Here is a 112764-nt window from a genome sequence, read left to right as displayed (position 1 = left end):
CCACCGCATGGCGCAGGCACAGCGCGCGCGCACCCTGGGCGCGGTACTGATTCCCTTCGAGCCGGGCTGGCAGATCCCGCTGCGCCGCGCCCCCGACGTGGCCGAGGCCTGCACCGAGGCCTGGGGGCCGCTGGCCGGCACGCGCGCGGTGGCCTCGCTGCGCGAGCTGCTCGGCGCGATCAGCGCACACGAATGGCGCCGCAACGGCGTGGTGATCCCCGCCCTGGCGCGGCTCGCCCCCGGGGGCGGTCAGGCCGACCCCGCGGGCGGGCGCATCCACCCGCACTACGGCGTGTTCTCACCGGTGCGCGGCGAGTACGTCGACTTGGTCGGGCAGGCGCCGTGGCCGGGCGGGCAGCCCCCGCAGCGGGCCTTCGACATCGGCACCGGCACCGGGGTGCTGGCCGCACTGCTGGCGCGGCGCGGTGCGGCACAGGTCGTGGCCACCGACCTCGATCCGCGTGCGCTGGCCTGCGCGGCCGGGAACATCGCCCGGCTGGGCGTGGCCGATCGGGTTGATCTGCAGTCGGCCGACCTCTTTCCGCCCGGCACGGCGGACGTGGTGGTCTGCAACCCACCGTGGCTGCCGGGGCGGCCCAGTTCGCCGCTGGAACATGCGGTCTACGACGAAGGCAGCCGCATGCTGCTGGGCTTCCTGAACGGGCTGCCTGCGCACCTGGCACCGGGCGGCGAGGGCTGGCTGATCCTGTCGGACCTGGCCGAACACCTCGGCCTGCGCAGCCGCGAGGAGCTGCTGAGTGCGATCGAACGCGCCGGCCTGCGCGTGCTCGGCCGGCTCGATGCCCGCCCGCACCACCCGAAGGCCAGCGACCGCGACGACCCGCTGCACGCGGCGCGCTCGAAGGAGGTCACGTCGCTGTGGCGGCTGGGGGCGGCGGCGCAGGGCTGAACGGGGCGAGCGCCGGCGCCGGCCCGCGCTTCAGCGCACCGTCACCGTCACCGGTGCCGAGGTGGTGACGGCACCTTCCTTGTCATAGGCCTTGGCCGTCAGCGTGTAGCTGCCGCGGGCCACCTTGGGCAGCACGTAGAGGTAGGGCGCCGTGGTCACGGTGGCCACGCGGGTGCTGCCGCGGTAGAACTCGACCTTCGCGATGCCGCTGTCGGCGTCGGTGGCGGCGGCCGTGAGGGTGATGTTGGCAGGCGCGCGAAAGGACGAGCCGGAGGTCGGCGCCGTCAGCGCAATCGTCGGGGCCACGTTCGGGGGCGGCGGATCGGGGGCGTTGGCGGTCTTCTGGATGGTGAAGTAGTCCAGCACGCCGCCGGTGGCGGCGATGTACTTCACGTCCATCTGGGTGCCCGACACGTCGATCACCACCGAGCCGGCGCGCTGGGCGGAGAACACCATCGCCGGGTGCTTGAGGTTGCCGGGATCGGCGCCGCCGGACGCGCCGTTGACGATGTACACGGTGCCCCGGTTGCCGACCTTGCCCAGCGGCTTGAGGTAGGCACCGTTGCCGTCCAGGCGGCCGTTGCCGGCGTTGTACTTCATGCGGGCAGTCAGCGTGCTCGACAGGCCGTAGTGGCCGTTGATCAGGCAGGAGCGCTCGTAGACATGGCTGTGCCCGCCCAGCACCAGATCGACGCCATGGCTCTCCAGGATGGGCAGGGCGTTGGTGCGCATCTCGGTCATCTGGACCTCGGACGTGCTGTCGGAGACGTGCGAGCCGTCGGAGTAGGGCGCGTGGTGCCAGTAGGCGACGACCCAGGGCAGGGTGTTGGCGGCCAGGTCGTTCTTCAGCCAGGTGAGCATCGTGCCGGTGGTCGCCCGTGACGAGGTCATCGAGTCCAGGCAGACGAAATGGATGTGGCCCAGGTTGAACGAGTAGTAGCGCGTGGACCCGGACGCCAACCCGCCCGCCTGCCCTGCCGAGGGGGCGTCGTAGATGCTGAAGTAGGGGATCGTCGCAGCGGGCGAGGTCGACTGGTCGGTGTCGTGGTTGCCGATGGTCGACAGCGTGGGGCAACTGCGCAGCATGCTGGCGTAGACGCCGAACAGGCGGGCCTGGAAGTCGGCGTCCAGCCCGTGGTCGTAGGCGTTGTCACCGAGCTGCAGCCACAGGTGGGTGGGGTTGCTGCCGGTATAGGCCGCGTAGGCATCGCGCGCGGCGGTCTGGTCGGCAAAGCCGGTGCCGGCATCGCCGACAACCCAGATGCGCGAGGCCCGTGTCGTGCCGGAGGTCGGGAAGGTGCGGAACGAGTATGACGCGTCGCCACCGGCCAGGGTGGTGCCGGCGTCGCCGACGGCGTAGTAGTACCGCACGTCCGGGCTGAGCCCGGTGAGGGTCACCGAGTGCTCGGTGGTGCTGTTGGTGAAGTTGCCGGCAGTGTCGGTCAGGCCCGTCACGCTGGTGCCGTAGCGCACGATGCTGCTGGTCGCCACCGCGGTGCGCCAGCGCACCGTCATGGACGTGGGCGTGGGCACCACCAGGAAGGGGCCGCGCAGGACCGACTGGACGACGGTCTGAGCCCGCGCCAGCACCGGCGCGGCCAAGCCCACGACCCCGAACAGCGCACGGCGCGACAGCGTGGGCGGGGGCAACCGGCGGCGTCTGGCCGGGACAGAGGAGGGTTGATCGGCCATGGATGCGAGGCAGAAGGAGAAAGGACAGGAGGCGACGAAGCCGACGCGAGCCGGCGACAGCCCGCGTTTCTAGCGCGAATCAGGCCCGCGGACGCCCCCGATGCAGGGGGCCTGCCCCCGCGAAGTGACCGCAGGCCCTCGACAAGTACCGGGATGCCGGGCCAGGGCGGACCGCGGCGCGGGTGACTCAGCCAGGGCCGGCTCCTTTCGACAGCCGCTTCACCAGCTGCTCGAGGACCCGCGCCCGCGAGACATCGCCCGAGCGCTTGCGGGCGGCCAGGAACCGGGCCAGCAGCCGCTGCTGCTCCAGCACCGAATGCAGCTCGCGGCCCGAGAGCAGCACCTTGCCGATGACGTTGCCGTAGCCTTCGACCAGCTGCTCCAGCGAACCGGCCGGTGCCGCCCCCTTGCCGAAGAGCCAGCGGGTCAGCTCGCCATCGCCCTGGGCAAGGGCGTCCCAGGGCGACAGGCCCTGGGCGAAGCGGTCGGCGGCGGCGGTCTGCACCTGGGCGATCAGGTCCGCGCGCCCGTCGGCCGGCTCGCCCAGCAGGGCATCGAGCTGCAGGCGGTTGAGCACGGCGTAGCTGTCGGGCCCGCGGCCGGACCCCGTGGACTGCTCGGCGCGCAGGTAGGCATCGCGGGCGGCGCGCAGCTCGCCCTCGATCTGCGGCCAGCCCTGATCGGGCAGATCCAGCAGGATCTCGGCCTTGCGCTTGCGGGCGCTGCCCAACAGGGCGAGGCGCTCCGGGTTGCCGGGCGCGGAGGCTGCCACGGCGGTGGCCGGCGCCCCGGCAGGGTCCGCGCAGGCCATGGCCAGCAGCAGCTCCAGCCGGGCCACCGCGCGCTGCACCCGCGCCAGGGCGCCCGGCGCGTCGCCCGCACGCAGCAGTGCGCTGGCGCTGCGTGCCTCGAAGTTGGCCAGCTGCTCGACTGCGCGCAGCGGCACCTCGCCGCGCAGGGCCTGGGCCGCGATGGCGCGCTGCAGCAGCTCGCAGGCCGACTCGAAGCCGGCCTCGCCGTACTCCGCACAGAGCAGCCCCTGGGCATGCAGGACCTCGGGCCGCTCGGCCCAGGCCGGCGGCAGATCGGCCAGGCGCTGCCGGACCTGCGCCAGCCGGCGCTGCAGTTGCGCCGCCTCCTCGGCAGGCGTCCCGCTGCCGGCGTGGCGGCGGGCGTCCAGCCGGGCACCTTCGAGCCACTGCAGCAGCTCCTCGGGGGCGCGCAGCACGGCGGCGCTGCCCGTGCCGGACGCACCGGCACGCAGGCGGAACTGCGGATCGCCATAGGCCTGGTAGGCGCCCCAGGTGTTGCGCTGCGGGCACTCGTGGCGGGCCTGCCGGCGCGCGGACAGCACGGCGTCGGCAAAGGGGGCACCCGCGTCGGCCATCTGGGCGAAGAAGTGCGTGGAGAAGACCTGCGCCGCCACGTCGTCCACCGCCCAGCCGGCGGCCACCACGCAGCGCACACCCATCTCGATGAGCTCGCGCGCCAGGCTGTAGGCCAGCCGGTGGCTGGCACCGGCGCCGCTGCCGACCTTGCCGAGGTGGCAGCAGCTGAGGAAGACAACGTCGGGCACCCGCTCCATCAGGCCGATCTCGGCGGCCGAGAGCACCAGGCCGTCGGACAGCACCACGCCGCTGCGCCAGCTGCCGTCGGCCGCCCGCAGGCCGTGGATGCCGTGCGCGGCGATCACCAGCACGCGGTGGGCGCGCGAGAACAGCGCGGTGAACACCTCGGACGCGCGGGCATCGGGCGCCGTCTGCAGCACGTCGTAGCCGGCACGCTGCAGCGTCTGGGCGACCAGCTCGCCCTCGTCCTGGGCGCCGTCCAGCGACACCAGCCGATCCACCTGGCCGGGCGTCGGGCGCCAGTCCGGGCCGCCGAACTGGGCGTGGAAGCCGGCGGTGCTCGGGTTGGCGATCACGCAGGCGGTCAGCGGGTCGGAGCTGCGCGGTTCGCGGCGCACGCGCGCCGTCAGCAGCTGCCGGACCAGGCGGGTGCGCAGCGCGAGCGGCTCGCCGTCGGCCGCCAGCATCTCCCAGGGCAGGTTGGCGCTGGCCTCGTCGACCACCAGGATGAGGTTGTTGCCCTGGCGCAGGGTGGCCTTGAGCTCCAGCGGCAGCAGCAGCTGGAACAGGGTGTTGCCGATGCGGTGCTGGGCGTCGTCGGCCGTGGCATCCGGCCCGCTGACGGCCTGCGCCACCAGCTGCTCGACCAGCCCGGGCTGGCGCTGCTGGACCAACACCGGGGCGCCGGCACGCTCGCCCAGGTGGACAAACCGGAAGCGCTCGGCATACCGCAGCAGCGGCGGCAGGTCCAGCCCGGTCGGCAGCGGCAGGCGGGTGCGCAGGGCCTCGGCCTGCGCCGGGCTGCCGTACAGGGTCAGGATCTGGCGCAGGGCGTCGGGCGGGATCGAGTGGCGCAGGCGGATGTCGTAGCAGTCGCCGCCGCAGTCGGTCTCCTCCCGGTCGGCATCGCTGATCTGCAGGCGCGGCCAGTAGTCCGAGCCGGGCTGCAGGCTCAGGCGCTCGCGGGCGCTGTCGCTGGAGAGCAGCTCCTGCGCCACGTCCAGGCGGGCAGCCAGCGGGCGCAGCTCGTCGGCCAGGCTGTCGGGCAGCCGGGCGACGGCATGGGCGGCGGTGATGGCGGCGTCGCGGTACAGCTCGACCAGATCGAGCTCGCCCACCTGGACCGGGTCCGGGCGGCGGCGGCCCGCGCCCTCGGCTTGGCGCAGCCCGTCGGCGAACTCGGCGTTGGCACGCAGCACACCGAGCACCACGGCGCGGACCGATTCTTCGATGGTCAGCTGGGCGGCCGAATTCGCGCCGATCAGCAGGCTGGCCAGGCGCAGCGGGCGTGGGGTGGTGGCTGCGCCGGCGGCGGTGGCGGTGGCGCCCTGCGCCGCCTCCTCGACCGCCCGGTCGTCGGCGTGCATCAGGTAGCGCAGCACCCCGGCGCGCACCGCCTCGGCGACGCGCTCGGCCGACAGCCGGCCCATCTCGCCGAGGCCGACCACCAGGGCACCGCGCCCCAGCCCCTGGCGGACCTCGGCGGGGCTGCGCGGCATCAGCACCACCGCGGCCGAGCCGGCCTCGCCCGCATGGATGCCCAGCTGGGCGCGCCGGCGCAGGGCGCCGTCCACCAGGTCGCGGTCGATCAGCGACTCGGCTCCGGCGATCGGGTCGCCGCGGTAGTGGCCGCAGAGCACCGGCACCTGGGCGAAGCGCACGTCCATCGCACGCACGCGCACCTGCAGCCCCGGTCGCTCGCTGCGCGGCGGCAGGCGGGGCGCCGGCGTGGCGCCCAGCAGGCGCACGACCAGCTCGTCGCGGCCCGGGTAGGCCGGCGGCGGCACGCTGCCCCGCTCGGTCACCGCCTCGTCGTCGTCACCGGCACGCGAGACCGGCAGGCGGCCCAGGCGCAGGGGCGTGCCGTTCAGCAGCAGGGCCTCCACCTCGCCAAAGTAGAGCGGGCAGTTGGTCAACCCCACGTGGTCGACCGGCATGAACCAGCAGCGGTCCTCCGGCAGGCCCGGCAGGCGGCCGGAGGCCCAGGTGACCGCACCATCGCCCCGCGAGGTGTTCAGCACCAGCACGCCCGAGCTGCGCTGCAGCCGCAGGCCGCAGGGCGTCTGCGGTGCCTTGCCGAAGACGTAGGCCACCCGGTCCGGGTGGCGCTGCACCCAGGCGGTGTCGGCCAGCGCGCGCCAGCTCTCGCCCGCCCGCTTCAGCTGGGCGGAGGCGGGCAGGCCGCAGAGCTCGCGGCCGAACCAGAAGTCGTGGTGCACCGACTTGAGCTGCTGCCAGGTCGCCGGATCGTGGTAGTCCAGCCCGGGCCGGCCACTGCTGTCGATGAAGCCCGGCGCGGGCAGCAGGTCCAGTGCGCCGGGGAAGTCGGCCACGATGTCCAGCACCTCCTGCATGCTGTCGCGCAGGTCGGCGCGTGCCAGCAGGCGGATCATCAGCGAGCGGCCCAGCAGCGTCTCGACGAAGAGGTGCGAGCCGTGGTTGGGCGTGCCCAGCATCACCAGCCGGCCCCCGCTGGCCACCAGGTCGTCCCAGAGCGCCGGGTCGGCCAGGAAGGCCGCGCGCGTGAGCAGCCCGCCCATGCTGTGCACGAGCAGACGCAGCGGCCGCCCACCGTCCTGCTGCAGCATCGCGCGCAGCGTGGCGGCCAGCTGCTGGCCCAGCAGGCGCACCGGTTGGCGCCAGTCGTAGTCGAAGCGCGTCACCTCGTGGCTGGCGCTCAGGTGCTCGGCCAGCGCGCCGTAGGCCAGCTCGACCAGCCCGTCCGCACTGACCGGCCCGGGCGCGTTCATCGCGATGGGCGAGAGCCCGCCGAGCGCCAGGTCGGCCGGATCGAGCCAGATGCGGTCCCGCCGCGCCTGGAGGTGGCTGCCCATGATGCCGGGCACGATCACCAGCCGCGGCAGCGGCCCGTCCGCCCCGCGGTGGCGTGAGGGCGACGGGGCCTTCTCGCGCTCGGCCTCCAGTGCCCCCCAGGGCGCGGCGTCGGGCAGCGGGAGCGTCTCGGCGCACAGCCAGTGCTGCAGGGCTTGGGGCAGCGGCGTGCCGGCGCTGCGCGTCTCGTCGCTGAAGTAGCGGAAATGGTTGACGCTGCCACCCTGCACGAAGATCGCCCGCGTGCCGGGCCGATCGGCCAGGCCGCCGTACATCGAGGCGGTGTCGACCACCAGGTCGTGGGCCGCGCGCTCGAACAGCATCCAGTCGGTGAACATCACGCCGATGCGCATCAGCAGCCCGGCGTTCTGGCTTTCGACATCGCCGGCGATCACCGCCATCGCCACCTCGCTGCGGCGCTGCGCCCGGGCCAGCAGCATGCCCAGCGGCGCCTCGGGCAGCATGGCCTCGATGCCGGGCACCACCTGGGGCTGCAGGCGTTTGTCGGCGATCTCCAGCACCACGCGGGCAAGCAGCTCCAGCGAGCGCTCCGCCACCACCTTGGCCGCCTGGCCCGCCAGCGGCGTGGCCAGCGCGCCCGCCACAGCGCCCACACCCCAGGCGCCGACCTTGCGCACCACGGTGAGCAGGCCGGAGAGGAAGACGTCCAGGCTGTCCGACAGCAGCGCCGTGCCGCGCGCCGGGGCCGCCACGCGCACGTAGCGATTCACCTTCAGCCGCTTGTCGCGCAGCCGCGCGGCCAGGGCGCGCAGCTTGGCCTGCTCCTCGTCGGCCTGGGCCTCGCGGCGCTGGGCGCGCAGGGGGTCGCGCTGCTCGGCCTCGCGCTCGTCGGGCCGCGGGCTGCGGCGGTAGGCCGACACCAGCGCGTCGAAGCCGGCGCCGTCGGCCGTGGCGTCGGTGGCCAGGCAGAGCAGGTCGCCCACCAGCCCGCCGCGCGAGTGCGTCACCAGGCAGATCCGGGCGCCCGCGGGCAGCACATCGACCAGCGCCAGCGCGTTGTCGATCGGGCCCTCGGAAAAGGTGCGGTGCTCGAAGCCGAAGATCCGGCCGGCGAACTGGCGCTGCAGCAGCGGCCAGCTGGCACTGCCGGTGAGCTCGCCAAAGCCGCCCAGCGTGTGCGAGCCCGTGCCGTGGATGAACACCAGCGCCGACTGGCCCTGCACGAGCGGGGCCAGGCGTGGATCCTGGTCATCGCGGCAGCGCGTGGCCGCATCCAGCGGCCCGCCGTTCCAGGGATAGAGCCCCGGCTCGCCGGCCAGCTGCTCCTCGATGGCCGCCATCAGCGCCTTGGCGCCGCGCGTGGAGAGGCCGGCCACCGCCAGGTCCTCCACCCGCTCGCCCAGCAGGTCGGCGGCCTTTTCCAGCGCCAGGTCGGTGATGCGGTCGCGGTCCAGCACGAGGTGGCAGACCTGCTTCCAGACCCAGTCACCCAGCCCGCGGCTGGCCGCGTCCCGGGCGCCGAAGGCGGCAAAGTCGATGCTGCCATCGTCGCGGACCAGCTCGGGACGGGAGCGCTGCAGCTGCTCGGCCAGCGCATCGGCACGCATGAACACCGTGCTGCCGTCCGGGCCCTCCAGCGCCAGCAGGCGGCGGTCGGGCGGCAGCGCCTCGGTGGCGGCGGGCGCCTCGCCCCGGCTCGGCGCGGCCAACACCCAGCGCCTCACCACCCGCAGCGACGGCACCAGCGACTCGACACCGCCCTCATCGCCGGCAGAACCCGTGGCCCCACGCCGCCGGGTGCGCGCCAGCAGGGCGGGGACCTCGGCGTGTTCGCTGCTGGAGGCGACCGGCAGGTGCAAGGTCGGCAAGTTGGGCAAGGGCGCACGCACCGCGCCGGAGGCGGGCACCGACGCGGTGGCCGGGGTCGGCCCCGGGGTCGGATCTGGGGCGGGGACGGGTGTGCGGGCACGCATCGCGGTTCTCCTCGGCAGGAACCCGTGGTGGGCCGGTCAGGAGGGCCGCTGCCAGCCAGGGTGGCCCGACCGGGTCCCCTCCTCCCCGTCCACCGGGGCAGTCATCTTGCCCCTGCCGGCCCACGCCGCGCCCAGGCCAGGCCGGCCCAATGGTGACCAGATGAAACAACCAGCGCAGGTCGCGCGCAGGCGTCGCGGGCCCGGACAGCCCCCCCTTCAGCGCCGCCAGAACGTCGGCGTGAACAGCACCAGCACCGACAGCAGCTCCAGCCGGCCGAGCAGCATCGCGAAGGTGCAGACCCAGGTCTGGAAGTCGGTGAGGCCCTGGAAGTTGTTGGCCGGTCCGACCTGGCCCAGCCCGGGGCCGGTGTTGTTGATGCAGGCAATCGCCGCGGTGGACGCGGTGATCAGGTCCAGCCCGGAGAACAGCAGCAGCATCGTGACGACCACCATGACGCTGCCGTAGATCAGCATGAAGGCCTGCACCGAGGCCAGCACCTGGTTGGGCACCACCGCGCCGCCCAGGGTGACCGGCACCACCGCGCGCGGGTGCACGATGCGGGTCAGCTCGCGCTGCGCCTGCTTGTGCAGCAGCAGCGAGCGGATCAGCTTGATGCCCCCGCCGGTCGAGCCCGCGCAGGTCGCGAAGCTGCACAGGAACAGCATCGTCACCGGCGCAAAGATCGGCCACTGTGCATAGTCCACCGTCGCAAATCCGGTGGTGGTGGCAATCGAGACCACGTTGAACGCCGCGTGCCGCAGTGATTCCCAGAAGGTCGGGTACACGCCGTGCCAGCTCAGGAAGGCCGCGATCAGCAGCACCGAGCCGATCATCAGCGGGAAGTACACCCGCGCCTCCAGGTCCCGCCAGAGCACGAGCAGCGAGCGCTTCTTCCACACCAGGAAGTACAGCGAGAAGTTCACGCCCGCCAGCAGCATGAAGAACACCGCCACCGCCTCGATCAGCGGCGAGTTGAAGGCACCGAAGCTGGCGTCGTAGGCCGCGAAGCCGCCCAGCCCCATCGTGCTGCACATGTGCATGAAGGCGTCCGCCCAGCCCATGCCGGCCCAGTGGAAGGACAGGAAGCAGGCGGTGGCCACGGTGAAGTACACCGCCCACAGGCCGCGCGCGGTCTCGGCTATGCGCGGGGTGAGCTTCTGGTCCTTCATCGGGCCAGCGGTTTCCGACTTGAACAGCTGCGTGGCGCCCACGCCCATCAGCGGCAGGATGGCCACCACCAGCACGATGATGCCCATGCCGCCCACCAGCACCAGGAAGCAGCGCCAGACATTGACCGACAGCGGCAGCTTCTCCAGCCCCGTGAGCACCGTGGCGCCGGTGGTGGTGAGGCCGCTCATGGTCTCGAAGTAGGCGTCGGTGAAGCTCAGGTCGGGCATCGCCAGCAGCAGCGGCAGCGTGGCGAAGGCCGGCAGGATCAGCCAGGTCAGCGTCACCAGCAGGAAGCCGTCACGCGGCTGCAGCTCGCGGCGGAAGCGCCGCGTCGCCAGGCTCATCACCAGGCCGCAGCCGAAGGTGATCAGCGTGGCGGTGATGAAGGCGTCCTCGCCCCGGTCGTGGTCGAACCACGCGAAGCCCAGCGGCACCAGCATCAGCAGCGCGAACAGCGCGACCATGCGGCCGATCATCGCGATGACGGGAAGCAAGCCCATGGTGTGCCCTCCCCGGGCTCAGAACAGGAAGGTCGCGCTGACCTGGAAGAGCTTCTCCACCTGGCGCACCATCGACTTGTTGGGCACGAAGACGATCACATGGTCCTGCGTCTCCACCACCGTGTCGTGGTGGGGCACGATGACGCGCCGGTGCCCGGCGTTGTCGTCCACGCTGCGCACGATCGCGCCGATCTTGGCGCCGTTGGGCAGGCCGATCTCCTCGATGCGCCGCCCCACCACCTTGCAGGTCTTGCGGTCGCCGCGCACGATCAGCTCCAGCACCTCGGCGGCCCCGCGGCGCAGGCTGTGCACCGCCTCCACGTCGCCCTTGCGCACGTAGGCCAGCAACTCGCCGATCACCGCCTGCGAGGGCGAGATGGCGATGTCGATCTGGGTGCCCTGCACCAGGTCGGCGTAGGCCTGCCGGTTGATCAGCGCCAGCACGCGGCGCGCGCCCATGCGCTTGGCCAGCAGGCAGGCCATGATGTTGTCCTCCTCGTCGTCCGTGAGGGCTGCGAAGAGGTCCATGTCCTGCACGTTCTCGTCGCCCAGCAGGTCCTCGTCGGTGGCGTCGCCCTGCAGGACCAGCACGTCGTTGGGCAGCTGGGTGGCCAGGTACTGGCAGCGCGCCGGGTTCTGCTCGATCATCTTGAGCTGGTAGCTGGCGTGGGTCTGGCGGGCCAGGCGCAGCGCCACCTTGCCGCCGCCGGCGATCATCACCCGCTTGACCGGCCGGTCCATCCGGCGCAGGCCGCTGAGCACCGCACGGATGTGCTCGGTGGCGGCCAGCACGAAGACCTCGTCGCCAGCCTCGATGCGGGTGTTGCCGCTGAGCTCGTTCAGCGCCGCGTCCTGCCGGTAGATCGCCACGATGCGCATCTCGGCGTGCGGGACCAGCTTGGGGATCTCCGCCAGCGCATGCGCGACCAGCGGCCCGCCCTGCACGGCGCGCACCGCCACCATGCTGACCAGCCCGTCGGCAAACTCCAGCACCTGCAGCGCCTCGGGGTACTCGATGAGCTTGCGCACATAGGCCGTGACCGACTGCTCGGGGCAGATCAGCTGGTCCACCGCGAAGCCGCTGTCCTTGTTCAGCAGCGCCGAGTCCTGCTCGAACTCCGGCGAGCGGATGCGTGCGATCGTGGTCGGCACGTTGAACACGTCGTGCGCCACCTTGCAGGCCACCAGGTTGGTCTCGTCGGCCGGGGCGCAGGCGATCAGCATGTCCGCATCGTCGATGCCCGCCTCGCGCAGCACCGAGGGCTGGATGCCGTTGCCAATCACCCCGCGCAGGTCCAGCCGGTCCTGGAGCGCCCCGAGGCGCTGCGGATCGGTATCGACCACCGTGATGTCGTTGTGCTCCGACACCAGACTCTCCGCCACGCTTTCCCCAACGCGCCCAGCACCCAGGATGACGATTTTCATGGATTCATTATCGAATCCGCCCCTGGCGCTGGCCAGCAATCCGGTCGATCGGGCAGGCAGCGATGCTGCACCGCAACGCCGCCCGGGCATCGGCGGCACCCCCTTGGCCGACGGATCAGTCAGCCACGAGTCAGCAGAGGCGGGAATGCTGCGTTGCACCATGAATGCGCTGACCCCCAAGCTCAAGCTCGGCCTCGACGATCTGCTGGCGGACCTCTGGTATGCCCGCCGCAGTGGTGACCTGGGCCGCCTGGCGCTCGTGTCGTACTACGAGGTGCGGCGTTGGGCCAAGATGGCGGGGGATCCGACGCTGGTCGAGCACTCCTCGGTGTTGCTCATGGGCCACCCTCATCCCGACCGGGACAGCTTTCTGGCCGACGCCGACCGCCTCATCGGCGAGCTGGAAACGCTGCGCGAAGAAGTGACGGCGGCCGCGCCGCTGGCGCACTGAGCGCGGCGAGCCGTCAACCGCTCACCCCGTCGCGGGCTGGAGGGGCAGGCGGGCGCGCCGCCACCTGAGCCCCGGCGCAACACCGAGACCCGGGAGCGCTGCGCAGACTGCGGGTTTTCGATAGGCTCCAGGGTTTGGCCTGCCGACGGCCACCACCCGCCTCCTCAGTGACCCCCACCCAGCGCCACCGCCTCGCCCTCCTGCTGCTCTGGGTCACCCCGGTCATCTGGTCGTCCAACTACGTCATCGCCCGTGCCGCCAAGGGCGTGGTGCTGCCCCACGTGCTGGCGCTGGGCCGCTGGAGCCTGGCCCTGCTGCTGCTGATGCCCTGGGTGGGCCGCGAGCTGTGGGCGCGGCGCGCGCAGGTGCGTGCCGAGTGGCGCCAGAGCCTGGTGTTGGGCGCCACCGGCATGTGGATCTGCGGCGCCATCGTCTACCTGGGCGGGCAGAGCACCACCGCCACCAACATCGGCCTGATCTACGCCGCCGCACCGGTGGGCATCGCCATCGCCAGCCGGCACCTGATGCACGAGCACGCCAGCCGCGGGCAGCGCCTGGGCATGGGGCTGGCGCTGCTGGGCGTCATCTTCGTCGTGCTCAAGGGCGACTGGCACAACCTGCTGGCGGTGCGCTTCACCCCCGGCGACGGCTGGATCCTGCTGTGCATGCTCTCCTGGGTGGCCTACTCGGTGCTGCAGCAGCACTGGCGCAGCGCGCTGCCCGCCCAGCCCCGGCTGGCCTGCATCATGATCGGCGGCGTGGTGGTGCTGCTGCCCTTCACGCTGCTGGAGGTCTGGCTGGTCCCGCCGCTCCCGCTCACCGCCCACGCGCTGACGCTCATCGTGGCCGCCGCCATCCTGCCCGGCCTGCTCTCCTACGTCGCCTACGCCTTCCTGATCCGCGAACTCGGCGCCACCCGCTCCTCGCTGCTGCTCTACCTCGGCCCGCTCTACGGCTCCCTCAACGCCTGGTGGCTGCTCGGCGAGGTGCCGCAGTGGTACCACCTGGCGGGTGCAGCGCTGATCCTGCCGAGCATCTGGCTGGCGTCGAGAAAGGGGGGAGTCCCCGGCTCGGCCCGTCGGGGGTTGGGTGGCTGATTCCCGACGTTGCGCCGGGCGCTGCTTACCCCAGCGCCCGCCCGATCAGGATCTTCTGCACGTCACTCGTCCCCTCGTAGATCTGGCAGACCCGCACGTCGCGGTAGATACGCTCGACCGGGAAGTCGCTGACGTAGCCGTAGCCGCCGAAGGTCTGGATGGCGATCGAGCAGACTTTTTCGGCCATCTCGGTGGCGAAGAGCTTGGCCATGGCCGCTTCCTTCAGGCAGGGCAGGCCGGCGTCCTTCAGGGTGGCGGCGTGCCAGGTGAGCTGGCGGGCGGCTTCGATCTGCATCGCGGCTTCGGCCAGGCGGAACTGCACGGCCTGGTGGTTGAAGATGGGCTGGCCGAAGGCGATGCGGTCCTTGCTGTACTCCAGCGCCGCCTCGAAGGCCGCGCGCGCCATGCCGATGGCCTGGCTGGCGATGCCGATGCGCCCGCCTTCCAGGCCAGACAGCGCGATCTTCAGGCCCTGGCCTTCGTCGCCGATGCGGTAACGCGCCGGGATGCGGCAGTCCTCGAAGAGGATCTGCGCGGTGTCCGAGCTGTGCTGGCCCATCTTGTCTTCGAGGCGGGCGACGACGTAGCCGGGCGTTTTCGTCGGCACCAGGAAGGCGCTGATGCCTTTCTTGCCGGCGGCTTTGTCCGTGACGGCCATGACGATCGCCACGTCGCCGTGCTTGCCGCTGGTGATGAACTGCTTGACGCCGTTGAGCACGTAGTCGTCGCCATCGCCATCATTGACCCGTACGGCGGTGGTCTTGAGCCCGCTGGCCTCGGAGCCGACGTGCGGCTCGGTGAGGCAGAAGGCGCCGAGCAGGTCGCCACGCGCCAACGGTTTCAGGAACTCCTGCTTCTGTTCCTCGTTGGCGAAGGCCATCAGGATCGAGCAGACGGGGCAGTTGTTGACGCTCACCGGCGTGGAGGTGCCACCGTCGCCCGCGGCAATTTCTTCGAGGATGATGGACAACGCCAGGTAGTCCAGCCCCGCGCCGTCGTACTCGGCGGGCACCGCGACGCCGTAGCAGCCCAGGCCGGCCAGGCCTTTGAGCTCATCGGCGGGGAAGTGGTGCTCCTTGTCCCAGCGCGCGGCGTGCGGCGCGATGTGGTCCTGCACATAGGCGCGCACGGCGTCCTGCACGGCACGGTGGTCTTCACTGAGCAGCATGGCGGGGTCTCCAGAAGGGAAAGGGGCGGTGTGGCGTCAGGGCAGCTCACCAGGGGATGGGCGTGCCGTCGTGGTCGAAAAAGTGGCCGCTGTCGGTGGCGGCCAGCCCGGCGATGGTGCCGCGCAGCATGCGCGCGCTGGTCTCCACCGGCAGGTCGGCCTGCTCGCCGCCCATGTCGGTGCGCACCCAGCCGGGGTGCAGGGCGACGCAGATCGCACGGTCGATGAGCGCCAGCGAGAGGTCCTTGAGCACCGAGTTCAGCGCCGCCTTGGAGGCGCGGTAGAGCCAGCCGCTGTTGGCGGTGCGCGAGCCAATGGAGCCCATGCGCGAGGACATCACCGCCAGCCGGGCCTGCGGCGCGAGCGCATCGAGCAGCTGGGGCACGACGCGCATCGGCCCGAGCACGTTGGTGTGCATGACCTGGTCGAAGTCGGTATCGGTGGGCGTGTCCAGTGTGCGCAGCCTGGGGCCGTAGACGCCGGCGTTGATCACGACGGTGCTGAAGTGGCTGCCGTCCACCTGCCAGGCCAGGCCGGCGACGCTGGCGGCGGAGGTCACGTCCAGCTTCAGCGCCCGGGCGCCCAGCTCACGTAGGCGCTGCAGGCTGGCATCGTCGCGCGCGGTGGCGGTGACCAGGGCGCCGTCGGCGAGGTACTGGCGCACCAGTTCCAGGCCGATGCCGCGCGAGGCGCCGACGATGAGGACGTGGGGCGGGGACTTCATGGGCATGGTGCGTTCCTCCTCGTGATGCCGTCAGACGATCTGCCGCAGCGCTTCCACCAGCGCCGCGCACTCGGCGGGCGTGCCCACCGTGATGCGCAGGTGGTTGGCGATCCGCTCGGGCCGGGTGAAGTGCCGCACGATGATCGCGCGTTCGCGCAGCGCCTGCTGCAACGCCGCACCAGCGTGCGCCGGGTGGCGGGCAAAGACGAAATTGGCCTGCGAGGGCAGCACCTCGAAGCCCAGCGCAGCCAGCTCGGTCACCAGCAGCTCGCGCGAGCGGATCACCGCGCCGCGGGTCTGCTCGAACCAGGCCACGTCCTCGATGGCAGCCTGCGCGCCCACCAGCGCCAGGCGGTCCAGCGGGTAGGAATTGAAGCTGTCCTTGACCCGCACCAGCGCCTCGACCAGCTCGGCCTGCCCGGCGGCAAAGCCCACCCGCAGCCCGGCCAGCGAGCGCGACTTGGAGAGCGTGTGCACCACCAGCAGATTCGGGTGCGCAGCAATCAGCGGCAGGGCGGACTCGGCGCCGAAGTCCACGTAGGCCTCGTCGACCACCACGACGCAGTCGGGCAGGGCGGTGAGCAGGCGCTCGATCTCGCTGCGTGCGATGCCGCAGCCGGTGGGCGCATTCGGGTTCGGGAAGATCACCCCGCCCGCGTTCGAGGCCCGCGCCGCGGCGATCAGGTCATCGACGCGGATCTGGAAGCGCTCGTCCAGCGGCACCGTCAGCGGCGTGATGCCGTAGAGCCGGCAGTAAGTCGGGTAGAAGCTGTAGGTGATGTCCGGGTAGAGCAGCGGGCGCGGCGCGCCCTGCGCGTCGCGGTGGTTCAGCAGCGCCATGAAGGCGTGCGCCAGCACCTCGTCCGAGCCGTTGCCGACGAAGACCTGCTCGGGCGTCAGCCCGTGCGCCGCCGCGATCGACGCACGCAGCGCGCTGGCGCTGGGGTCCGGGTACAGGCGCAGGCGGGCGGCGTCGGCGCCCAGCTCGGCCTGGATCGCCGCCTGCACCGCCGGGCTGGGCGGGTAGGGGTTCTCGTTGGTGTTGAGCTTGACCAGGTGGGGCAGCTTGGGCTGCTCGCCCGGCACGTAGGGGCTCAGCTGGTGGACGAGGGGGCTCCAGAAACGGCTCATGCAGGCATTCGGCAAAGGGAAGATGCGACCAGTCTCTCAGGTTCTCAGGCCCTCACGCCGTCAAGCCCGCTCCGCCCAGGCCAGCCGGGCGGCAAGCCCGAGGAAGAGCAGGCCGGAGACGCCGTCGAGCGCACGCCGGACGCCCGCGCGCGGCTGCCAGCGACGCAGCGGCGCGACGGCCAGCACCAGCACGACCAGGAAGAGCGCGCTCTGCGCCACGAACCAGCCGCCCAGCGCCAGGAAGGCCAGCGTCTTGTGCGGCGCATCGGCGTCGATGAACTGCGGCAGCAGCGCCAGGAAGAAGATTGCCACCTTGGGGTTCAGCACGTTGGTCAGCAGACCCTGGCGGAAGGTGGCGGCCAGCGACGTGGGCACGGCAGCGGAGTTCGCCCGCGCAGCCGGAGCAGCCGGCCAGGCTGCGCTGCGCAGCATGCCCAGCGCCAGCCAGAGCAGGTAGGCCGCACCGGCCCACTTCACCACGTTGAAGGCCGCGGCCGAGGTGGCCATCAGCGCAGCCAGCCCGAAGGCCGCCCCCAGCGCATGCACCACGCAGCCGGCGCTGATGCCCGCGCCCGCCGCCAGCCCGCCGCGGATGCCCTGCTGCAGCGTGCGCGCGATGGTGAAGACGAGGTCCACCCCCGGCGTGGCGTTGAGCACCAGCACGGTGAAGGCGAACAGTGCCGGGTCACGAAAGCCAAGCAAGAAACTGCTCCGAAGATATGGACGACACGTGAAACGATCGAGTCATGCCGCCACGGATTGCTTCATTGGCCGCCGAGACCGCCGATAGACTGAACGCCGAACTCTTCCTGGACAGATGTGACTATTGCCTCCGCGCACGACGCGCCACCCGCACCGCGCTTCCGGCTGATGCGCCATTTTGCGCTGGTCAGTCTCGCTGGCGTCCTGGCGGTGGTCGCGAGCCTGCACTGGAGTTGGGGGGAACTGACGGCGTCCCAGTTGACCAGCCACGAGGGTCGTGCCAATGCGGACCTCACTCGCATCATCGTCAATACGGTGCTCGAACACCACGGCGACCTGCTGGATGGCACCCAGCAGCGATCCGTCGCCCAGTTGCGCAACGATCCCAGGCTGGCGCACCTGAGCGCGGACATCCGGAGGCTGGTGTCGGGTCTGCCCGTGTTGAAGGTGAAACTCTATGACCGCTTCGGCTGGACCCTGTACTCCACCGATGCCCGGCAGATCGGCGAAAATCGACGCGAAAATCCCGGTTTTCAGGCGGCACTGGCCGGTGAAGTGTTCAACCTGCAGTTGCATCGGGAGCACTTCGAGAGTCACGAAGGCGTGGTCAGCGATCGTGACCTGATTGCGTCTTACATCCCGATCCGCCGCGACGGTACGGACAACTCGGTGTCGGCGGTGGCGGAGGTGTACTCGGATGTCACCGACCTGCTGCAACGCCAGTCGCGTGCGCAATGGCAGGTGCTGGCAGTCGTGCTGGCGGTGCTGACGGGGCTCTATGCGTTCCTGCTGTGGGTGGTGTCCCGGGCCGACCGGGTCATTCGCGACCAGGCCAGCGAGCAGGAGCGGCACGAAGCCGCGATGCGCCACCAGGCCTTCCATGACATGCTGACCGGCCTGCCCAACCGAGCCGCATTCACGGCGTGGCTGTCCCGCCTGGTCGAGCGCACGCTGCATGAGGGGTCGGGATTTGCGCTGCTCTTCATCGACATAGACCGTTTCAAGGCCGTCAATGACCGCCTTGGCCACGAGGCGGGTGACCAATTGCTGCGGGAAGCAGCCGCACGGCTGCGCGGGGTGCTGAGATCCGAGGATCTGCTGTTTCGGATCGGGGGAGACGAGTTCACCGCGATCCTGCCCGTGGGCATCGGTCATGACGAACTCGACGGGCTGGCACATCGCATCACCGCCGCGATGGCGAAGCCCTTCGATCTCGGCAGCGAAGCCGCCATGATCGGTGCCACGGTGGGCATCGCCCGCTGTCCGCAGGACGGTGACGCCGCCGACGTGCTGCTGCGCCGCGCCGACGCGGCCATGTACCAAGCCAAGCTGGCCGGCCGCGGCCAGCATGCGTTCTTCCGCACCGACGCCCCGCTGGTTCAGCCCGACTGACACCATGACATGGGCGGCGGCACCGCGCATCAGCACAGTTCAAGCGCCAGCGCCGTCGCCTCGCCGCCACCGATGCACAGCGACGCCACGCCGCGCTTGCCGCCACGCTTCTTCAGCGCGCCCAGCAGCGTGACGACGATGCGCGCGCCGGAGGCGCCGATCGGGTGGCCCAGGGCGCAGGCGCCGCCGTGGATGTTGACGATCTCGTGCGGCAGGTTGAACTCGGTCATCGCGGCCATCGTGACGGCGGCAAAGGCCTCGTTGACCTCCCAGAGGTCCACGTCGGCGGCCTGCCAGCCGGCCTTGGCCAGCACCTTGCGGATCGACCCGGCCGGCGCGGTGGAGAACCAGGCCGGCTCCTGCGCGTGCACCGCGTGGCTGACGATGCGCGCCACCGGCGTCAGGCCGCGCGCGGCGGCGGTGGACTCGCGCATCAGCACCAGCGCGGCGGCGCCGTCGGAGATGCTGCTGGCGTTGGCGGCGGTGATGGTGCCGTCCTTCTTGAAGGCGGGCTTCAGGCCGGCGATCTTGTCCAGCTTGGCCTTGAAGGGCTGCTCGTCGAACTTGATGACGGTGTCGCCAGCCCGGCCCTTGATCGTCACGGGTGCCATTTCCCAGTCGAAGCTGCCGTCCTCGTTGGCGGCCTTGGCGCGGGTGGTGGAGGCGATCGCGTAGGCGTCCTGCGCCTCGCGGGTGAAGCCGAACTTCTCGACGCACTGCTCGGCGAAGACGCCCATGGCCTTGCCGCCACCATTCGGCAAACGTTCATAGGCGTCTTCCAGGCCGTCCATCGCCATGTGGTCGAAGAGCTGGGCGGCGCCGTACTTCACGCCCTTGCGCGCGAACATCAGGTGCGGCGCGTTGGTCATGCTCTCCATGCCGCCGGCCACCATCACATCGACGCTGCCGGCGGTGAGCATGTCGTGCGCGAACATCATCGCGCGCATGCCCGAGCCGCACATCTTGCTCAGCGTCACCGCGCCGGCCGAGGTTGGCAGCCCGGCCTTCAGCACCGCCTGGCGCGCCGGGGCCTGGCCCTGGCCGGCCATCAGGCAGTTGCCCATCAGCACCTCGTCGACGGCGTCACCCGGCACGCCGGCGCGCTCGACCGCGGCGCGGATCGCCACCGCCCCCAGTTCCCAGGCGGCGAGGTTGGCAAAGTCGCCCAGCAGGCCGCCGATGGGCGTGCGGGCGGCGGACACGATGACGATGGGATCGGACATGGCGGGCTCCTTGGGGTCAGGGAAAAGGGTGGGAGGGGCTCAGGGTGCGACGTCCTCGGCCGCACTCACGCCCACCGCAGCGGTGGCGCGGCGCTGCTGGCTGAAGCGCTTGTCCTGGTCGTAGGGGAAGACGTCGTGCACGTGGCCGGCACGGATGCGGGCCTGGTGCTGCTGCCAGAAGGCGGCGTCCAGCAGGTCGGCGTGGTGCTTCATGAACACCTCGCGCACCGCCGGATGGCCGAGCAGGAAGGGGCCGAAGGTCTCCGGGAACACGTCGCCGCGACGCACCGTGTACCAGATCTCGCCGGACATCTCCTCCTCCTCGTTGCGCGGTGCGGGCACGCGGCGGAAGTGGCAGTCGGTGACGTACTCGATCTCGTCGTAGTCGTAGAACACCACCTTGCCGTGGCGCATCACGCCGAAGTTCTTCCACAGCATGTCGCCCGGGAAGATGTTGGCCGCCACCAGGTCCTTGATCGCGTTGCCGTACTCCACCACCGCGTGCGCCAGTTGGGCCGGGCTGGCCTCCTGGATGAAGATGTTCAGCGGCACCATGCGGCGCTCGATGTAGACGTGCTTGAGGATCAGCGTGTCGCCGTGGTCCTCCAGCAGGCTGGGGCAGAAGTGCTCGATCTCCTTCAGCAGCTCGGCGCAGAAGCGCCCGCGCGGGAAGGCCACGTTGCTGAACTCCAGCGTGTCGGCCATGCGGCCGACCCGGTCGTGCTGCTTGACCAGCAGGTACTTGCCCTTGATCTGCTCGCGCGTGGTCTCCTTCTGGTGCGGGTAGAAGTCCTTGATCAGCTTGAAGACGAAGGGGTAGCTCGGCAGGTCGAACACCAGCATCACCATGCCCTTGATGCCCGGCGCGATGCGGAAGGCATCGCTGCTGTGGCGCAGGTGGAACTGGAAGTCGCGGAAGAACAGCGTCTTGCCCTGCTTCTGCAGCCCGAGTGCGCTGTAGATCTCGCTGCGCGGCTTGCGCGGCATCATCGTGCGCAGGAACTGCACGTAGGCCGAGGGCACCTCCATCTCGACGAGGAAGTAGGCCCGCGCGAAGCTGAACAGCATCTGCAGGTCGTCCTCGCCGAACAGGGCTGCGTCGATCACGAAGCGACCCGGGCCGGCGTGGGTGCGCCCACCTTCACTGTCGGCGGGGTCGTCGCCCTCGGCACCGCTGTCCGGGTAGCTGTGCAGGATCGGCAGCGCGAACGGCGTCTCGCGGTAGCCGTTGATGACCTTGCCCACCACGTAGGCGCCCTTGTTGCGGAAGAACAGCGAGGACAGCACCTGCAGCTGGAAGTTGGTGCGCCAGCGGTCCTGGGGGCGGCCCCCCTCCAGCTCGGCCAGCAGCGCGGCGTGCAGCTGGTCGACGTCGCGCTCGAAGTCCTCCCACTCGCCCTGCAGGTCGAAGTGCCGCAGCATCTGCGCCAGCGTCTCGCGCATCGTCTCGCGCGTGGGGTACCAGGCGCGGAAGGTGGGCTGGGCGGTGGGCTCGTCGTTCTCGATGTACTCCGTGCTCACCGCCGGGCGCACGAAGATGAAGTCGTTGTTGAAGTACTCGTGGTGCAGGATCTTGGTGGTGACCGAGTTGAAGAAGGTCTCCGCCAGTTCCGGCTGGTGGTGGTTGGTCAGCAGGCCGATGAAGTGCAGCTTCACCTGCTGCCACACCTCCATGCTCAGCGTGCCGGCCTTGAACTCCGCCTGCAGCCGCTCGGCCGCCTCGTCCACCCGCTTGTCGTAGAACTCGATGCGCTCGCGCTGCGCCAGCTGCTGGCCGTGCCAGTCGGCCCGCTCGAAGCGCTGCTTGGCCGCGGCACTGGTCGCACGGAACAGCCCGTAGTGGCGGTCAAACCCTTCGAGCAGCGCCACGGCCACCTCGAAGGCGCGGCGGTCGGTCAGTTGCCTGGGGAACATCGGGCGGACATCCGTGGCGGGCGGGCGGGGCTGGTGAGCGGGGCTGGTGAGCGGCGTCAGGCGCCCGGGCCGGCCGCTTCAGCCGTGCTGTTCAGGCGCGCCATCGCCAGCAGCGCACGCTGCGTCACCGCGCCCAGCGCCCGGGTGTAGGCCGGCTCGATCTCGTCGTGGCTGGTCACCGTCAGGCTCAGGTCCTCCAGCAGGCCGTTGTGCAGGCCGTAGACCCAGCCGTGCACCACCACCTCCTGGCCGCGCAGCCAGGCATCCTCCACCACCGTGGTGCGGCAGACGTTGCGCGCCTGCTCCAGCACGTTCAGCTCGCACAGCGTGTTCACGCGCAGGCTGGCGGGCAGCTGGTCCAGCAGCGTCTGGTGCCGGTTGCGCACCTCCTGCACGTGGCGCAGCCAGTTGTCGGCCAGGCCGACACGCACGTTGTTCAGCGCGCCGATGACGCCGCCGCAGTTCGAGTGGCCCACCACGATGATGTGGCGCACCTTCAGCATGTCCACCGCGTACTGGATCACCGACAGCGCGTTCAGGTCGGTGGGCACCACCACGTTGGCGATGTTGCGGTGCACGAACAGCTCACCCGGCAGCAGGTCCACCAGCTCATTGGCCGGCACCCGGCTGTCCGCGCAGCCGATCCACAGGTACTGCGGCGTCTGCTGCTTGAGCAGCTTGGTGAAGAAACCAGGCTCACGCGCCTCGACATGGTCAGCCCAGCGGCGGTTGCTGTCGAAGAGTTCAGTCAGTTCGGTGCTCATGCGGTCGATTGTGGCGCAGCCGTCCGTGACGGCATGCACACGCACCCCGCCGACAGGGCCGGACTTTGATTGACGTTGACGTAAACGTCAATAGAAATCCTGAACGTACATCAAGGGGAAGATGCACAATCAGGCACCCGATTCTGTACTTTTGGAGCACAGGCCATGCAAGCCGTCCCCGCCACCGAACTCAAGCGTCGCGGCTTGGCCGCTGTCGAGGACCTGCTCGGCAGCGGACCCGTTCATGTCATCAAGAACAGCCGGCCGGCCTGCGTGGTGGTCAGCGTGGCGGAATACCAGCGCCTGCTGGCCGCTGCGGCTCCCGCACCCGAGCCGCCGCGGGTGGACATCTGGACGCTGATGCTGCAGCAGCCCGCCAGCGACGGCCCACGCAGCCGCGAAGAGATCGATGCCGAGCTGGATGCGCAGCGATCGGATTGGGATCGCCCGCCAGCCGGGCGCTGATCGGGCCGCAGCGATGGACTACATCTTCCTGGATGCCTGCGCGCTGATCTACCAGGTCGAACGGGTAGCGCCCTGGGCCGCTCGGCTGGCTGGGCGCCTGGCTGAACTGCACCGGCAGTTTCCGCAGGCCCGCCTGGCCATCTCGGATCTGAGCCGAATGGAATGCCGCGTGCGGCCCCTGCGCGACGGCGACCGGGCCTTGCTGGCGGCCTATGACAGGCTGTTTGGCGCTGCCGCGCTGGAGGTCAGGCCGCTGACCCCTGCCGTGATCGACCTCGCCACCGCGATCCGCGCGCGCAGCGGTCTGCGCACACCAGATGCCCTGCAGGCTGCCAGTTGCCTCAGCCTGCCCGGGCCAGCGCTCTTCGTCACCGGCGACGCGGGGTTTCGCCGCGAAGCCGCCTTGACGGTGGAGCTGATCTGAGGAAGCGACTCCCCTGGCGGGCGGATCACCATCGAAGCGGCTGCGCTACCGATTCACCCCCGCCCCGCCTCCGCCAGCAGCGCGCGGCACTTCTCCTCGTGCTGGGCGATCTCCGCCAGCGTCACCTCGATGTCGTGGCGCTGCTGCTCCATCTGCTCGCGGTGGGTGCGCAGGATGCCCAGGAAGGCGGTGAGCTGGCCGGTGGTGTCGGCGGGGGACTCGTACATGTCCACCAGCTGCTTGATTTCCTGCAGGCTCAGGCCCAGGCGCTTGCCGCGCAGGGTGAGCTTGATGCGGGTGCGGTCGCGGTGGTCGTAGACGCGGTTACGGCCGTCGCGCGAGGGGGCGAGGATGCCCACGTCCTCGTAGAAGCGGATCGCGCGCGGGGTGATGTCGAACTCCTGGGCGAGTTCGGTGATGGTCCAGGTGCGGCCGTCACGCGGGGTGCCAGGGTCTGCGGGGTCTGCGGGAGAGGGGTTCTGCATGATCCGGGGCGCGTGGTTACACTGCCGTTGACGTAAACGTCAGTCTAACCATTCCGCCCCCGCTGTCGAGGCATGTCGCATGCTGCCGGCGTTGCGGGGCAGGGCACCCCGGAGACCGCATGGCCAACGCGCAGGAACACGAGCTTCACTATCCCCTGGGCGACGTGCTGCCCGAGACGGGCACGACGCTGGAGGTGGCGCCCGGTGTGCGCTGGCTGAGCATGAAGCTGCCCTTCGCGCTGGACCACATCAACCTCTGGCTGCTGCGCGACGAGCTGGACGGCCGCGCAGGCTGGACCATCGTGGACTGCGGCATCACTACCGAATCGACCCGCGAGGCCTGGGAGCAGGTCTTTGCCAGCGCCGAGCTGGAGGGGCTGCCGGTGCTGCGGGTGATCGTGACGCACATGCACCCGGACCACCTCGGCCTGGCGCATTGGCTGTGCGAGCGCTGGTCGACGCCCGAGCAGCCCTGCCGGCTGTGGATCAGCGCGACGGACTGGAACGCCGGGCGCATGGCCTCGCAGACCACCACCGGCTTTGGCGGCGATGCGGCGGCGGCCTTCTTCTGCGGCCACGGGCTGGTGGACCCGGAGGCGGTGGCGCGGGTGCGCTCGCGCAGCAACTACTACGCGACGATGGTGCCCCAGGTGCCGGCGCAGTTCCGCCGCCTGATGGACGGGCAGGCGCTGCGCATCGGCGTTCACGAGTGGCGCTGCTGGGCCGGCCACGGGCACTCGCCCGAGCACATCAGCCTGCACTGCGAGGCGCTGGGCCTGCTGATCTCGGGCGACATGGTGCTGCCGCGCATCTCGACCAACATCAGCGTGATCGACCTGGAACCCGAGGGCAATCCGCTGCCGCTGTACCTGGCCTCGCTGGAGCGGCTGCGCGCGCTGCCGGCGGGCACCTTCGTGCTGCCCTCGCACGGCAAGCCCTTCACCGGGCTGCACGCGCGCATCGACCAGCTGGTGGCGCACCACGACGAGCGCCTGGCCGAGGTGGTGGCGCTGTGCGCGCAGGCGCCGGCCTCGGCCGCCGACGTGCTGCCGGTGATGTTCAAGCGCGTGCTGGACCTGCACCAGACCACCTTCGCGATGGGCGAGGCGGTGGCGCACCTGAATGCGCTGTGGCTGGGCGGGCAGCTGCGGCGTGAGCGCGGCGCCGACGGTATCTGGCGCTTCGCGCCCGCCGCCTGACCTCAGCCGCCGGTCGCCATTCGGCCGCCGGCAGGCGGCCGGGGTGGCCTCACGCCGCGGGAGCGGCGGGAGCGGTGGGGGTAGTAGAGGCTGTGGGGGTCACGGGCGGGGCGGCGCCCAGGCCCTTGCCGACGCGCTCCACCATCTCGCGGGCGAATTCGACGAAGGCCTGCGCCCCCTTGGACGCCGGGTCGAACACCACGCCCGGCACGCCATAGCTGGGCGCCTCGGCCAGGCGCACGTTGCGTGGGATGACGGTGTTGAACACCTTGTCGCCGAAGTGGTCCTTGAGCTGCTCGCTGACCTGCTGCTGCAGGGTGATGCGGGGGTCGAACATCACGCGCAGCAGGCCGATGAGCATGAGGTCGCGGTTCAGGTTGGCGTGCACCTGCTTGATGGTGTTGACCAGGTCGGACAGGCCTTCGAGCGCAAAGTACTCGCACTGCATCGGCACGATCACGCCGTTGGCGCTGGTCAGGCCGTTGAGCGTGAGCAGGCTCAGCGAGGGCGGGCAGTCGATCAGGATGAAGTCGTAGTCCAGCGAGGCGCCGGCCAGCGCGGCCTTGAGGCGGCGGTCGCGCTGCTCCAGGCCGACCAGTTCCACCTCGGCGCCGGCCAGCTCGCGGTTGGAGCCGAGCACGTCATAGCCGGCCTTCTCGGCACGGCAGCGCGCGCCGCGCACGGTGGCGCCGCCGATCAGCACGTCGTAGACCGACTGCTTCAGCTCGCGCTTGTCGACGCCCGAGCCCATCGTGGCATTGCCCTGGGGGTCAAGGTCGACCACCAGCACGCGCTGGCCGAGCTGGGCCAGGCCGGCGGCCAGGTTCACCGTGGTGGTCGTCTTGCCGACGCCACCTTTCTGGTTCGCGATGCAGAAGATTCGGGCCATGGTGGGGTGCTGGAAGGAGGAAGCAACCTCAGTTGCGGATCATGCGCAGGCCGAAGGCGATCAGGCACAGGCCGGCGAAGCGCTCCAGCCAGACGGTGACGCGGCGGTTCTGGCGCAGCCGGTCGGCGATGCGGTCGGCCAGCACGCACAGCACCAGACCGTAGGCGGCGGTGAGCAGGGCAATCGTCACCGCCATCGCCACGAAGGTGGGGATGCCGCGGTGCGTGGCCGGGTTGATGAACAGCGGGAAGAAGGCCATGTAGAAGACGATGGCCTTCGGGTTGAGCAGCGTGATCAGGAAGCACTGGCGCAGGAAGTGCCCCGGCGCGAGCTTCACCGGGCTGGCACTGCCATCGCCCCGGCTGCGCAGCAGCTTGAAGCCGATCCAGGCCAGGTAGGCCGCGCCGGCCCAGCGCACCGCATCGAAGAGCGTGGGGTTGGCCGCCATCACCGCCGCCACGCCGGCCACCGCGCACCACAGCAGCACCTGGTCACCCAGGATCACGCCCAGCGTGGCGGCCGCACCGGCACGCAGCCCGCCCTGGCCAGTGGCCGACAGCAGCGCGAAGTTGCCCGGGCCGGGCAGGGCGAGGAAGACGATCACGGCGACACAGAAGGCGCCGAAGTCAGCGATGCCGAACATGGTTGGCGATAGAAGGTGGGTCAGCGGCGCGGCACGGGGTGGCGCGCGGCGTGAGGCATGGGGAACGTGGCAAGGAGCAAGGAACAAGGACATGCACCCCACCGTGCAGCCGGAACGGCCGGCGCCACGCTGCGGCAGTGCATGGGCGAGCGTAACCGAGAACCCCGCGGGCCACGGTGTTGCCCAGGGCGGCCGGTGCCGCCCACACGCCCCAGGGTTGCGGGCTTGCCACGCCTGCCCAAGGCTGTGGACAAAGCCGTGGACAGGCGGTGTGCAGTGCGGGGGCAACCCGGCCCCTGGCGTGCACAAGGCTGTGGACAAGCCCCTGGACAACCTGAGGACCAACGGTGGGCGAGTGGTGGAGAACAGGCCGCGTGCGGTGGAAAAGCGGCCGATCGTTGCGGCCGATCGCTGCGGCGGATTCAGCCTGCTGGCCGCAGCCACACCAGGCAGCGCTGCGCGCCCAGGCCCGGCACCTCCAGCGGCTCGCGCGCCAGCACCTGCACGGTCGGATCGGCGTCGGCCAGCTCGGCCAGTTCCGCCTCCACCTGCGGGCCCTTCATCGCCAGCCAGCAGCCCTGAGGCGCGATCAGGTGGCGCGTCAGCGTGGTGAAGTCGACCAGCGAGGCAAAGGCCCGCGAGGTGATCACGTCAAAGCCGGGCTCGCGCAGCTGCTCGACCCGGCTGTGGCGCGCCTGCAGGTTGGGCAGGCCCAGCTCGGCGGCCACCTGGCGGATGAAGGTGGCCTTCTTGGCCACCGCATCGACGCAGACCACCTGCAGCTCTGGCGCGGTGATGGCCAGCACGACCCCCGGCAGGCCACCGCCGCTGCCGACGTCGAGCACCCTCGTTGCCGCACCACCGGTGTGGGCGCGCAGCGGGGTGACGATGGCCAGGCTGTCCAGCAGGTGCTGCGTCAGCATCTGCGCCGGGTCACGAACGGCGGTGAGGTTGTAGACCTGGTTCCAGCGCGCAATCAGGTCACGGTAGGCGAGCAGGCGGTCGAGCTGGCCGTCGTCGAGGGGGCAACCGAGCGACTCGGCGCCCTGGCGCAGGGTGTCGCGTTCAGCCTGCGACATGAGCGGCCTCCGGCGCAGCGTCGGGCAATCCCGCGGAATCCGCCGGGCGCTCGCCCGCCCAGCCGGTAAAGCGCCCACGCTTCAGGTGGATCAGCAGCAGCGAGATCGCCGCAGGCGTCACGCCCGAGATGCGCGAGGCCTGGCCGAGCGTCTCCGGCCGGTGGCGGGTGAGCTTCTGCCGCACCTCGAAGGAGAGGGCGGTGACCTGCGCGTAGTCCAGCTCCGGCGGCAGGCGCAGCTGCTCGTAGGCGGCGGCGCGCTGCACCTCGTCGTTCTGCTTGTCGATGTAGCCGGCGTACTTGGTGGCGATCTCCAGTTGCTCGATCACCGCATCGGCCAGCTCGGCACCGAGTTCGGCACGCAAGGTTTCACGTGAAACATCGGCGGGGCGCTGGCCGGTGTACTGCGCCGCGGCAAGCACCTCGGTCAGCGTATCAAAGCCCACGCCCGGGCGGCGCAGCAGGTCGGCGAGGTTGTACTCACGCTCGATGGCCTTGCCGAGCAGCCGTTCGGAGTCTTCGGCGGAAAGGATCGCCGGGTGCACCCAGGTGCTGCGCAGGCGCTGGGTCTCACGGGCCACGGCGTCGCGCTTGCGGTTGAAGGCCTCCCAACGCACGTCGTCGACCAGTCCAACTTGCCGGCCAATCTCGGTCAGGCGCATGTCGGCGTTGTCCTCGCGCAGCTGCAGGCGGAACTCGGCCCGACTGGTGAACATGCGGTAGGGCTCGGTGACGCCCTTGGTGATCAGGTCGTCCACCATCACGCCGAGGTAGGCCTGGTCGCGCCGCAGGGCGAGCGGCTCGCGGCCCTGAGCCTGCAGCGCGGCATTGGCCCCGGCATACAGGCCCTGCGCCGCGGCCTCCTCGTAGCCCGTCGTGCCGTTGATCTGCCCGGCAAAGAACAGGCCGCCGATCTGCCGGCTCTCGAAGCTGGACTTCAGCTCGCGCGGATCGAAGTAGTCGTACTCGATGGCGTAACCAGGGCGCAGGATGTGGGCGTTCTCCAGCCCGGGCATGGAGCGCACGGCGGCCAGTTGCACGTCGAAGGGCAGGGAGGTGGAGATGCCGTTCGGGTAGAACTCGTGCGTCGTCAGGCCCTCGGGCTCCAGGAAGATCTGATGGCTGTCCTTGTCGGCAAAGCGGTTGATCTTGTCCTCGATGCTCGGGCAGTAGCGCGGCCCGACGCCCTCGATCACGCCGGTGAACATCGGGCTGCGGTCAAAGCCGGTGCGCAGGATGTCGTGGGTGCGGCGGTTGGTGTGCGTGATCCAGCAGGGCAGCTGGCGCGGGTGCTGGCTGGCGTGGCCGAGGAAGCTGAACACCGGCACCGGATCCAGATCGCCGGGCTGCTCGATGCACTTCGAGAAGTCGATCGTGCGGCCATCGATGCGCGGCGGCGTGCCGGTCTTCAGCCGCCCCTGCGGCAGCTTCAGCTCCTTGAGCCGGGCCGACAGGCTGATGGCCGGCGGGTCCCCGGCGCGGCCCGCGGGGTGGTTGGCCAGGCCGACGTGCACCTTGCCGTCCAGGAAGGTGCCGGCGGTCAACACCACCGTCTTCGCACGGAAGCGGATGCCGATCTGCGTCACCGCGCCGACCACGCGCTCACGCTGGCCATCGCTCTCGACCATCAGGTCGTCCACCGCCTGCTGGAACAGCCAGAGGTTGGGCTGGTTCTCCAGCCGGCGGCGCATCGCGGCCTTGTAGAGGAGGCGGTCGGTCTGCGCCCGGGTGGCCCGCACCGCGGGACCCTTGCTGGAGTTGAGGATGCGGAACTGGATGCCGCCCTCGTCGGTGGCCGCGGCCATGGCGCCGCCCAGGGCATCGACCTCCTTGACCAGGTGGCCCTTGCCGATGCCGCCGATCGAGGGGTTGCAGCTCATCTGGCCGAGCGTCTCGATGTTGTGCGTGAGCAGCAGCGTGGTGCAGCCCATGCGCGCCGCGGCCAGCGCCGCCTCGCTGCCGGCATGGCCGCCGCCGACCACGATCACGTCGAATTCCTGGGGGTACAACATCATCTCGGGCATCTCGGACCTCTCGGGAGCCCCGACCGGCCGGCCTGAACGCACACGGCCCGCGCGACAGGGGGTTGTCGAGGCAGGCCGTGCAGCGGCGGGAGGGGAGGGCGCGATTCTAGGCGGGGGCTGTGGACAAGTCACCCGCGGGGGCTGGCGCGAATTCAGCCGTGCTGATCGAGCCGGCGCAGCCGCCGGGTGCGCCAGAGCGCCGCGGTCTCGATCAGGCCCCACAGCAGCGCGGCAGCCAGGGCCAGCGCGAGCAGGCGCAGGTGGCGCAGGGACAGGTGGGCGGGCATGGCGTGCGAAGGAGTCAGATCGGGCAGGTCCCCCTAGCTTGCGTGGCCACGATGACAGGACGATGGCCCGTTGATGACGGCAGCAGCCGTCGGGTGCAGGCAGCGGTCGGGCACGGGACCGGTCCATGGGCCGGGGTATGCTGCCCGGCCACCCCTCCACCCTGCCACCTTTCCTCGCCCTGGATGTGACCTCGCCTCGACACGACTTGCCGGAATGGCAGACGCTGGAGCGCCTCATCGCCCAGGGCGGGCGCTGGCTGCAGGTGCGCGAGCTGGGGCAGGTGGCCCTGCATGAGCGCGCAGGCGGGCTGCGCCGGCTGCCGCTGCTGTGCCTGACCCTGGGCAACCCCGACCCGGCCTGCCCGGCGGTGGGGCTGTTCGGCGGGGTGCATGGGCTGGAACGCATTGGCGCCGAGGTGGTGCTGGGCTGCCTGCACCACCTGGTGCACCGGCTCGCCTGGGATGGCGTGCTGCAGCGCCAGCTGGAGCAGCTTCGGCTGGTGATGATGCCGCTGGTCAACCCGGGCGGGCTGGCGCGCGGCACACGCGCGAATCCGAACGGGGTGGACCTGATGCGCAACGCACCGCTGCAGGCGCGCGAGCCGGTGCCCTTCCTGGTCGGCGGGCAGCGCCTCAGCGCCGGCCTGCCCTGGTACCGCGGGCCGGCGGGCGCGCCGATGGAGCTGGAGAGCCAGGCGGTGTGCCAGGTGGTCGAGGAGGAGCTGCTGCCGCGGCCCTTCAGCCTGGCCATCGACTGCCACTCGGGCTTCGGGCTGGACGACCGCATCTGGTTCCCCTACGCGCACACCCGCGCGCCCATCGAGCACCTGCCGGAGCTGCATGCGCTGAAGGAGCTGCTCGACAGCGGGCACCTGCACCACACCTATGTCTTCGAGCCGCAGAGCCGGCAGTACCTGGCGCACGGCGACCTCTGGGACCACCTCTACCTGCAGTCCCTGCGGCGGCCGGAGGCGGGCGTGTTCCTGCCGCTGACGCTGGAAATGGGCTCCTGGCGCTGGGTGAAGAAGAACCCGCGGCAGCTCTTCTCCCGCCTCGGGCTGTTCAACCCGATGAGCCAGCACCGGCATCAACGGGTGCTGCGCCGCCACCTGGCCTGGCTGGATTTCATGACCCGTGCCGCCGCTTCGCACACCCAATGGCGGCCCACCGGCACGGCACGCGAGCAACAGCGGCAGGCGGCGCTGTCACACTGGTACGCAGGCGACGGCGGCAAGATGGGCGGGTGAGCCCGCTGAGTCTGCCCTCATCGACACCCTCTCCTGAACCGCCCGCCTGGGTGCTGCTGCGGGGGCTGACGCGCGACCGGCGCCATTGGGGCGACTTCCCGCTGCGGCTGCGGGAGGCACTCGCTGCCACCGCGCACGGTCCGGCCGGGGTGGCCCAGGTGGTGGCACCGGATCTGGCCGGCAATGGCGCGCGCTGGCAGGAGCCCAGCCCAGCGACGGTGCCGGCCATGGTCGATGACCTGCGGGCCGTGCTGCGCGAGTTGGGCCTGTCACCGCCTTACCGTGTGCTGGCGATGTCGCTGGGCGCCATGGTGGCCATCGAGTGGGCCCGGCTGTACCCCGCGGAACTGGCCGGCGCCGTGCTGCTGAACACCAGCGTGCGAGCGCTCAGCCCGCTGTACCACCGCCTGCAGCCCCGCGCCTGGCCCACCCTGGTCGGCGGGCTCTTCCGCCCCGGTGACGCCCCAGGGCTGCAGCGGCGCGTGCTGGCCCTCACCAGCCGGCACTGGCACGCGGAGGACGAGGCCGGCGCCGCGCTGCTGGCCCAGTGGGTGGCCTGGCAGCGTGCCTGCCCGGTGCAACCCGCCAATGCGCTGCGCCAGTTGCTGGCCGCCGCGCGCTACCGCGCCCCCTCGGCACCACCGCCCGTACCGGTGCGGCTGCTCAATGGTGCGGGTGACCGCCTGGTGCACCCGGCCTGCTCGCAGGCGCTGGCGCAGGCCTGGGGGCTGCGGCTGCACCAGCACCCGTCGGCAGGGCACGACCTGCCACTGGACGCACCGGACTGGGTGGTCGGGCAGGCGCTGGCGTCGATGCGCTGACGGAAGCGGCGCTGTCGCTGCCACCAGCGCCGCGTTGTTTCACGTGAAACATGACGCTGGAGTCGCGCTTGGACTGGCGCTTGGAAGGGCAGCGCCGAGCCGGGGCAGGGCCCCCTTCCGTCACTGCGCCTCGTCCGGCTCCTGTTGCGACTCCGGTTGCGGCTCCTGCTGCGGCTCCTCTTGCTGCTGCCACAGCGCGCTGACGATGTCCGGCACCTGCCGGCTGAGCCGGTCACGCTGTGCCACATCGGCCAGGCGTGCCCGGTCGGCTTCGTCCAGCGCGCTGGGGTCGGCCCCCAGCAACACGATCGGCTGGAGCAGCTCCGCCGCCTCCGGTTCCTCGAACAGCGGCGCCCAGGCCGCAGGCTGCAGCTCGGTGGCCAGCAGGAAGCCGGTGCACCAGTTGCCGGCATCGACCCAGAAGCCGTCGTCATCCGCCTCGCCGTCCTCACCGTCTGCTCCGTCAACGGCCGCAGCCCCGCCATCCTGGCGCTCGGCGATGGCAAAGAAGGGCTGCAGCTGGTCGACATCGGCCTGCAGCTGGCGGTGGATGCTGGCCATGTGGCGTAGCACCAGCTGCACCACGCGCTTGGTCTGCTTGCCGCTGACGAAGGGCGGCTCGCTGTCGGCCGTACCGCCCCAGACCCGCGGCAGCCAGTCATCGGCCGCAGGCAGCCGCGGCGACAGGAGCAGGGCGGTGAGGTAGCCGTCCAGGCCCTCGATGTCCATCGCCCCATCGCTGCCGGGCGCGCTGGGCAGGCGGGCGAGCAGGGCGTCGAGCTGGTCCAGCTCCACGTCCGTCAGCGGCGGGTTGTCGAGGGCGGGGTTGTATTGGGGATGCTTCACGGCGTTCAGGCAGGGTGTGGCGGTTCGGGGAATCTCCCCTGTGCCGCTGCGCCGCGGTGGTGACCGCAACGGCAGCAGCAGCAGGAGGGATTCCGGATGGGGCGAGTGTGGCACGCTCGCGCCCATGATCCACGCCACCCTGGACTGCCGGCCCGGCTGCGCGGCCTGCTGCATCGCGCCTTCGATCACCAGCCCGATCCCGGGGATACCCGGGATTCCCGGGATCCCGGGCATGCCCGACGGCAAGCCGGCCGGCGTGCCCTGCGTGCAGCTGGACGAAGCGCTGCGCTGCCGGATCTTCGGCCACCCCGATCGGCCGGCGGTCTGCGCCAGCCTGCAGCCGTCCGCAGCCATGTGCGGCCCCGACCGCGCGCACGCACTGCAGTGGCTGGGCTGGATGGAAGAAGCCACCCGGCCCGGCCGCTGACCCACGCCCGGTGCCGGCCCCGGGGCTACTTCGTCAGCTGCAGCTGATCGAGGTACAGCGTGCCGGCGGTGGCGCTCTGCAGCTGCAGGTTGATGCGCTTGATGAGGTTCGGGTTGCCAAGCTGGGCGCGCGTGAGGATCACGTCCGTCCAGGTGTTGGCTGCCAGGGTCAGCGTGACGGCCCCGGTCTCGCCCGCCGAGTCCTGCGTCTGCACGGAGATCCGCAGAGGCAGCGCCGTCGGGCTGTAGGCCCAGAAGCGCAGCGTGGCCGTGGCCGAGGCCGCGATGCCCGTGCCGTGCCGCAGGGCGACGCCCCCCCAGCCCTGCAGGTCGGCGCGCAGCGATTTGGTGCCCACCTTGATCGGCGTGGTGTTGGCGAAGTTGCGCGTGGCGCTCCAGGACCAGTCGGCCCAGGTGCTGGCCAGGCTGTCGGTGTAGACCTGCGTCGCCGCGCTCGGGCAGGCGCTGGTCTTGACGGTGATGGCGTTGCTGGCCACCGAGAGGTTGCCGGCGGCGTCGCGTGCCTTCAGCGTGAAGGCGTAGCTGCTGCCGCAGTACAGCGAGGTGAGGGCGGTGGAGGTGCCGCCCAGGCCGCTGGCGAACAGGCTGCTGCCGTTGTACAGCTCGTAGCTGGAGACGCCGACGTTGTCGGTGGACGCCTTCCAGCTCAGGGTGACGCCGGTCGCTTTGACGCCCGCGGCGGCCAGCGTGGTGGGGGCGGTCGGTGCCTGCGTGTCCACCGTTCCGCTAGGCATCAAGCGGGCCAGCAGTTGGATGTAGGCCGCCTGATAGTAGATCGCCGGCTCGGTGATCTCCCAGGAGTTCTCCGGCCAGGGCGCGTTCCAGTCCTTGTAGGCCTTCTGCGGCGGCTGGCTGGTGATGCCGACCACCGAGCCGCTGTAGGTCCGGTTCGGCCCGCCGGGCAGGTAGCCCGGCGGCGGGCCATAGGGGGAGGTCTTGGCGCTGTCCCAGGCCGAGCCGTCACGGAACCAGTTGTGGAAGATCTCGCTGACCGAGGACTCGGCCCCGTAGGCGCCCATGTTGGTCAGCATCACCAGCCCGAGCGGGTTGGCGCCATGCAGCCAGTGCAGGTGCTGCTGCGCCACCTCCTGGTACAGGCTGGCGTTGGCCGGGTTGATGCCGAACAGCGCGAAGTCCAGGTTGATGGCGCCCGCCACCGAGCGCGTCTTGTTGTGGCCCCAGTTGAATTCCGCGTCGGCCAGGTGGGCGCGGTAGAGGTCGGTGCCGGCGCTGTAGTCGGTGATCGACACGGTGCCGCTCTGCGCCGCCTTCTGGTTGCGGATCGCCGTGGACACCGTGGCGCTGACGCCGTTCATGCCCGCGTAGCGCAGCAGCGCCACCTGCAGCGGCGCCCAGTAGGGGCCCCACCAGCTGATGCTGACGGGCTGCACCTGGTTGTAGTTCGCCTCGACGAAGGTCCGGTACTCGGCCTTGGCGGTCGCCTCGTAGAGGTAGATCGCGGCGATCAGCGCGCTGCTGCGCTGGCCTGCCGCGTCCACGTCGGCGTCACCGGCCTTGATGTCGCCGTCGTCACAGGCGGTCTCGAAGGTGGTGAAGTTCGCGGTGGTGGTCTTCGCGCGCGTCCAGGCCGCCTCGGCGCGGGTCAGCAGGTCCGCCCCGTAGGTGGCCTGCGAGGCAATGCCCTTGTAGACCACCGACGCGGCCGCAAACATCGCGCTGCCGGCCAGCGTGGCCGAGGTGCATTCGGGCAGGTAGTAGCGCGCCCGCGCGTCGCTGCTCGGCGGCGTGACCTCGCCATCGTAGGTGTCCAGCCCGACCTTCAGGAACAGGCCGTTGGTGCCGCTGGCGTTCTGCATGCGCTTGAGGAACTCCAGCTCGAACTTGACCTCGTCGAGCAGGTCCGGCAGCCCGTTGCCGGACTCCGGGATGCCGAAGGCGTCGCCGAACACCGCCGGGTTCATCCGGTACGCGTCGAGCAGCAGCAGCACCGCCTCCTGGGCGAAGGTGGTGTACTTGTTGGTGTCGCCCGCATCGGCCCAGCCGCCGCTCAGGTCGCGTGCCGTCGACGCCACGCCCTTGGACCAGCGGCTGGTGGCGTAGCGGTCCTGGTTGGCGCGCTCGTAGGAGGCGCCGTCCGCCCAGCGCGTGTCGGCATAGGGCGCGACCTTGGCGAAGTTCAGGCGCTGGTAGAAGAAGGTGCGCAGCGCCTGCTTCAGCACCGCGTCGTAGACCCCGGTGCCGATCTCGAACCGGCCCGAGCCGACGTTGTTCAGCGTGTCGAACAGGTAGTAGGACCCCGGCGTGGTCAGCGCCGAGAAGTCTGCCTGCCAGCCGCGGTCACCGGACTGTGCGTGCGTGGCGCCGCTCTTCCAGGCCTGGGCCGTGACGCTCAGCACCACCGCATCGTCGGCCCAGCGCCGCACCTGGATCTGGCCGGCGCCGGTGCCCGGCGTGTAGGCGTCGGCCGCATTCCAGCCCGCCTGCGGGTCGGCCAGGATGGCCACCTTGCGCATGCTCGGCAGGTAGCCGAACTGGTCGAGCTTGATGTGGGCCGTCGTGGTCGTCGGTGCCGCCAAGGCAGGCGCCCCGCCCGTGACCAGCCCAGCAACCAGCGCGATCTGTGCCAGGTGCGCCATGGGCGCCATGTGCTTCATGTGCGCACAGGCTGCCGCCGCGCTCGCGACGCCGGTGCGCCGCAGATGCTTCTTCGTCGTTCTCATGTGGTTTCCCCGCAAGCGCCCGGCCCCGCGCCTGGCGTCATCGCCCGGCTCTCTGTGGCTGGGACGGGGAGCAGTCTGGCGAGCCCAGCGTCGCCGCGCCAAGAGGCGTTACGTCTGCTTGCGCAGGATGCGGCCGGCGGGCGACACGGCGCGGTGTTTCACGTGGAACACACACGGATCACCGAAGGGATGCCTGCGCGTCAGCCGAACAATGTTTCCAGGTCGACCGTGCTGCGGCGCCCCAATGCGGCCCCATGCTCGTCCATCCAGCGCGTCGCGCGCTGCCGGCCGAGCGCCTTCAGGTGCAGCAGGAAGGGCCGGTGCGCCAGCAGCTTGGTCTCGCTGCCCAGGTGGCCGAGTGCCTCCTGCGCGTCGATCAGATGACAGCGCAGTCTCCGCAGCCGCCGCTCGAACGGCCCGAGCGACAGCCAGGAGCCGCTGGCGAGCCGGCACGCCTGGCCGAGCAGGGCCGCCTCGCGCTGGAAAGTGGCATTGAAGGTGATCTCCACCACGCGGGTGCGGATGGCGGCCGCGCTGGTCGGGTGGCCCGGGTGCTGCAACAGGCTGAGCATCACGATCAGCAGGTCATCGGCGTGGCCGCCCTGCACCAGCGGAAAGAGCGCCGGGTTGGCGCAGTAGCCGCCATCCCAGTAGGGCTGCCCGTCGATCTCCACCGCGTGGTGCAGCGTCGGCAGGCAGGCCGACGCCAGCGCCACGTCGACGGACAACTCCGCATTGCCGAACAGCCGCAGCCGCCCGGTGTCGGCCCGCGTGGCGGCGACGTACAGACGCAGCGCGTCGGGCCGGCGCAGCCGTTCGAAATCCACCAGCTCGCGCAGCAGGTCGGCCAGCGGGTTCAGCCCCAGCGGATTCAGCTGGTAGGGCGACAGAAAGTGCACCCACTGCAGCATCATCTGCACGCCCGGTGCCAGCCCGGGCTGCTCCGGGTCGCCGTCGATCAGCCACTCGGTGGGCAGCTGCGCTGCCAGGCGGTCCCAGAACCGGTCCAGCGCCTCGCGCGCGCCCTCCGGCCCACCACGCGCCAGCCCGTCGGCCAGCAGCAGCGCATTCATCGCCCCGGCACTGCTGCCGCTGACGGCATCGAAGTGGAACCGCCCACTTTCGAGCAGCCCGTCGAGCACCCCCCAGGTGAAGGCGCCATGCGCACCGCCGCCCTGCAGCGCGAGGCTCAGGGGCAGGGTGGGGGAGGGGCGTCGCCACATGGTGAACAGCTCAGGCAGGAGGGCAGGGAGGAGAGAGTCCGTCGGCGCAGTATGCCGGGACGATGTGACGCCGGTAGGGGCGCGCCGACTCCACCTTGACTGCGCCCCAAGAAAAAACGGCGCCCCGCAGGGCGCCGTCTGTCTCCTCGGACCTTCTTCTGTTGATCAGGCTGCGGCCTTCACCTTCAGGCGCCAGGCATGCAGCAGCGGCTCGGTGTAGCCGCTGGGCTGTTCCTTGCCCTTGAAGACCAGGTCCAGCGCAGCCTGGTACGCGGCGCCGTCGGGGTTGGCGACCAAGCTCTTGTAGAAGGGGTCGCCGGCGTTTTGCTGGTCCACCTTGGCGGCCATGCGGGCGAAGGTCTCGCGCACCTGCGCTTCGGTCACCACGCCGTGCAGCAGCCAGTTGCAGATGTGCTGGCTGGAGATGCGCAGGGTGGCGCGGTCTTCCATCAGGCCGACGTCGTTGATGTCGGGCACCTTGGAGCAGCCCACGCCCGCATCGACCCAGCGCACCACGTAGCCGAGGATGCCCTGGGCGTTGTTGTCGATTTCCTTCTGGCGGTCCTCGGCGCTCCACTCGGCCTTCGCCACCACGGGGATGGTCAGCAGGTCGTTGACCAGCTTGGCGGTGATGGCCGGGTTGGCCGCGTCGCCGCTGGCCTCGATGCCCTGCTGCACCTCGGCCACGCTGACCTGGTGGTAGTGCAGCGCGTGCAGCGTGGCGGCGGTGGGCGAGGGCGTCCAGGCGGTGTTGGCACCAGCCTTCGGGTGGCCGATCTTCTGCTTGAGCATCTCGGCCATCAGGTCCGGCATGGCCCACATGCCCTTGCCGATCTGGGCGCGCCCGCGCAGGCCGCACTGCAGGCCGATCAGCACGTTGCGGCGCTCGTAGGCGGCGATCCAGGCGCTGTTCTTGATGTCGCCCTTGCGCATCATCGGGCCGGCCCACATGGCGGTGTGCATCTCGTCGCCGGTGCGGTCGAGGAAGCCGGTGTTGATGAAGGCCACGCGGCTGGCCGCCGCGGCGATGCAGGCCTTGAGGTTGACGCTGGTGCGGCGCTCCTCGTCCATGATGCCCAGCTTGACGGTGCTGTCGGGCAGGCCGAGCAGCTGCTCGACGCGGCCGAACAGCTCGCTGGCGAAGGCCACTTCGGCCGGGCCGTGCATCTTCGGCTTGACGATGTAGACGCTGCCGCGGCGCGAGTTGCGGATCGCCTCGTCGCCGATGCGGCCGTGGCCCTGCAGGTCGTGCAGCGCGATGGTGGTGGTGACCACCGCGTCCAGGATGCCTTCCGGAATCTCGCGGGCCTCGGCGCCCTCACCTCCCCACAAGATGGCCGGATTGGTCATCAGGTGGCCGACGTTGCGCACGAACATGAGGCTGCGGCCGTGCAGGCGCACTTCACCCGCGCCGGTAGGGGCGGTGTAGCGGCGGTCGGCGTTCAGGCTGCGGGTGAAGGTCCGGCTGCCCTTGGCCACTTCCTCGGTCAGCGTGCCCTTCTGGATGCCCAGCCAGTTGCTGTAGCCCAGCACCTTGTCGGCGGCGTCCACCGCGGCGACGCTGTCTTCCAGGTCCAGGATGGTGGACAGCGCCGACTCCAGCACCAGGTCGGCCACGCCGGCAGCGTCGCTGGCGCCGATCGGGGTGCTGCGGTCGATGCGGATGTCGATGTGCAGGCCGTTGTTGGCCAGCAGGATGGACGAGGGGTTGGCCGCATCGCCCTGGTAGCCCACCAGCTGGGCCGGCCGGCTGAGGCCGGTGACGGCGCCGCCTTGCATCTTCACGACCAGCTCGCCCGCCTCGATGGCGTAGCCGGTGGCGTTGCGATGGCTGGCGCTGACCAGCGGGGCCGACTGGTCGAGGAAGTTGCGCGCGAACTCGATGACGCGCGCGCCGCGCACCGGGTTGTAGCCGCCGGCTCGCGCGGCACCGCCGTCTTCGGAGACAGCATCGGTGCCATAGAGCGCGTCGTACAGGCTGCCCCAGCGCGCGTTGGCGGCGTTGAGCGCGTAGCGGGCGTTCATGATCGGCACCACCAGCTGCGGGCCGGCCTGCAGGGCCAGCTCGGCGTCCACGTTGGCGGTGGTGGCCTGCACCTCGGCGGGAGCGTCGACCAGGTAGCCGATCTTGCGCAGGTAACCCTGGTAGGCCGGCATGTCGGCGATCGGGCCCGGGTTGGCACGGTGCCAGGAGTCCATCGCGGCCTGGATGCGGTCACGCTCGGCCAGCAGCGCGGCGTTCTTCGGCGCCAGGTCGGCGACGATCTGGTCGAAGCCGGCCCAGAAGGCGGCGGATTCGATGCCAGTGCCAGGCAGCACCTGGTCTTCGATGAAGCGGTAGAGCTCGGTGGCGACCTGCAGGCCGTGGATCTGGGTGCGTGCGCTCATGGTGGCGGACTCCGGGGGGTCAATGAAAAGTGGGACAGACGAACAAGGAAAGACAACGGCAGCAGGTTCAGGGCAGGCTGGCCTGCCAAGCCGCGATGCCGGCGCGGGCGATCTGCGCATCCTGGTCGGACTTGACGCCCGAGACGCCGACGGCGCCAACCACCTGGCCTTCGACGACGATGGGCACGCCGCCCTCCAGCATCCCCAGCAGCGGGGCGGACAGGAAGGAGGTGCGGCCCTGGTTGATGATTTCCTCGTAGACCTTCGACTCGCGGCGGCCCAGCGCCGCGGTGCGGGCCTTCTCGGGCGCCATGGCGGCGGTCATCGGCGAGGCGCCGTCGAGGCGGCACAGCCCGAGCAGGTGGCCACCGTCATCGGCCACGGCGATGGTGACCGCCCACTGGTTCGCGGCGGCCTCGGCCCGGGCAGCGACGAGGAGGGCATCGACGTCGGCGCTGCACAGCACGGGTTTGGTCTTCATGGCGTCCTCTCAGGGGGTGAAACATTCAGGCCGGGAAGAAGGCCAGCACATCGCGCAGGCTGGCGCCGATGCGGGAGGGCTCGCTGCCCAGCTGCTCCAGCGGTGCGCCGGCCCGGTTGACCCACAGCGTGGTGTAGCCATACCAGGTGGCGCCGATGGCATCCCAGCCGTTGCTGGAGACGAACAGGATCTGCTTCGCCGCCAGGCCCAGCGTGGCGGGGCCGAGGGCGTAGGCGCGCGGGTCGGTCTTGAAGGCGCGGGCCGGCTCGACGCTGATGACATGGTCGAGCAGGCCGCCGATGCCCGCGCTCTTGGTCGCCACGTCGAGCATGGCCGGGTCGCCGTTGCTGAGGATGCCGGTGGGCACGCCGCGCTGGCGCAGTGCCTGCAGCACCTCGCGCACCTCCGGGAAGGCGGACAGGGCGCGGTACTGGTTCATCAGCCGCAGCTCGCTGTCGGCGCCGAGCGTGAGCTGCAGCTTTGCGCAGGCAAAGCGCAGTGCGTCGCGGGTGATCTCCCAGAAGGGGCGGTAGCGGCTGCCGTCCGGCGCGCTCATCGTCACCAGCCGGGTGTACTCGATCTGACGGTCGCGCCAGAGCAGGGACAGGGCCTCGCCCCGTCCGGGGAAGAGCTGCTCGGCCGTGAGCGCCACGCTGTAGACGTCGAACAGCGTGCCGTAGGCGTCGAACAGCACCGCACGCGGCACCGCGCCGCCGTTCGCAGCGGGCGTCGCCGGCGTCGTGCAGGGGGTTTGGGCAGCCTGGGTCTTGTCCATGGCGTCACTGTATTCGATACTCGAATGGAGATTAAGTATCCATATGTTCAATGATTCGTGACCCTGATGCACGAATCAAAACAGCCTCCGAAACAGCCCTCGTTGCCCGCCCCCCCATGAGCGACCGCCTCAAGCAGATCGAAGCCTTCGTGCTGACCACCCAGAAGGGCAGCCTGACCGCCGCCGCACAGGCCGAGGGCGTGGCGCCGGCGATGATCGGCCGGCGCATCGACGCGCTGGAGGCGCGCCTGGGCGTGAAGCTGCTGCTGCGCAGCACCCGGCGCATCAGCCTGACGCACGAGGGCAGTGCCTTCCTGGAGGACTGCACCCGCCTGCTGGCCGACCTGGCCAACGCCGAAGCCAGCGTCAGCGCCGGCGGCGTGAAAGCGAGTGGCCACTTGCGCATCACCGCACCGGGCGGCTTCGGGCGCCGGCACGTGGCGCCGCTGGTGCCGGGCTTCCTGGCGCTGCACCCGGAGGTGAGCCTGTCGCTGAACCTGTCGGACCGCATCATCGACCTGCTCAACGAGGGCTACGACTGCGCCGTGCGGGTAGGCGACCTGCCCGACTCCAGCCTGATCTCGGTGCGCCTGGCCGACAACCGGCGGCGCTGCGTGGCCGCGCCGGCCTACCTGGCCCGCGCCGGGACGCCCATGCACCCAACCGACCTGCTGCGCCACGAGTGCCTGACGCTGAGCAGCGAGGCCAGCCAGTCGCGCGGCTGGGCTTTCACGATCGACGGCGAGGTGCAGTACCTGCGTCCCCCCGGCCGGCTGGACTGCAGCGACGGCCAGGTGCTGCACGCCTGGTGCCTGGCCGGCCTGGGGCTGGCCTGGCGCAGCACCTGGGAGGTCGATGGCGACCTGCGCGCCGGCCGGCTGGTGGCGGTGCTGGAGGACTACGCCGGCCCGCCCAACGGCATCCATGCGCTGTTCCCGCACGCCCGCCACCTGCCGCTGCGCGTGCGGCTGTGGATTGACTACCTGAAGCACAGCTATGGTGCGCCTGGGTACTGGAACGCACCGTAGCAGTGCCTGGATCGGTGCGGAGGTGTTGCCAATCCGCCAACCGAATTGACACATCGCAGTGGGTCAAGGTGACGCGTGAGCAGGGCCGTAGGATCTGCGCCCGCGCTTCCACGCTCTGACCCCCTATGACGAGCCGCAAACAGCTGACCCAACACCTGGCGGACTTTGACCGGCTGGCCGGCGAGCCGGTCGCGCACCAGCTGGCCTGGGCCGAGCCGCTGCGGCCGCTGTTCCTGGCGCAGCGCGACCCGCTGTTGAAGGCGCGCTTCCTGCTGAAGCTCGGCTCGCTGAGCGACACGGTGCAGCCGGTGGCCCAGGTCACCGACGACCTGCTGCTGGCGCTGCGCATCTTCCGCACCAATGACATGGCGCTGGAGGCAGCCCGCTGCCTGGCGCGGCTGGCGTACTGGCACAACCGGCGCGGCTTGCACATGGCAGCGCTGCTGGCTGGCCGCATGGCCCTGGCGCATCACGGCCTGTCGCTGAGCGAGCGGACGCAATTGGTGATCCCGATGTGCCTGGCGCTGGCCGCCCAGCGGCACCTGCCTCAGGCCTGGGTGCTGCTGGAGGAATTGACAGCGTCCACCAGGGCGAGGCTGCGCGACCCTCGCAGCGGGGCCCGCATCGATGGCGCGCGTGCCAGCCTGCATTTCGTCGAGGCCTTGCGCGCGGCCCAAATCCCTTCGCTCTACTGCCTCGATCTGCCGTCCGCCGAACCCGACCGCGCAGCCAGCAATCGGCACCTTCAAGCCTGCGAGCGGCATCTGCAGGCCTACGAGCGTGCCGGGCTCGCCTCTGCCTCGAGCATCGGCCTGCGAGCCATGAGCGGCGCCCTGAGAGGTGACACACAGGCAGTGCAGGCAGGGCTGGGGGCCACCGACGCCGCGCGAGGCGCCGATGCCTTGAGCGAAGCCGTGCGGCTGTACAACTTCGGCTGGAGCTTGCGGGTGCTGGGACACATCGAGCCAGCGTACGACGCCTGCTGCGAGGCATTGGAGCGCCTGCGCCACTATCAGGACAACCGCACGCTCTTGATGGTGCATTACGAACTGTCCGTGTGCGCACGCGCATCGGGTGACCTTGACGCGGCACACCGGCACCTCAGCGACCATGTGCGCACCAATGCCCGCCTGGCCATGAACGATCTCGATGCCGCACAAGCGCTGGTGGCTGGCACGAAGATTCCGCCCCCTGAGTCGGCAGCCGCGTCTGGCATCGGAGGGCTGACGCCCACGCCGGCAGCCCACCTGCGTGCCACCGAGCCACCCTGCCTGCAGCGCGCCTTGCAGCTGCAGCACAGCCAACTGCCGCGCCGCCTGCCACTGGCCCACATCGCCGCGCGGGTCGGCGTGAGCCTGCGCACGCTGCAGGCAGCGGCGCAGAGCTACCGCGGCATGACGTTGACGGAGATGCTGCGCCGCAGCCTGATGGCCGAGGCGCTGCCCCTGCTCGGCGACACCGACCTGAGCCTGCGCGAGATTGCTTCACGCTGTGGATACGACGACCCGAGCGCCTTCAGCCGCGACTTCAAGCGTGTGTACGGCATGGCGCCCAGCGTGCACCGTGCCACGCTGCGCGGCGCCGTGGCGGCGGGCTAGCCATGGAGGCCCACGCACCGCCTACCCGTCGGGGACGGGTACGCTCTTGCGCATCTGGCCCGGTTTTTGCGTTTTTAGCCGTTCCACGGTGCAGGGCAAATCTCGACAATCCTGCGCGGCCCCTGGCAGGGAACCGATCCTGAAGTCTCTCCCGATTTGCCCCCGACGAAGGGCGCATCGCAGCGGTGCAGTCTGCGCTCGATGGCCGAACCACCCCCTGTTGATCCCACCGCTGCGCCACCCATTGACCCACCCGTCCCTGCACCGCCTGCTCGATGAGTTCGAAGCCCTGGTCCGCCAGGGCCACCCCGCCGCACCGGACTGGGCCGAGGCGCGCCGCGCGGCCGTCCTCGCCCAGCGCGACCAGCTGCTGAAGGCGCGCTTCCTCCTCGCCTGCGACCAGTGCGGCAGCGCACGCCGCCCCGTGCCGGGCCTGATCGACGACCTCCTGCTGGCACTGCGCATCTTCCGCACCAATGACCGCAGCGCCGAGGCCGCCCGCTGCCTGGCACGGCTGTGCGACCGCTACACCCTGCAGGGGCTGGACCTCGCGGCGCTGGCGGCCGGGCGCATGGCACTGGACGTCCCCGACCTGCACCTGGACGACCGCATCCGCCTGCTGGCGCCGATGTGCGTCGCACTGGCCCACCAGATGCGCATGCCCGCGGTCTGGGCGCTGATCGAGGAGATCGGCAGCGCGCTGCGGCGCCTCAGCCGCAACGGCGAGGCCTGGGGGCGTTTCGACCTGGCGCGCGCCGCGATGCACTTCATCGAGGCCGTGCGCGCCGCCCGGATGCGCTCGATCTACGGGCTCGACCTGCCGGAGGGGCCGCCCGACACGGTGGAGGTCGAGCGGCACCTGCTGGCCTGCGAACGGCTGATCGCCAGCCCATCCCTGCAGCGCAGCATCAACGCCACCAGCCTGCACGCCCTGTGCGCGACCCTGCGTGGGGACGGCGAACGTGCCGTGAACCTGCTGCAGGCGCTGTCGGTCGAGGCGAACACCCACCACGACGCGATGTGCACCTACAACCTGGGCTGGTGCCTGCGGGTGCTGGAGCGGCCCGCCGAGGCCCTGGTGCACCTGGAGCGCGCCCGGCAGATCGTCGCCGACGTGCCGGCCGGCAAGGCCCAGCTCATGGTGCAGTACGACCTCGCGCAGTGCCTGGCGCAGCTGGGACGCCACGAGGCGGCCTTCGAGGCCATGGAATCCTTCGTGCGCCAGCGTGCGGCGCTGTTCGCGGCCGAGACCCAGGCTCTGCGCCAGCTGGAGGACGCCTGCGGCGTGCGTGCCGGCGGGCGCCGCGGGGCGCTGCGCGGCCTGACCTCCCGCGCGGCACCGCCACCGGACGACATCAGCCTGCTGCGCACCGAACCCCCCTGCCTCGCGCAGGCCGAGCGGGCCCTGGTACAACAGCTGCCACGGCGCCTGAGCGTGCAGGCGCTGGCCGCCCACACGGGGGTGAGCGTGCGCACCCTGCAGCAGGCGGCGCGGCGCTTCCGCGGCCAGACGCTGAGCGCCCTGCTGCGCCAGCGCCTGATGCAGGAGGCGCTGCAGTGGATGATGACCACCGACCTGACGCTGCAGGAGATCGCCGCGCGCTGCGCCTACCGCGATGCCGGTGCGTTCAGCCGCGACTTCAAGCGCGTGCACGGCAGTGCACCCAGCGTGCACCGGAGCCTGATGAGCCGCCACACCGGCGGGGAGGGCACCGCCATCGCCACCCCGGCATGCCCGGTCTCCCCAGCCCGGGGGTAACCCGTACGATTTTGCGCGTTTGGGCAGGTCTCTGCGCCGCCTGACAAGCGAGGGGACCGGCGTGGCCCCCTAATCGATCGGCTCCAGAAGGCAGACAAGGGCGCCTGAAGCGGCACCGGGCAACCGGCCTGCCGCCCCGCGCGGGGGATGTTCAAACTACGACGAGGGAAGCAGCACCCGGCCCGGGGAGGCCGTGGCCCGCTGTGTGACATGGCACTGATGAAGGCTTGGAACGGCCCGGCCACGGCCGAGCTGCTGCACGCGGTGCAGGGCATGGCGCAGGTAGACCTGCGCCTGTACCGGCGCTCGGCCTGGCAGGCGGCACTGGCCGAGCGCCTGGCCCATTCAGGCATGGCCGACACGCCGCCTGCCACTTACCTGGAGCGGTTGCGTGACCCCGCCCGGTCCGAGGCCCGCGCACTGATCGGCACCATCGAGCAGCAGGCCTGGTCGCAGGTGGCCAACCCGCTGGCAGATGCCGAGTCGCTCAACACCCTGGCCACGGCGCTGCCGCTGCTGGGCGCGCGCCCGGGCCGCGAGCCGGCCCTGCAGGTCTGGCTGCCGGCCTGCCCGGACATGACGCACGCGCGGCTGCTGGCGCAGTGGCTGGCCGCGGCCGTGGCGCCTGCGGCCACCAGCCCCGCCCCGCAGGCAGCGCTCGTGCCGGGCTGGCGCCTGCACGTCAGCCGCGCCCACCCATCGCCACGGGAGGCTGGCGTGGACGACTGCGCACCGTTGCGCGGCTGGCCGGTGCACTGCCACGTCCACCAGGCCCTGCACGACGCGCCGCTGCCCGGCGGCGACCTGCTCATCGCGCACGGCCTGCTGGCCCCGCTGCGACCCTCGGTCCAGCGCCCGCTGCTGCGCCGCCTGCTGCGCAGCCTGTCCAGCCACGGGCTGATCTGGCTGGGCGAGGAGGCGCGCACGCTGGCGGCGGAGCTGGGCCTGGCGCCGTTGGGTGACGGGCTGGTGTTCCGCGCGGCCACCACGGCCACCCGCCAGCCCGGCCGCCACCTGCGCGCCGCAGCAGTGCCCAGCGGCGCGCCGCCCACCGGGCCGGCCGCCGCGCACCGCGCGCTGCTCGACAAGGTGGCCGCCCTCGCGGCTCGTGGCGAGGGTGCAGCGTTGTATGCCATCGGCCTGGACCATGCCGACGACCTGCGCGCGGCGGCCGGCCATGCCGCCGTCGACGCCCGTCTGGCGCAGGCGGCCCGGCGGCTGCGGCCAGCGGCGGGGGCCGACGGCATGCCGGGCCGCGTGTGGCGCACCGATGGCGACGGCCTGCGGCTGCTCCGGCCCGGCCTGCCCGACGCGGCCACCGCCCGGGCCGCCGCGCTGCAGCTGCAGCAGACCCTGGCGTTGACACCAGCGCCCGCAGCGCCGCACCTGTCCTGGAGCGTGGGGGTGGCGCTGCTGGCCGGGGTGCCGCTGGACACGCGCGCCGCGGCACAGCGCCTGCTGCACCAGGCAGAGGCCGCCCTGCTGCAGGCGCGCCGCCAAGGCCGTGGTGGCGTGGAAGTGTGCGGCGAGCCACTCGCCCGGCGGCTCGATGCCCGGGCGCTGGTGGTGGCCGAACTGCCCGGGGCGGTGGCCCGCGGGGACCTGCTGCTGCACTACCAGCCGCAGTTTGCGGTGGCCGATGGCCGGCTGGTCGGCGTCGAGGCGCTGGTGCGCTGGCGCCACCCACTGCGCGGGCTGGTGATGCCCGATGCCTTCATCGGCCATGCCGAGGAGGCCGGGCTGATCGACGAACTGGGCGACTGGGTGCTGCGCGAGGCCTGCCAGCAGGCGCGCAGCTGGCAGCTGATGGGTCTGCCAGCGGTGCCGATGGCGGTCAACGTGTCGGGCCGGCAACTGCAGCAGCCGGACTTCCCGGCCCGGGTCGGCGCCGCGCTGGCAGCGGCCGGGCTGGCACCCGGTGGACTGGAGCTGGAACTGACCGAGAGCAGCATGCTGCAGCAGCCCGAGGCCGCCGCACACCTGCTGGCCGAGTGCCGCCGCCTGGGCGTGCGCGTGAGCCTGGACGACTTCGGCACCGGCTACTCCAGCCTCGCGCTGCTGCACCGCTTCGGCGTGGACCGGCTCAAGATCGACCGCAGTTTCTTTGCCGCCGTGCCAGGCGACCGGGCCGGCGAGGCGATCATTCGCCTGGTCATCGCCCTGGCGCGCGAACTGGGCATCGGCACCGTGGCCGAAGGCGTCGAGACGCCGGCCCAGCTGGCCTGGCTGCGCCAGATCGGCTGCGAGGCGTACCAGGGCCACCTGAGCGCACAGGCGCAGGAACCCGCCCAGGCCGCCCTGTGCCTGCGCACGGGGGCGCCTGGGCGTGTCTCGAATGCGTGACTTGAACCGTCCCAAGCGGGTACACTGGCGGGCGCAGAACTACACAAGGCCGTTTTCGCAAGGTCTTGCTCATCGAACCGCTTCGCCCCCGGATGCCCTGTCACCAAGCGAAGCCGGCCCCGTTTGAAATCCCCCCGGTCTGACGTTTCTTGGGTGTTTCTGTCGCCGTTGGCACCCAGCCAACACGCGTTCATGTGCCAACACACACTCTGAGGACAGCTCACCATGGGTACGCAGACGGGTTCCGTCAAATGGTTCGACGACGGCAAGGGCTACGGCTTCATCACCCCTGAAGGCGGCGGCAAGGATCTCTTTGCCCACCACTCGGAAATTCGCAATGGCGGCGGCTTCCGCAGCCTGAAGGAAAACCAGCGCGTCGAGTTCGAGGTCAAGGACGGCCCCAAGGGACCGCAGGCCGCGAACATCAAGCCGCTGTAAGACGGCACACACGATGGCCAAGGAAGAACTGATCGAAATGGGCGGCGTTGTCTCGGAAGTGCTGCCCGACTCCCGCTACCGCGTCAAGCTTGAGAACGGTCACGAGCTGATCGCCTACACCGCCGGTCGCATGCGCAAGCACAACATCCGCATCCTGGCGGGTGACCGGGTGTCGCTGGAACTCTCGCCCTACGATCTGAGCAAGGGCCGCATCAAGTTCCGCCACCTGGACAACCGCGGCCCCGGCCCGGCCCCTGCGGCACGGCGGCGCTGAACAGCGCCCCTCGCTGGCAGCGGTAGACAGCGGCGCAGGCGGCGCGCGCCGTGCAGCGCCGCCGCCCTGAAGCCCGCTCCAGCCGAGCCGCTCAGGTCTTCGGCCTCGCGGCCGTGGCCTGCTTCCAGTCGCGGAACACGTCCAGGTCGACGCCATCCGGGTAGTTCAAGTAGCCCGGCTTGTGGCCCTTCACGCCCTTGACGCCGTACTGCCAGATGATCGCTTTCGTCTGGCGGTCCACCACGATCACGCGGTCATGCAGGTCATCGACGATCAGCACGTCCCCGGTATCGGGCAGTTCGCGTGCGATCGACGGGTGGTCCAGCGACCCTTCACCGTCCTTCTGGAAGTACTCCCAGGTCGGCTTGCCGGTGGCCGGATCGAAGATCACCACCCGGCCCGGCTTGCTGAAGTCGGCCACGATGACCTGCTTGCCGTCCACCGTCGGGAAGGCATCGGACGGATAGCGCACCTTGGGTGCCTTCACGCTCCAGCGCACCTTGCCCTCGCGCGTGATGCGCGAGATCCACGCGTCGGTGATCTCGCTGACCAGGATGTCGCCGTTGTCCATCGGCGTGGCCCCGTTCGGCCAGGCCAGCTGCTGCGGCGGGTTGTGCTTGCACTGGCCGGGCTGGCCCCACTGCGTGGCGACCTGGTTGGTCTGCGGGTCGATGATCAGCACGCGGCAGTTGCGGATGTCGGCGGTCAGGAACTTGCCGTCATCCAGCAGGTGCGAGTCATCCGGGTAGTTCAACAGCCCGTCCTTGCTGCCGCGGGTGTCGGGCACGCCGTAGGTCCAGGTGACCGTGCGCTGCTCGTAGTCGACGATGTGCAGGTCGAAGTTGTCCTCCTCGCTCACTGCCAGCCGCTTGCCGTCGGCGGAGAAGTTCACGTCCTCGTTGCCGCGATAGAACGCCAGATTGGGCGACGGCAGTTCCCAGACGATGCGCTTGTCCGGCGCCACCTCGATCAGCCGGTTGTTGCGGCGGTCGGCGATCACGATCGGGTAGGGCAGCGGCTTGCCCCAGGACGGCACCGGCTTGGTGCGGCTGCCCGTCACCGGCGGGATTGGCGGCAACGTCACGCCGCTGGAAACGATGCCCGCGCCAGTCATCTCCGGCGTGACCTTGACCCGCACGCCGGGCGCCCTGGACGCCGCAGCGGCCGGCGCCGGCGCGCTGGTGGCCACGGCGGACCCCGCCGGGCCGGCTGCACCGGCTGACGACGCCAGCCACAGGCCGGCCGCCAGGGCCAGGAGGGTCAGGGGCGGGGTATTCAAGGGCAGGGCGGGCCGCAATGCGCGCGGCAGGGCTGTGGGGCAGGGCATGCCGGGATCCTCTCTGTGGCGAGCGGTGCTCGCGTCAATCAACGAAGCGGCACGATGCCCCAACCGCCCCCGCAGCCCCTTGACTGCCCTCAACACCGGTGGAAACCGCGCTGCACACCACACACCCGGTCAGAGCGTCTCCTGCACCACCCGCCCGTTGAGCGGCTGGACCGCTCGGGCATTGGGCGCGATGCGCTGCCGCAGCTGGTCGAGCTGCCCGGCCGAGAGCGTCTGCGGCTGCTTCAACACCAGCCAACGCACCCCCTCGCTGCACGGCGGAGCGGTCTCGGAGCCGTCGTAGCGGTAGTACCCCCGCGCGGCGGGCAGCCAGGCCGCCGGATCGACCGTCACGCCGCTCACGCTGCGTTCGGGCTCGCCGGCGGCCGGCAGGTCGGGCAGCAGGGCGTCCAGCGCTGCACTCGGCGCCCCCAGGCGCCAGAGCACGACCAACGGCACCAGCCGCCCGTCCGGCGCCCGGTGCAGGAAGTGCATCGCCAGCGGAAACGCCTCGCCGCGCAACCGGTCGCCACCGGGCAGGTGGAAGTGGAACTGGGTCAGCGTCAGGCGATCGGCCCCCAGCTGCAGGTGGCTGCCATTCGAGAAGCGCACCCGCACCGTGTGGCCGTCGTTCACCCAGCGCAGCGGCGCCGGCCGATACGCCACCTGCAACGCCGGGAGGGGCTGGCGCGATGTCGCCACGATGTCGATGGGCGACTGCTGGCGGCCACGTTCGCAGAGCGAGGCGTGCGCAGGCGCCGCGGCCCAGACAGGCGCAACCGCCAGCAGCCACACCAGCGAGACGCCCGCCCGCCTGCGGTTCAGGGAAGAAGCCATGCCGGCCATCATGCCGCAGCGGCCACGCTCATCCCGTCCGCCACGGCCACCCGCTCAGCAACCCAGGTCCGCATGGCGCCGCTGCACCCTGCGGCGCTGTTCGCGCAGCGCATCCTGCCGCGCGCCCGACTGCGGCTGGCGCGCAAGGGCGTCGATCTGCTCGATCTGCCGTGCCAGCGCCTCGCAGCGGTTGGCGCGCTTGCGGCGCGATTCGCTCACCCGCTCCGGCTCGCCTGCCGTGGTGGGCGCGGCCGCCAGCGCGGCGCGGCCCCGTCGTGCCGGCACCGGCTGGGCATCGGCGGCGGACAGCGGCTGCAACCGCATCTCCACCGGCGCCAGGCCGGGCGGACACGGGCCCGCCTGGGTATAGACGGTCCGCCCGTTGCCGACGCACTTGGTCATCGGCGTCTGCGCCAGACCCCACCCCGGCTGGAGCAGGAGCATGGCGAAGATGACGCCCAGCGCAGGACTGCGGTTCATGGAGGCCCTCCCTTCCAGAACGGATGCGTTCGAGTCCGGGCATCTTAGGCGCTGGCGCTGCTAGGCTGGCGAGCATGTCTGCACCCGCCGTCCCGTTCGTCGATGTCCGCCCGGCCGTCGAGCGGCGGCGCGAGCAGGGCCTCAAGGACTGACGCAGACCGACCCGAAGGACCGCACGATGGACATCCCCGCCCTGCAGGCGCGCCTGCGCCGCTTCTCGGCCGAGCGCGGCTGGGAGCCCTACCAGACGCCCAAGAACCTCGCGATGGCGATGGTGGTGGAGGCCGGCGAGCTGGTGGAGATCTTCCAGTGGATGACGCCGGAAGAGTCCACCCGCGTCGCCGAGCGGCCGGAGGTGCAGCAGCACCTGGGCGAGGAGATCGCCGACGTGCTGGTCTACCTGGTGCAGATCGCCGACCGCTGCGGCGTGGACCTCGCCGCGGCGGTGGACCGCAAGATCGGCCTGAACGCGCGCAAGTACCCGCCTGAGTTCACGCCGGACAGCAGCGCAGGTTGAACGGCATCCACGTGCATTGACCCGCGTTCGCACGACCCCCATACTGATCAAAACGGAAGTGTCGGCAGCACATCTGCTGCGGGATGACGGGGGTTCAACATGCCGCTCAATGCCTTCATCGTGCGCCCCTTCGGCGCCAAGGAGGTGCAGATCGCTTCGGCGAAGCTCGCCACCGAACTCAAGGCGAAGCTCGACAAGATCGGCCTGGGCGACCTGGTCAAGACGGTCGAGCAGCTGGGCGGTTCGGGCCTGTGGAGCGCCCAGGTGAACTTCGACGCGGTGCAGCAGCGTCTCCTGGACCCGGCACTCGAAAAGCTGCGCATCCGTGGCGAACCCGCCAGCGCGGTGGTGGTGGCAGGCAACATCCGCGAGGACATGTTCAACAAGCTGCTCACCGCCGACGTGGTGATCGCCGACCTGTCCATCCACAACCCCAACGTCTACTACGAACTGGGCGTGCGTCAGGCCTTCAGGGACAAGTACACCTTCCTGATCCGATGCAACCTCAGCGAATACCCGTTCGATCTCAAGACCGACCGCTACTTCGAGTACAGCCTGGACGAACTCGCCGAGCACCCCAAGGCCGTGGTCGACCGGTTGGTGACGGCCCTGCGCGGCACCATCAGCTCCACCGAGGCCGACAGCCCGATCTTCAAGCTCCTGCCACAGCTGGAAGCGGAGGACCGTGCCCGGTTCATCGCCGTGCCCGAGGAGTTCCGCGAGGAGGTGGAGCGGGCCCAGCGCTACCGGCAGCGCGAGCATCTCAGCCTGCTGGCAATGGAATGCGAGGGCTTTCTCTGGGAGGCAGAAGGCCTGCGCGTGGTCGGCCGGGCGCAGTTCGAATCCAACTTCATCGACGGCGCGAAGGCGACCTGGGAGCAGATCGTCGGTCGCTACCCCGACGATGTCGAGGCCAACACGGTGCTGTCGACGATCTACCAGCGTGTCGGCGACATCACCCGCTCCGAACAGGCACTCGCACGCGTCGCCCGCACTCGGACCCTGGCACCCGCGCGCCTGTCCGAGTTGCGCTCCCTGAACGGGCGCAACCTCAAGGAGGTCTGGGTCAAGCAGTGGCGCAACGCCGGGGATGGCGCCTGCGGCACCTCCGACATGGATGCCGACACGAGCGCGCTGGCGGCCCGCCAGCGCGCTGCGCTGGCCTCGCCTCTGCTGCAGCGCGCCTTCGACGCCTACCACGAGGCCTTCAAGGCCGACCTGAACAACGCCTACGCCGGATTGAATGCCTTGACCCTGCTGGTGATCCAGGTTGAATTGGCGCAACGGCAACCCGACGTCTGGACGAGCCTGCAGCGGCGCCCTGCCGAAGCAGCCACGGCGCTGGTTCGGCGCCAGCGGCGCATCCGCTCCCTCATCGCCGCCCTTGAGCTGGCGGTCGAGGCCGACCGTGAACGCCTGCAGCAGCTGGGCAGCATCGACCCTTGGTTCACGCTGCTCGAGGCCGCCGTCGAATGCATCATCAGCGACCAGCCACAGCACGTCGCCCAGCTGTATGAGGAGGCCAAGCACTTCGCCCCCGACAACGCCGAGGAGTCGATGCGACGTGCGCTGGAGGTCTATCTGGAGCTGGACATCCGGGGCAGGGAACAGGACCAGCACTCGGAGATCGGCACCATCGCCAGGAACGTGGCCCAGGCCACGCAGGTCCTCAGCCGCCGCCGCGGTACCCTGCAGAAGAACCAGCAGCGCCCGCGCATCCTGATGTTCGTCGGGCTGCGCCTGGACAGCTCGATGCCAGGGTCAGACTCCGGCAGCACCGTCCGGCGACCCGGATTTCCGGCTGACTGCGTGGATGCCGTGCGCGACGCGATCCGGCAGGCCATCGACAATGAACTTGCCTGCGGCGGGCAGATCGTCTTTGGCCTGGCTGCCGGCGCCAATGGCGGCGATCTGCTGTTCCACGAGGTCTGCCAGGCCCAGCACATACCGACCCGACTGTGCCTTGCCTTGCCCTGGCGCCAGTACGTCGGCCAGTACGTGGCCCCGGCAGGACCGGAGTGGGTCGAGCGGTTCCTCAGCGTGTACCGCACCGTGCGCCAGCAGGCCCAGCGTCCCGACGTTCCCGGCGACCCCGTGCCGATCAGCACCTTCACCGATACCAACGAGATGCCGCGCTGGCTCAATGGCCGCCCGTACTACAACGTCGGGCGCCGCAACAGCCTGTGGATGCTCCAGCACGCGCTCACCGCGGCCTACGAACTCGGCGACGACACCGAGATCACCCTGCTTGCGCTGTGGAACAAGGAAGCCAGCGAAGGGGGCATCGGCGGCATCCAGCATGTCATTCGTGCGGCCCAGCTGCAGGGCGTCAAGGTGCATTCCATCGTCGTGCCGTCCGCGCCGGCCCTGGCGCGCACGCTGTCCCTTCCGACTTCAGCTCAGGCTGCAACGCCTGCCGTCGCCGATCGCTCGCCCGTGAAAGCAGCCTGAAAACACCACGGCGCACGCCCAAGGCCCCGCCCGGCGGCGGCGCACTGAGCCGCGCCAGCGGGTGCACTCACCAGCGCCGCACGCGCCCGGTGTCGAGGTGCACGAAGCGCTCACCCGGGTAGTAGCCCACCCCACCGGCGCGCAGCTCCAGCGCGGCGTCGCGCAGGTCGGCCAGCGCCACGCCCTGCAGGCGGATGTCGAGCGCGCGGCCTTCCAGGTGCAGGCTGCGGGTGGCCACACCGCCGCCGCGGGTGGCCTGCAGGTGGGCGTTGGTGCGCGCACCGCGGTAGCCGGAGATGATCTCGAAGGCCTGGCCGCCCAGGCGCTGCTGCACGCGGTGGAGCTGGTCGAACACGCCCGGGTCGATGCGGCCGACCTCGCCGCTGTAGTGGTCGCGCAGGAAGTGGTCCAGCTGCCCCAGCGCCTCGTCCAGGTAGCGCTCACCCACGGCGTAGACCAGTTCGACGCGCTCGCCCGTGTGCGTGTGGGCCAGCGCCAGCGAGCGCGCCTGCGGCACGTTGGCCCAGGCCCGGGGCGCCAGCGCCGCGAGCGTGGCCGCACCGGCCAGGCCGGCACCGTGGCGCAGCGCGCGATGGAAGAACTGGCGGCGCGGGGAGGGGCAGGGGCTGGAGCAGGGCGGCCGGAACGGGTACTTCATGGTCGGGCGGCGGGTGGGGAGACGACGGGCGCCGGGGCCGAGCCCCGTGGCGATGCCAGGCGCGGGCGCTGCAGCGCCGCGTCGAGCGCGCGATCATGCCCGTAAATGTCGTCGAAGAAGAACACCCGGCCTTCCTTCACCAGCGCGGTGCCGTAGGCGATCAGCACCTGCCAGGGCTGGGCGACGCGCACATGGGTGTTGCGCCCGCCGGCCAGCGCCTCGCGCAGCCAGGCCTCGTCGCCCTCGGGCTGGCCGCGCAGCACCAGCCGCGCCAGGGCCAGCGGCTGCTCGATGCGGATGCAGCCGTGGCTGAAATCGCGCCGCTCGCGGCCGAACAGCCCCGGCGCCGAGGTGTCGTGCAGGTAGACCGACTCGCGGTTGGGGAACACGAACTTGATCGTGCCCAGCGCATTGCGCGGACCGGGCCGCTGGCGGATGCGCGCATGGCCGGCCAGCACCGCATCGAGCCCGCCCTCCGTCAGCGCGGTGGCCACGGCGGCGCCGGCCGCGACGAACTCGTAGCCCTCGCGCGCCCACACGCCGGGCGAGCGGCGCAGCTCGGGCACCAGCTCCTGCCGGGCGATGGACGGCGGCACGTTCCAGTAGGGGCTCAACTCGATGCTGCGCAGCTCCTCGTCAAGCAGCGGCGTCTGCGTGCGCAGCGCCTGGCCGACGATCACCTTCATCGCCAGGCGCAGCTCGATGCGCCCGTCGGCCGCCACCTCGTAGGCGCGCAGCACGAACTCGGGCACGTTGACCACGATCATGCGCGGCCCGTACAGCGCGGGCGTCCAGCGCAGGCGCTCCAGGGCCAGCTCGATCTGGCGGGCCCGCGCCGCGGGCGGCACCTCCAACTGCGCCAGCGTGGCACGGCCGAGGCGACCGTCGGCACCCAGCCCGTGGCGGGTCTGGAAGGCCTGCACCGCGGCAAGCAGCGCGCCCTCGTAACGCGCGTGAGGCGGGGCAGACACGGCGGCCGAGGCCGCCCCTGATGGCGCAGCCGGCGCCAGCCACGGGGCCGCATCCGCCGCCGCCAGATCACCCAGCGCGATCAGCCGCTCGGCCAGACGGGCCAGGCCGGCGTAGTCACCGCCGGGCTCCAGGGTGCGCGGACGGCCCCGCTGGGCGGCTGGCAGCTTGGGCAGCGGCTGCTGCCAGGCGGGGTGGCCAGCCAGGCTGCGGTAGCGGGCCAGGGCGCCACGCAGCTGCTCGTACTGCGGCAGGCGCGGGGTGGCGTCGCGCACCGCCTCGGCGAGCCTGCCACGGGCCAGGGCCGCCTGCAGCAGCACGGCCGGGTCGGCGGCCGGATCGCGCCGCGGGGGCTCGAAGTCGTGGTGCAGCTGGCGCGGGTCGACGCGGCCCTCGCGCAGGTCCCCCAGGTAGGCACGCAGCGCTGCATCGAGGGCACGGGCCAGCGCGTCGGCCGTGGCGGCATCGGCCGGCTGGCGCCCGGCCTGGGCCACCGCCTCGTGCAGCGCGGCCAGGCCGTAGTCCTCGGCACGCAGCCCGTGCGAGGGGGCATCGGCCAGCAGCGCCAGCGCCTCGTGGCTGCGAGCCGAGGGGCGGCCGGCGTCGAACCAGGGTGATGCGCTGGCGGGCTGGGCCTGGCAAGCCGGGCCGGCCAGGCCCAGCCACAGCCCGCCCAGCAACGCCAGGAAGCGACGCCGCCCCAGGAAACGGCAGCAAACCCCTAGTGCACCTTGTGCCCCCCGGGCGCCGCCCGCCCCCATGAACCTGTCTGACTGCTGCATGGCGGCATTGTCGGCGCCCCCCTGGCCGATCCGCTGCGGCTCCCCGGGCCCCGGGGAGGGACATCGCCCGCAACGCGCAAAACCGCCCTGTGCCTGCAAGGCTGGCCGGCCCGGCCGCGGGACTTGCCAGCGCCGCGCGACGGGCGCAAGCTCCCTGCATCGGCACCCGCCCCATCTGCCCCATCCACCGCCCGCCATGACCAAGAAGAACGGCTCCGCCACCCCGGACAAGCTCGGCAAGAGCGACTACTTCGAGCAGCTCGGCGCGATGCAGCTAGAACTCAACGAGATGGCCCGCTGGCTGGCCCACAGCCGCCAGCGGCTGGTGGTCGTGCTGGAAGGGCGCGACACCGCCGGCAAGGGCGGCGTGGCCAACGCCATCGCCGAGACGCTCAACCCGCGCCAGTGCCGCGTGGTGGCCCTGGGCAAGCCCAGCGAGCGCGAAGCCGCGCAGTGGTACTTCCAGCGCTACGTGCCGCACCTGCCGGCGGCGGGCGAGATCGTCATCTTCGACCGCAGCTGGTACAACCGCGCTGGCGTCGAGCGGGTGATGGGCTGGGCCGGCGAGGCCCAGGTGCAGGCCTTCCTGCGCCAGACGCCCAAGTTCGAGAAGCTGCTGGTCGACGATGGCCTGCTGCTGTTCAAGTACTGGCTGACGGTCGACCAGGCGCAGCAGGAGGAGCGCTTTGCCGAGCGGCTGAACGACCCGCTCAAGCGCTGGAAGCTCTCCGAGATCGACCTGCAGGCGCGCCAGCGCTACGCCGCCTATGGCAAGGCGCGCGACGCGATGCTCGACGCCACCCACAGCGACCAGGCTCCCTGGACGCTGGTGGACTTCAATGACCAGCGCCTGGGCCGGCTGACGCTGATCCGCCACCTGCTCGACCGCCTGCCCGACCACCCGGTGCCCGAGAAGAAACTCGACTTCCCGCCGCTGGAGCACGCGCCGCTGACGGAGAAGTTCACCGCGGCGCCGCGGCCGATTCCGCTGCTGAAGTGGCGGGCCGCCGATCACGGCAAGGACTGACGCGATGCCCTTCGACAGCAGCACGCTGCCCATCGACCCGGCCGTGGTCGGCTTGGCCGCGGCGCTGGCCGTGGGCCTGGTGATCGGCCTGGAGCGCGGCTGGCGCGAGCGCGAGCAGGCCGAGGGCAGCCGCGTGGCGGGGCTGCGCACCTTCGCGCTGATCGGCCTGTTCGGTGGCGTGGCGGCGCAGCTGCGCGGCCCCTTCGGCGCCTGGCCGCTGGCGGCCGGGCTGCTGGCCCTGGCCCTGGTGACGGTCGTCTCCTACAGCGCCTGGGTGCGCAGCAGTGGCCGGCTGAGTGCCACCACGACCGTGGCCGCGCTGCTGACCTTCGTGCTCGGCGCGCTGGCGGCATCGGGCTCCCCGGCGCTCGCAGCCGGCGTGGCGGTGGTGGTGGCGGTGCTGCTGGACCTGAAATCCACCCTGCACCGCTGGCTGCGCCGCATCGAGCAGCGCGAGCTGAGCGCGGCGCTGCAGATGCTCGTGCTCTCGGTGGTCATCCTGCCGCTGCTGCCCGACCGCGGCTACGGCCCCTACGAGGCGCTCAACCCCTACCGGCTGTGGTGGGCGGTCGTGCTGGTGTCCGGCCTGTCGCTGGGCGGCCACGTGGCGATGCGCGCCAGTGGCCCGCAGCGCGGCCTGCTCTGGACCGGCCTGCTCGGCGGGCTGGCCTCCTCGACCGCGGCCACGCTGACCCTGGCCCGCCAGGCACGGCAGGACCCAGCGCTGCGCCGGGCCGCGGCGGCCGGCATCCTGGCGGCCTGCGGCGTGATGTTCCTGCGCATGACGCTGATCGCCGTCTCGCTGCAGCCGGCGCTGGGCCGGGCGCTGGCTGCACCGCTGCTGGCGGCCGGGGCCACGCTGCTGGCGCTGGCGCTGCTGCAGTGGCGCCGCCTTGGCGGGCTGTGGCACAGCACCTCGGTCCACGACGAGGCCCCTGCCGGGACGGATGGTGGCGCGGAGAACGAGCCGCAGCCCTTCGACCTCAGCGTCGCGCTGGGCTTTGCCGCCTTCCTCGGCGCGATGGCGGTGCTCGGCCGCGCCGCGCACGAGCTCTTCGGCACCACCGGCCTGTACGGGCTGGCGCTGGCCTCCGGCGTGGCGGACGTCGATGCGATCCTGATCACGCTGGCGCGCATGCAGGCCGGCGGCAACCTGGCCATGGGCGCGGCGGTGGCAGCCACGCTGCTGGCGGCCGCCTCCAACCAGGTCAGCAAGGCCGGCATCGCCTGGGTGAGCGGCGGCGCCGCGCTGGGCCGGCGCGTGGCCCTGGGCTACGCCCTGGCGACGCTGGCCGCTGCACTCGGTGCCGGGCTGGCCGCGCTGGCCGGCTGGCTGGGCTGACGCCCATCCGCGGCCGCGGGGCTCAAAGTGCCTTGACGCAGAGCTTGAAGTCCGGGTCCTCGGTGAAACTGCCCACCGAGAAGCCCAGGCTGCGCATCAGGCGCAGCATGTTGTCGTTGTTGGCCAGCACCAGGCCCTCGATCTGCGCCAGGCCCTTGCTGCGGGCGAACTCCATGATCGCGTGCATCAGCCGCGAACCCAGGCCCTGGCCCTTGTAGTGGTCGGAGACGACCAGCGAGAACTCGCAGGTGGTCTGGTCCGGGTTGGTGATGTAGCGCGACACGCCGATGATCTGCTCGGTCTCGATGAAGCCGCCCTCGCCATCGGGCGTGCGGTCCACGTGCACGGCCGCCAGCGCCATTTCGCGGTCATAGTCGATCAGCGTGTAGCGCGCCAGCATGCGCGGGGGCAGCTCGGTCATCGCGCTGGCAAAGCGGAAGTAGCGGCTCTCCTGCGACAGGCTCTTCACGAAGGCCTGCAGCATGTCGGCATCGTCCGGGCGCACCGGGCGGATGGTGTAGAGGCCGCCGCCCTTCATCGGCCACTCGCTCTCGTGGCGGGTGGGGTAGGGCAAGATCGAGAGGTGGTTGTAGTCGCGCGCGGCCGGGCCGGCGTGCTCGACCACGATGCGCGCATCCACCGCCACCGCGCCGGTCTCGTCGACGATGATGGGGTTGATGTCCATCTCGCGCAGCTGCGGCAGCTCGCAGACCATCTCCGAGACGCGCAGCAGGATGTGCTCGACGGCGTCGAAGTCCGCCGCCGCCGCGCCGCGCCACTCGCCCAGCAACTCGGCCACGCGCGAGCGCTCGATCAGCCGGTGCGCCAGGAACTGGTTCAACGGCGGCAGCTCCATCGCCCGGTCGGCGATCAGCTCGATCATCGTGCCGCCGGCGCCGAAGGTGATCACCGGGCCGAAGGGCTGGTCGGTGGTCAGGCCGATGTAGATCTCGCGCCCGCGGCGCTTGCCGCTCATGGGCTGGATCGTCACGCCGTTGATGCGCGCACTCGGCATGGCACGGCCCACCGCCGCACGCATGTCGTTGTAGGTGTCGCGCACCTGCGCGGCGCTGGCCACGTTGAGCACCACGCCCTGCACGTCGCTCTTGTGGCTGATGTCGGGCGAGTCGATCTTCAGCGCCACCGGGTAGCCCAGCTGGCTGGCGATCAGCATGGCCTCGCCGGCGCTGCGCGCCAGCATGGTGCGCGTCACCGGGATGTGGAAGGCCGCGAGCAGCGCCTTCGACTCCATCTCGGTCAGCACCTTGCGGCGCTCGGCCAGCACCGCCTCGATCAGCAGCCGCGCCCCTTCGACGTCCGGCTTGGGCAGGTGCGACATCGGCGGCGGCGTCTGCTGCAGCAGCTGCTGGTTCTGATAGAAGGTGGCGATGTTGTGGAAGGCATCCACCGCCGCTTCCGGCGTGCGGAAGCTGGGGATGGACTTGGCGTTGAGCGTCTCGCGCGCCCCCTTGACACGGTCGTCGCCCATCCAGCAGGCCAGCACCGGCTTGCCGGTGGTGTTGAAGGCGTCGAGCACGCCCTTGGCCACTTCGTCCGCATCGGTCTCGGGCTTGGGCGAGTAGATCGCCAGCACGCCGTCGGCGCCGCTGTCGCGCGCGCAGGCCTTGAGTGCGGCGCAGTACTGCGCCGAGGTGGCCTCTTCGCCCAGGTCGATCACCTGGCCCACCGAGGCCTGCGGGCCGAGCTGGCTCACCAGCGTGTTCTTGGTCGCATCCGTCAGCGTGGCCACGTGCAGGCCGATCTCGTTGGCCCAGTCGGCCGCCAGCACGCCGGGGCCGCCGCCGTTGGTGACGATCGCCAGGCGCCGCCCCACCGGCCGGTAGCGCGAGGCCAGGCACTTGGCCGCGGAGAACAGCTGCACGAACTGCCGCACCCGCACCACGCCGGCGCGGCGCAGCGCGGCCTCGAAGACATCGTCCGAGCCGACGATCGACGCCGAGTGCGTCAGCGCCGCGGTGCTGCCGGCCGGCTTGCGGCCCGCCTTCATCACCACCACCGGCTTGACGTAGGCGGCCGCCCGCATCGCGCTCATGAAGCGGCGCGCGTGCTGGATGCCCTCCATGTAGACCAGGATGCTGTGCGTGGAGGCGTCGTTGGCCAGGAAGTCCAGCACCTGCGGCAGGTCCACCGCGGTGTTGGGGCCGAGCGAGACGACGGCGGAGAAGCCCACGCCGTTGTTGCGCGCCCAGTCCAGGATCGACGAGGTCAGCGCGCCCGACTGCGACACCAGTGCCAGCGGCCCCGGTGCGGCCAGTGGCCCGGCCACGCTGGCGTTGAGCTTGAGGTGCGGGCGCTGGAAGCCCAGGCTGTTGGGCCCCAGCAGGTGCACACCGTGGCGGCGCGCGATGGTCTGCAGCTCGGCGCAGTTGCCGCTGGGCAGGCCGGAGGACACCACCAGCGCGGCCCGGCAGCGGATGCGCCCGGCGATCTCCAGCGCCGCGGCGATCTGCTCGTGCGGCAGCGCGATCACCGCCAGGTCGGCCCGGCTGTGCGCCAGCGAGCTGAGCGTGCCGGTCATCTGGGCGTCAAGGAAGGTGACCTCGCCGGCAAAGCCGGACTCGGTCAGCTCACGCACCAGGGTGCGCGCCAGGAGGCCGCGCTCGTCCGGCGTCTCCGGGTTGCCCGCGAACACGACGATGGAGCGGGGCGAAAACAACGGAGAAAGGAAGTGCTGGTCCATGGCTGGCCGAACGTAAAAACGCAACCGGCGGAGCATACGGCAGACCCCCCTCCGCCCCGGGGAAACCCTTGATCCTCTTGAGCTTGCTCAAGCCTGACGTGCGACATCCCCACGCTGTCGGGGGGTGGCCGTGGCCAGCGGGTACTGCTCGCAATCCGGGATGTCGCCGTGGCCGGCCACGCGCCAGAATGGCCCGGAGCCGCCCAGCCACCCGCCAGGCGCCCGCCCGAGACAACGACGATGCTGCAGTCCTGGACCCTGACCCACCCGGCGCCGAGCCGGCAGCTCGATCTCGACACCGTGGCCGCCCTGCTCGACGCCGCCCGGCCGGCCGCCCCGGCGCTGGCGCTGCTCGCCGTGCTGCAGCGCACTGCGGGGGCGGACTTCCTCTCGCTGATGCAGTACGACGACGGTGCCCCGACCCTGGTCGACAGCCTCTCGCGCACCCCTGAGTCGGCCCACGTCACGGTGGACTGCTTTGCCCTGTACCGCCGCCACTTCTACGGCCTGGACGCGATGACGCCGCTGGCCGGCAGGCTGCGCAGCGAGGCCCGCCCGGACGCCCCGCTGATCGCGCTGCGCCAGGGCATCCACGACGTGCCCCACCCCGCCTGGCGCGAGGCCATCTACGAGCGCGCCCAGCTCTGCGACCGCCTGACGCTGCTGTACGCGCCCGCCCCGCGCACCGCGTTCGCGATCAACCTCTACCGCAGCAGCGCCTCCGGCGGCTACGGCCGCGAGGAACTCGACCGCGTGCTGGACGTGGCCCCGCTGGTGCGCAGCGTGCACCGCAATGCACTGGGCGCGGCGGCCCAGCAGGTGGGCACACCCGCCCGCGTGGCCCTGGCCGAACAGGCGCTGGCCGAGCGCGCGCCGCGCCTGAGCCTGCGCGAGCGCCAGGTCTGCGCCCGCATCGCCGTGGGCCTGACGGCCGACGGCATCGGCGCCGACCTGGGCGTGGCGCCCTCCACCGTGGTGACGCTGCGCAAGCGCGCCTACGCCAAGCTGGGCGTCAACAACCGGCTGGCGCTGGCGCGGCTGGTCTGCTGACGCGAAGCGGGACCGGTCGCGTAGATCGGCAGCCTTAGCCAGCCGCCTCCGCCCGGGCGCGGCTCAGCAGCCAGCGCCGCATCGCCAGCGAGGCACGGTCGGCGTGGAACGAGATCTCGGGCTGGCGCGCGGGATAGTCACTTGTTCAAAAAACCGACAAACTTCGACCCTTGACCGACCGACGCTGGGGGGCTCAATCTGACGAGTTGGCTGACGCAGCATGCTACTCATAGTCTGTCGACGCAAAGTCATCATATTGCGACGATACGTACGGAGGCGGAAAATTGCCTGAACCCGACGTATTGCGAGCATTCGGCCAAGCGCTGAAGTACCACCGACAAGCATCGAGCCTCTCACAAGAGGCTTTGGCGGAGCTCTGCGGTTTGCATCGAACTTATGTCGGCAGCATTGAGCGGGGGGAAAGAAACCTGGGGCTGCTCAATATCTTCGCGATTTGCGACGCCTTGTGCGTTTCACCGGAGGCAATTTTTCGCACGACCGATCTTTTCCTCAACCAAAAGGGAGTGCGATCTGATGATTCTTTGCGGAAAGACGATCCCAACACGAGCCAACGCGAAGTATGACCCCGAGGATCTCCATCGCTGTCAACTTCATGCCGGCCATCCTGGAAAATGTCAAGAGTACCCATACTTAGACCACTTGGCCGGCGTCGCCCCCAAGGTAAAGAATAAGGTAGTCCGGGACGCCACCAAAACAACTGGTGCGGCATGGAAGAGCGATGATGCTGGACCAAACCGGATCTCTCGGTGGGTGATGATGCTGACCGATGCGGAGCTACTCTCGCTCGGCATTGATATGTCGAAACTGAAGCCCGGCATCGTGGCAAAGCTTCGAGAAAAGGCGGCTAGCTACGATGACTGCATGGCCAGTGCCAAGTATTTGACGTACTTGGTCTACGGTATGACGAACGCTCCTGAACCTGATGCGTATACACATCATAGGACTTACGCAGGGTCACTTCAGCTAGCGCAATGATTCGCCATTTCGACTCAATATGTCAGATGGGTGCCATGCGAATGGTTGGTGACCGAAGTTCCTTCTTGAGGAATTCCGAGAGGATTCCCTTCTTCAGGCTGTAGATGTTTGTCTTCAGCGCTTTGGCCGTCTCGCAGAGGTGGACCCAGGCCAATATCGCGCAGGCGATGTGATTCTTCTGTGACCGGGCCATTCTGCACTGACATTTTTCGATGCCAAGAACCTGCTTGATCTCCCTGTGGTACTGCTCAATCTTCCAGCGCACGGCACACATCTCATGCGTATCGTCCGTCGAATCTTGAGATAGGTCGTTTGTCACAACCCAGTCCGTGCGATTGGTATCAACCACAACCCGGAACAGTTTCAGCTTGATGTCACTGGGAAACTTGAACAGTTTGACGTGTTTGCCATGCACATGTTCTTGGGCACTCCACTGCAGCGTACTGACCGCCTTGTAGGGCTGCTGGCCTTGGCTGTCGTCAACCTTGCGATTGCTCTTGAGCGGGCAGTAGAAGTGCTTGCCCGCCCGGTGGATGTGCTTCATCAGATCCATGGTGGCGTACCAGGAGTCCATCAGCACGGTGCGAAAGGGCAGCTTCTTGTGCGCCATGGCATTGTCGAACATCTCCTGGACATGATCCAGCTTGGACTTGCCGTCTTCGTCAGGCGCATAGATGCGCCAGTCGATGATCCAGTAGTGGCCGGTCTTGATGTTCACGTACAGGCAGTTGACCACCCCAATGCCCTTGATCAGGCCGTGGGCGTTGCCGCTGTACTGTTTGCGCACCAGCTCGATTTTGTGCGAGTGGTTCTTGTCCAGAACGCTGTCATCGAAAACCAGGCAGGCATCGTCGTCAAATTCGATGTTTCGTCGGGCCAGATTCCAGACATCGGCCGGGCTGATATTGGCAGCCTGCAAGTAGCGATTTATGGCGTCATGAGAAAACCTCTGATGGTGATCCGCAAAATAGGTCTGCGTGTAGTTGATTTGTGTGGATATCAGAAATTGGCAGTAGTCTCGGCTCGTGGGTTTCATGGTGAATATATTATCACAAATACCACGAAATCGGCGCCGATATATTAAATAATCTAGTTTGATTTAAACGTTTGCGTAAGTCCTACATCAGTACCTTGAGGCGCTATTCGGTCCGATCAGGTCTGGAACCACCTCATGCCTCATCTGCAAGAGTCCACTTGATTTTGACGACTTTAGCGAAGCTCGACGCGGCAGGGCGGAAATCGAGACGGCTCACGCGCAGCCTCGACTTCACACGCCGGGCAACGTTGGTTTCGCTCATCGCGACTGCAACATTGCGCAAGGCGATAAGACGCTCCCGGAATTCTACGAGTGGATCGCCGGAATCCTGGAGCGTCGGAGGCTGAGCGGGGGTTAAAGTTCAACTTCTGGGCCAGCCATGCGCTTCATTTCAGCAAGCAACTTGGACCGGCCTTGAAGTGTGGCTCTAAACTGAAAGATCCGCTCGCTCCAAGGGCCTTCGCCTACGAGTAGCGGGATTCTTAGCTCCATAAGTCGACTACCGAGAGTCCCGAGAGTAGATTGAATAAATACTAGGCCCCGCAGCCGCAGCTTCACCGAAGGCAGATTGAGCGCATACAGCAATGCATACGGGTCGAGCTTCGACTTATCGAGGACGCTGATGATTCTCAGGTGGCTTTGGGCAATGCAAAGTGCGGAGTGTTCATCGAGGATTGCAGTAGTGCCGATACGGTACCGCCCGTCGACAACCATCAAGATATCACCCGCTTGCAGATTTTGAGCAGCTGCATACTGCTCGTAGACCTGCTCACTTACAGACTTTGTCGGATCCGCCGAGACCTCGAAGTTAGAAATGTCGGAGGTGCGAATAAAGGGGATCTCACCTGTCCCGTATGCATCCGATCCGACTTCATGACCTTTCCTGACTGAAATCAATCCCTTCTTGACGAGCTCACCCAAGCTGACAAGATTAGTTTGCTTGCCTAGCCAATCCTCCGAAACACTCTTCTCACTCTTGTAGTAGTGGTATCGAGGGACTACGTACTCGGAATCCTCTAGATCGACACTGCGCCATCGGTCCGAGTTGGCGACGGCGTACTCTGCGGCGATCTCAGGAAAGTCGTCGGCGTGAGCCTCACCGGTGGCCTTAACTGACCTGCCACGTCGATCATGGCCGCAGTTGATGGCGACCGCCACCTTAGTTTTTAGGTTAGTAGGCTCGCGCTCCGACTCAGCCTTCTTAAAGAAGAGAACATTGGTTTTTGTGTCTGTCCCTGGCTGGAATGCGGTGCGTGGGCAATCGAGCAGCGCCTCAACTGTGCCGTGCTGGCGCAACCAAGTCCACACATAGCCAGTTTGTTTATTGCCGAACATGCCCTCTGGGAGCACTATTCCCATCCTGCCGCCAGGCCGGAGAACGCGAACACAGAACTCCAGGAAGAGCACTTGGGGATCCTCACTTGCGCACAAAGCGCCCGTCGTAACCCAACCGCTTGTTTTGGATTGACTCCAGATGTGCCCGAAGTCGTAGTTGGTCAATAGGCCCGGCTCCTTGATGCCAATCTTGGCACCAAATGGCGGATTGGTCAGCACTACGTCGAACAAGCCGGAAGGGCTCGAACCAATATTGGCCTTCCAATCCTCAAAGTCTAGGGAGTTGAAGTTGTGGATCTCAGCTCGTTGGCCTGCCAATACGGTGAGCAATGCCCCAGAAAGACGGGCGAGGCCGGAATCCTTGTCAACGCCAAACAGGCCCCCGGTAGCAGATGCGCCTCCGTACGTCTTCGCCTGATATAGGAAGGTCTCCGCAAGGAATCCGCCTGTTCCTACGCATGGGTCAAGAACACGCTCACTTGGCTTGGGGTCCAAAATATGGACCATCGCTTGTACGAGTGACTTCGGGGTGAAAAATTGCCCCTTCTCTCCCCTTAAGCGAGGACCAATGAGTGCCTGAAAGGCCTCACCGATGAGATGCGCCGGCGCCCTAGAGAGGTCAAGGTCGGCCATTTCGCCGAGGGACCGACGAAGCGACGCATCGTCCAATGAGAACCGCTGCCCAGTACCAAGCAACTTAGGGAAAGCTGAAGTAAGGAGTGGGAGCAAGACTGAGTTTGCATCGCCACGGCCAGCAACGAAGTTCTCGATTACAGCCCGTTGGCCCCGCTGGTCAGCAGAGAGCTTAGCTAGCAGTAGGAGCGAGAGGTCCTCAATGATGGCCTCGGCGCGGCTTGCCTTGCTGTTGCTGTACAGGTGATAGTAAATGCGCTTAAAGATCTCAGGAAGGTTCTGGTTCATGCCACTGGCAGAGCCAAGCGAGAGATCCAGCTGAGCGACATCAGGGCCGATGGCAAGAGACATTGAACACTTTCAGTAGCATCGCACGATGTGTCAATTCTACGCTCTACAGCGACGGTTCGAGCCCCCGGCCTTCCCAGGGTGGCTCCGCACCACCAACTGAGCCTTGGCGTCCTCGGCGTGAGTACGCGACATCAGCAAGCGGCACGCTTCCTTCGGCAGCTTGTTCACGCGCGCCAGAGCCAGAGAGTACGGCTGCGCCGGCTTAGGGCGCGCGCTGTGCGCGGCGCGGCCCAACAGGTTGAGCGACAGGAAGGCTGAACTCGTAGTCGATGGTCAGTGGCGCGTGGTCGCTAAAGCGCTCTGCCTTGTAGATGGCTGCGGACCTCGCAAGCTTGCCCAGGCCGGGAGTGCAGACTTGATAGCCGCCCAGCCGCTCCTCGATCGCCTCCAGGCCGTCCACGTCTCCTGGAAGGCCGCCAGCAGGTTTCGGTGCATGAAGGCGGTGACGCCCTCGTCATCGAGCGCAAAGTTGCGCGCGTGCTGGATGAAGTAGTGCGTGCGCGTGGCCGTCTCCGGCGTCACGATGTGCGCGGTGCGGATGGCGCGCAGCGGCTGCTCGGCCTCGGGCCGGTCGCAGGCGTGGAAGCGCACCGCCACCACGTGCAGCGCCGGGCTGTGGAAGGTCGATTCGGCGATGCGCGCCGCGTCCACCCCCTCCAGCCCGGTGGGCACCGCCCACAGCGGCGGCAGCCGGGTCGGCACCACCCGGCGCAGCAGGGTGAAGCGCCCGGCGGCCTCGTCCAGCACCGTCTCGAAGGGCGCGGTGGCGTAGTCGGGCGTGCCGAAGCTGCGCGCGTGCAGGAAGCTCAGGTGCGTCAGGTCCAGCAGGTTCTCGTGCAGGCGCACGTGGCTGGCCCGCAGGTGCATGCGCTCGGTGGAGGACACCCAGGCCGCATCGGTCATCCAGGGCTGCTCGGGCAGCAGTGCCAGGTCGGCCCGGGCCGGGTCGCCCATCCAGATCCAGATCAGGCGGCCGGACTCGTGCAGCGGGAAGTGGCGCACCAGCGCACCGGGTGGAATCTGAGCCTGCGAAGGCACCTGCACGCAGCGGCCCTCGCAGTCATAGCGGGCACCGTGGTAGCCGCAGACCACCGTGTCGCCGTCCAGCGCGCTGCGCGAGAGCGGAAAGGAGCGGTGCGCGCAGCGGTCCTCCAGCGCCACCGGCGTGCCGTCGAGCTTGCGGTAGAGCATCACCGGCACGTCCAGCAGCCGGCGCGCCAGCGGCTGGCGGCCCACCTCGTCGGCCAGGGCCGCGACGTACCAGGCCTCGCGGATCAGCGGCGTGGTCTCGTCGGCCAGCTCCTGCTGGCTGCGCAGGGCGGCGCTGCGGATGCGCTCTGGCATGGCGGGCATCGGGGTTCCTGGGAAGGGTGATGGGACGCGGGCGGTCCATGTTGGCGCGGCCGGTGGCGCCTGTCTGTCCTCTCGGCGGGGGACAGACAACTGGCCGCCCAGGGCAGATCCTCGGCTTAAATGTATACATGATTGAGCACATCAGGCCACTCTCATCCAACCTCCACGGCCTTCCGGGCAGGCGACCACCTCCCTGAACGCTTCTCTGGCTCGCTGATTCCCTAGGTGTTTTCCTGTGTCATGGCGAAAACCGCCCATGCCATTTGATGTAGATCAGAAAGTCCGGAACCCGCCCACGTAGTCTGCCGATCCCATCCATGTATACAAGATTGAATCCCATGCCCGCCCAACCCTGCACCCCGGCCCGCGCCGGCCGGCGATGCTGAGCCTGCGCCGCTGGTCGGTGCGCCACGCGGCGGGGCTGGCACGCGTGTACCGCTGGGGCGCACGCTGGGCTCCGCGGCTGGCGCCGCTGGCGCGCGGCCTGGGGCTGGCGCGCAGCGAGCGCTGGCTGCGCCCGCTGGAGCGCGCCGGCAAGGCCCTGCTGTTCGACTGCCGCATGTGCGGCCAATGCGTGCTGGGCCACACCGGCATGGCCTGCCCGATGACCTGCGCCAAGCAGCTGCGCAACGGCCCTTGCGGCGGCGTGCGCGCCGACGGCGGCTGCGAGGTACGGCCGCAGATGCGCTGCACCTGGCTGGAGGCGGGTGATGGCCAGCGCCGCGCTGGCTCGGTGGCTGCGCCCTGGCTGGCGCCGCTGGACCGGCGCCGCAGCGAGCGCTCGACCTGGATCCAGGTGATCCAGCCCGAGCCCGATGCGGTTCCGGTGACGCGCAGCGCTCCGCCACCCGCGCCGCGGCTTGCCGAACCCCTCAGCGCGTTCGATGCGGCCCTGCAGGACGCGCTGCGCGGCCAGGGTTTCGCGGTGACGGTGGAAATCGCCCCACCCGACTCCCCCGACCCGGCCGTGCTGCTGGCCCGGGCCGAGCGCTTCCGCGGCTTGGTGGACGCGATCAACATCACCGACGGCGCGGGCGGCAACTGCCACATGTCCAGCGTGGCCGCGGCGTCGGTGCTGGCGGCCGCAGGCTTCGAGCCGGTCTGCCAGGTGGGCTGTCGCGACCGCAACCGCATCGCGGTGCAGGGCGACGTGCTGGGCGCCGCGGCGCTCGGCGTGCGCAACGTGCTTTGCCTGACCGGCGACGACGTGAGCCAGGGCGACCACCCCGAGGCCAAGCCGGTGTTCGACCTGGACGCCGTCAACCTGCTGGGCGTGCTGCAGGGCATGACGGCACGCGGCACCTACGCCTCCGGCCGGGCGCTGGAGCAGGCGCCAAAGTTGTTCCTGGGCGCCACCGCCAACCCCTTCGTGCCGCCGTATGTCGACCGTGTGGACAACCTGGAACGCAAGATCGACGCGGGCGCGCGCTTCATCCAGACCCAGTTCTGCTTTGACCTGGACCGCCTGCGCGCCTTCCTGGACGAGGCCTGCCGCCGCGGCCTGCACCGCCGCGCCGCGCTGCTGATCGGCGTGGGCACGCTGCCCAGCGCCCGCGGCCTGAAGTGGATGGCCGAGCACGTGCCCGGCGTGGCGGTGCCCGACGCGGTGATCGCGCGCATCGCCGCCGCCGAGGACCAGCGCGCCGAAGGCCGGCGCGTCTGCATCGAGACGATCCACGCGCTGCAGCGCCTGGAGGGCGTGGCCGGCATCCACCTGATGGGCCACCGCAACGAGGCCACGCTGGCCCAGGTGATCGTCGACGCCGGCCTGCGCAGCCCGCTGAGCAACCCGTCTTCAGCTTCCTGATTTCAAACCCCCACCGAGCACCCACCAAGGAGACACCATGGCCAAACCGACCGAAGAATGGACCGATGAGGAGCGCCAGCTCGTCGAATGGCTGGCCGACATGAACGAGGACGACGCGCTGCCGCTGGCCCACCGCTTCCTGCTGGAGGACAAGGTGGACCCGATGCATGTGCTCGACCTCTGTCGCGCGGCGATGGACATCGTGGGCAAGCGCTTCGAGGAGGGCGAGTACTTCCTGCCCGAGCTGGTGCTGGCCGGCGAGATGCTGGACACCATCGGCGCGGTCGCCAAGCCGCTCATCAAGGCCGCTGGCGGCGGCGCCGCGCAGACGCACGGCCGGGTGCTGATCGGCACCGTGCATGGCGACCTGCACGACATCGGCAAGAACATCGTCACCTTCATGCTCGACATCAACGGCTTCGAGGTGAAGGACATCGGCGTGGACGTGCCGGTCAGCAAGTTCATCGAGGAGATCCAGGCCTTCCAGCCGACCGTGGTGGGCCTGTCGGGCTTCCTGACGCTGGCCTTCGACTCGATGAAGGAGACGATTGCCGCCTTCGACGCCGCCGGCATCCGCCCCGGCTTCAAGGTGATGATCGGCGGCGGCCAGATCGACGAGACGGTGCGCGCCTACACGGGCGCAGATGCCTTCGGCGTCAACGCGGTCGAGGCCGTGGGCCTGTGCCGCGACTGGATGGGGGTGGCGGCATGAGCGAGTCCACCTACGCACCGACGATGCTCGGGGCTCACGCTCAAACGCCCGAAGCCAAGGCCGCCTACGACGCCCGCTACGAGCGCATCCTGGCCTGCGCGCGGCTGGAGCAGCCCGACCGCATGCCGGTGGCGATGCAGAGCTTCTTCTGGCCGGCCACGCACGGCGGCATCACCTACCAGGAGCTGATGTACGACTATCACAAGGCCAAGAAGGTCTGCTTCGACGTGGTCGCCGAGTTCGAGCCCGATGGCGTGTACCCGCTGCTGATGGGCACCAACATGGGCCGCGCGCTGGAGAAGCTGGAATTCAAGCAGCTGCAGTGGCCCGGCCACGGCGTGGGGCCGATGCAGCCCTTCCAGTACCTGGACCGGGAGTACATGAAGGCCGAGGAGTACGACGATTTCCTCTTCGACCCCACCGGCTTCTACCTGCACACCTACCTGCCGCGGGTGGCGGGCGCCTTCGAGGGCTTCGACAAGCTGCCGGACTTCCCCGGGCTGCACTACTTCCGCCTGGTCAACGGCATCCGCCCGTTTGCGCTGCCGGAGGTGCGCGCGTCGTTCGAGAAGATCGTCGCCGCGGCCGAGGAGACCAACGTCTTCTTCGCCAACCACCTCGACTGGGTGAACCAGATCAACGCCGCGGGCTTCCCGCTCATCAACGGTGGCAACTCGATCGCACCCTACGACTTCATCGCCGACTACTTCCGCGGCGCCACCGGGATGATGAAGGACCTGTTCCGGCACAAGGAGAAGCTCAAGCAGGTGCTGGACAAGGCGGCGGTGTTCATCGCCCGCATGACGATCACCAACGCCCGTGCCGCGAACCACCCGATCGTCTTCATCCCGATCCACTGGGCGCCGGACGCCTTCATGAGCCCGAAGCAGTTCGAGGAGTTCTGGTGGCCGTCGTTCCGCCGGCTGATGATGACGCTGATCGAGGCCGACCTGATCCCGATGCCGCTGTGGGAGGCGGACTGCACCAAGCGGCTGGAGGTCATCAAGGACATCCCGCCGGGCAAGTGCATCTACTGGTTCGAGCGCACCGACATGGTCAAGGCCTTCGAGGTGCTGGGCGACCGCGTCGCACTGCGCGGCAACCTCTCGCCCTCGCTGATGACCACCGGCCAGCCCCACGAGGTGGACGCCGCCGTGAAGCGCCTGGTCGACGAGGTCTGGCGCAAGGGCGGCAAGCTGATCCTGGACGGCGCCTTCGGCATCCCGGACGAAACGCCCGCCCCCAATGTGCGCGCCATGTTCGATGCGGCCCGGAAATATGCGGGCTGAGCGATGACGGCCCCAGCCCCCACCGACGTCCACATCCTGCGCAACGTCGATGTCCTGAAGGACGTCGAGCAGGGCCGCGTGCCGGCGATGGTGGCGCGGCGCGAGAAGTTCATCGCGCTGCGCCAGCAGGCGCTGCAGATGGTGCGCGACGAGGGCCTGCTCGACGCGCGGGCCTGCTGGCGCATCGCGCCGCTGCAGGGCAGCCCCGGCGCCACCGGCTGGCTGGAGCTGGAGGGCGGGCGGCTGGAAGCGCCCTGGCTGGTGCCGGCCAGCGGGCAGCTCACGGGGGCGGCCTGCGCGGTGGCCACGGTGGGCGATGCGGTCGAGCAGCGCATCGGCGCGCTGTTCGCCGAGCGCCGCCCCTCGCTGGCCGTCGCGCTGGACGGCGTGGCCAATGAGCTGCTCTTCGCGCTGTCGCGCCGCGTGCAGGACCGCCTGCTCGCGGCCATGCGCAAGCAGGGCCTGTGCGTGGCCGGTGAGCTGCGCGCCGGCGACCCCGGGCTGGCGCTGAAGGCCCAGCAGGTGGTGCTGGACCTGGCCGGCGCCGAGCAGATCGGCGTGCGGCTGACCTCCACGCTGATGATGAACCCGACCAAATCGACCTCCATCGTCCAGGGCGTGGGCCTGGACCTGCCGCCGCAGGCCTGGTCGCGCTGCGACAGCTGCCGCAACCGCGAGCGCTGTGCCCTGGTGAAGGATTCGGCCTTCAAGGTGCAGCCGATCTCCCTGCCGGACCATCGGGACGCGGCATGACGGAGCTGCCCCATCACCGCCCCCACCGCATCGACGTGCCGGCGCTGGACCGGCAGATCGACTGCCGGGAGGATGAAACCCTCTTCGCCGCCGCCCGCCGCGCCGGCCTGCGCATCGTCGGCGCCTGCGGCGGGCGCGGCCACTGCGGCTCCTGCATCGTTCGCGTCACCGAGGGCCGGGTGCACCGCGAAGGCGAGGGCGCCCATCGGAAGTGGCTGCGCGCCTGCTGCATCCAGCCGCGCTCGGACCTGACGCTGGAGGTGGCGCCGCGCTCGCTGGCGCCGATCGTGCGGGCCGACGTGCGCACCGGGGGAGAGGCAGCGCCGCTGCCGCTGGACCCGTCGCTCACCGCCGTCGAGCTGACGCTGCCACCCGCCACGCTGCAGGACCTGGCCAGCGACGCCGACCGGCTGCGCCGCGTATTGGCCGAGCGGGCCGAACCCATCGAGCCCGCCGCGATCGACTGGGCCGCCAGCGCCGCGCTCCCCGGTGTCCTGCGCCAGCACGGATGGCAGGTGCAGGCCCGGCTGCGGCAGGCTCAGGCCGGCGGCCCACTCACCGTCGCCAGCGTGGCCCGACCGGGGGCGCCGCTGCTCGGGCTGGCGGTGGACCTGGGCACCACCAACGCGGCGGCCTTCCTAGTCGATCTCGCCAGCGGCCGGCGCTTGGCCAGCCTCGGGCTGGAGAACCCCCAGGTGGCCTGGGGCGCGGACCTGATCAGCCGCATCAACCACGCCATCAAGGAGCCCGATACCGCCGAGGCGCTGCGCCGCGCCGCGGTGGGGGCCATCCAGTCGCTGGCGCATGACCTGACCCGCGCGGTGGGCGCCGCGGTGACGGACATCGCCGACGCCGTGGTCTGCGGCAACACCGCGATGCAGCACCTGCTGGCCGGCTGGCCGGTGGCGCAGCTGGGCCGCGCGCCCTTCGTGGCCGCCGCGCTGGAGGCCGTCGACGTGGCGGCCGACCGCCTCGGCCTGGCGCTGGGTCCGGGCGCCGCGCTGCACCTGGCGCCGTCGATCGGCGGCTTCGTCGGGGGCGACCACGTCACCGCGCTGCTGGCGACCGAGGCGATCTGGCAGGCGCCCGGCGTCACGCTCGTCATGGACATCGGGACGAACACGGAAATCAGCCTCGTCCACGACGGCCGCATTCTCTCGGCCTCCTGCCCCTCGGGCCCGGCGCTGGAGGGCGGCCACATCGGCAGCGGCATGCGCGCCGCCGAGGGCGCGATCGAGCGCGTCGAGGTCGTCGATGACGCCTTGCGCCTGCAGGTCATCGGCGGCGGCGTGCCCGTGGGCCTGTGCGGCTCCGGCGTGCTGGACGCGCTGGCCGCCTTCGTCGGCGCCGGCTGGATCGACGCGCGCGGGCGCATCGTCGCCGGCCGCCATCCGTCCATCGCCGAGGTGGACGGCGTGCGCGCTATCACCCTGGCCGAGGAGACCGAGGAGCGCCATCGCCTGATCCCCGCGGTGCGCTTCAGCCAGCACGACGTGCGTGCGGTGCAGCTGGCCAAGTCGGCCATCCGCACCGGCGTCAAGCTGCTCTGCGCCGAGGCGGGGCTGGACGAGTCGCAGATTCACCGCTTCGTCATCGCCGGGGCCTTCGGCGCCTACATCCGCGTCGAGAGCGCCCGAGCGATCGGCCTCTTGCCGCCGCTGCCACCTGCGCCCGACGGCACTTCGCGTTTCCAGCAGGTCGGCAACGCCGCCGGCCTGGGCGTGCAGCAGATGCTCAGCAGCCGCGAGCGCCGCGCACGCGCCGCCCAGATCGCCCGGCAGGCCCGCTACGTGGAGCTCAGCACCCGCTCCGACTTCCAGAAATCCTTCCTCCAGCACATCGGCTTCGGATCATGACCCCCACCACCCCGACAAAGACCGCCCAGGGCTTCCCCATCCGCATCATCGGCGAGCGCATCAACCCCGGCTTCAAGAGCACCAAGGCGCTCTTCGACAACCAGGACATCGCCGGCATCCAGGCCCTGGCCGTCAAGCAGGCCGAGGCGGGCGCGAGCTGGCTGAACGTCAACATCGGCGCCCAGGCACTGACCGACCCGCAGTGGATGGCCACCGTCATCCGCGCCATCCAGGAGGTCACCACCGTGCCGATCTCCTTCGACTTCCCCAGCAAGAAGGTGCAGGCCGTCTGCCTGGCCGCCTACGACCCGGCCAAGGCCCATGGCGCGCTGCCGATCGTCAACTCCATCACCGAGCACCGCTGGGACCTGATGGAGCTCTACGGCGAGTACCGCTTCAAGGTCATCCTGATGGCCAGCGAGCGGGTCGAGGTGGTGGACGGCCAGCCGAAGGCCCTGGGCAACAAGACCGCCGAGGAGATCTACGGCACCGCGCGCCGCGGCGCGCTGCGGCTGATGCGCGACTACGGCATGCCGGCCGACGACCTCTTCATCGACATGTCGGTCAGCGCCATCATCGCGGACACCGAGCGGCTGAACCGCAGCACCGTCGATGCCATCAAGCTCATCGGCGCCGACCCGGACCTGAAGGGCGTGCACATGATGGGCGGCCTGTCCAACATCGGCCAGCAGCTGCCGCCCAAGGCCGCCGACGGCTCGGACCTGAAGCACAGCCTGGAAAACGCCTTCCTGACGCTGACCGTGCCGCACGGCTTCGACACCGTACTCGGCACCCCCTGGCGCGGCTACGAGCCGCTGCCCGAGGACCACTACGTGCTGAAGGCCTACCTGAATTTCCTGGAGCAGACGGGCAGCAACGCGCTGCGGGCGGTGCGCAAGTTCTACCGGGCATGAGCACAACCCCTGCGAATCGCTTCGTCCTCGTCGCCACCGAATGGTTCGACGGCGAGCGCCGCCACGCCCACGGCCCGACCACGTTCAAGGTGGTGGACGGCCGCCTCGCCGGCCTGGCCGAGGGCGACCACGGCGAGACGCTCGCCGCCCAAGGCTGGCCGCTGCAGCGCGTGGCCTTCCTGATGCCGGGGCTGGTCGATGCGCATGTGCACCTCTTCCTCGACGGTGGCCCCACCGACCAAGCCACTCGCTCCGCCCACCTGAAGCAGAACGTCGAGCAGCTCACCGACGCCGCCCGCCGCAGCGCCCGCCAGAACCTCGCTGCTGGGGTCACCCTCGTGCGGGATGCGGGCGACCGCCACGGCATCAACAACCGCGTGCGTGACGAGGCCTGTGACCCACTCGCCGGCTTAGCCCGCGTGCGCTCCGGCGGCCTGGGCGTCAAGCGCGCCAAGCGCTACGGCACCTTCATGGCCACCGATGTGGACGACGCCACCAGCATCCGCGGCTCGGTGACAAAGCTCGCCGAGGCCAACGACGAGATCAAGCTCATCCTCACCGGCATCATCGATTTCGATGCCGGCACCGTCACCGACGAGCCGCAGTTCGACATCCCCGCCGCCCGGCTGGTGGTCGAGACGGCCCACGCCTGTGGACGCAAGGTCTTCGCCCACTGCAGCGGCGTCAAGGGGCTGGACGTGGCGGTGGAGGCGGGTGTCGATGCCATCGAGCACGGCTTCTTCATGACCCGCGAGCACCTGCTGAAGATGCGCGACCGCGGCCTGGCCTGGACGCCCACCTTCTGCCCCGTGCACTTCCAGTGGGCCCAGCCCGATGCGGTGGGCTGGAGCGCGAACACGGTGGGCAACCTGCGCCGCATCCTCGACGACCATGCCGAGCACCTGCGCCTGGCCGACGAACTCGGCGTGAGGCTGCTGCTCGGCACCGACGCCGGCAGCATGGGCGTGGTGCATGGCCTGGCGCTGGCCGAGGAGGCCGACCGCTTCCAGGAAGCCGGCCTGGGCGTCGACGCCGTGCTGCGCGCCGCCACCAGCGCCGCGCGCTGGCACTTCGGCATGGCACAGCCGCGGCTGGCCGTGGGGGCGCCCTGGGAGGCCGTGGCGCTGGGGGCGTCGCCGTTCGGGATGGGGAAGCTGTCGCAGGCGCTGGGGCGGGTCGAGCGGGTGTGGTTGGGGCAAGGTGCCTGACCGCCTTCCCACTTTCTGTGCTTTTTGGGAGGAACGAACGCTAGACTTTGTGCATCACTTCCCCGGAATGCCCCATGAGCACCGCCACCCTCACGCGCAGCGGCAAGGTCGAAATCCCGGCTGACATCCTGGCACGCCACGGGTTGAGGCCGGGTGCCCGCCTGGAAGTGGTGGATGAGGGCAGCAGCATCCGGTTGATCGTGGCGAACGAAAGGCCTGCGTCCGACCCGCAGGCCGGCTACGGCATGTTCAAGGCCAAGCCCCGCGCCGTGGGTGATGTCGGCCCGCGCAACCTGTCGGAGTTCGATCTGGCGGGCTGCAGTGCAGGGTTCGGCGGCAGGTCTATTGCTGATAGGTTGGCAATGCCGGCGCAATCACAACAGATGGATTTCGATCCGCCCACCCTGCTCGATCTGCCTCGGCCGGCCGATGTCTCCGCGGACTGAATCGTCTCCGGCGTGCCCTCACTTCCCCGCATTCAACCGCTTCACCCCCGCCACAAACCGCTGCAGCGTCTGCGACAGCACGCCGCGCGGGATCATCACCTCGATGAGCTGGAAGCGCCCGCGCGTGGCGACGGCGCGCTCCAGCGCAGCCTGCAGCTGCGCGCGGGTGTGCACCCGCACGCCGTCACCGCCCAGGCCGGCGGCCATGGTGGCAAAGCCCCAGTCGTCCAGATCGTTGAAGCGCGACTCGGGCTGGAAGGTGCGCAGCATCTCCCAGCTGGCGTTGTTGAACAGCAGGACGATCGGGTCCCAGCCGTAGCGGCGGCAGTTGCCCAGCTCCCAGCCGGTCATCTGGAAGGCGCCATCGCCCACCAGCACCAGCGGGCGCTGGCCGGTGGCCGCCTGCAGCCCCAGGCCGGCGGGCACGCCAAAGCCCATCGTGGCGTAGTAGCCGGGGGCGACGAGTGCGGTGTGCTCGATGTCCATCGCGGTGAACAGGCAGTCGCCCATGTCGCTGGCGATCGGCAGGCGGCCGTGGCGGTCCATCAGGTCGTTCACCGCGGTGGCGATGTCCTGCGGCGCGATCGCTGCGTCATCGGCCACCAGGCCGCGCGGGTAGACGCTGCGCGGCACCTCGAAGGCCACCTCGCGCGGCGCGGTGCGCGCCAGCAGTGCCTCTACCAGCGCCGCCAGCGGGATGTCGTGGTACACGTGCCAGCCCAGCCGCACCTCACCATCGCAGGCGACGATGCTGCGGCGCAGGTCGATCTTCTTCTCCGACACTGCGAAGTTGGTGTCCGACAGGATCACGCCGAGCAGGAAGAGGCCGTCCGAGTCCTCCACCAACTGGGTCACCTCCGGCAGCCCGGCCACGCCCATGTAGGTGCCCACCAGCGGCGCATCCGCATCGGCCAGCAGGCCGCGGCCCATGAAGCAGGTGGCCACCGGCAGCGCCAGGCGCCGCGCCAGCTCGGCCACCTGGGCCTCGAGGCCGTAGCGGCGCACCTCCACGTCCACCATCAGCACCGGGCGTTGGGCCTGCTGCAGGCGCTGCAGCACCTCGTCGGCGCAGGCGGCCAGCGCATCCGGGTCCACCGCGGGCGGCTCGATCGCCGGCACCGGTGCGCAGGGCGACGCGGCTTTGTCGCGCGGGATCTCCAGGTACACCGGGCGCGAGTGCTTCAGGCAGTTGCCCAGCACCCGGGCGATGTCGGCCGGCGCGCGCTCCAGGTCATCCAGCCGGGCGCGGTCGCAGGTGATCTCCTCGAAGATGCGGAACTGCGAATCCAGCCGCTTGGCCTGGTGATGCAGCAGCAGGCCGGAGTTCGACTCACCCTCGCCGGGCCCGCCGGAGATCACCACCAGCGGCGACTTCTCGGCATAGGCCGCCGCCACCGAGTTGATCATGTTCAGCGCCCCGGCGCCGTAGGTCACCGCCGCCACACCCAGGGCCCGGCCGCCGCTGCCGTCGCTGCCGGTGCCGCTGTTGTTGCCGATGCGTGCGGCCGCATCCGCTGCAAAACCCACGCCCGGCTCGTGCGACAGCGTGTACAGCGGCAGGATGCCCGAGGCCTCGATGACCTTGAAGTAGGGCAGGGCGAAGTCGCCCGGGATGCCGAAGATCTGACGGGCCCCGTGGGCCTTCAGCGCGTGCAGCAGGGATTCGGTGAGGTTCATGGCGGGCGGTGCAAGGGTGTCGGGCCAGCCGCTACTGTCGTGCGATTCGCGTGCAAACGGTGTTCGTTCCGGGGCTTAGGATGCACCCTTGATGCACGTTCCGTGCGCCCAGGTGTTGCTTCATGAACGAACTGACCATCGACCGCTACGACCTCGCCCTGCTGGCCGCGCTGCAGCGCGATGGCCAGGCCACCAACGCGGCGCTGGGCGAGCAGGCCGCGCTGTCGGCCTCCCAGATCAGCCGGCGCATCCAGCGGCTGGAGGCGGCCCAGGTCATCACCGGCTACGCCGCGCTGCTGGACGCCGCGGCCCTGGGCCTGGGCGTCACCGCCTTCGCCCACGTGCTGCTGGAGCGCCACGATCAGACCCGCCCGGCCGAATTCGAACGCCAGATCGCCGCGCTGCCGGAGGTGCTGGAATGCTTCGCCATCAGCGGCGAGGCCGACTATCTGCTGCGCATCGTCGCCCCCGACCTGGCCACCTTCTCCGACCTGATGATGAAGCGCCTGCTGACGCTGCCCGGCGTCGCCCAGGTCAAGACCCACATCGCACTGTCCAAGGTCAAGCAGACCCACGAACTCCCGCTGGACCAGGTGGCCCAGCCGCGGCCGCAGCGGTTGCGGGTGATGTTTGCGGGGTGAGGGTGCCCCCCGGGCCTGTTGCTGTCGCTGCGCGTCAGCCCGCCCCATCGAACCCGTTGTGCAGCAGGTCACCGATGCGGACCGCCATGCTGCGCGCGGGATCGAAGGGCAGGTCCTCGAACCCGAAGCGGGTGTACAAGGCGCGCAACTCGTCATCCAGCGGGTGGGTCAGCACGCAGAAACAGCCCACCTCCCTGGACAGGCGCACGGCCGTGGTGAGCGCATAGAACACCAGCGATCGCGCCACACCCCGCCCCTGCCACCGCAGATCCACCGCCAACTGGCCCAGCAGGATCGCCGGCATCGGGTCGGGCCGGTTGCGCTGCTGCGCCTTGGGCAGCCAGGCCCGCTCGATCTGCGCCGCCGACAAGCTCACAAAACCGATGAGGTCCCCGGTCGCCGGGTCGCAGACCACGCTGGTGCGCGACACGCCCAGTTCCTGGTTGCGCCAGGCATGGCGGCGCAACCACTGGTTCAGCGCCTCCCGCCCGCAATCGAAGGCCGCCGTGTCGTCTTCGGCCGCCAGCGGGCGTGGCGCCGTGGTCACGCCCTTCATTTCCCTTGCTGCAGACCCTGCCAGACGGGGCGAACCTCCGCCAGTTGGCGCAGCGCCGGCACCTCCTTCGCCGGCTCGCCGGCCCAGGCCTCGAACCGGGCCCAGTCCTTTGCCGCGATCGTCACGACGCGACGATCCAGCAGATCGGCCTCGGCGGCCTCCAGGGCCCGCCGCCGGACGAAATCACTCAGGTGGGTCCGCGCCTGCTCCGCCGCCGCCTCCAGCAGGGCGCGTTCGCTGGGGCTGATGCGGACACTCAGGACGGCGGCGGGGACGGTGGGCATGGCGGAACTCCGGGGTGACGTATGACAATAGCATACAGCCAGGCTCAGGGGTTGCGGAGCCCCAATCCATCGCACGAACCGAGCCGAAGCCGCTACGATCTGCGCCATGCACCCCGCTCTGGCCAGCCTCGACGACGCCACGCTGGCGCGCTTCTGCCGCACACACGGCATTCGCCGGCTATCGCTCTTCGGCTCCCAGCTGAAGGGCACCGCCCGGCCAGACAGCGATGTGGACCTGCTGGTGGAGTTCGAGTCCGGCCGCACCCCCGGCCTGCTCGGCATCTCGGCGATGGAGATCGAGCTGTCCGGCCTGCTGGGCGGGCGCAAGGTGGATCTGCGCACCGCCGCCGACCTGTCGCGCTGGTTCCGCGAGGAGGTCTGCGGCAGCGCCGAGGTGCAATTTGCCGCCTGAGGATCTGACGCGGCTGCAGCACTGGGTGTTGGCGAGCGAAGCCCCTCATTGGCCCTCCCCAGAGCTAGCCGGCCCTTAGATCAAGCTCCCCTGCATCGACGCCTGCGCCACCGGCCGCAGGCGGGCAAAGTTCAGCAGCTGCGCCAGTGGGGCATGCCGCTCCTGCCATTCGACCACCGTCTCCTCTCCCAGCAGCACGTAGTGCCAGTCCCGGCCGTCGCGTTCAACCGGCGCCAGGGTGTTGATGCGGTCGCACCAGGCGATGGCCGCGCGGCACTTGCGCTTCACGTTGGGGTGCAGCAGCTGCTCCTGCGCCTTGGTTTCCACCAGGTAGATCGCCTCGGTGGTGCGCAGCAGGAAGTCCGGTGAGTAGAAGGCCGCCAGGCCGTCTTCCTTCACGTAGCGCAGGCGCATGAAGGCGTGGCGCGTCTCGCTGATCTTGCAGAAGGCCTGCACGCTCGCGTCCGCCTGGGCCCAGTGGATGAAGCGTTTCTCCAGCCCGCCGTTGCGCGCCGGGTAGGGCAGGCGGGTGTAGATGCACTTGCCCACCTCGATGGAACTGCCCTCACGCACCATCAGCTTGGGCACTTCCGACAGGCGCCGGTGCCGGACCTCGGTCGCACCGACCGTCTGTGCCTGCCCAGCCTCCAGCAGCGCCACACCAAAGACCTTGGTGATGTGGTCCACCACCGGCTGCAGCAGGAGCAGGCGCCAGTTCTCGTCGGCCAGCGGGTTGAACGCCCCGCCGAAGAGCCGATGCCAGACGTACTCGTCCAACCAGCCGGTGAGCTCGGCCGTGTGCACCTGCTGGTAGGGCGTGGCCAGGTGGTTGGCCACCTTGTTGTGGCGCGGCAGGGGTTGGCTCAGGGCCTGGGCGATGCGCCGGGTCAACCGGCCGAGGAAGTCGTTGTAGCCACCCACGTTCATCACCGCGCCGTCCACCCGGTAGCCACCGAACAGCGTGCTGCTCTGCAGGTCCTGCGAGATGAACTGGTCACCCTTGCCGAGCAGCTCCTTCAGCTGGCCCAATCCCATCGCCGTGAAGGGCGGCAGCGCTGCCACGTCCAGCGGCGCGTGCTCCAGCACCTCCTCGGCCTCACGCAGGATGAAGGGGATCGCGAAGTCGAAGGCCTCGTAGCCCTCGCGCAACTCGGCAGCGATCACGTCGCCCGTGCCGGACTGACCATCGCCGGCTTCGGTGCTGACGCTCGCCAAGCCCTCCTCCATCAGCTCTGCATACCAAGAGTTGAACGCCGGATGCTCGACGATCGAGAGGATGTCGATCAGGCTGGCCGGTTCCTGCCCGGCATTGATGCGCTCGCGGTTCTCGCGCTTGATGTCGCCGTACTCCGGATCGCGCCACATCAGCCGCAGGCCGCGGCCGATGGTCTGCTCCAGCAGGATCTGCGCCTGGGAGGAGCGCAGCGGCACGATCACGCAGATGTGGTTGACGTCGAAACCCTCGCGCAGCATCAGCACGCTGACGATGACGCGCGGCGTGGCGTGCCGGTCCACGTTGAACAGGCGCTCGCGCACCGGCGCCCAGTCCTTCTCGCCCAGCTCGGCCTTCTTGCCGGAGTCGATGGTCATGACCTCGTCTTCGGCCAGCCCCTCGTCGCGCAGGAACTGCGCCACCAGCGGCGACACGGTGGTGTCCTCGCAGACCACCAGCATCTTCGGATGGCGGGCCGGGTCCAGCCGGGCGAAGTCGGTCTCCAGCTTGCGCAGCTTGTGCAGGCCGGCGCGTAGCATCACGCGCTGGCCGGCGCTGAGAATGGGGTTGCCCTCCTGGTCGCGCTCGGCCTTGAACTCCAGCGGCAGGGCGCCGACCTCGCTGCGCCGGTCCAGCACCAGCGACTTCACCAGCCCGGCGCGCATCGCGCTCTTCAGGTCGAAGTCGGTCACGATGTGGGGGAAGTAGACCTTGCGCCGGTTCTTCGGCGTGCCCACGTCGTTGTAGGGCGTGGCCGAAAAGTCCACCTGCACGAAGCGCCGTCCCTTGGGCTCGGCGATGCGGCTCAGGCTCTTCTGCCACTCCACCTCGGTCGTCTCCCCCTCACGCTTGAACTCGTGGATGTGGTGGGCCTCGTCGTTGAAGACCATCAGCTCGGGCAACCCGGCCAGGAACTCCAGCACGTTGCCGCGCGCGTAGCGGCGGTCCAGCACGTCCAGCGCATTGCCGGTCGCCCGGCCTGGCGTCAGCGGCAGCACCGCCTGAGCCACCCGCTGCGGGTCCGCGGGCGCGCCCGGGGCCAGCACGTCCTCAGGCGTCTCGTCCTCGGTCTCGCCCTCGGCGAGCAGGTGCCAGTTGGTGATCGCGATCATCCCGTTGCCGGTGGCCTTCAGGCCGATCTCGGTCTTGCTGCAGACGTTGCCGCGCACGAAGGCCAGCACCGCTTCGCGCTGGCCCTCGGGGATGAACAGCTCGGCGTAGCGCGCCATGTCCGAGCTGCTGAAGTCGCGCGCGCCGCTGGCCGAACCCGCCACCAGCTTGCCGCAGAAGGCGTCCAGCAGCCGCTCATAGACGATCAGCCCCGGCGCCACCACCATGAACTGGCGGGTGAAGCGTGGATCGTCGCGCCCCTCCGCCAGCGCCGCGTTCTTGTTCAGCAGCTGCCAGATCATCAGCGCCTGCAGCACCCAGGTCTTGCCGGTGCCGGTGGCCATCTTCAGGCAGTACTTGGGGTGCGCATGCTTGTCCTGCGACACCTCGGCCAGCCGCGTGCCGGCCAGCAGCGCCTGCGGCGCCGCACGCTCGTACAACTCGCGCAGCGACGTCGCACCCAGCACCTCGTGCCCGACGATGGTGTTCAGGATCGCCTGCTGCTGTCCAGCGTGGAAGTTCAGCCCGCTGCGCGTGGCTGTCATGTCCTCGCCGAACCACCAGTGCAGCAGCTCGGCCGTGGTCGGCGTGACCAGCTCGAACAGGTCGGCCGCACCGCTCTCCAGCCCGACACACAGCGCCTGCGTCTTCAGCGTCAGTGCGGTGGACAGTGCCAGCGGATCGGCCTCGGTGCTCGCCGTGGCTCGGGTTCGGGTCGGGCTCATGCCTGCGGCTCCGCCACGTTGGCCACCACCTCGGACTCGAAGCCGAACACGTCCACCGCCCGCACGCAGACCCGGCGCGTGCCGGCCTGGCGGGGCAATGTCAGCACCGCCACAGAGATCACGCTCAGTGCATCGCCATCGTTGGCAGTATTGCCGCGGTAGTCCTGCCAGACGGAACGGAAGAGTTTGCCGTCGTAGTCCGGATCCACCGCCCAATACTCGATCAGCGCCAGCGGGTCCTGGTTCATCACCGCCTGCAGTTTCACGCGGTTGGCCTCGTCGAGGTTGATGGCCTCGGGCGAGAGCAGCACGTAGTTCTTCAGCGAGACGGTGAGTTTCTCCTGCGCCGCGCCCTGTTCGTCCGGTGCGGTGCTGCTGCGCTGCACGGGGTCGAGGGTGAGGTATTGCAGGGAGGAGAATCTCACCTGGCCGCGCAGTTTGTCCACGCCGCCCTTCTTCTTCAGGCGGTCGAGCAGGTCGGGCGGGATCACCAGCACTTCCAGGTGCTTGTCGTTCAGCGCCGTGATGGTTTCGCCGATCGAGGGCTCGAAGTTCCAGCCCAGCACCACCACGCGGTCCCAGCCGCCCAGCAGGTTGTCACGCAGCGCCACCGCCTTTTTCAGCGTGGCCGCGCCGGTGAGTTTGTTGGGTGAATCGGCCAGCACCAGCGTCTTGCTGCCTCGGCCAGCGGTGGTGGATATTCCCGCGATCTGCCCGAGGTTGCGCAGCGGGTTGTCCTCCGGCGGCAGCGGCAGCGCGCCATAGAGCGACAGGACGATCTGCGCCAGGTCGCCGATGCGAAAGTCCCGCCCCAGAGTGGCCTTGGCCGCCTCGACGTGGTAGTCGCCCACCGCCTGATAGAGGAAGGGCTTGGCGTCTTGGTCGATCAGCCGCTTGCGCATGATCATGCAGGCGGGTTTACCCAGATCGCAGGTTACCCAACGACGTTGGAGATCTTCTGCAACGACTGCCGTTGTACCTGAACCTCCGTTGAAATCTGCCACCAACCCATCAGGTGGGCAGGATGATTTGATGATTCTTTCTAGCAATGCAGTCGGTTTTTGGGTTGCATAGCCAACCCTGTCTTTTGACATGGAGTTCTCATATGGAATATCCCAAACATCGTTCGGGATCATTCCTTCGTCAGGGTAATAGGTTCGCCACTTTCCAGCATCGAATCGCTTGCGGCATACTAGACCGTTCTCATCCCTATCTCTAAAATGGGATTGTATGTACTCTTCGCTATATGGAATTCTCGCGTCTTGTTCACTGAAGTAGCTGACATCGTTCTTGCCGTAGCAAAAAATGGCGTCGTGTTTTTGGGCAAATCGATCCTTTGGCCTACCAAGCGTTGAGTAGTACCAAATTACCTCGTTACGCATATTCATGCGTCCAAAAACTTCATCCATCACCAGCTTCACGTAGTGCCCCACATGCCAATCCAGGTGCACATAAATCGACCCGGTATCGGCCAGCAGCTCGCGCATCAGGATCAGGCGCGGGGTGATCATCGCGAGGTAGGACGCCGTGCCGTCCGCCCAGGTGTCGGAGTAGGCGAACTGCTCGATCACGGTGGGCTTCTGCTCCAACTCCACGCCGGGCAGCGTCACCTTGGTGCGGTAGTCGGCCTTGGAGTCGAAGGGCGGGTCGATGTAGATCAGGTCCACCCGGCCACGCAGTGAGGGCGTGTGCTCGTCACCGGCCAGCAGCGCCGCCATCGCCAGCAGGTTGTCGCCGTAGATCAGCCGGTTGGTCCAGCCGTCGCCGCCGGACTCCTCACCCGGCGGCACATGGGCGCGGCGGGCCTGGGCCGTGACCCAGTCGGTCGAGGCGCTGTCCTTGGACGGCAGCACCCACTCCCGCGTCTGCAGGCCGATGCGCTGGCGGCCCTCCAGGCCTTCGAGGATCTTCTCCGCTTGCCGACGCCCGTTGGCGACGATCTCGGGCAGTTGTTCTAGGAGCGACTTGGGCATGACATCCGGTTGACGTGGTTCTCAACCGGAAGTTTAGGAACAACTGAACAGACAGTTCAGTTTCAGCCCCTCGGAATTGAACTATTTGTTCATGAACGAGAAGCTGGAGTTCTCCGAGCGGCTGCGCGAGGCGATGCGAGTGGCCGGCTATCCGCTGCGCCCGTCGGTGCTGGAGCGCGAGTTCAACACCCGCTACTGGGGCGCGCCGGTGACCATCCAGGCCGTGAGCCGCTGGCTGAACGGCCAAGCCATCCCGTCGCAGGACAAGCTTCAGGTCCTTGCCGAGTGGCTGAAGGTGGAGCCTCAGGTGTTGCGCTTTGGCCCGGAGGTAGCCAGGACGGTGCAGCAGTACAAGGTCCGCTGGGAAGACAAGCTCACCTACCAGGAGCGCGAGACGGTGGACGCCTACCTGCAGCTGCCCGCGCCGCAGCGCAAGCTGGTGCGAGAGGTGATCCTGACCTTTGCGAAGGTGCATCCGCCGGAGGGCGGGGCCTGAGCGGCGGGTCAGCCGGCCAGCTGACTCAGCCCCGGCCGCTCCTGGCCCACCGGCTGTTCTCCGCCAGCCGCCTGCTCGAAGTCGACTTTCACCGCCCCGACCCCTGCGCCCCCGCCGCCGTGCGCGGCCACATGAAGTGCGCGTCGCCGCGGTGCTCCGGGGCGTCCCAGTCGCTCAGCGAGAAGAAGGCGCGGCTGGTGGCGTCGCGCCATTGCATGGCGGCCTCGCTGGCCGTCAGGCTGACGCCGGCGAGGTCGAACCAGCTGTTCTCGGCGCGGATGGCCACGCGGGCGCGGATGCGTGAGGTGGTGACGATCAGCTCGCTGTTGCGGGCGTCGATGGCCACGCCGCGGCCGGCGTCGATGCTGCTGTCGTCGAGGGTGGCCAGGGCGTCGCTGAGGACCAGGGCGCCGATCTGCGCGCCTTCGATGCGCACGTTGCGGCAGCCGTTGAGGGTCAGCTTGTCGATGCGGCCGCTGTAGCGCGCTCCGTCCTGGGCCTGGCAGGTCAGCTCGCCCTGGCTGCGGGTGCTGGCAGTGGTACCGGGCGCAAAACCGGCGCTGCGCGGGGGCACGGGGCCGGTCAGCGCGTCCAGCAGCAGGCGGTTGAACTCGCCGGGGCGCTCGGCCATCGGCGTGTGGCCGGCGCCGGCCATGACCTGCAGGCGCACCTGGGGCATGCGCGCGGCCAGGATGCGGCCGGTGCGTGGCGGCGCGATGCGGTCCTCCGAGCCCCAGATCAGCGTAGTGGGCACGGTGGTTTCACGCAGGGCGGCGGTGAAGTCCTGCTCGACCAGGGTGATCGCGGCATCGGCCTGCACCACGCCGCCCAGCAGGGCCTTGCGTGCCTGGGGGTTGCCCATCAGCCAGGGCAGGAAGTCGAAGCGCGCGTCCTGGCCCAGGAAGAGGTAGGAGCCGAGGTCGCGCAGCCGCCCGCCCATGCCGCGGATCACCGCGTCGAGCGGCGCCACGCCGGTGGAGGGCACCGCCTGGGCGGTCATGTGGCGCATGAAGACCTGCTTGAGCAGCAGGCCGGCGGCATCGACCAGCACGAGCCGGTCGACCAGCGCGGCGTGGCGGTGGGCAAAGTGCAGCGCCACCGCGCCGCCCAGCGAGTGGCCGACGACGTGCACGCGCCGCCCCGGCGCCAGGCGGGTGACCAGCTGCGCGAGCTGCCGGCCGAGGGTGTCGAAGGCGTAGGGGCCGAGCGGCGGGGGCGAGGCGCCAAACCCGGGCAGGTCGACCGCGACGATCTGGAAGCGCGACGCCAGCGCCTGCACCGGCTCGGCCCAGTCGGTGTGGGCGTTCTGGCCCAGGCCGTGGATCAGCAGCAGCACCGGCAGATTCGCTGGTGGATCGGCCGGGCCGGCGCGGCCGACGAACAGCGGTTGTCCACCGGTCATCACATGGCATTCGTAGCGCAGGCCGGGGATGCGCGCGGGCGGCGCCGGGGGCTGGCCGGAGGCCGCCGGCTGGGGCCGCTCCACGCAGGGCGAGTCGCCAAAGGTGGGGATGGGTGCCGGTGGCTCGGCGGCATGGGCCGGAGCAAGGCAATTGAACAGGGCACACCCGATGGCGGCGGCCCAGGCCCTGACCTTGACTCTGACGGCCGACCCACTGCGACGGCCGGGCAGGGAATCGAGGTGCAGGTGGGGATGCAGGTGCTTGCGCGGGCGGGATGGCAGCAGCAGCGATGTCATGGGCATACAGGGGTCATGCGGCCGGATGCGGGAACGCCGCATTGTCGCCACTGCACGGTCGGCACTGAAAAAACGTGCACCAGGCTGCTGCGCATGGCCCCGGCGGCCGGTGGCCGGCCCGGTTTGCACAGGCTCCCGCTCTTTCTTTCTATCTCTCCTTTATAAGACTGATAGTCGTAATAGAGCAGGCACCTTTCTGTGGACAAGTCCGGAAAGCCCTGCTGGATCAACACCTTGGCTGCAAAACAAGCGTGTGCGCAGCCCCGTGGACGGCGGCGGGAGCGATCGGCAACAAGTCGGCGATCGCCGGTAGGGCTGTGGATAGCTGCCTGGTTGTGCCGCAGCGGTCCACAGGGTTGTCCGGGTCCGGACGGGGTGGATCAAGCCGCGGGGGTGGGCTCCGGGTGGGGTGCCGTTGCCGCCTCGCGCAGCGAGCGCTCGAAGACCTCCACCGGCTGCCCGCCGGAGATCAGCCAGCGCTGGTTCAGGATCACCGCCGGCACGGAGTGGATGCCCAGCTCGCCGACCTGGCGCTCGCGCTCGCGCACCTCGTCGGCATGGCGGTTGCTGGCCAGCACGGCGCGTGCCTCCGCCTCGTCGAGCCCGCAGGCCGCGGCACGCTGGGCCAGCAGCTCGCGGTCGCCGGGGTTGAGGCCCTCGGTGAAGTAGGCGCGCAGCAGCGCATGCTTGAGCGCCAGCGCGGCGCCGGCCGGGGCACTGTCACCCTGCACGGTTTCGGCCCAGGCGAGCAGGCGGTGGGCGTCGAAGGTGTTGTAGATGCGCGAGCGGGCGCCCTTGCGGAATTCGAAGCCCACCGCGGCGCCCCGCTCGCGGATCATGTCCTGCGTCGCGCGCAGCTCGTCGGGGCTGCGGCCGTACTTGCGGGTGAGGTGCTCGATGACGTCCTCGCCCTCCGGCACCATTTGCGGGTTCAGCTCGAAGGGGTGCAGGTGGATCTCGGCCTGGATGGCCGGCGCCACGCGAGCCAGCGCGGCTTCCAGCGCATGCAGGCCGATGGCGCACCAGGGGCAGGAGACGTCGGAGACGAAGTCGATGCGGACGACGGTGGCGGCGTCCGCTGCAGCGGAGGTGGGGGAAGAAGAGGAGGAGGGGGCGTTCATCCGCCTCATCGTACGGCGCCCGGGCCGATCGTGCAGGCCCGGGGACAGCCTGGCCGCAACGGCTACTGAGCCTCGACGCCGGCCTTCTTCACCAGCGCGGCGTACTTGGCCAGCTCGGTCTTGAAGAACTGCTGGGCGACCTCGCTGGTCGAGACGTTGATGACGTTGCCCTGCTTGGCCATCGTCTCCTTGACGCCGGCATCCGCGAAGGCCGCCACCACCGCGTCGTGCACGCGCTTGACCTCGGCCGGGGCCATGCCCTTGGGGCCGATCACCGCGAACCAGGCCTCCACCACGTAGCCGGGCACGCCCTGCTCGACGAAGGTGGGGATGTCCGCCGCAGCCGGTACGCGCTGCGTCGTGCCCACGCCAATGGCGCGCAGCGCGCCGCTCTTGATGTGCTGCTGCACGCTGGGCAGCGCGGCGGTGGCAAATTCGATCTGCCCGCCGATCAGGTCGGTCACCATCGGGCCGACGCCCTTGTAGGGGATGTGGCGCGCCTTGGCGTTGACCTCGTCGAGGTACATCTCGGCGGCCAGGTGCAGGATGGTGCCGTTGCCGCCGGAGCCGAAGTTCAGCTCACCCGGACGGCTCTTGAGCAGCGCGGCGAACTCGGCCGAGTTCTTGGCCGCCACCCGGGCCGGGTTGACCACCAGCACCACCGGGGTGTAGCCGCAGACGGCGATCGGGGTGAAGTCGCCCGGCATGTTGAAGGGCAGGGACTTCAGCACGCTGGGGAAGATCACCACGTTGTTGGACACCACGCCCAGCGTGTGGCCGTCCGGTGCGGCGCGGGCGATGGACTGCAGGCCGACCACGCCGCCGGCGCCGGGCTGGTTGTCCACCACCACGGTGGCGCCCAGGGCCTTGGCCAGCGCGTTCTGCGCCGCGCGGGTGATGGCGTCCACGCCCGAGCCGGTGGCGTTGGGCAGGATGAACTTCACCACCTTGCCTTCGGACTGGGCGGCGGCCCAGCCGGGCAGGGTGGCCAGCGCTGCGGCGGCGAGGGTGTGCAGGGCGGTGCGGCGGTCGGTCATGGGGGCGGTCTCCGTCGGGATGTTGTCGGAATCGTTGTCAGGGTGGTTGTCGTGCTTCAGGCGATGGCGCCGGCCTGGCGCAGGGCAGCGCGCTCGGCGTCACCATAGCCCAGGCGGGCGAGCTGCTCGTCGGTGTGTTCCCCGTGGCGCGGCGGCTGCAGGTGCACGCCCAGGCGCTGGCCGTCCAGCGTGAAGGGGAAGAGCGTGGTCTGCACCGTCTGGCCGGCGCGCTCGCCATCGGCCAGCACGATGTCCGCCAGCCCGCCGGTGGCCAGCAGGTGCGGGTCGTCGTAGAGGTCTTCCGGCCGGCGGATCGGCGCGTAGGGCAGGCCGGCGCCTTCCATGACCGCGGCCAGATCGGCGGCGCTGCGGTGGGCAAAGCGCTCGCGCAGCGTGGCCAGCAGGCGGGGGCGCTTGGCCACGCGCTGGTTGTTGCTGGCCAGCGCCGGGTCGGCGGCCAGATCGGGCAGGTCGAGCACCTGGCAGAACACCTTCCACTGCGCGTCGCTCACCGCGGCCAGGAAGATCTGCTCGCCCTCGGCCACGGTGAACACGTCGTAGATCGCCCAGGGGCTGTGGCGCGCCGGCATGGGCGCGGCGGCCTGGCCGGTGACGGCGTACTGCAGCATGTGCTGGCCGACCAGGAAGACGTTGTTCTCGAACAGCGCCGACTGCACCTCCATGCCGCGGCCGGTGATCCCGCGCTGCACCAGCGCGCCCAGCGTGCCGATGGCGCCGAACAGGCCGCCCATGATGTCGTTGACGCTGGTGCCCGCGCGCAGCGGGTCGCCGGGGCGGCCGGTCATGTAGGCCAGACCGCCCATCATCTGCACCACCTCGTCGAGCGCGGTGCGGTGCTCGTAGGGCCCGGGCAGGAAGCCCTTGTGGCTGACGTAGATCAGCCGCGGGTTGACGGCCGCGAGCGCGGCGTAGTCCAGCCCGTACTTGGCCATGGTGCCGGGCTTGAAGTTCTCAATCACCACGTCGGCGCTGGCCGCCAGCCGGCGTGCCACTTCCGCGCCGTCGGGGTGGTGCAGGTTGACCTCGACGCTCTTCTTGTTGCGGTTGAACATCGGGAAGAAGCCGGCCCCGGCGCCCACCAGCCGGCGCGTGTTCTCGCCGCCGATGGGTTCGAGCTTGATCACCTCGGCGCCCAGGTCGGCCAGCACCATGCCGCAGGTCGGGCCCATCACCATGTGGGTGAACTCCAGCACCTTCAGGCCGGCCAGCGGGCGGATCGGGGCGGGGGAGGGTGTCTGGGTGCTCATCTCGTTGTCTCCGGTCGAATTCAGCCAGCGGCCACCGCGGATCCGGCTCTGCCGGTCTGCTGGTGGCGCCCCCTTGAGGGGGAGCGGCGTCAGCCGCAACGGGGGTGGGTCAAAGTTTTCGGCAGCCCGGCGCGCCAGATGCTGCCATGCAGCGGCTCGCCCTCCAGCCACGTCGCGAGGTGGCCGCGCAGTGCCATCAGCCGCTCGAAGTCCAGCCCGGTGGGCTGCCCCATGCTGGCGAAGAGGTAGGCGACGTCCTCGGTGGCGACGTTGCCGCTGGCGCCCGGTGCGTGCGGGCAGCCGCCGATGCCGCCCACGCAGGCATCGAAGCGGCGCACCCCCACCGACCAGGCGGCGTAGACGTTGGCCAGCCCGAGCCCGCGGGTGTCGTGGAAGTGGCCGCAGGCCAGGCGCCCCTCTTCAGGTTTGCCGGCGATCTCGAAGGCCAGGGTGAACAGCGCCGCCACCTGCGCCGGGTTGGCGTAGCCCACCGTGTCGGCCAGGCCGATGCGCTCCACGCCCAGATCGACCAGCGCGCGCATCAGGCGCAGCACCTCGGCGGGGTCGACGCGGCCCTGGATGGTGCAGCCGAAGGCGGTGCTCAGGCCCACCTCCAGCCGGCAGGCGGAGCCGGCGGCGTCGCGCGCGGCGCGGATGGCCTCGATCTCGCGCAGCACCTCGTCGGGCGTGCGGCGCAGGTTGGCCAGGCTGTGCGCGTGGCTGGCCGACAGCGGCAGCAGCATCCAGTCGGCCTGCGCCTCCATCGCCGCCTGGGCGCCGCGCAGGTTGGGCACCAGCACCGAGGCGGTCAGGCCCGGCAGCGTCTTCGCAAAGGCCAGCAGCTCGGCGGTGTCGGCCAGCTGCGGCAGCAGCCGGGCGGGCACGAAGGAGCCGACCTCGACCTCGCGCAGGCCGGCGTCGACAGCGTCCTGCAACCACTGGCGCTTGACTTCGGTGGGCACAGTGCGGGTAATGGCCTGCAGGCCGTCACGCAGGCCGACCTCACGGATGGTGACGGCGGGGAAACGGTCGGCGGCGGTGGCCGGAGAAGGTGGGGTTGCCATGCTGGGCATTGTCTGGATTCCCGATCGGGATCCAAGCGATATATTTTCAGCCTCAGCGTTCCCATTGAGAACGAAACTCCCGTGTTTTCCCCAGTCCCCCCGGAGAACGGACCGAGCGTGCCGCGTGAATTCGACCCCGTCAGCCTGCGCCTGTTCGTCGCGATCTGCGAGGAGGGCCACATCGCGCGCGCTGCCCAGCGCGAGGCGCTGGTGCCCTCGGCGGTGAGCAAGCGCCTGGCCGCGCTGGAGGCGCAGATCGGCGCCCCGCTGCTGCTGCGCGCGCGCCGCGGGGTGGAGCCGACGCCGGCCGGGCACGCGCTGCTGCGCCAGTCGCGCGAGCTGCTGGCGGCGATGGAGCGCATGCACGCCGAGCTGAGCGACTTCGCAGCCGGCGTGCAGGGCAGTGTGCGCGTGGTGGCCAGCGCCTCGGTGCTGGCCGGCTGGCTGCCCGACGACGTGGCGGCCTTCCTCGCCCAGCACCCGCAGGTGCGCGTGACGCTCGACGAGCGTGCCGGCCAGGACGTGGTGCGCGAGGTGCGCGAGGGCGCGGCCGACCTCGGCGTGACCTGGGACCGCATAGACAGCCGCGGCCTGCCGCAGCGCCCCTACCGGCGTGACCACCTGGGCGTGGCGATGCTGGCCGGGCACCCGCTGGCCCAGCGCGACAGCCTGCGCTTTGCCGACCTGCTGGACCACCCGCAGGTGGGCATCGTGCCCGGCGGGCAGCTGGACCGCCTGCTGCGCCAGCAGGCTGCGCTGCTCGGGCGGGACTACGCGCCGCGCATGCAGGTGGCCAGCCTGGAGGCGGGCGCGCGCATCGTCGCGGCCGGGCTCGGGCTGGCGATCCTGCCCTTCGAGGTGGCCGTCTCACCAATCGGCGCCTCGCGGATGGTCCTGCGTCCGTTGGCCGAGGACTGGGCCGAACGCCACCTCGTCGTGGTCAGCCGCGAGGAGCGCTGGCTGTCGGCCACCACGCGGGCCCTGGCATCCCACCTCGACAGCCGGCGCCGATCCCCGGCGCCGCTCACTTGAACCCCACCCCTTGGCGATACCCGCCAGATCGACGATGACCCACCGCCGCCTCACCGCCGCCGAATTGCCCGAGTGGCTGGCCGCCCATCCCGACGCGCTGCTGCTCGATGCCCGCGACAGCGCCCGCCATGCCCAGGGCCACCTGCCCGGTGCGATGCGCCTGGACGGTCACAACCACGACGCCCTGCTGCGCGAGGAGCCCCGCTCGCGCCCGGTGCTCGTCTACTGCTACAGCGGCAACAGCAGCCAGGCCTGGGCGCGGCTGTTCGCGCAGGCCGGGTTCAGCGAGGTGGCCGACCTGGCCGGCGGTTGGGTCACCTGGCAGCTGACGGCCGCGGACCGGCGCTGACGCGCGGGCGGACGGCGCACGCCGGTTCAGGCCGGTTGCCTCAAGGCAGTTGGCGCAGGTCGTCCAGCGCGGACAGGAACTCGAAGCTGCGCACCGCCGCAGCCACCCGCTCGAAGCTGCTGCCCAGCACCGCGCGCAGCTGCGCGGCATGCTCGTCGAACAGCGCCAGGCTGTGCGGATCTCCCGTCTCCAGCGCTTCGAGCAGGCGCGCTCGCAGGGCCGCCCAGGCCACGCTGCGGACCGTGGTGGCACCGACCTGGGCGGCGACCCCCTTGAGGGTGTGGGCCAGCCGCTCGGCCGTCAGCCAGTCACCGGCCGAGCAGGCGGCGGCGATTCGCACCGGTACACCGGTCTGACCCTGCACGAAGGAGGCCAGCAGGTGGCGATACAGGTCCTCCCGCCCGAGCGACTGGCGCAGGCCCAGCGCGGCATCGAACCCGGCGATCCCGCCCAGCGACAGGCCCGAATCGGCCGCCTCACCCGCCTCGGGCGGTGCCGGGACCGGCGCCGCCCCACTGGCGCGGGCGGGCGACGCCGCGGGAACCCAGTGGTGCAGCAGATTTGCCAGCAGCTGCGGGTCGATCGGCTTGGCAAGATGCTCGTTCATGCCGGCATCCAGGCAGCGCTGGCGGTCACTGCTCATGGCGTTGGCGGTCATCGCGATGATGGGCAGCGTGGCCAGGCCGGGCAGGCGGCGGATCTCGCGCGTGGCGGTGAGGCCGTCCATCACCGGCATCTGCATGTCCATCAGCACCACGTCGTCGGGCCGGCGCTGCACCTGCGCCAGGGCCTTGGCACCGTCGGGGGCCAGGTCGACCTCGAGCCCGAGGTCGCGCAGCAGTTCGAGGGCGACCTCCTGGTTGAGCTCGTTGTCCTCCACCAGCAGGGCGCCGGCGGCGGTGAGCAGCGCATAGCCCGCGTAGGCCAGGTAGGCGGGCAACGGGCCGCTCAGCGGCTCGCCGAACCACTTGCGCTGCAGGGCTTCCTGGGTCTGCGCGTCGATACGCGCAAAGCCGTCGCTCACCCGCGCCAGCGTGCCGGCATCGCCCTTGCGCACCGCCCAGCGCAGCTCGCTGGTGTACAGCGGCGCGGTGTGCATGAAGGCGTCGCGCAGGCCGAGCTCGGTCAACAGGTCGTCGGCGGGCTGCTCGTTCATGCAGAACACCACCACCTCCTGGCGCAGTGCCGCGCGCGCCAGGGCCGCGTAGCTGGGGTAGCGCTGCAGCCGCTGCACGCCGGCGGCGGCCAGGTGGTCGACACAGCGGTCACCGTCCTTCACGCCCACCGTGAAGTCCCGCGCCGACGCCGCATCGGTGATGCCCGACAGGTACGCCCGGAAGAACAGCATCACCTTCAGCTCGGAGTGCGGTGCCGAGAAGTCGTACAGCGCCTCGCGCGCCGGGGTGCGCGCGATGGTGTCGATGACCTGCGCGCCGCCCTCGCGCATCACCTGCTGGGCCTGCGCCCAGTCCATGCCCCGCAGCTGCACCGCCACACCGGTGCGCGCCTGCCAGATCCGCCAGCGCTCCGGCAGGTAGCCCTGCAGTTCGCCCGCGGCGTCGCGCATCACGTAGGGTGGGAAGCTGTCGTCGAGCACGACCGTGAGGGCCCGGGTCGCCAGTTGCGCCCCCGATGCGGCCGGGGCACTGGCAGACGGAGGCGGCGCAGGCGCGGCCCACGCCGCGACCCCGAGATGGCAGGCCATACCGAGTGCCCACAGCCCCTTCCTGATCCGCATTGCCGCCTGCCCCGCTTTGCGAGATTCACCGCGGCAGTTTGCCACGCGGGCAGGTTCAGTCGCCGCCCAGCGCCTGGGCGAAGTCGGCGATCACGTCGGCCTCGTCCTCCAGCCCCAGCGAGACGCGGATCAGCCCGTCGGCGATGCCCATCTCGGCGCGCACCTCGGCCCCGGCCTCCCAGAAGATCGTCGGTGCCACCGGGATGACGAGGGTGCGGGTGTCGCCCAGGCCGGTGGCCAGCACCGCCAGGCGCAGGCGGTTCATCGTCGCGCTCAGCGTCGACGGGTCCTTCAGCTCGAAGGAGAGCAGCCAGGAGCCGGCGCTGAACAGCGCACTGGCCACGCCATGTTGCGGGTGCGAGGCCAGCCCGGGGTAATGCACCCGCGCGACGGCCGGATGGGCTTCCAGGAAGCGCGCCAGCGTCAGCGCCGTGCGGCTGGACTGCGTGGTGCGCAGCATCAGCGTCTCGGCGCCCAGTGAGATGCGGTGCGCCTGCTCGGGCGCCAGCGCGGCGCCCAGGTCGCGCAGGCCCTTCTTGCGGATCTGCGCCAGGCCCCAGCCGCCTGCGTCGCCCGTGCGGTAGGCGCCGAAGAGGTTGGGGTAGCCGCTCCAGTCGAACCGGCCGGTGTCGGTCACGGCGCCGCCGAGGGCCGCGCCGTGCCCGGCGATCGTCTTGGTGAGCGAATTCACGACCAGGCCGGCGCCGACGCTGGCCGGCCGGAACAGCGCAGGCGAGGTGATGGTGTTGTCCACCACATAGAGCAGGCCGTGCTCGCGGCAGAACTCGCCGATCGCTGCCAGGTCCGGCACCTGCGTGCCGGGGTTGGCGATGGTCTCGACGAACACCATGCGGGTGTTCGGGCGCAGCGCGGCGGCCACGCCGGCCACCGAGGTGGCGTCCACCTTGCTGACCTCGACGCCGAAGTCCCCCAGCGTGCCGAACACGCTGTTGGTGTTGCCGAAGACGTGCTTGCTGGCAATCAGGTGGTCACCCGCGCGCAGCAGGGTGAAGAAGACCGCCGCGATCGCCGCCATGCCGGTCGAGAAGCAGATGCTGCCGCGCCCGCCCTCCATCTGCGTGAGCAGCGCCTCCAACGCCGCCGTGGTCGGCGTGCCCTGGCGGGCGTAGTTGTAGGCGCCCTTGAGGGTGCCCTGGAAGACACCGATCAGGTTCTCCACCCGGTCGAAGCCGTACTGGACCGAGGTGTGGATGGGCTTGTGCAGGCCGCCGTGCTCCACGCCGAAACGGCGGTCGGCGTGCAGGAGGCGGGTGGTGAGGTCGGAGTCTTTCATGGACGCAGTGCTGCCTGAGGGGTTGGGCAAGCATAGCGCCGCCCCGTGGCCTGGGGCAGCGGGCTGCCGTGGGCCGGTGCTGCACCGGTGTGGGGCCGATTTTCCGCAGGCGCGTTCTTCTTCTTCTCTATGGTCACTTTTATAACTGGTGGTCGTAGTAGAGGTGGCCATCGGCTGTGGACAAGTCGGTTTTATCCAGTACCGACGCGCACTTGCGTGGCCGCCAACGCTGTGGGCGGGACCCTGGACTGCGCAGGCACAGTTCGACAACAACCTGGTCGACCGGGGCCGACCCTGTGGGCAAGCGGGTGCTTGTGCCAGGACTGTCCACAGCCTTGTGCCTTGACAGGGGTGGGTGGCGCGGGTCTGATCGCGCCTCGCTGCACCGCTTTCGACCACTTTCAGGACATTTCCCCGCATGGGCACGCCCGCCAACCCGCAGAAGTACGCCGTCACCAACGCCCCCAGCCGCATCGATGGCACCGGGGCCTTCGCGGGCGAGCCGATCCCGGGGCGGCGCAAGATCGGCGAGATCCGCGGCGAGACGATCAGCGTGTACGAGGCCTGGGAGCGCGCCAGGAAGCTGGAGCGCATCATGATCGTGGAGGTCAACGAGCGCCGCGCGATCGACGCCTCGCGCTCGGCCGACCCGCTGCGCTTCACCAACCACTCCTGCCGACCCAACGCGGTGCTGCGCATCCGCCAGGGGCGTGTGGAGATCTACGCGATGCGCGACATCGCGCCGGGCGAGGAAATCACCTGCGACTACGGCGAGACGCACCACGAGGGCAAGCTGACCTGCCGCTGTGGTGCACCGGGCTGCCGCGGCGCGCTCTGAGCGGGACTGGTCGCCCGGCGTCGGTGCCTGATGTTCAGGCCGGCGGCACGGCCGGCAGCGTCAGCGTGAAGCGCGAACCTTCGCCCACCGTGGACTGCAGCGTCAGCGTACCGCCCATGCGCTCGGCCAGGGCGCGGGCCAGCGCCAGGCCGAGGCCAGTGCCGCCGTGCTGGTAGCTCACGCGGTCGTTGCCCTGGCGGAAGCGCTCGAAGATCGTGTCCTGCAACTCAGGCGGGATGCCGGGGCCGGTGTCCACCACATGCAGCTGCAGCCGGTCGGCATCGGCGTCCACCTCGATGTGGATGCTGCCGGCGTCGGTGAACTTGACCGCGTTGGACAGCAGGTTGTTCAGCACCTGCTTCAGGCGCAGGCCGTCGCACAGCCAGGTCTCGGGCGCACCGGCGGCGAACCGGGTGCCCAGCGTCAGGGCCTTCTCGGCCGCGGACACCTGGAAGAAGCCCACGGTCTGGTCGATCAGCTCAAGCAGCTTCTGCGGCTCGGGGTTCATCGGCATCGCGCCGGCCTCCACCTTGGCGAGGTCGAGGATTTCAGTGAGCAGCGCGTTCAGGTGCTCCGCGCCCTTGCGGATCAGCCCGGCCATGTCGCGGAACTTGGGCTGCTCGATGCGCCGCTCCATCAGCTCGGCAAAGCCGCGGATGCTGGTCAGCGGGGTGCGCAGCTCGTGCGAGATGGCGGCCAGGAACTCGCTCTTGGCACGGCTGGCCGCCTGTGCCTGGGCCTCGCTGACGGCCAGCGCCGCATTGCTGCGTTCCAGCCGGCGCAGGCTGGCCAGGAAGATGAACGCCGCGGCCCCCACCGCCAGGCTGAGCAGTGCGGACAGGCCGATCAGCACGTTGCGGTAGCTGCGCCAGCCGGCCAGTGCCTCGTCCACCGACGAGGCCACGAAGATGTAGATGGGGTAGTCGGCCACCTTGCGGTAGGCGATCGAGCGCTCGACGGTGTCGATCGAGCTGGCGGCGGTGTAGTGGCCTTCGGCGCCGAGCTCGCCGCGCGCCAGCGGGCTGCTGGCGCCGAGCTTGCCGCCCATGTCCACCGCCTTGCTGCCGATCACGCGGGCACGGATGGTCAGGTCGGTGCCGGCGATGGTGACGCCGCCCTGCTGGCCCAGCGCCACCTGGCGGAACACCTCCTCGAAGTAGGCCGGGTCGAGCGAGGCGACCACCGCGCCGAGCGCCCGGCCGTCAGGAGCCACGATCTTCCGGGAGAGCTGGATCGTCCAGCGCTTGGAGACCTTGCCCAGCACCGGCTTGCTGATGAAGAGCCCGTTGGGCGGCAGCTTGGCGGCATCGGCGGCGTAGGCCGGGTTCAGGTGGATGCGGACATGCTCGCGCTCGGACAGGTCGACATGGCCCGTCTTGCTGCCGTCGGGGTCGAGGTTGCTGCCAACGAATCGCCCATCCGGGCCGACCAGCGACAGCTGCACCAGGATCTTCGGTGCCAGGCCGGTCTCGTTGGCGTAGCGCACCAGGTCGGGCAGCGGCGTCTGGCCGCTGGCCACATCGTCGCGCACGCGCAGCGTGGCCTGGTCGGTGGTGGCGATCACGCGCAGGGTCTGCTCCTGTAGCGCGCGCGCGATGTTGGTGTTCTGCCGCGCCTCGGCGGCCAGGGTGTCGGCGTGCTTGTCGATCAGCAGCAGCACGACGGCCAGCCAGACCACCAGCAGCGTGGCCGCTGCGAAGGCCAGCGCGAAGTGGCTGAGTTGCCAGCGCGACCGCTCGGGCAGTGGCGCCGCCGGTCCGTCGCCAGCGGCGGTGGTAGCCGTGGCGTTGGTGGCGTTGGTGGCGGGAAGAGGGGGGACGGTGCTCATGCGACATCCTGGCGTGTCCGGCCGGACCCGGATCGACGCCGCCAGCCTGCCACAAGGTGCGGGCTGGCGATTCGCATCTGATCAATCAGACCACGCAGATCACGCTGGACGGTCCGATCAGTTCGAACGCAGTTCGCGGCGCAGGATCTTGCCCACGTTGGATTTCGGCAGGTCGTCGCGAAAATCGATGTACTTCGGCCGCTTGTAGCCCGTGAAGTTGTCATGGCAGTAGCGCGTGATGTCGTCCTCGTCGAGCGCCGGGTCGCGCTTGACGACGAAGAGCTTCACCGCCTCGCCCGAGTGCATGTCGGGTACGCCCACCGCGGCGCATTCGAGCACGCCCGGGTGCAGGTTGACCACCTGCTCGATCTCGTTGGGGTACACGTTGAAGCCCGAGACCAGGATCATGTCCTTCTTGCGGTCGACGATGCGCACGTAGCCGCGCTCGTCCATGATGCCGATGTCGCCGGACTTGAACCAGCCGTCGGCGCTGAGCACCTGCGCGGTTTCCTCGGTGCGCTGCCAGTAGCCGGCCATCACCTGCGGGCCGCGGATGCAGATCTCGCCGCGCTCGCCGATGGGCTGGTCGCGCCCGTCATCGTCGCGGATGGCGATCTCCGTGCCCGGCACGGGCAGGCCGATGGTGCCGGTGAACTCCTTCAGGTCGAGCCGGTTCGCGGTGGCCACCGGCGAGGTTTCCGACAGGCCGTAGCCCTCGCAGATCGGGCAGCCGGTGAGCTTGAGCCACTTCTCGGCGGTGGCCTGCTGCACCGCCATGCCGCCGCCGTTGGAGACCACCAGCTCGGAGAAGTCCAGCCGGGCGAAGTCCGGGTCGTTGGCCAGCGCGTTGTAGAGCGTGTTGACCGCCGGGAACATGTGCACGCGGTGGCCGCTGATCGCCTTCACCAGGCTGGGCAGGTCGCGCGGGTTGGGGATCAGCAGGTTGCGCCCGCCCAGGCGCAGGCCCATGAAGTAGCACACCGTCAGCGCGAAGATGTGGTACAGCGGCAGCGCACAGACGATGGTCAGCTGCCGGTGGCCCACCTTGCTGAGCATGGGGTTGAACCAGGCCTCGGTCTGCAGGATGTTGGCCACCACGTTGCGGTGCAGCAGCACCGCGCCCTTGGACACGCCGGTGGTACCTCCGGTGTACTGCAGGAAGGCGATGTCGTCGCCGCGCACCGGCACCCGCGTATAGGCGCGCTGGCCGCCCTGGCGGATGGCGTCGTTGAAGCGCGTGACCGTGCGGCCGTCGGTGAGCGGCAGGCGGAACTCCGGCACCATCTTCTTGACGTGCCGCACCACGAAGTTGACCAGCGGGCCGCGCCACCAGTTCAGCATGTCACCCAGCGCCACCAGCACGACGTGGCGCACGGGGCTGTGCTCGATGACTTCTTCGAGCGTGTGGGCCACGTTCTCCAGCACGACGATGGCCTCGGCGCCCGAGTCCTTGAGCTGGTGCTCCAGCTCGCGCGCGGTGTAGAGCGGGTTGACGTTGACCACCACCATGCCGGCGCGCAGCACACCGGCGATCGCCACCATGTACTGCGGCGTGTTGGGCATCATCAACGCCACGCGGGCGCCGCGCTGCAGGCCACGCTGCTGCAGCCAGCCGGCCAGGGCGGCCGACTGCCGGTCCAGCTCGTCGAAGCGCAGGCGCTGCTCCATGTACAGCGAGGCCTCGCGTGAGGCGTAGCGGCGGAAGGCATCGTCCAGCAGGTCGACCAGGCTCGTGGCCGGGTCCTGGTCGATGCGCTCGGGCACCCCGGCCGGGTAGCTTTTCAGCCAGGGGAAGGAGGGGATGTTGTCGTTGGGGGCGGTGAGCTGGGACATGGCGCCGATCGTGGCAGAAGGCCCCGGCGCCTGCGTCGGGGCTTGTCCTAGCCGATCGTCGCGCCGGTGACAGCCTTCCCCGCCCGGGCAGGTCTGCCCGATCGGAGCCGATCAGGCAGTCAGGACTCGATGCCCAGAAGCAGGCGCTGGGTGGACGGCTCGGACAGGTTGAGCAGCTCGGCCACTTCGGCGATGTCGTCCGGCAACGCGGCGTTGTCCCAGCCCTGCTCGGTGTGGCGCGCCACCTGTACCGCCAGGCGCACCGTACGCACCTGCGGGTAGATCAGCGCGTGGCCGGCGGCGTGGTCGTCGGTGAGCTGGATCAGCAGCTGGGGCAGGCGCCAGGCGCGCATGAGTTGCTGCTCAAGTTCGCCCAGCTCGATGTTGAGCACCTCGCGCTGCGCGGCGCGCGAACGCAGGTGCGGGTCGGCGGCGAGCCGGCGGGCCACCTCCAGGGCCAGTGCAGGCGCATGGCACCAGAGCAGCATCTCGGCAAAGTCGTGCAGCAGCGCCGCCTCGCGCAGCACCGTCGCATCGCCGTCCATGCGGTGCACTGCAAAGGCCTGGGCAAATCGCGCGGCCCGGTGGGCCCGGGCGAGCACCTTCTCCAGCCCGGCCAGCGCCTCGGGCGAGTCGGCCAGGTGCTGCTCGACCGTCTCCAGCGCCGAGAAGTCGCGGAAGAAGGGGGTGATGCCCATCAGCAGCACGCCGGCGGTGACGGTCTCGGCATCGGTGACCTGGCGGGCGTGGCGGTGCCCGGCGGTGTGCACCATCAGGCGCAGCGTCATCAGCGGGTCGTCCTCCACCGCGCGGGCGATCATGGCGGCGTCCACGCAACCGCGGGCCTCCTCGGCCTGGGCGAGCAGGGCGATCTCCTCGGCCGTGCCGGCCAGCACGGGGATGGGCTGGCGGCGCAGGTGGTCGGTCCAGGCGGCGAGATCGGGCAAGGGTCGGGTCAGCATCACGTCACTCCGCAGCATCCTCGGGCAGACGGGCCAGACCGCAGCGGTAGGCACGCCTGTCGCGGTTATCGACGATGGGGCGGTGGGCCGGAGCCCGGTCCCCGCCGCCGAGTGGGCCGCACGGACCGGATCCGTCCATTCCGTCACGCCACCGCATTTCACATCATGCCGTGGCTGCTTTGTGCGGCAGGATCACAGACGGTCGACCTCCGGCAGCAGGTAGACCAGCTCGCCGCCGCGGTACAGCGCACCGAAGCGGCGGCCGTCGAGCTCGACCTGGCCGAACTCCAGGTCGGCGCCCTCGGCGGCGCAGGCCTCGCGGGCGTTGCGCTCGCGTCGCGCGGCGCGCTGTTGGGCCTGGGCGCAGCGGGCCTGTTCGAGCCAGTGCATCAGGGCGAGCCCCTGGCGATGCAGCCGCTGGCGGACGGCGGGCAGCCAGCCCAGGAAGGTGCGGGTGCCCAGGACGGCCCGGGCGCTCAGGGATGTGGCCATGATCGGCCTCCTCATCGTGAGGCGGCCCGCCCTTCGGTTGACGACGGCGAGCGGGTCCGCGCAGGGTTCAGGGTTCGCCCCGGGGCCAGCGGGTGCCGCCTGCCTGGGACAGTTCATGACGCAGGGCCTGGCGCTCGCGCTGGCGACGCGCGCCGCCATCGGGGCCGTGGCGGCCGGCCGCACGCAGGTGCGCGGCGGCCACCAGCGGATTGCGCGGCTTGGGCGATGCCGGGAGGGCGATGCACGGGGTGCGGCTGTGCGAGCCGGTGCGCTGGAATGTGGTCTTCATGGCAACTCCTGGCCGACGGGGATCGGCGGCGGGTGGGCCCGGCACAGCCGGGACTCGAATCGAGGGCCGGAAACGGAGCCCCAAGCGGGCCCCGAAATGCAACGGGCCCGGGTGACTGGATCAACCCGGGCCCATGTGGAGGCGGCTGGCGCGCTGTCGATTCAGCGGCGTCGCCCCGACCCGGGATGCGGGCTGGACGCGGGGACTGCACGGCTGCCTGACGCAGGTGCACCGGCCTGCACGGCCAGGGCCGTGGCAGCAGGTCGGTACAGCGTTGCCATCTTCAGCAGCACTCGGAATCCGTTCGCGTGTGGGTGGTCGGGCGGCCTGCTGGCCCGGCCCGGAAGGTGGGCCCGGCAGTGACCGGACGGGAACTGATGGAGATCAGTTGCCTAAATGATAAACGAGTGTTTATCAACTTGTGAAGCCCCCCTGTCCACATCGAGCCCCGGTGGAAACCCGAGGAAGGGAGGGTCTCCGGCGCCGGGAGCGCCGCTGGCGTCAGCGCTTGCCCTTGAGCGGTGCGACGTGGCGCTGCGCGCGTGACCACAGCTCGGCGTCGGCGGCCGGGCTGGCTGCGGGCGCGGCCGCTTTGGCTGCCGACGGGGGCGGTGCGGCGGGCACCAGCACCTCGCCGAGCAGGTCCAGCAGGCGCTGCCGGGCGCGCTGCGGATTGCGGCGGTAGTAGCTCAGCACCAGGTCGACGATGAAGCGCTCGTCGTCGTCACGCGGCCCTGCGCTGCCGGCTGCGTCGCTGCGGGAGGGGGCTGCGGTGACGGCGGGCCTGGGCGCCTCGGCCGGTTCCACGGCAGCGCGCACCGGCGCGAGGGCCGCTTGCAGGGGGCTGCCTGCCGTCGCCCTGGGCGGGTCATGGGGTTGGTCGAGCCAGCCCGGCGGCTTGCCGCAGTGCTGCTCGAACTGCCGCGCCAGCCGCTCGCCGACCTGGCGGGCGCGGCTCTTGATCTGGCTCCAGTAGCTCGGCTGGATGCCGATGCGCTCGGCGAAGCGCCGCTCCAGCCCGCGCAGCGTGGCGGCGTCGGGGTGGCTGACGGTGGCACGCACGAACTCGTCGAAGAGGGCCAGGGCATTGCGGTGACGCAGCGTGGCGACGTCGACGGAGGGAGAAATCATGTCCCGATGATAAAGGCGCCTTGCCCTGTGGGCGGCCGCTGCGCCTGCGGGCTCCCCTGGGGAAACCTGCGCATGACGCGGATCAAGTGAACCGTTAGCATGTGCCCGTCCGGTCACCTGCCGAGCCGCCGCGCCCGACCTGCCGTCCATGAACGCTTCCGCCGTTGCCCTGATTCCCCTGCGCTCGCTGCGAGCCCTGCAGTCGCTGACCTGGCTGGAGCGGGCCTGGCACGACGTGCGCCGCACGCCGGCTGCGAGCTTTGCCCACGGCGTGGCGCTGGCGCTGTTCGGCTGGCTGATCGTTGCCGTGGCGGGCCAGCGCTTCTGGATGCTGGCCGGCGCTTTTTCGGGTTTCCTGCTGGTCGCGCCGATCCTGGCCACCGGGCTGTACTCGATCAGTCGTGCGCTGGAGCGCGGCGAGCCGGCCGGCTGGTCGACGGTGACCGCGGTGTGGCTGTCGCTGGACCGTCGCCTGGTGCTGTTCGGCGTGCTTCTGGCCGCGGCCGGCACCGCCTGGGTGCTGACCTCGGCGGCGCTGATCACGCTGTTTGCCGCCGCGCCGGTGATCACGCCGGCCGACTTTGTGCGCGTGGTGGTGCTCAACCCGCAGTCCTGGCTGTTTGAGGCCTGGATGCTGGCGGGCGGGCTGATGGCCGCGCCGGTGTTCGCCTCCAGTGTGGTGGCGATCCCGCTGCTGCTGGACCGCCGCATGGGGGTGTGGGACGCCGTGTTGACCAGCTGGCGCGTGGTGGGCGAGAACCCGCTGCCGATGGCCGTGTGGGCCGCGGTGGTGATGGGCTTCACCCTGCTGGGCATGGCGGCGGCACTGGTCGGGCTGGTGTTCGTGATCCCGATGCTGGGTCACGCCAGCTGGTACGCGTACCGGGACGCCCTGCCCGCCGACGCGGCGCCCTGAACGGCCTCGTCCCCGGTACGGGGGTTTCCACCGATCCGCCGAGGCGGCCGCGTATCATCTCGATTGCCCCCACCGACGCCTTCCCTGCCCTCTTCCCTCTTCCATGTTCGGCTACTCCGAGGAACAGCTTGCCCAGTTCGGCCTGACGGTCGGCGTCGGGGCGTTCATCCTCTACATGTTCTTCATCATCGGGCAGCTGGCGCGCGAGGCGAAGGCGGGGCGCTTCGGCACCTTCGTGCTCTTCCTCGTGCTGTCGGTCGGCATGCTCGGCTTCGTCGCCAAGAACGTCATCGCCTGGGTGATGGGGCTGTGAACAGGGGCTGTCACCCCGGCGGGGGCCGTGGCCTGCCGCCCCCTGTCGCCCCGGGGCGTCACAGCACGATCTTGACCATCGGGTGCGTCGTCAGCGTGCGGTAGAGCTCGTCGAGCTGCTCGCGGCTGGTGGCGGTGACGGTGATCGTCAGCCCCAGGTAGTTGCCGCCCTTGCTGGGCCGCTGCTCGACGGTCGCGGCATCGAAGCCCGGGTCGAACTGCCGCGCCACCGAGACGATGGCCTCCAGGTAGCCGGGCACGTGCGCACCCATCACCTTGATCGGGAAGGCGCAGGGGTACTCGATCAGCGATTGTTCGGGTGGGATCTCACGCATCGTGGGCATTGTCCGGCAGTCAGGGCAGCTTCCTGAACTGGGGGCTCAGATCGATTGTTCAAGCTTGGCGCGCTCGTAGGCCGCGTGCAGGCGGGCGTACACCGGGCCCGGCTTGCCGCGCAGGGCGCCGTGGCCGACCGGCTCGCCGTCCAGCCGCGTCACCGGCAGAACCTCGCGCCCGGCCGAGCTGATCAGGATCTCGTCGGCGATGGTCAGCTCCGACTCGGCGATCGGCCGCAGGTGGCAGGCGATGCCCTCCTCCTCGCAGAGCTCGCGCAGCAGCTCGATGCGGATGCCCGCCAGCGTGTGGTGCGAGGGCGGCACGCCGATCAGTGCGCCGTCGAGCACCGCCCAGACGTTGCTCGACGAGCCCTCGGTCACGGTCAGGCCGTGGCCGTGACCGCTGTCGCGCAGCAGGATCGTCTCGGCGGCGCCGTGGTCGGCTGCGATCTGCCGGGCCATCACGCCACCGAGCAGCGAGGTGGTCTTGATGTCGCCGCGCTCCCAGCGGAAGTCGCGCGCGGTCACGCAGGCCACGCCTTCGCGGCGCTGGTCGGCGCCCGGGGGCTGGTGCGGCTGGCTCATCGCGAAGACCGTGGGCGTCAGGCCGGTCGGCATCGGGTGGGAGCGTGGTGCCACGCCCCGGGTGATCTGCAGGTAGGCCAGCTGGTCGCCCTGGCCGCTGTGGGCCAGCTCGCGCGCGACGAGCTCGCGCAGCAGCGTCAGCCAGCCGTCGCGGCTGTGCGGGTTGGCGATGCGCACCGCGTCGAGCGAATGCGCCAGCCGCGCCATGTGCTCATCGAAGCGGAACAGCCGGCCGCCGTAGACCGGGATGACCTCGTAGACGCCATCGCCGAACAGGAAGCCGCGATCCAGCACGGACACCTGGGCCTGATTCAGCGGCAGCCAGCGTCCGTCGAGGTGGCAGGGGGCGTCGGGCAGAGCGTGGGCGGTCATCGACATGGGTTTCCTCACCAACCGTGCGGCGCGACTGTCCGCATGCGGCAAGCGTACTCCCGCCCGGGCCGGTGCGGGCGGGCGCCGTGCGTGTCGACTTGCGTCAGCGCAGGGCCGGATGCCAGGCGGATCTCCGTGCCCGCATCACTTGATCATCAGGCGCAGCCCGTCCCACAGGCGGCCGAACAGACCGGCCACCGGCACCGGCTCGGCCACCGTGACGGGCACCTCGGCCACCACCTGGCGGCCCGAGATCACCTTCAGCGTGCCCAGCTTCTGGCCCACCGCCAGCGGGGCGAGCAGCGGGTCGGTGCGGGTGAGCTGGGTCTGCAGCTTGGCCGCATCACCGCGCGGCACGGTCACCACGATGGGCGTCAGCGAGGTCAGCGCCACCGTGGACTTCGCACCCTTCCAGACCTCGGCGGTGGCGATGGGCTGCTTGGCGTCGAAGAGCTTCACCGCGTCCCAGGCGCTGTAGCCCCAGTTGAGCAGCTTCTGCGCCTCGGTGGCGCGTGCTTCCTTGGAGGCGGCACCCAGGATGACGGCGACCAAGCGGCGCGGCCCGGAGGGCACATCGCGCTTGGCGGTGGCGATCAGGCAGTAGCCGGCGGCGTCGGTGTAGCCGGTCTTCAGGCCGTCGACGGTCGGGTCACGCCAGAGCAGCAGGTTGCGGTTGGGCTGGGTGATCTTGTTGTAGGTGAAGTCCTTGAGGGTGTAGTACTTCGCCTCGGCCGGGAAGTCCTGCAGCAGCCGAGCGGCGATCACCGACAGTTCGCGCGCGGTGCTGACGTGGCCGGGTGCGGGCAGGCCCTCGGGGTTCTTGAACTGCGTGGTCTTCAGGCCGAAGGCCTGCGCCTGGCGGTTCATCATGGCCACGAAGCCTTCCAGCGAGCCGCCCACCGTCTCGGCCAGTTGCACCGTGGCGTCGTTGCCGCTCTGCACGATCATGCCCTTGATGAGGTCCTCGACCTTCACCTGCGTGCCGACCTGGATGTACATGCGCGAGGCGTCGGTCATGCCGGTGCGCCAGGCGCGCTCAGAGACGGTGAGCATCTGGTCGATGCCCAGCTTCTTCTCGTGCAGGGCCTGGAAGACCAGGTAGGCCGTCATCAGCTTGGTCAGCGAGGCGGGCTCGACGGTGGCGTCGGGGTCGCGCGCGGCCAGCACCTGATTGGCGTTGACGTCCAGCAGCAGGTAGGCCCGCGCGGCGATCTCGGGGGCGGCCACCTGGGCACCGGCCAGCAGCGGCAGGCCCAGGCCGAGCGCCAGGGCGGCACGGCGCAGGCCGCGGGAGAAGGAAGTCAGGAATCGGGTCATCGGAGCTTGCATCGGGGCCGAAGGCGGGGACGTGCCCGGACGGCAGAAAGAGGGACCAGGAAGGACGGAGCGGCCAGCTTCCGGCCAGCTCGGGCGCGTCAGTGGGGATGCTGCGCGTTCGCAGGGAGGCGGACAACCTGTGTCCGCGCGCCTGTGACTCAGTGCCAGGAACGCACGATCAGGTTCCGCAATTGTGGTAACTGGCCGTGGAAGAAGTGGCCGACACCGGGCATCACCGTCACCGGCAGGTGCTGCGGCCGCGCCCAGTCGAACACGGCGGCCAGGGGCACGACGTCGTCCGCCTCGCCGTGGATGACCAGCGTCTGCTCCACCGGCACTGGCGCCGGCGTGGCCCGCTGGGTCGAGGGGCCGACCAGCAGGAGGCGGGCCGGTTTCGCGTCCTCGGGCAGGGCTGCGTTGGCCAGCGTGGTGACGTAGGCGCCAAAGGAGAAGCCGCCCAGCACCAGTGTCTCGCCCGGCTGGCGCTGCGCAGCGACGGCGGCGAGCAGGTCCTCGCACTCGCCGCGGCCCTCGTCGTGTGTGCCGGCGGTGCCGCCCACGCCGCGGAAGTTGAAGCGCAGCACGCGGTAGCCCAGCTGCAGCAGCGCCCGGGCCATGGTCTGCACCACCTTGTTGTCCATCGTCCCGCCGAACAGCGGATGCGGGTGCGCGAGCACCGCCAGACCGCGCGGCGTGACGCTGGCGGCGGGCAGGTCGAGCGCGGCCTCGATCGGCCCGGCGGGGCCGGCGACCAGCAGGCGTTGGGTGTGGGCGTTCATCGGGGCGTCAGCGGCCGACGTCGGCCGGCAGGCGCAGGCGCTCGACCGGCTGGCCGTTCTTCAGGTGCGATTCGACGATCTCGTCGATGTCGCTGCGGTCCACGAAGGTGTACCAGACCGCCTCCGGGTAGACCACCGCCACGGGCGCGCCGGCACAGCGGTCCAGGCAGCCGGCCTTGTTGACGCGCACTTTGCCGGGCCCCGCCAGCCCGGCGGCCTTGACCTGCGCCTTGCAGTGGTCGAAGGCATCCTGCGCCGCGTGGTCGGCACAGCAGGCCTGGCCGCCGTCACGCTGGTTCAGGCAGAAGAAGATGTGCCGTTCGTAGTAGCTCATGGCGGAATTGTAGGAGGGCCCTGTTCTCCCGATGTCACAGCCGGTGCCACGGCCCATGCCGCCCGGGCGTTCAGCGCAGGGTCGAGGCGGATCGCTGCGCCCGGGAGCCGGGTTCGCCAGGGTCCACCGTGCGGGCGATCAGGAAGAGCATGGCCGCCAGCGGCCACAGCCAGCCGACCCATTGCGCCAGGCCGTGGAAGCGGATGAAGCGGCCCTGCTCCCAGTCGCGCAGGCTCTCGGCGAAGTAGGGGTCCGCGCCGATCTGGTTGACCAGGGCCAGCAGCGTGGTCAGCGCCACCAGGCCGAGCGCGGCCGTCAGGCGTCGAGGCAGCAGGGCCAGCACCGTGCCGAGCAGGACCGCCAGCATCAGCCCGGTGCGCAGCGACGGGGCGATCCAGGTCAGCGCGTGCTCCGGCCCGAAGTTCAGTGCAGTCGACAGCGTGGTGGCACTCAGCCCGATCAGCACAGCCCCGGCCAGTAGCACCAGACGCTGCCACAGGCGCCGCGACATCACGAAGCCGACCAGGCAGGGCGCCAGCAGGCCGAGCGCGATGGTCAGCACCTCCAGGCCGGGCGCCAGCGGGCCCTCGGGCGTGGGGACCTCGGCCCAGCCCTCGAACGCGGTGCCCACCAGGGCGGCATCGAGCTGCTCGGCCAGCCGCACCAGGCCCTGCCCGAGCGCGAAGGGCAAGGGGGTCGGAAACAGCAGCCCCACCGGCCAGAACAGCAGCAGCGCCAGGCCGCTGGTGCCATGCGGGACCAGCCAGCCCTCGCGCACCCGCTGCCACAGCCGCAGGGCGCCCAGGCCGTGCAGCAGCCAAGCCAGCGCGATGCCGCAGGCGGTGCCCGCTGAATTGAGCGCCCAGTCGATGCGCGAGGGTGCGCGCAGTGGCAGCAGGATCTGCAGCCATTCCATGCCCAGCGACAGCAGCGCGCCGGTGGCGAGGGTGCGCGCCGCAGCGGCGCCGGTGGCCTCGCCGCCGCGCAGCCGGGCGATCGTCACCAGGCAGCCCAGAGGCAGGTAGGCCAGGAAGTTGCCCCAGAGGTCGAAGCGCGAGGAGTGTGGCGATGGCAGCCACAGCAGCACCCAGGCGGGCTGCCCGGGCGGCGGCACCGGCCAGCGCCAGCCGGTGAAGGGGTGCAGGCTGGCGTAGACGATCAGGCCGATCCACACCCAGGCCAGCGGCCAGGCCGAGGAGCGCGGGGGGGCGGCAGTGCGCATGGGGCAGGAAGCCGAAGCGGCGGGGCCGGATGGCGATCGATCGGAAGGGCTTGGAAGGGCTCAGAAGGGCTTGACCACCACCAGCACCACGATGGCGGCAAACAGCAGCACCGACACCTCGTTGTAGACCCGGAACCAGGTGTGCGTGCGCCGGTTGGCGCTGCGCTCGAAGCCGCCCAGGATCCGGTGGTTGACGTGGTGGAAGGCCAGCACGCCGAGCACCAGCGTCAGCTTGGCATGCATCCAGCCATTGCCCGGGCCGCCCAGGCCGATGCCCACGCCCAGCCAGAGCCACAGGCCACTGGCCAGCGCGATGACCATCAGGCCGGTGGCGAAACGGTCCAGCTTGCGCGCCATCAGCAGCAGCCGCTCGCGCTCGGCGTGGCTGTCGGGCGCCACCATCGCCAGGTTGACGAAGATGCGCGGCAGGTAGAACAGGCCGGCGAACCAACTCGCCACGAACACGATGTGCAGGGCCTTGACCCAGAGGTAGGACGAACTCATGCAGCGATCATAGGCCGACCTGTTTCAGATCGTGAGCGCCAGGGCCTGTGGCCCATCAACGACACAGCCCGCCGGGCAGGGCTGCCGGGCGGGCTGTGCGGGGTGCCTGTTGTCCCCGCCGCAGCGGGGGTCAGGCCGACGTGCTTACTTGGCCTCGGCCTGGCACTTCTTGACGAAGCTGTTCTTGGCGGCGCCGGCCAGCGGCTTGCCGTTCTTGTCCACGGCCTTGGCTTCGCAGGCCGCGGCGCCAGAGCCCGCCTCGCACTTCTTCATGAAGCTGTTCTTGGCGGCGCCGGCCAGGGCATTGCCGTTCTTGTCCACGGCCTTGGCCTCGCAGGTGGCATCCGCGGCGTGGGCGGCGCCAGCCAGGCCGAACAGGGCGAGCGCAACGGCGGTCATCAGCTTCTTCATCAGGGACTCCAGCAGCAAGAGGTTGTCGATTTGGGGAGCGGCGCCAACGAGAGGCGCCACGCGCATTGGAATGCAGCCCGATCGGGCCGACAAGGGCGATGCGTGAGCGCTCAACGCGGCAGGGCCGGTTGTGGTGGACAAGCCGCAGTGCGGATCAACCCCAGGGTGGGGCGGCCCTGGGGTTGTATGTTTCAGAGGATGCGCCGCGGGTGCGCCAGCGTCTCGTGTGCGGCGTGCAGGCGGCGCACCAGCACGCGGATGAAGGCCTCGTCGAACAGGTGCCGGCAGCTCGGGCTGAGGCGCGCCAGCGTCTCCGGCGTGAAGGAGATGGTGGTGGCCTTCTCGGTCACCACCACGTCGGTGCTGTGCTTGCGCAGCTCCGGGTTGGGCGCCAGGTAGGCCATCTCGCCCACCGAGGTGCCGGCGCCGAGCTGCGCGACGCGCCGGCCGTCGCGGTACACCTCCACCGCCCCCGAGGCGATGATGTGGAAGGTGCGCCCCTCCTCGCCACGGTTGTAGAGCTTGTGCGCGACCGGGAAGCGCTGCCAGCGCGCCCGGTGCACCACCTCCCACAGCGCCACGTCGCCGAAGGAGGTGAAGAACTCCAGCATGCGCAGCAGGGTGAAGCGCTCCGAGTCGAGCACGCCCTGCAGCGCCCCGCGCGGCACCTGCTGCGAGGAGACCAGCTGCGACAGGGCCTCGCCCAGCACCTCCCAGGAGGGGTAGCGGTCGTCGGCGCGCTTGGCCAGGCAGCGCTGCACCACGTCGTCCAGCGCCTGGCTGACGCCCTGGCGCAGTCCGACCAGGCTCGGTGCCTGGGCGTGGCAGATCTGGTGCATCAGGCTGGCCTGGTTGGCCGCCTCGAACGGCGCGCGCCCGGCGATCAGGTGGTAGAGCACCGCGCCGAGCGAGTAGATGTCGGCGCGCGCATCGAGCTCGCTGCCGTCGAGCTGCTCGGGCGACATGTAGGCCAGCGAGCCGACCCGGTGCACCTGCGTGGCGTCGGAGGTCAGGTTCAGTGCGCTGCCGAAGTCGGTGATCTTGACGTCGGTGACCACCCCGTTGGTTTCCACCGCCAGGATGTTGGCCGGCTTCACGTCGCGGTGCACCAGCCCCTGGCGGTAGCAGTAGCCCAGCGCCATCGCGCACTTGAAGCCGATTTCGACGATCTGCTCCAGCCCCAGCTGGTGGCCCGGCTGGCACCAGGCGCGCAGCGTGGTGCCGGGCACGTACTCCATCACCACGAAGGGGGCGATGGGGTCGGGCACGGCGTCGAAGATCTGCACCACGTTCGGGTGGTGCAGCCGCCCGGCCAGCGCCGCCTCGGAGGCGAAGAAGCGCGCGAAG

The 112764-nt window shown here is 70.2% G+C and carries 97 protein-coding genes and 2 pseudogenes (2 of these 99 running past the window's edge); 40 read left to right on the top strand and 59 right to left on the bottom strand.

Going from position 1 to position 112764, the window contains the following annotated elements; translation table 11 throughout:
- Positions 1-910 carry the 3' portion of a 50S ribosomal protein L11 methyltransferase gene (locus NGK70_RS02015; protein ID WP_251971719.1) on the top strand. The gene continues 344 nt to the left of window position 1, outside the view, so the window shows 910 of its 1254 coding nt (coding positions 345-1254); its start codon lies beyond the left edge, outside the window; its stop codon occupies positions 908-910.
- Between the two features lie 30 nt (positions 911-940).
- Here the strand turns inward: NGK70_RS02015 and NGK70_RS02010 are convergent, their stop codons facing one another.
- From NGK70_RS02010 to trkA, 4 genes are all read right to left on the bottom strand, one after another.
- The gene (locus NGK70_RS02010; RefSeq protein ID WP_251971718.1) at positions 941-2560 is read right to left on the bottom strand and encodes an Ig-like domain-containing protein; all 1620 of its coding nucleotides are present in this window, start codon (positions 2558-2560) and stop codon (positions 941-943) included.
- Between the two features lie 229 nt (positions 2561-2789).
- Positions 2790-8936, bottom strand: coding sequence for a DUF7379 domain-containing protein (locus NGK70_RS02005; protein ID WP_251971717.1), 6147 nt, complete (start codon positions 8934-8936; stop codon positions 2790-2792).
- A gap of 216 nt (positions 8937-9152) precedes the next feature.
- A complete protein-coding gene (locus tag NGK70_RS02000; protein ID WP_251971716.1) occupies positions 9153-10607 on the bottom strand; it encodes a TrkH family potassium uptake protein in 1455 nt (484 codons plus the stop codon).
- A gap of 18 nt (positions 10608-10625) precedes the next feature.
- Positions 10626-12032: a Trk system potassium transporter TrkA gene (gene trkA / locus NGK70_RS01995; protein WP_251971715.1), complete on the bottom strand. Its 1407-nt coding sequence runs from the start codon at positions 12030-12032 to the stop codon at positions 10626-10628.
- Between trkA and NGK70_RS01990 the strand changes: the two genes are divergently transcribed.
- Both NGK70_RS01990 and NGK70_RS01985 read left to right on the top strand, forming a co-directional pair.
- Positions 12019-12483: a hypothetical protein gene (locus tag NGK70_RS01990; RefSeq protein WP_251971714.1), complete on the top strand. Its 465-nt coding sequence runs from the start codon at positions 12019-12021 to the stop codon at positions 12481-12483. The two genes, trkA and NGK70_RS01990, sit on opposite strands and share 14 nt — an antisense overlap.
- A gap of 167 nt (positions 12484-12650) precedes the next feature.
- Positions 12651-13580, top strand: coding sequence for a DMT family transporter (locus NGK70_RS01985; protein WP_251971713.1), 930 nt, complete (start codon positions 12651-12653; stop codon positions 13578-13580).
- A gap of 25 nt (positions 13581-13605) precedes the next feature.
- On the opposite strand, the gene NGK70_RS01980 is transcribed toward NGK70_RS01985, so the two are convergent.
- Genes NGK70_RS01980 through NGK70_RS01965 form a run of 4 tightly spaced genes read right to left on the bottom strand, consistent with a single transcriptional unit; the run spans position 13606 to position 17305 of the window.
- Entirely contained in the window at positions 13606-14748 is a 1143-nt protein-coding gene (locus tag NGK70_RS01980) for an acyl-CoA dehydrogenase family protein (protein WP_251971712.1), read from the bottom strand.
- A gap of 46 nt (positions 14749-14794) precedes the next feature.
- Complete coding sequence (locus NGK70_RS01975) at positions 14795-15472, bottom strand: SDR family oxidoreductase (protein WP_251973650.1); 678 nt, start codon at positions 15470-15472, stop codon at positions 14795-14797.
- 30 nt (positions 15473-15502) lie between these two features.
- Positions 15503-16603, bottom strand: a complete 1101-nt coding sequence (gene hisC, locus NGK70_RS01970; RefSeq protein WP_251971711.1) for a histidinol-phosphate transaminase — start codon at positions 16601-16603, stop codon at positions 15503-15505.
- A gap of 60 nt (positions 16604-16663) precedes the next feature.
- The gene (locus NGK70_RS01965) at positions 16664-17305 is read right to left on the bottom strand and encodes a LysE family translocator (RefSeq protein ID WP_251971710.1); all 642 of its coding nucleotides are present in this window, start codon (positions 17303-17305) and stop codon (positions 16664-16666) included.
- 117 nt (positions 17306-17422) lie between these two features.
- Between NGK70_RS01965 and NGK70_RS01960 the strand changes: the two genes are divergently transcribed.
- Positions 17423-18697 (top strand): GGDEF domain-containing protein, encoded by a 1275-nt coding sequence (locus NGK70_RS01960; RefSeq protein WP_251971709.1) that lies wholly within the window; start codon positions 17423-17425, stop codon positions 18695-18697.
- A 29-nt stretch (positions 18698-18726) separates the two neighbouring features.
- On the opposite strand, the gene NGK70_RS01955 is transcribed toward NGK70_RS01960, so the two are convergent.
- From NGK70_RS01955 to can, 3 genes are read right to left on the bottom strand one after another with little or no spacing between them, the layout of a single operon-like run.
- A complete protein-coding gene (locus NGK70_RS01955) occupies positions 18727-19920 on the bottom strand; it encodes an acetyl-CoA C-acyltransferase (RefSeq protein WP_251971708.1) in 1194 nt (397 codons plus the stop codon).
- A gap of 39 nt (positions 19921-19959) precedes the next feature.
- Positions 19960-21834 carry a bifunctional isocitrate dehydrogenase kinase/phosphatase gene (gene aceK / locus NGK70_RS01950; protein WP_251971707.1) on the bottom strand — a complete coding sequence of 625 codons (1875 nt, stop codon included), beginning with the start codon at positions 21832-21834 and terminating at the stop codon, positions 19960-19962.
- Positions 21835-21890: 56 nt separating this feature from the next.
- Positions 21891-22598 carry a carbonate dehydratase gene (can, locus tag NGK70_RS01945; protein ID WP_251971706.1) on the bottom strand — a complete coding sequence of 236 codons (708 nt, stop codon included), beginning with the start codon at positions 22596-22598 and terminating at the stop codon, positions 21891-21893.
- Positions 22599-22763: 165 nt separating this feature from the next.
- On the opposite strand from can, the gene NGK70_RS01940 reads away from it, so the two are divergent.
- Both NGK70_RS01940 and NGK70_RS01935 read left to right on the top strand, forming a co-directional pair.
- Positions 22764-23063 carry a type II toxin-antitoxin system Phd/YefM family antitoxin gene (locus tag NGK70_RS01940; RefSeq protein ID WP_251971705.1) on the top strand — a complete coding sequence of 100 codons (300 nt, stop codon included), beginning with the start codon at positions 22764-22766 and terminating at the stop codon, positions 23061-23063.
- Positions 23064-23076: 13 nt separating this feature from the next.
- Complete coding sequence (locus NGK70_RS01935) at positions 23077-23487, top strand: type II toxin-antitoxin system VapC family toxin (RefSeq protein WP_251971704.1); 411 nt, start codon at positions 23077-23079, stop codon at positions 23485-23487.
- 53 nt (positions 23488-23540) lie between these two features.
- Here NGK70_RS01935 and NGK70_RS01930 read toward each other — a convergent pair whose 3' ends face one another.
- A complete protein-coding gene (locus NGK70_RS01930; RefSeq protein WP_251971703.1) occupies positions 23541-23972 on the bottom strand; it encodes a MerR family transcriptional regulator in 432 nt (143 codons plus the stop codon).
- 119 nt (positions 23973-24091) lie between these two features.
- Between NGK70_RS01930 and NGK70_RS01925 the strand changes: the two genes are divergently transcribed.
- Positions 24092-25171 carry an MBL fold metallo-hydrolase gene (locus NGK70_RS01925; RefSeq protein ID WP_251971702.1) on the top strand — a complete coding sequence of 360 codons (1080 nt, stop codon included), beginning with the start codon at positions 24092-24094 and terminating at the stop codon, positions 25169-25171.
- A 49-nt stretch (positions 25172-25220) separates the two neighbouring features.
- Here the strand turns inward: NGK70_RS01925 and NGK70_RS01920 are convergent, their stop codons facing one another.
- The 5 genes from NGK70_RS01920 to NGK70_RS26360 form a co-directional block, all read right to left on the bottom strand.
- The gene (locus tag NGK70_RS01920; RefSeq protein ID WP_251971701.1) at positions 25221-26060 is read right to left on the bottom strand and encodes a ParA family protein; all 840 of its coding nucleotides are present in this window, start codon (positions 26058-26060) and stop codon (positions 25221-25223) included.
- Between the two features lie 28 nt (positions 26061-26088).
- On the bottom strand, positions 26089-26703 hold the full coding sequence (locus NGK70_RS01915; RefSeq protein ID WP_251971700.1) for a LysE family translocator: 615 nt from the start codon (positions 26701-26703) through the stop codon (positions 26089-26091).
- A 422-nt stretch (positions 26704-27125) separates the two neighbouring features.
- Positions 27126-27782 (bottom strand): 16S rRNA (guanine(527)-N(7))-methyltransferase RsmG, encoded by a 657-nt coding sequence (gene rsmG, locus NGK70_RS01910; protein ID WP_251971699.1) that lies wholly within the window; start codon positions 27780-27782, stop codon positions 27126-27128.
- Positions 27769-29793 (bottom strand): tRNA uridine-5-carboxymethylaminomethyl(34) synthesis enzyme MnmG, encoded by a 2025-nt coding sequence (gene mnmG / locus NGK70_RS01905; protein ID WP_251973649.1) that lies wholly within the window; start codon positions 29791-29793, stop codon positions 27769-27771. Before mnmG ends, rsmG begins: the two co-directional genes overlap by 14 nt.
- 164 nt (positions 29794-29957) lie before the next feature.
- On the bottom strand, positions 29958-30092 hold the full coding sequence (locus tag NGK70_RS26360; protein WP_256490738.1) for a hypothetical protein: 135 nt from the start codon (positions 30090-30092) through the stop codon (positions 29958-29960).
- A 125-nt stretch (positions 30093-30217) separates the two neighbouring features.
- On the opposite strand from NGK70_RS26360, the gene NGK70_RS01900 reads away from it, so the two are divergent.
- Together NGK70_RS01900 and NGK70_RS01895 are read left to right on the top strand one after the other, a co-directional pair.
- Positions 30218-31339: a M14 family zinc carboxypeptidase gene (locus NGK70_RS01900; protein WP_251971698.1), complete on the top strand. Its 1122-nt coding sequence runs from the start codon at positions 30218-30220 to the stop codon at positions 31337-31339.
- Complete coding sequence (locus NGK70_RS01895; protein ID WP_251971697.1) at positions 31336-32160, top strand: alpha/beta fold hydrolase; 825 nt, start codon at positions 31336-31338, stop codon at positions 32158-32160. The genes NGK70_RS01900 and NGK70_RS01895 overlap by 4 nt, the downstream gene beginning before the upstream one ends.
- A 120-nt stretch (positions 32161-32280) precedes the next feature.
- Here NGK70_RS01895 and NGK70_RS01890 read toward each other — a convergent pair whose 3' ends face one another.
- Positions 32281-33006, bottom strand: coding sequence for a UPF0149 family protein (locus tag NGK70_RS01890; RefSeq protein ID WP_251971696.1), 726 nt, complete (start codon positions 33004-33006; stop codon positions 32281-32283).
- Between the two features lie 124 nt (positions 33007-33130).
- On the opposite strand from NGK70_RS01890, the gene NGK70_RS01885 reads away from it, so the two are divergent.
- Positions 33131-33433, top strand: coding sequence for a YkgJ family cysteine cluster protein (locus NGK70_RS01885; protein WP_251971695.1), 303 nt, complete (start codon positions 33131-33133; stop codon positions 33431-33433).
- 25 nt (positions 33434-33458) lie between these two features.
- Here the strand turns inward: NGK70_RS01885 and NGK70_RS01880 are convergent, their stop codons facing one another.
- From NGK70_RS01880 to NGK70_RS01860, 5 genes are all read right to left on the bottom strand, one after another.
- The gene (locus NGK70_RS01880) at positions 33459-36134 is read right to left on the bottom strand and encodes a glycoside hydrolase family 9 protein (RefSeq protein ID WP_251971694.1); all 2676 of its coding nucleotides are present in this window, start codon (positions 36132-36134) and stop codon (positions 33459-33461) included.
- 200 nt (positions 36135-36334) lie between these two features.
- Positions 36335-37357: a patatin-like phospholipase family protein gene (locus tag NGK70_RS01875; RefSeq protein ID WP_251971693.1), complete on the bottom strand. Its 1023-nt coding sequence runs from the start codon at positions 37355-37357 to the stop codon at positions 36335-36337.
- A 165-nt stretch (positions 37358-37522) separates the two neighbouring features.
- A complete protein-coding gene (locus NGK70_RS01870) occupies positions 37523-39745 on the bottom strand; it encodes a malate synthase G (protein ID WP_251971692.1) in 2223 nt (740 codons plus the stop codon).
- Between the two features lie 67 nt (positions 39746-39812).
- Positions 39813-40226, bottom strand: a complete 414-nt coding sequence (locus NGK70_RS01865; RefSeq protein WP_251971691.1) for a heme-binding protein — start codon at positions 40224-40226, stop codon at positions 39813-39815.
- 25 nt (positions 40227-40251) lie between these two features.
- Complete coding sequence (locus NGK70_RS01860) at positions 40252-41001, bottom strand: haloacid dehalogenase type II (protein ID WP_251971690.1); 750 nt, start codon at positions 40999-41001, stop codon at positions 40252-40254.
- Positions 41002-41117: 116 nt separating this feature from the next.
- Here NGK70_RS01860 and NGK70_RS01855 point away from each other — a divergent pair, with 116 nt between their 5' ends.
- The 6 genes from NGK70_RS01855 to infA all read left to right on the top strand — a co-directional run bounded on the left by NGK70_RS01855 (position 41118) and on the right by infA (position 48441).
- Positions 41118-42029, top strand: coding sequence for a LysR family transcriptional regulator (locus NGK70_RS01855; RefSeq protein WP_251971689.1), 912 nt, complete (start codon positions 41118-41120; stop codon positions 42027-42029).
- A 125-nt stretch (positions 42030-42154) separates the two neighbouring features.
- A complete protein-coding gene (locus tag NGK70_RS01850) occupies positions 42155-43627 on the top strand; it encodes a helix-turn-helix transcriptional regulator (protein WP_251971688.1) in 1473 nt (490 codons plus the stop codon).
- 244 nt (positions 43628-43871) lie between these two features.
- Positions 43872-45386: a helix-turn-helix domain-containing protein gene (locus NGK70_RS01845; RefSeq protein ID WP_251971687.1), complete on the top strand. Its 1515-nt coding sequence runs from the start codon at positions 43872-43874 to the stop codon at positions 45384-45386.
- Between the two features lie 210 nt (positions 45387-45596).
- A complete protein-coding gene (locus NGK70_RS01840) occupies positions 45597-47729 on the top strand; it encodes a putative bifunctional diguanylate cyclase/phosphodiesterase (protein WP_251971686.1) in 2133 nt (710 codons plus the stop codon).
- 225 nt (positions 47730-47954) lie between these two features.
- Entirely contained in the window at positions 47955-48167 is a 213-nt protein-coding gene (locus NGK70_RS01835; protein ID WP_251971685.1) for a cold-shock protein, read from the top strand.
- Between the two features lie 13 nt (positions 48168-48180).
- Entirely contained in the window at positions 48181-48441 is a 261-nt protein-coding gene (infA, locus tag NGK70_RS01830) for a translation initiation factor IF-1 (protein ID WP_251971684.1), read from the top strand.
- Positions 48442-48532: 91 nt separating this feature from the next.
- Here the strand turns inward: infA and NGK70_RS01825 are convergent, their stop codons facing one another.
- From NGK70_RS01825 to NGK70_RS01815, 3 genes are all read right to left on the bottom strand, one after another.
- Positions 48533-49768: an outer membrane protein assembly factor BamB family protein gene (locus tag NGK70_RS01825; protein ID WP_251971683.1), complete on the bottom strand. Its 1236-nt coding sequence runs from the start codon at positions 49766-49768 to the stop codon at positions 48533-48535.
- 129 nt (positions 49769-49897) lie between these two features.
- Positions 49898-50602 carry a carbonic anhydrase gene (locus tag NGK70_RS01820; RefSeq protein ID WP_251971682.1) on the bottom strand — a complete coding sequence of 235 codons (705 nt, stop codon included), beginning with the start codon at positions 50600-50602 and terminating at the stop codon, positions 49898-49900.
- Between the two features lie 54 nt (positions 50603-50656).
- On the bottom strand, positions 50657-51082 hold the full coding sequence (locus tag NGK70_RS01815; RefSeq protein ID WP_251971681.1) for a DUF4124 domain-containing protein: 426 nt from the start codon (positions 51080-51082) through the stop codon (positions 50657-50659).
- A 178-nt stretch (positions 51083-51260) separates the two neighbouring features.
- On the opposite strand from NGK70_RS01815, the gene NGK70_RS01810 reads away from it, so the two are divergent.
- The gene (locus NGK70_RS01810) at positions 51261-51599 is read left to right on the top strand and encodes a nucleotide pyrophosphohydrolase (RefSeq protein ID WP_251971680.1); all 339 of its coding nucleotides are present in this window, start codon (positions 51261-51263) and stop codon (positions 51597-51599) included.
- A 99-nt stretch (positions 51600-51698) separates the two neighbouring features.
- Positions 51699-54050: a tetratricopeptide repeat-containing protein gene (locus NGK70_RS01805; protein ID WP_251971679.1), complete on the top strand. Its 2352-nt coding sequence runs from the start codon at positions 51699-51701 to the stop codon at positions 54048-54050.
- A 67-nt stretch (positions 54051-54117) separates the two neighbouring features.
- Here NGK70_RS01805 and NGK70_RS01800 read toward each other — a convergent pair whose 3' ends face one another.
- Together NGK70_RS01800 and NGK70_RS01795 are read right to left on the bottom strand one after the other, a co-directional pair.
- Entirely contained in the window at positions 54118-54708 is a 591-nt protein-coding gene (locus tag NGK70_RS01800; RefSeq protein ID WP_251971678.1) for a peptidoglycan L,D-endopeptidase MepK, read from the bottom strand.
- Complete coding sequence (locus NGK70_RS01795; RefSeq protein ID WP_251971677.1) at positions 54705-56459, bottom strand: L,D-transpeptidase family protein; 1755 nt, start codon at positions 56457-56459, stop codon at positions 54705-54707. The genes NGK70_RS01800 and NGK70_RS01795 overlap by 4 nt, the downstream gene beginning before the upstream one ends.
- Before the next feature lie 196 nt (positions 56460-56655).
- Here NGK70_RS01795 and ppk2 point away from each other — a divergent pair, with 196 nt between their 5' ends.
- Both ppk2 and NGK70_RS01785 read left to right on the top strand, forming a co-directional pair.
- Positions 56656-57486: a polyphosphate kinase 2 gene (gene ppk2, locus NGK70_RS01790; RefSeq protein WP_251971676.1), complete on the top strand. Its 831-nt coding sequence runs from the start codon at positions 56656-56658 to the stop codon at positions 57484-57486.
- 4 nt (positions 57487-57490) lie between these two features.
- Complete coding sequence (locus NGK70_RS01785; protein ID WP_251971675.1) at positions 57491-58828, top strand: MgtC/SapB family protein; 1338 nt, start codon at positions 57491-57493, stop codon at positions 58826-58828.
- Positions 58829-58850: 22 nt separating this feature from the next.
- Here the strand turns inward: NGK70_RS01785 and NGK70_RS01780 are convergent, their stop codons facing one another.
- Entirely contained in the window at positions 58851-61529 is a 2679-nt protein-coding gene (locus tag NGK70_RS01780) for a bifunctional acetate--CoA ligase family protein/GNAT family N-acetyltransferase (RefSeq protein WP_251971674.1), read from the bottom strand.
- Between the two features lie 240 nt (positions 61530-61769).
- On the opposite strand from NGK70_RS01780, the gene NGK70_RS01775 reads away from it, so the two are divergent.
- The 3 genes from NGK70_RS01775 to NGK70_RS26600 all read left to right on the top strand — a co-directional run bounded on the left by NGK70_RS01775 (position 61770) and on the right by NGK70_RS26600 (position 63575).
- Positions 61770-62579 (top strand): helix-turn-helix transcriptional regulator, encoded by an 810-nt coding sequence (locus tag NGK70_RS01775; protein WP_251971673.1) that lies wholly within the window; start codon positions 61770-61772, stop codon positions 62577-62579.
- A 284-nt stretch (positions 62580-62863) separates the two neighbouring features.
- Positions 62864-63163, top strand: a complete 300-nt coding sequence (locus NGK70_RS01770; RefSeq protein ID WP_251971672.1) for a helix-turn-helix domain-containing protein — start codon at positions 62864-62866, stop codon at positions 63161-63163.
- Entirely contained in the window at positions 63114-63575 is a 462-nt protein-coding gene (locus tag NGK70_RS26600) for a hypothetical protein (protein WP_428985561.1), read from the top strand. The genes NGK70_RS01770 and NGK70_RS26600 overlap by 50 nt, the downstream gene beginning before the upstream one ends.
- Positions 63576-63597: 22 nt before the next feature.
- On the opposite strand, the gene NGK70_RS01765 is transcribed toward NGK70_RS26600, so the two are convergent.
- Positions 63598-64611 carry an IS701 family transposase gene (locus NGK70_RS01765; RefSeq protein ID WP_251969112.1) on the bottom strand — a complete coding sequence of 338 codons (1014 nt, stop codon included), beginning with the start codon at positions 64609-64611 and terminating at the stop codon, positions 63598-63600.
- 97 nt (positions 64612-64708) lie between these two features.
- Here NGK70_RS01765 and NGK70_RS26595 point away from each other — a divergent pair.
- Positions 64709-64969: pseudogene (locus tag NGK70_RS26595) on the top strand (hypothetical protein); the annotation flags it as partial.
- On the opposite strand, the gene NGK70_RS01760 reads toward NGK70_RS26595, so the two are convergent.
- Together NGK70_RS01760 and NGK70_RS01755 are read right to left on the bottom strand one after the other, a co-directional pair.
- Positions 64966-66930, bottom strand: a complete 1965-nt coding sequence (locus tag NGK70_RS01760; RefSeq protein WP_251971671.1) for an N-6 DNA methylase — start codon at positions 66928-66930, stop codon at positions 64966-64968. The pseudogene NGK70_RS26595 and the gene NGK70_RS01760 sit on opposite strands and share 4 nt — an antisense overlap.
- Positions 66931-67344: 414 nt before the next feature.
- A pseudogene (locus NGK70_RS01755) lies at positions 67345-68274 on the bottom strand (Rieske 2Fe-2S domain-containing protein); the annotation flags it as partial.
- Between the two features lie 388 nt (positions 68275-68662).
- Here NGK70_RS01755 and NGK70_RS01750 point away from each other — a divergent pair.
- From NGK70_RS01750 to NGK70_RS01715, 8 genes are all read left to right on the top strand, one after another.
- Complete coding sequence (locus NGK70_RS01750) at positions 68663-70090, top strand: methylenetetrahydrofolate reductase C-terminal domain-containing protein (protein WP_251971670.1); 1428 nt, start codon at positions 68663-68665, stop codon at positions 70088-70090.
- Between the two features lie 37 nt (positions 70091-70127).
- Complete coding sequence (locus NGK70_RS01745; RefSeq protein ID WP_251971669.1) at positions 70128-70802, top strand: cobalamin B12-binding domain-containing protein; 675 nt, start codon at positions 70128-70130, stop codon at positions 70800-70802.
- Positions 70799-72091: a uroporphyrinogen decarboxylase family protein gene (locus NGK70_RS01740; RefSeq protein WP_251971668.1), complete on the top strand. Its 1293-nt coding sequence runs from the start codon at positions 70799-70801 to the stop codon at positions 72089-72091. The genes NGK70_RS01745 and NGK70_RS01740 overlap by 4 nt, the downstream gene beginning before the upstream one ends.
- Positions 72092-72094: 3 nt before the next feature.
- Positions 72095-72844 (top strand): hypothetical protein, encoded by a 750-nt coding sequence (locus tag NGK70_RS01735; protein ID WP_251971667.1) that lies wholly within the window; start codon positions 72095-72097, stop codon positions 72842-72844.
- Positions 72841-74700 (top strand): ASKHA domain-containing protein, encoded by a 1860-nt coding sequence (locus tag NGK70_RS01730; RefSeq protein WP_251971666.1) that lies wholly within the window; start codon positions 72841-72843, stop codon positions 74698-74700. Before NGK70_RS01735 ends, NGK70_RS01730 begins: the two co-directional genes overlap by 4 nt.
- Positions 74697-75614 (top strand): dihydropteroate synthase, encoded by a 918-nt coding sequence (locus NGK70_RS01725; protein ID WP_251971665.1) that lies wholly within the window; start codon positions 74697-74699, stop codon positions 75612-75614. Before NGK70_RS01730 ends, NGK70_RS01725 begins: the two co-directional genes overlap by 4 nt.
- Positions 75611-76822 (top strand): amidohydrolase family protein, encoded by a 1212-nt coding sequence (locus NGK70_RS01720; RefSeq protein ID WP_251971664.1) that lies wholly within the window; start codon positions 75611-75613, stop codon positions 76820-76822. Before NGK70_RS01725 ends, NGK70_RS01720 begins: the two co-directional genes overlap by 4 nt.
- A 74-nt stretch (positions 76823-76896) precedes the next feature.
- The gene (locus tag NGK70_RS01715) at positions 76897-77268 is read left to right on the top strand and encodes an AbrB/MazE/SpoVT family DNA-binding domain-containing protein (RefSeq protein WP_251971663.1); all 372 of its coding nucleotides are present in this window, start codon (positions 76897-76899) and stop codon (positions 77266-77268) included.
- Between the two features lie 18 nt (positions 77269-77286).
- Here NGK70_RS01715 and ipdC read toward each other — a convergent pair whose 3' ends face one another.
- Positions 77287-78945: an indolepyruvate/phenylpyruvate decarboxylase gene (gene ipdC, locus NGK70_RS01710; protein WP_251971662.1), complete on the bottom strand. Its 1659-nt coding sequence runs from the start codon at positions 78943-78945 to the stop codon at positions 77287-77289.
- A gap of 122 nt (positions 78946-79067) precedes the next feature.
- On the opposite strand from ipdC, the gene NGK70_RS01705 reads away from it, so the two are divergent.
- Positions 79068-79586 (top strand): Lrp/AsnC family transcriptional regulator, encoded by a 519-nt coding sequence (locus NGK70_RS01705; protein WP_251971661.1) that lies wholly within the window; start codon positions 79068-79070, stop codon positions 79584-79586.
- A 34-nt stretch (positions 79587-79620) separates the two neighbouring features.
- On the opposite strand, the gene NGK70_RS01700 is transcribed toward NGK70_RS01705, so the two are convergent.
- The gene (locus NGK70_RS01700) at positions 79621-80142 is read right to left on the bottom strand and encodes a GNAT family N-acetyltransferase (protein WP_251971660.1); all 522 of its coding nucleotides are present in this window, start codon (positions 80140-80142) and stop codon (positions 79621-79623) included.
- Positions 80139-80426 (bottom strand): type II toxin-antitoxin system TacA family antitoxin, encoded by a 288-nt coding sequence (locus NGK70_RS01695; RefSeq protein ID WP_251971659.1) that lies wholly within the window; start codon positions 80424-80426, stop codon positions 80139-80141. The genes NGK70_RS01700 and NGK70_RS01695 overlap by 4 nt, the downstream gene beginning before the upstream one ends.
- 106 nt (positions 80427-80532) lie before the next feature.
- On the opposite strand from NGK70_RS01695, the gene NGK70_RS01690 reads away from it, so the two are divergent.
- Positions 80533-80838, top strand: coding sequence for a nucleotidyltransferase family protein (locus NGK70_RS01690; RefSeq protein ID WP_251971658.1), 306 nt, complete (start codon positions 80533-80535; stop codon positions 80836-80838).
- A 75-nt stretch (positions 80839-80913) separates the two neighbouring features.
- Here the strand turns inward: NGK70_RS01690 and NGK70_RS01685 are convergent, their stop codons facing one another.
- Both NGK70_RS01685 and NGK70_RS01680 read right to left on the bottom strand, forming a co-directional pair.
- Positions 80914-83886, bottom strand: coding sequence for a DEAD/DEAH box helicase family protein (locus tag NGK70_RS01685; RefSeq protein ID WP_251971657.1), 2973 nt, complete (start codon positions 83884-83886; stop codon positions 80914-80916).
- Positions 83883-85859, bottom strand: coding sequence for a DNA methyltransferase (locus tag NGK70_RS01680; RefSeq protein ID WP_251971656.1), 1977 nt, complete (start codon positions 85857-85859; stop codon positions 83883-83885). The genes NGK70_RS01685 and NGK70_RS01680 overlap by 4 nt, the downstream gene beginning before the upstream one ends.
- A 91-nt stretch (positions 85860-85950) precedes the next feature.
- On the opposite strand from NGK70_RS01680, the gene NGK70_RS01675 reads away from it, so the two are divergent.
- Positions 85951-86355 (top strand): helix-turn-helix domain-containing protein, encoded by a 405-nt coding sequence (locus tag NGK70_RS01675; RefSeq protein WP_251971655.1) that lies wholly within the window; start codon positions 85951-85953, stop codon positions 86353-86355.
- 88 nt (positions 86356-86443) lie between these two features.
- On the opposite strand, the gene NGK70_RS01670 is transcribed toward NGK70_RS01675, so the two are convergent.
- The 5 genes from NGK70_RS01670 to NGK70_RS01650 all read right to left on the bottom strand — a co-directional run bounded on the left by NGK70_RS01670 (position 86444) and on the right by NGK70_RS01650 (position 92544).
- On the bottom strand, positions 86444-88060 hold the full coding sequence (locus tag NGK70_RS01670) for an alpha/beta fold hydrolase (protein ID WP_251971654.1): 1617 nt from the start codon (positions 88058-88060) through the stop codon (positions 86444-86446).
- Positions 88061-88434: 374 nt separating this feature from the next.
- The gene (locus tag NGK70_RS01665; protein ID WP_251971653.1) at positions 88435-89175 is read right to left on the bottom strand and encodes a DsbA family oxidoreductase; all 741 of its coding nucleotides are present in this window, start codon (positions 89173-89175) and stop codon (positions 88435-88437) included.
- Positions 89176-89237: 62 nt separating this feature from the next.
- Positions 89238-90212, bottom strand: coding sequence for a Bug family tripartite tricarboxylate transporter substrate binding protein (locus NGK70_RS01660; RefSeq protein WP_251971652.1), 975 nt, complete (start codon positions 90210-90212; stop codon positions 89238-89240).
- A gap of 56 nt (positions 90213-90268) precedes the next feature.
- Complete coding sequence (locus tag NGK70_RS01655) at positions 90269-91480, bottom strand: CaiB/BaiF CoA transferase family protein (protein WP_251971651.1); 1212 nt, start codon at positions 91478-91480, stop codon at positions 90269-90271.
- An 89-nt stretch (positions 91481-91569) separates the two neighbouring features.
- Positions 91570-92544, bottom strand: coding sequence for a hydroxymethylglutaryl-CoA lyase (locus NGK70_RS01650; RefSeq protein WP_251971650.1), 975 nt, complete (start codon positions 92542-92544; stop codon positions 91570-91572).
- Positions 92545-92625: 81 nt separating this feature from the next.
- Here NGK70_RS01650 and NGK70_RS01645 point away from each other — a divergent pair, with 81 nt between their 5' ends.
- Both NGK70_RS01645 and NGK70_RS01640 read left to right on the top strand, forming a co-directional pair.
- Entirely contained in the window at positions 92626-93576 is a 951-nt protein-coding gene (locus tag NGK70_RS01645) for a LysR family transcriptional regulator (RefSeq protein WP_251971649.1), read from the top strand.
- A gap of 34 nt (positions 93577-93610) precedes the next feature.
- Positions 93611-93925 carry a rhodanese-like domain-containing protein gene (locus NGK70_RS01640; RefSeq protein WP_251971648.1) on the top strand — a complete coding sequence of 105 codons (315 nt, stop codon included), beginning with the start codon at positions 93611-93613 and terminating at the stop codon, positions 93923-93925.
- A 40-nt stretch (positions 93926-93965) separates the two neighbouring features.
- On the opposite strand, the gene NGK70_RS01635 is transcribed toward NGK70_RS01640, so the two are convergent.
- Entirely contained in the window at positions 93966-95522 is a 1557-nt protein-coding gene (locus NGK70_RS01635; RefSeq protein WP_251971647.1) for a response regulator, read from the bottom strand.
- A gap of 196 nt (positions 95523-95718) precedes the next feature.
- Positions 95719-96957 carry a cystathionine gamma-synthase family protein gene (locus tag NGK70_RS01630; RefSeq protein ID WP_251971646.1) on the bottom strand — a complete coding sequence of 413 codons (1239 nt, stop codon included), beginning with the start codon at positions 96955-96957 and terminating at the stop codon, positions 95719-95721.
- A 418-nt stretch (positions 96958-97375) separates the two neighbouring features.
- On the opposite strand from NGK70_RS01630, the gene NGK70_RS01625 reads away from it, so the two are divergent.
- On the top strand, positions 97376-97795 hold the full coding sequence (locus NGK70_RS01625; RefSeq protein WP_251971645.1) for an SET domain-containing protein: 420 nt from the start codon (positions 97376-97378) through the stop codon (positions 97793-97795).
- Between the two features lie 34 nt (positions 97796-97829).
- Here NGK70_RS01625 and NGK70_RS01620 read toward each other — a convergent pair whose 3' ends face one another.
- From NGK70_RS01620 to NGK70_RS01595, 6 genes are all read right to left on the bottom strand, one after another.
- Entirely contained in the window at positions 97830-99623 is a 1794-nt protein-coding gene (locus NGK70_RS01620) for a sensor histidine kinase (RefSeq protein ID WP_251971644.1), read from the bottom strand.
- Positions 99624-99740: 117 nt separating this feature from the next.
- The gene (locus NGK70_RS01615; protein ID WP_251971643.1) at positions 99741-101456 is read right to left on the bottom strand and encodes a long-chain-fatty-acid--CoA ligase; all 1716 of its coding nucleotides are present in this window, start codon (positions 101454-101456) and stop codon (positions 99741-99743) included.
- Between the two features lie 119 nt (positions 101457-101575).
- Positions 101576-102418 carry an HDOD domain-containing protein gene (locus NGK70_RS01610; RefSeq protein ID WP_251971642.1) on the bottom strand — a complete coding sequence of 281 codons (843 nt, stop codon included), beginning with the start codon at positions 102416-102418 and terminating at the stop codon, positions 101576-101578.
- Between the two features lie 192 nt (positions 102419-102610).
- Positions 102611-102910 carry a hypothetical protein gene (locus tag NGK70_RS01605; protein ID WP_251971641.1) on the bottom strand — a complete coding sequence of 100 codons (300 nt, stop codon included), beginning with the start codon at positions 102908-102910 and terminating at the stop codon, positions 102611-102613.
- Between the two features lie 67 nt (positions 102911-102977).
- Complete coding sequence (locus tag NGK70_RS01600) at positions 102978-103199, bottom strand: hypothetical protein (RefSeq protein WP_251971640.1); 222 nt, start codon at positions 103197-103199, stop codon at positions 102978-102980.
- A gap of 501 nt (positions 103200-103700) precedes the next feature.
- Positions 103701-104330: a hypothetical protein gene (locus NGK70_RS01595; protein WP_251971639.1), complete on the bottom strand. Its 630-nt coding sequence runs from the start codon at positions 104328-104330 to the stop codon at positions 103701-103703.
- Between the two features lie 148 nt (positions 104331-104478).
- Here NGK70_RS01595 and NGK70_RS01590 point away from each other — a divergent pair, with 148 nt between their 5' ends.
- Entirely contained in the window at positions 104479-105246 is a 768-nt protein-coding gene (locus NGK70_RS01590; protein ID WP_251971638.1) for a DUF2189 domain-containing protein, read from the top strand.
- 103 nt (positions 105247-105349) lie between these two features.
- The gene (locus NGK70_RS01585; protein ID WP_251971637.1) at positions 105350-105559 is read left to right on the top strand and encodes a DUF2788 domain-containing protein; all 210 of its coding nucleotides are present in this window, start codon (positions 105350-105352) and stop codon (positions 105557-105559) included.
- Between the two features lie 58 nt (positions 105560-105617).
- Here the strand turns inward: NGK70_RS01585 and NGK70_RS01580 are convergent, their stop codons facing one another.
- From NGK70_RS01580 to NGK70_RS01540, 9 genes are all read right to left on the bottom strand, one after another.
- Positions 105618-105893, bottom strand: a complete 276-nt coding sequence (locus tag NGK70_RS01580; protein WP_251971636.1) for a DUF493 family protein — start codon at positions 105891-105893, stop codon at positions 105618-105620.
- 45 nt (positions 105894-105938) lie between these two features.
- On the bottom strand, positions 105939-106856 hold the full coding sequence (locus NGK70_RS01575) for an aminotransferase class IV (protein ID WP_251971635.1): 918 nt from the start codon (positions 106854-106856) through the stop codon (positions 105939-105941).
- 138 nt (positions 106857-106994) lie between these two features.
- On the bottom strand, positions 106995-108167 hold the full coding sequence (locus tag NGK70_RS01570) for a D-alanyl-D-alanine carboxypeptidase family protein (RefSeq protein WP_251971634.1): 1173 nt from the start codon (positions 108165-108167) through the stop codon (positions 106995-106997).
- A gap of 158 nt (positions 108168-108325) precedes the next feature.
- Entirely contained in the window at positions 108326-108946 is a 621-nt protein-coding gene (locus NGK70_RS01565; RefSeq protein ID WP_251971633.1) for an alpha/beta hydrolase, read from the bottom strand.
- A 7-nt stretch (positions 108947-108953) separates the two neighbouring features.
- Entirely contained in the window at positions 108954-109280 is a 327-nt protein-coding gene (locus tag NGK70_RS01560) for a (2Fe-2S) ferredoxin domain-containing protein (RefSeq protein ID WP_251971632.1), read from the bottom strand.
- Between the two features lie 70 nt (positions 109281-109350).
- Positions 109351-110502, bottom strand: coding sequence for a VanZ family protein (locus NGK70_RS01555; RefSeq protein ID WP_251971631.1), 1152 nt, complete (start codon positions 110500-110502; stop codon positions 109351-109353).
- A gap of 60 nt (positions 110503-110562) precedes the next feature.
- A complete protein-coding gene (locus tag NGK70_RS01550; protein ID WP_251971630.1) occupies positions 110563-111006 on the bottom strand; it encodes a CopD family protein in 444 nt (147 codons plus the stop codon).
- A gap of 144 nt (positions 111007-111150) precedes the next feature.
- The gene (locus tag NGK70_RS01545; protein WP_251971629.1) at positions 111151-111417 is read right to left on the bottom strand and encodes a hypothetical protein; all 267 of its coding nucleotides are present in this window, start codon (positions 111415-111417) and stop codon (positions 111151-111153) included.
- Between the two features lie 191 nt (positions 111418-111608).
- A protein-coding gene (locus tag NGK70_RS01540; RefSeq protein ID WP_251971628.1) for a serine/threonine-protein kinase crosses the window boundary here: on the bottom strand, positions 111609-112764 show its 3' portion. Its footprint extends 179 nt past the window's final position; 1156 of the gene's 1335 nt are visible here — the last part of the coding sequence; its start codon lies beyond the right edge, outside the window — the gene reads right to left on this strand; its stop codon occupies positions 111609-111611.

The organism is Sphaerotilus microaerophilus, assembly GCF_023734135.1.
Lineage (GTDB): Bacteria > Pseudomonadota > Gammaproteobacteria > Burkholderiales > Burkholderiaceae_C > Sphaerotilus > Sphaerotilus microaerophilus.
The sequence above is the reverse complement of the archived record's forward strand: the minus strand, read 5'-3'. Positions and strand labels throughout refer to the sequence as shown.

Excerpts from the sequence above, each read along its gene's own strand:
- NGK70_RS02005 (WP_251971717.1), bottom strand. The coding sequence starts at position 8,936 with ATGCGTGCCCGCACACCCGTCCCCGCCCCAGATCCGACCCCGGGGCCG.
- NGK70_RS02000 (WP_251971716.1), bottom strand. The coding sequence starts at position 10,607 with ATGGGCTTGCTTCCCGTCATCGCGATGATCGGCCGCATGGTCGCGCTG.
- NGK70_RS01990 (WP_251971714.1), top strand. The coding sequence starts at position 12,019 with ATGACGATTTTCATGGATTCATTATCGAATCCGCCCCTGGCGCTGGCC.
- trkA (WP_251971715.1), bottom strand. The coding sequence starts at position 12,032 with ATGAAAATCGTCATCCTGGGTGCTGGGCGCGTTGGGGAAAGCGTGGCG.
- NGK70_RS01980 (WP_251971712.1), bottom strand. The coding sequence starts at position 14,748 with ATGCTGCTCAGTGAAGACCACCGTGCCGTGCAGGACGCCGTGCGCGCC.
- NGK70_RS01975 (WP_251973650.1), bottom strand. The coding sequence starts at position 15,472 with ATGAAGTCCCCGCCCCACGTCCTCATCGTCGGCGCCTCGCGCGGCATC.
- hisC (WP_251971711.1), bottom strand. The coding sequence starts at position 16,603 with ATGAGCCGTTTCTGGAGCCCCCTCGTCCACCAGCTGAGCCCCTACGTG.
- NGK70_RS01955 (WP_251971708.1), bottom strand. The coding sequence starts at position 19,920 with ATGTCCGATCCCATCGTCATCGTGTCCGCCGCCCGCACGCCCATCGGC.
- aceK (WP_251971707.1), bottom strand. The coding sequence starts at position 21,834 with ATGTTCCCCAGGCAACTGACCGACCGCCGCGCCTTCGAGGTGGCCGTG.
- can (WP_251971706.1), bottom strand. The coding sequence starts at position 22,598 with ATGAGCACCGAACTGACTGAACTCTTCGACAGCAACCGCCGCTGGGCT.
- NGK70_RS01940 (WP_251971705.1), top strand. The coding sequence starts at position 22,764 with ATGCAAGCCGTCCCCGCCACCGAACTCAAGCGTCGCGGCTTGGCCGCT.
- NGK70_RS01935 (WP_251971704.1), top strand. The coding sequence starts at position 23,077 with ATGGACTACATCTTCCTGGATGCCTGCGCGCTGATCTACCAGGTCGAA.
- NGK70_RS01930 (WP_251971703.1), bottom strand. The coding sequence starts at position 23,972 with ATGCAGAACCCCTCTCCCGCAGACCCCGCAGACCCTGGCACCCCGCGT.
- NGK70_RS01925 (WP_251971702.1), top strand. The coding sequence starts at position 24,092 with ATGGCCAACGCGCAGGAACACGAGCTTCACTATCCCCTGGGCGACGTG.
- NGK70_RS01920 (WP_251971701.1), bottom strand. The coding sequence starts at position 26,060 with ATGGCCCGAATCTTCTGCATCGCGAACCAGAAAGGTGGCGTCGGCAAG.
- NGK70_RS01915 (WP_251971700.1), bottom strand. The coding sequence starts at position 26,703 with ATGTTCGGCATCGCTGACTTCGGCGCCTTCTGTGTCGCCGTGATCGTC.
- rsmG (WP_251971699.1), bottom strand. The coding sequence starts at position 27,782 with ATGTCGCAGGCTGAACGCGACACCCTGCGCCAGGGCGCCGAGTCGCTC.
- mnmG (WP_251973649.1), bottom strand. The coding sequence starts at position 29,793 with ATGTTGTACCCCCAGGAATTCGACGTGATCGTGGTCGGCGGCGGCCAT.
- NGK70_RS26360 (WP_256490738.1), bottom strand. The coding sequence starts at position 30,092 with ATGCCCGCCCACCTGTCCCTGCGCCACCTGCGCCTGCTCGCGCTGGCC.
- NGK70_RS01900 (WP_251971698.1), top strand. The coding sequence starts at position 30,218 with ATGGGCCGGGGTATGCTGCCCGGCCACCCCTCCACCCTGCCACCTTTC.
- NGK70_RS01885 (WP_251971695.1), top strand. The coding sequence starts at position 33,131 with ATGATCCACGCCACCCTGGACTGCCGGCCCGGCTGCGCGGCCTGCTGC.
- NGK70_RS01880 (WP_251971694.1), bottom strand. The coding sequence starts at position 36,134 with ATGAGAACGACGAAGAAGCATCTGCGGCGCACCGGCGTCGCGAGCGCG.
- NGK70_RS01875 (WP_251971693.1), bottom strand. The coding sequence starts at position 37,357 with ATGTGGCGACGCCCCTCCCCCACCCTGCCCCTGAGCCTCGCGCTGCAG.
- NGK70_RS01870 (WP_251971692.1), bottom strand. The coding sequence starts at position 39,745 with ATGAGCGCACGCACCCAGATCCACGGCCTGCAGGTCGCCACCGAGCTC.
- NGK70_RS01865 (WP_251971691.1), bottom strand. The coding sequence starts at position 40,226 with ATGAAGACCAAACCCGTGCTGTGCAGCGCCGACGTCGATGCCCTCCTC.
- NGK70_RS01860 (WP_251971690.1), bottom strand. The coding sequence starts at position 41,001 with ATGGACAAGACCCAGGCTGCCCAAACCCCCTGCACGACGCCGGCGACG.
- NGK70_RS01855 (WP_251971689.1), top strand. The coding sequence starts at position 41,118 with ATGAGCGACCGCCTCAAGCAGATCGAAGCCTTCGTGCTGACCACCCAG.
- NGK70_RS01850 (WP_251971688.1), top strand. The coding sequence starts at position 42,155 with ATGACGAGCCGCAAACAGCTGACCCAACACCTGGCGGACTTTGACCGG.
- NGK70_RS01840 (WP_251971686.1), top strand. The coding sequence starts at position 45,597 with ATGGCACTGATGAAGGCTTGGAACGGCCCGGCCACGGCCGAGCTGCTG.
- NGK70_RS01835 (WP_251971685.1), top strand. The coding sequence starts at position 47,955 with ATGGGTACGCAGACGGGTTCCGTCAAATGGTTCGACGACGGCAAGGGC.
- infA (WP_251971684.1), top strand. The coding sequence starts at position 48,181 with ATGGCCAAGGAAGAACTGATCGAAATGGGCGGCGTTGTCTCGGAAGTG.
- NGK70_RS01825 (WP_251971683.1), bottom strand. The coding sequence starts at position 49,768 with ATGCCCTGCCCCACAGCCCTGCCGCGCGCATTGCGGCCCGCCCTGCCC.
- NGK70_RS01820 (WP_251971682.1), bottom strand. The coding sequence starts at position 50,602 with ATGGCTTCTTCCCTGAACCGCAGGCGGGCGGGCGTCTCGCTGGTGTGG.
- NGK70_RS01815 (WP_251971681.1), bottom strand. The coding sequence starts at position 51,082 with ATGAACCGCAGTCCTGCGCTGGGCGTCATCTTCGCCATGCTCCTGCTC.
- NGK70_RS01810 (WP_251971680.1), top strand. The coding sequence starts at position 51,261 with ATGGACATCCCCGCCCTGCAGGCGCGCCTGCGCCGCTTCTCGGCCGAG.
- NGK70_RS01805 (WP_251971679.1), top strand. The coding sequence starts at position 51,699 with ATGCCGCTCAATGCCTTCATCGTGCGCCCCTTCGGCGCCAAGGAGGTG.
- NGK70_RS01800 (WP_251971678.1), bottom strand. The coding sequence starts at position 54,708 with ATGAAGTACCCGTTCCGGCCGCCCTGCTCCAGCCCCTGCCCCTCCCCG.
- NGK70_RS01795 (WP_251971677.1), bottom strand. The coding sequence starts at position 56,459 with ATGCAGCAGTCAGACAGGTTCATGGGGGCGGGCGGCGCCCGGGGGGCA.
- ppk2 (WP_251971676.1), top strand. The coding sequence starts at position 56,656 with ATGACCAAGAAGAACGGCTCCGCCACCCCGGACAAGCTCGGCAAGAGC.
- NGK70_RS01785 (WP_251971675.1), top strand. The coding sequence starts at position 57,491 with ATGCCCTTCGACAGCAGCACGCTGCCCATCGACCCGGCCGTGGTCGGC.
- NGK70_RS01780 (WP_251971674.1), bottom strand. The coding sequence starts at position 61,529 with ATGGACCAGCACTTCCTTTCTCCGTTGTTTTCGCCCCGCTCCATCGTC.
- NGK70_RS01775 (WP_251971673.1), top strand. The coding sequence starts at position 61,770 with ATGCTGCAGTCCTGGACCCTGACCCACCCGGCGCCGAGCCGGCAGCTC.
- NGK70_RS26600 (WP_428985561.1), top strand. The coding sequence starts at position 63,114 with ATGATTCTTTGCGGAAAGACGATCCCAACACGAGCCAACGCGAAGTAT.
- NGK70_RS01765 (WP_251969112.1), bottom strand. The coding sequence starts at position 64,611 with ATGAAACCCACGAGCCGAGACTACTGCCAATTTCTGATATCCACACAA.
- NGK70_RS01760 (WP_251971671.1), bottom strand. The coding sequence starts at position 66,930 with ATGTCTCTTGCCATCGGCCCTGATGTCGCTCAGCTGGATCTCTCGCTT.
- NGK70_RS01750 (WP_251971670.1), top strand. The coding sequence starts at position 68,663 with ATGCTGAGCCTGCGCCGCTGGTCGGTGCGCCACGCGGCGGGGCTGGCA.
- NGK70_RS01745 (WP_251971669.1), top strand. The coding sequence starts at position 70,128 with ATGGCCAAACCGACCGAAGAATGGACCGATGAGGAGCGCCAGCTCGTC.
- NGK70_RS01740 (WP_251971668.1), top strand. The coding sequence starts at position 70,799 with ATGAGCGAGTCCACCTACGCACCGACGATGCTCGGGGCTCACGCTCAA.
- NGK70_RS01735 (WP_251971667.1), top strand. The coding sequence starts at position 72,095 with ATGACGGCCCCAGCCCCCACCGACGTCCACATCCTGCGCAACGTCGAT.
- NGK70_RS01730 (WP_251971666.1), top strand. The coding sequence starts at position 72,841 with ATGACGGAGCTGCCCCATCACCGCCCCCACCGCATCGACGTGCCGGCG.
- NGK70_RS01725 (WP_251971665.1), top strand. The coding sequence starts at position 74,697 with ATGACCCCCACCACCCCGACAAAGACCGCCCAGGGCTTCCCCATCCGC.
- NGK70_RS01720 (WP_251971664.1), top strand. The coding sequence starts at position 75,611 with ATGAGCACAACCCCTGCGAATCGCTTCGTCCTCGTCGCCACCGAATGG.
- NGK70_RS01715 (WP_251971663.1), top strand. The coding sequence starts at position 76,897 with ATGAGCACCGCCACCCTCACGCGCAGCGGCAAGGTCGAAATCCCGGCT.
- ipdC (WP_251971662.1), bottom strand. The coding sequence starts at position 78,945 with ATGAACCTCACCGAATCCCTGCTGCACGCGCTGAAGGCCCACGGGGCC.
- NGK70_RS01705 (WP_251971661.1), top strand. The coding sequence starts at position 79,068 with ATGAACGAACTGACCATCGACCGCTACGACCTCGCCCTGCTGGCCGCG.
- NGK70_RS01700 (WP_251971660.1), bottom strand. The coding sequence starts at position 80,142 with ATGAAGGGCGTGACCACGGCGCCACGCCCGCTGGCGGCCGAAGACGAC.
- NGK70_RS01695 (WP_251971659.1), bottom strand. The coding sequence starts at position 80,426 with ATGCCCACCGTCCCCGCCGCCGTCCTGAGTGTCCGCATCAGCCCCAGC.
- NGK70_RS01690 (WP_251971658.1), top strand. The coding sequence starts at position 80,533 with ATGCACCCCGCTCTGGCCAGCCTCGACGACGCCACGCTGGCGCGCTTC.
- NGK70_RS01685 (WP_251971657.1), bottom strand. The coding sequence starts at position 83,886 with ATGAGCCCGACCCGAACCCGAGCCACGGCGAGCACCGAGGCCGATCCG.
- NGK70_RS01680 (WP_251971656.1), bottom strand. The coding sequence starts at position 85,859 with ATGCCCAAGTCGCTCCTAGAACAACTGCCCGAGATCGTCGCCAACGGG.
- NGK70_RS01675 (WP_251971655.1), top strand. The coding sequence starts at position 85,951 with ATGAACGAGAAGCTGGAGTTCTCCGAGCGGCTGCGCGAGGCGATGCGA.
- NGK70_RS01670 (WP_251971654.1), bottom strand. The coding sequence starts at position 88,060 with ATGCCCATGACATCGCTGCTGCTGCCATCCCGCCCGCGCAAGCACCTG.
- NGK70_RS01665 (WP_251971653.1), bottom strand. The coding sequence starts at position 89,175 with ATGAACGCCCCCTCCTCCTCTTCTTCCCCCACCTCCGCTGCAGCGGAC.
- NGK70_RS01660 (WP_251971652.1), bottom strand. The coding sequence starts at position 90,212 with ATGACCGACCGCCGCACCGCCCTGCACACCCTCGCCGCCGCAGCGCTG.
- NGK70_RS01655 (WP_251971651.1), bottom strand. The coding sequence starts at position 91,480 with ATGAGCACCCAGACACCCTCCCCCGCCCCGATCCGCCCGCTGGCCGGC.
- NGK70_RS01650 (WP_251971650.1), bottom strand. The coding sequence starts at position 92,544 with ATGGCAACCCCACCTTCTCCGGCCACCGCCGCCGACCGTTTCCCCGCC.
- NGK70_RS01640 (WP_251971648.1), top strand. The coding sequence starts at position 93,611 with ATGACCCACCGCCGCCTCACCGCCGCCGAATTGCCCGAGTGGCTGGCC.
- NGK70_RS01630 (WP_251971646.1), bottom strand. The coding sequence starts at position 96,957 with ATGAAAGACTCCGACCTCACCACCCGCCTCCTGCACGCCGACCGCCGT.
- NGK70_RS01625 (WP_251971645.1), top strand. The coding sequence starts at position 97,376 with ATGGGCACGCCCGCCAACCCGCAGAAGTACGCCGTCACCAACGCCCCC.
- NGK70_RS01620 (WP_251971644.1), bottom strand. The coding sequence starts at position 99,623 with ATGAGCACCGTCCCCCCTCTTCCCGCCACCAACGCCACCAACGCCACG.
- NGK70_RS01615 (WP_251971643.1), bottom strand. The coding sequence starts at position 101,456 with ATGTCCCAGCTCACCGCCCCCAACGACAACATCCCCTCCTTCCCCTGG.
- NGK70_RS01610 (WP_251971642.1), bottom strand. The coding sequence starts at position 102,418 with ATGCTGACCCGACCCTTGCCCGATCTCGCCGCCTGGACCGACCACCTG.
- NGK70_RS01605 (WP_251971641.1), bottom strand. The coding sequence starts at position 102,910 with ATGGCCACATCCCTGAGCGCCCGGGCCGTCCTGGGCACCCGCACCTTC.
- NGK70_RS01600 (WP_251971640.1), bottom strand. The coding sequence starts at position 103,199 with ATGAAGACCACATTCCAGCGCACCGGCTCGCACAGCCGCACCCCGTGC.
- NGK70_RS01595 (WP_251971639.1), bottom strand. The coding sequence starts at position 104,330 with ATGATTTCTCCCTCCGTCGACGTCGCCACGCTGCGTCACCGCAATGCC.
- NGK70_RS01590 (WP_251971638.1), top strand. The coding sequence starts at position 104,479 with ATGAACGCTTCCGCCGTTGCCCTGATTCCCCTGCGCTCGCTGCGAGCC.
- NGK70_RS01585 (WP_251971637.1), top strand. The coding sequence starts at position 105,350 with ATGTTCGGCTACTCCGAGGAACAGCTTGCCCAGTTCGGCCTGACGGTC.
- NGK70_RS01580 (WP_251971636.1), bottom strand. The coding sequence starts at position 105,893 with ATGCGTGAGATCCCACCCGAACAATCGCTGATCGAGTACCCCTGCGCC.
- NGK70_RS01575 (WP_251971635.1), bottom strand. The coding sequence starts at position 106,856 with ATGTCGATGACCGCCCACGCTCTGCCCGACGCCCCCTGCCACCTCGAC.
- NGK70_RS01570 (WP_251971634.1), bottom strand. The coding sequence starts at position 108,167 with ATGACCCGATTCCTGACTTCCTTCTCCCGCGGCCTGCGCCGTGCCGCC.
- NGK70_RS01565 (WP_251971633.1), bottom strand. The coding sequence starts at position 108,946 with ATGAACGCCCACACCCAACGCCTGCTGGTCGCCGGCCCCGCCGGGCCG.
- NGK70_RS01560 (WP_251971632.1), bottom strand. The coding sequence starts at position 109,280 with ATGAGCTACTACGAACGGCACATCTTCTTCTGCCTGAACCAGCGTGAC.
- NGK70_RS01555 (WP_251971631.1), bottom strand. The coding sequence starts at position 110,502 with ATGCGCACTGCCGCCCCCCCGCGCTCCTCGGCCTGGCCGCTGGCCTGG.
- NGK70_RS01550 (WP_251971630.1), bottom strand. The coding sequence starts at position 111,006 with ATGAGTTCGTCCTACCTCTGGGTCAAGGCCCTGCACATCGTGTTCGTG.
- NGK70_RS01545 (WP_251971629.1), bottom strand. The coding sequence starts at position 111,417 with ATGAAGAAGCTGATGACCGCCGTTGCGCTCGCCCTGTTCGGCCTGGCT.